General features: G+C 41.5%; 127 protein-coding genes, 1 pseudogene and 2 riboswitches (2 of these 130 only partly in view). Of the genes and pseudogenes, 50 read left to right on the top strand and 78 right to left on the bottom strand.

Annotated elements, in window-relative coordinates:
• On the top strand, positions 1-304 hold the 3' portion of the coding sequence (locus AC0VX1_RS05905) for a YhjD family protein (protein ID WP_034314629.1). It extends 65 nt beyond the left edge of the window; only the last 304 of its 369 coding nucleotides appear in the window; its start codon lies beyond the left edge, outside the window; its stop codon occupies positions 302-304.
• Between the two features lie 569 nt (positions 305-873).
• On the opposite strand, the gene AC0VX1_RS05900 is transcribed toward AC0VX1_RS05905, so the two are convergent.
• A complete protein-coding gene (locus AC0VX1_RS05900; RefSeq protein ID WP_145504919.1) occupies positions 874-1,107 on the bottom strand; it encodes a hypothetical protein in 234 nt (77 codons plus the stop codon).
• Positions 1,108-1,947: 840 nt separating this feature from the next.
• Here AC0VX1_RS05900 and AC0VX1_RS05895 point away from each other — a divergent pair.
• Together AC0VX1_RS05895 and AC0VX1_RS05890 are read left to right on the top strand one after the other, a co-directional pair.
• Positions 1,948-2,787, top strand: a complete 840-nt coding sequence (locus AC0VX1_RS05895) for a ComEC/Rec2 family competence protein (RefSeq protein WP_475470352.1) — start codon at positions 1,948-1,950, stop codon at positions 2,785-2,787.
• Positions 2,788-3,006: a DUF3006 domain-containing protein gene (locus AC0VX1_RS05890; protein ID WP_057275817.1), complete on the top strand. Its 219-nt coding sequence runs from the start codon at positions 2,788-2,790 to the stop codon at positions 3,004-3,006.
• A 90-nt stretch (positions 3,007-3,096) separates the two neighbouring features.
• Here AC0VX1_RS05890 and AC0VX1_RS05885 read toward each other — a convergent pair whose 3' ends face one another.
• Positions 3,097-3,660 carry a competence protein ComK gene (locus tag AC0VX1_RS05885; protein ID WP_063577099.1) on the bottom strand — a complete coding sequence of 188 codons (564 nt, stop codon included), beginning with the start codon at positions 3,658-3,660 and terminating at the stop codon, positions 3,097-3,099.
• A 315-nt stretch (positions 3,661-3,975) separates the two neighbouring features.
• Between AC0VX1_RS05885 and AC0VX1_RS05880 the strand changes: the two genes are divergently transcribed.
• Positions 3,976-4,212: an IDEAL domain-containing protein gene (locus AC0VX1_RS05880; protein ID WP_048680068.1), complete on the top strand. Its 237-nt coding sequence runs from the start codon at positions 3,976-3,978 to the stop codon at positions 4,210-4,212.
• 54 nt (positions 4,213-4,266) lie between these two features.
• Here AC0VX1_RS05880 and AC0VX1_RS05875 read toward each other — a convergent pair whose 3' ends face one another.
• The 9 genes from AC0VX1_RS05875 to AC0VX1_RS05835 all read right to left on the bottom strand — a co-directional run bounded on the left by AC0VX1_RS05875 (position 4,267) and on the right by AC0VX1_RS05835 (position 11,803).
• Positions 4,267-5,076 (bottom strand): YitT family protein, encoded by an 810-nt coding sequence (locus tag AC0VX1_RS05875; protein ID WP_063577100.1) that lies wholly within the window; start codon positions 5,074-5,076, stop codon positions 4,267-4,269.
• Between the two features lie 142 nt (positions 5,077-5,218).
• Complete coding sequence (locus AC0VX1_RS05870) at positions 5,219-6,484, bottom strand: M48 family metallopeptidase (protein ID WP_413009418.1); 1,266 nt, start codon at positions 6,482-6,484, stop codon at positions 5,219-5,221.
• 279 nt (positions 6,485-6,763) lie between these two features.
• A complete protein-coding gene (locus AC0VX1_RS05865) occupies positions 6,764-6,856 on the bottom strand; it encodes a hypothetical protein (RefSeq protein ID WP_411740244.1) in 93 nt (30 codons plus the stop codon).
• An 8-nt stretch (positions 6,857-6,864) separates the two neighbouring features.
• A complete protein-coding gene (locus AC0VX1_RS05860; protein ID WP_475470348.1) occupies positions 6,865-7,128 on the bottom strand; it encodes a hypothetical protein in 264 nt (87 codons plus the stop codon).
• Positions 7,129-7,222: 94 nt separating this feature from the next.
• Positions 7,223-7,426 (bottom strand): hypothetical protein, encoded by a 204-nt coding sequence (locus AC0VX1_RS05855; RefSeq protein WP_475470347.1) that lies wholly within the window; start codon positions 7,424-7,426, stop codon positions 7,223-7,225.
• Positions 7,427-7,613: 187 nt separating this feature from the next.
• The gene (locus AC0VX1_RS05850; RefSeq protein WP_034314654.1) at positions 7,614-8,141 is read right to left on the bottom strand and encodes an HD domain-containing protein; all 528 of its coding nucleotides are present in this window, start codon (positions 8,139-8,141) and stop codon (positions 7,614-7,616) included.
• A gap of 174 nt (positions 8,142-8,315) precedes the next feature.
• Positions 8,316-9,860: a fatty acid--CoA ligase family protein gene (locus AC0VX1_RS05845; RefSeq protein WP_475470345.1), complete on the bottom strand. Its 1,545-nt coding sequence runs from the start codon at positions 9,858-9,860 to the stop codon at positions 8,316-8,318.
• 177 nt (positions 9,861-10,037) lie between these two features.
• Positions 10,038-11,027, bottom strand: a complete 990-nt coding sequence (locus AC0VX1_RS05840) for a lipoate--protein ligase (RefSeq protein ID WP_475470343.1) — start codon at positions 11,025-11,027, stop codon at positions 10,038-10,040.
• 41 nt (positions 11,028-11,068) lie between these two features.
• Positions 11,069-11,803, bottom strand: coding sequence for an MBL fold metallo-hydrolase (locus AC0VX1_RS05835; RefSeq protein WP_063577104.1), 735 nt, complete (start codon positions 11,801-11,803; stop codon positions 11,069-11,071).
• Positions 11,804-11,975: 172 nt separating this feature from the next.
• Here AC0VX1_RS05835 and yhfH point away from each other — a divergent pair, with 172 nt between their 5' ends.
• On the top strand, positions 11,976-12,104 hold the full coding sequence (yhfH, locus tag AC0VX1_RS05830; RefSeq protein WP_065310849.1) for a protein YhfH: 129 nt from the start codon (positions 11,976-11,978) through the stop codon (positions 12,102-12,104).
• 159 nt (positions 12,105-12,263) lie between these two features.
• Here yhfH and AC0VX1_RS05825 read toward each other — a convergent pair whose 3' ends face one another.
• The 3 genes from AC0VX1_RS05825 to hemE all read right to left on the bottom strand — a co-directional run bounded on the left by AC0VX1_RS05825 (position 12,264) and on the right by hemE (position 15,169).
• A complete protein-coding gene (locus tag AC0VX1_RS05825) occupies positions 12,264-12,839 on the bottom strand; it encodes a TetR/AcrR family transcriptional regulator (RefSeq protein ID WP_057275809.1) in 576 nt (191 codons plus the stop codon).
• 272 nt (positions 12,840-13,111) lie between these two features.
• Positions 13,112-14,047 (bottom strand): ferrochelatase, encoded by a 936-nt coding sequence (gene hemH, locus AC0VX1_RS05820; protein ID WP_034314663.1) that lies wholly within the window; start codon positions 14,045-14,047, stop codon positions 13,112-13,114.
• 78 nt (positions 14,048-14,125) lie between these two features.
• Positions 14,126-15,169, bottom strand: a complete 1,044-nt coding sequence (gene hemE / locus AC0VX1_RS05815; protein WP_096339856.1) for a uroporphyrinogen decarboxylase — start codon at positions 15,167-15,169, stop codon at positions 14,126-14,128.
• Positions 15,170-15,421: 252 nt separating this feature from the next.
• On the opposite strand from hemE, the gene AC0VX1_RS05810 reads away from it, so the two are divergent.
• Positions 15,422-15,937, top strand: a complete 516-nt coding sequence (locus AC0VX1_RS05810) for an antibiotic biosynthesis monooxygenase family protein (protein WP_475470340.1) — start codon at positions 15,422-15,424, stop codon at positions 15,935-15,937.
• A gap of 168 nt (positions 15,938-16,105) precedes the next feature.
• Here AC0VX1_RS05810 and AC0VX1_RS05805 read toward each other — a convergent pair whose 3' ends face one another.
• Together AC0VX1_RS05805 and AC0VX1_RS05800 are read right to left on the bottom strand one after the other, a co-directional pair.
• Positions 16,106-16,345, bottom strand: coding sequence for a phosphatase PAP2 family protein (locus AC0VX1_RS05805; protein WP_475470338.1), 240 nt, complete (start codon positions 16,343-16,345; stop codon positions 16,106-16,108).
• 66 nt (positions 16,346-16,411) lie between these two features.
• Positions 16,412-16,729: a hypothetical protein gene (locus AC0VX1_RS05800; RefSeq protein WP_475470337.1), complete on the bottom strand. Its 318-nt coding sequence runs from the start codon at positions 16,727-16,729 to the stop codon at positions 16,412-16,414.
• A gap of 92 nt (positions 16,730-16,821) precedes the next feature.
• On the opposite strand from AC0VX1_RS05800, the gene AC0VX1_RS05795 reads away from it, so the two are divergent.
• The gene (locus AC0VX1_RS05795) at positions 16,822-18,033 is read left to right on the top strand and encodes a M20 family metallopeptidase (protein WP_098864182.1); all 1,212 of its coding nucleotides are present in this window, start codon (positions 16,822-16,824) and stop codon (positions 18,031-18,033) included.
• Between the two features lie 28 nt (positions 18,034-18,061).
• Here the strand turns inward: AC0VX1_RS05795 and AC0VX1_RS05790 are convergent, their stop codons facing one another.
• The 3 genes from AC0VX1_RS05790 to AC0VX1_RS05780 all read right to left on the bottom strand — a co-directional run bounded on the left by AC0VX1_RS05790 (position 18,062) and on the right by AC0VX1_RS05780 (position 21,079).
• Entirely contained in the window at positions 18,062-18,769 is a 708-nt protein-coding gene (locus tag AC0VX1_RS05790) for an EcsC family protein (RefSeq protein WP_222620129.1), read from the bottom strand.
• Between the two features lie 365 nt (positions 18,770-19,134).
• Positions 19,135-20,343: an ABC transporter permease gene (locus AC0VX1_RS05785; protein WP_475470334.1), complete on the bottom strand. Its 1,209-nt coding sequence runs from the start codon at positions 20,341-20,343 to the stop codon at positions 19,135-19,137.
• Positions 20,336-21,079 carry an ABC transporter ATP-binding protein gene (locus AC0VX1_RS05780; protein WP_048677969.1) on the bottom strand — a complete coding sequence of 248 codons (744 nt, stop codon included), beginning with the start codon at positions 21,077-21,079 and terminating at the stop codon, positions 20,336-20,338. The genes AC0VX1_RS05785 and AC0VX1_RS05780 overlap by 8 nt, the downstream gene beginning before the upstream one ends.
• A 658-nt stretch (positions 21,080-21,737) precedes the next feature.
• Between AC0VX1_RS05780 and AC0VX1_RS05775 the strand changes: the two genes are divergently transcribed.
• The 3 genes from AC0VX1_RS05775 to AC0VX1_RS05765 all read left to right on the top strand — a co-directional run bounded on the left by AC0VX1_RS05775 (position 21,738) and on the right by AC0VX1_RS05765 (position 24,130).
• Positions 21,738-22,160: an HIT family protein gene (locus AC0VX1_RS05775; protein ID WP_057275801.1), complete on the top strand. Its 423-nt coding sequence runs from the start codon at positions 21,738-21,740 to the stop codon at positions 22,158-22,160.
• Between the two features lie 221 nt (positions 22,161-22,381).
• The gene (gene serC, locus AC0VX1_RS05770) at positions 22,382-23,485 is read left to right on the top strand and encodes a 3-phosphoserine/phosphohydroxythreonine transaminase (protein ID WP_475470332.1); all 1,104 of its coding nucleotides are present in this window, start codon (positions 22,382-22,384) and stop codon (positions 23,483-23,485) included.
• Between the two features lie 126 nt (positions 23,486-23,611).
• Positions 23,612-24,130: a tryptophan transporter gene (locus AC0VX1_RS05765; RefSeq protein WP_063577111.1), complete on the top strand. Its 519-nt coding sequence runs from the start codon at positions 23,612-23,614 to the stop codon at positions 24,128-24,130.
• Positions 24,131-24,229: 99 nt separating this feature from the next.
• Here AC0VX1_RS05765 and yhzF read toward each other — a convergent pair whose 3' ends face one another.
• Positions 24,230-24,409, bottom strand: a complete 180-nt coding sequence (gene yhzF / locus AC0VX1_RS05760) for a membrane protein YhzF (protein WP_034314687.1) — start codon at positions 24,407-24,409, stop codon at positions 24,230-24,232.
• Positions 24,410-24,719: 310 nt separating this feature from the next.
• Here yhzF and AC0VX1_RS05755 point away from each other — a divergent pair, with 310 nt between their 5' ends.
• Together AC0VX1_RS05755 and AC0VX1_RS05750 are read left to right on the top strand one after the other, a co-directional pair.
• A complete protein-coding gene (locus tag AC0VX1_RS05755) occupies positions 24,720-25,085 on the top strand; it encodes a YtxH domain-containing protein (RefSeq protein ID WP_095392002.1) in 366 nt (121 codons plus the stop codon).
• Positions 25,086-25,267: 182 nt separating this feature from the next.
• A complete protein-coding gene (locus AC0VX1_RS05750) occupies positions 25,268-25,846 on the top strand; it encodes an HTH-type transcriptional regulator Hpr (RefSeq protein ID WP_034314691.1) in 579 nt (192 codons plus the stop codon).
• Between the two features lie 2 nt (positions 25,847-25,848).
• Here AC0VX1_RS05750 and AC0VX1_RS05745 read toward each other — a convergent pair whose 3' ends face one another.
• Complete coding sequence (locus tag AC0VX1_RS05745) at positions 25,849-26,175, bottom strand: DUF1878 family protein (protein WP_053534080.1); 327 nt, start codon at positions 26,173-26,175, stop codon at positions 25,849-25,851.
• A gap of 232 nt (positions 26,176-26,407) precedes the next feature.
• Here AC0VX1_RS05745 and AC0VX1_RS05740 point away from each other — a divergent pair, with 232 nt between their 5' ends.
• Together AC0VX1_RS05740 and AC0VX1_RS05735 are read left to right on the top strand one after the other, a co-directional pair.
• A complete protein-coding gene (locus tag AC0VX1_RS05740; RefSeq protein WP_413009407.1) occupies positions 26,408-26,947 on the top strand; it encodes a DUF3267 domain-containing protein in 540 nt (179 codons plus the stop codon).
• A gap of 108 nt (positions 26,948-27,055) precedes the next feature.
• A complete protein-coding gene (locus AC0VX1_RS05735) occupies positions 27,056-27,238 on the top strand; it encodes a hypothetical protein (RefSeq protein ID WP_034314696.1) in 183 nt (60 codons plus the stop codon).
• A gap of 111 nt (positions 27,239-27,349) precedes the next feature.
• On the opposite strand, the gene AC0VX1_RS05730 is transcribed toward AC0VX1_RS05735, so the two are convergent.
• A complete protein-coding gene (locus AC0VX1_RS05730; RefSeq protein ID WP_034314699.1) occupies positions 27,350-27,433 on the bottom strand; it encodes a YjcZ family sporulation protein in 84 nt (27 codons plus the stop codon).
• A 185-nt stretch (positions 27,434-27,618) separates the two neighbouring features.
• Entirely contained in the window at positions 27,619-27,702 is an 84-nt protein-coding gene (locus tag AC0VX1_RS05725) for a YjcZ family sporulation protein (protein WP_106026634.1), read from the bottom strand.
• 200 nt (positions 27,703-27,902) lie between these two features.
• Here AC0VX1_RS05725 and AC0VX1_RS05720 point away from each other — a divergent pair, with 200 nt between their 5' ends.
• Positions 27,903-28,769, top strand: coding sequence for a peptidylprolyl isomerase (locus tag AC0VX1_RS05720; RefSeq protein ID WP_034314704.1), 867 nt, complete (start codon positions 27,903-27,905; stop codon positions 28,767-28,769).
• A 55-nt stretch (positions 28,770-28,824) separates the two neighbouring features.
• Here the strand turns inward: AC0VX1_RS05720 and AC0VX1_RS05715 are convergent, their stop codons facing one another.
• From AC0VX1_RS05715 to cysK, 8 genes are all read right to left on the bottom strand, one after another.
• Entirely contained in the window at positions 28,825-29,007 is a 183-nt protein-coding gene (locus AC0VX1_RS05715) for a sporulation YhaL family protein (protein ID WP_373567449.1), read from the bottom strand.
• 99 nt (positions 29,008-29,106) lie between these two features.
• Positions 29,107-30,045 (bottom strand): 3'-5' exoribonuclease YhaM, encoded by a 939-nt coding sequence (yhaM, locus tag AC0VX1_RS05710; RefSeq protein ID WP_034314712.1) that lies wholly within the window; start codon positions 30,043-30,045, stop codon positions 29,107-29,109.
• Positions 30,046-30,221: 176 nt separating this feature from the next.
• Entirely contained in the window at positions 30,222-30,758 is a 537-nt protein-coding gene (locus tag AC0VX1_RS05705; RefSeq protein ID WP_475470326.1) for a (2Fe-2S)-binding protein, read from the bottom strand.
• A 153-nt stretch (positions 30,759-30,911) separates the two neighbouring features.
• Positions 30,912-31,736, bottom strand: a complete 825-nt coding sequence (locus AC0VX1_RS05700; RefSeq protein ID WP_053534077.1) for an ABC transporter ATP-binding protein — start codon at positions 31,734-31,736, stop codon at positions 30,912-30,914.
• Between the two features lie 312 nt (positions 31,737-32,048).
• Entirely contained in the window at positions 32,049-32,462 is a 414-nt protein-coding gene (locus AC0VX1_RS05695; RefSeq protein ID WP_413022351.1) for a hypothetical protein, read from the bottom strand.
• A gap of 35 nt (positions 32,463-32,497) precedes the next feature.
• Positions 32,498-35,518: an ATP-binding protein gene (locus AC0VX1_RS05690; RefSeq protein ID WP_475470324.1), complete on the bottom strand. Its 3,021-nt coding sequence runs from the start codon at positions 35,516-35,518 to the stop codon at positions 32,498-32,500.
• 21 nt (positions 35,519-35,539) lie between these two features.
• Positions 35,540-36,775, bottom strand: coding sequence for a metallophosphoesterase family protein (locus tag AC0VX1_RS05685; protein WP_475470322.1), 1,236 nt, complete (start codon positions 36,773-36,775; stop codon positions 35,540-35,542).
• Between the two features lie 145 nt (positions 36,776-36,920).
• Complete coding sequence (cysK, locus tag AC0VX1_RS05680) at positions 36,921-37,844, bottom strand: cysteine synthase A (protein WP_034314721.1); 924 nt, start codon at positions 37,842-37,844, stop codon at positions 36,921-36,923.
• A gap of 310 nt (positions 37,845-38,154) precedes the next feature.
• On the opposite strand from cysK, the gene AC0VX1_RS05675 reads away from it, so the two are divergent.
• Positions 38,155-38,343 carry a YhzD family protein gene (locus AC0VX1_RS05675; RefSeq protein WP_048677954.1) on the top strand — a complete coding sequence of 63 codons (189 nt, stop codon included), beginning with the start codon at positions 38,155-38,157 and terminating at the stop codon, positions 38,341-38,343.
• Between the two features lie 96 nt (positions 38,344-38,439).
• On the opposite strand, the gene AC0VX1_RS05670 is transcribed toward AC0VX1_RS05675, so the two are convergent.
• The 10 genes from AC0VX1_RS05670 to AC0VX1_RS05625 form a co-directional block, all read right to left on the bottom strand.
• A complete protein-coding gene (locus AC0VX1_RS05670; RefSeq protein WP_034314728.1) occupies positions 38,440-39,237 on the bottom strand; it encodes an enoyl-CoA hydratase in 798 nt (265 codons plus the stop codon).
• Between the two features lie 93 nt (positions 39,238-39,330).
• Positions 39,331-40,947 carry a long-chain fatty acid--CoA ligase gene (locus AC0VX1_RS05665; RefSeq protein ID WP_475470319.1) on the bottom strand — a complete coding sequence of 539 codons (1,617 nt, stop codon included), beginning with the start codon at positions 40,945-40,947 and terminating at the stop codon, positions 39,331-39,333.
• 355 nt (positions 40,948-41,302) lie between these two features.
• Complete coding sequence (locus AC0VX1_RS05660) at positions 41,303-42,151, bottom strand: sugar phosphate isomerase/epimerase family protein (protein WP_475470317.1); 849 nt, start codon at positions 42,149-42,151, stop codon at positions 41,303-41,305.
• 114 nt (positions 42,152-42,265) lie between these two features.
• Positions 42,266-43,297 carry an inositol 2-dehydrogenase gene (gene iolG / locus AC0VX1_RS05655; RefSeq protein WP_475470316.1) on the bottom strand — a complete coding sequence of 344 codons (1,032 nt, stop codon included), beginning with the start codon at positions 43,295-43,297 and terminating at the stop codon, positions 42,266-42,268.
• A gap of 74 nt (positions 43,298-43,371) precedes the next feature.
• Entirely contained in the window at positions 43,372-44,388 is a 1,017-nt protein-coding gene (locus tag AC0VX1_RS05650; protein ID WP_475470314.1) for a LacI family DNA-binding transcriptional regulator, read from the bottom strand.
• Between the two features lie 76 nt (positions 44,389-44,464).
• Positions 44,465-45,424 carry a sugar ABC transporter substrate-binding protein gene (locus AC0VX1_RS05645; protein WP_475470312.1) on the bottom strand — a complete coding sequence of 320 codons (960 nt, stop codon included), beginning with the start codon at positions 45,422-45,424 and terminating at the stop codon, positions 44,465-44,467.
• Positions 45,425-45,464: 40 nt separating this feature from the next.
• Positions 45,465-46,463 (bottom strand): ABC transporter permease, encoded by a 999-nt coding sequence (locus tag AC0VX1_RS05640; RefSeq protein WP_475470310.1) that lies wholly within the window; start codon positions 46,461-46,463, stop codon positions 45,465-45,467.
• A gap of 4 nt (positions 46,464-46,467) precedes the next feature.
• A complete protein-coding gene (locus AC0VX1_RS05635; protein ID WP_475470308.1) occupies positions 46,468-47,976 on the bottom strand; it encodes a sugar ABC transporter ATP-binding protein in 1,509 nt (502 codons plus the stop codon).
• A gap of 115 nt (positions 47,977-48,091) precedes the next feature.
• Positions 48,092-49,111 carry a Gfo/Idh/MocA family oxidoreductase gene (locus AC0VX1_RS05630; protein WP_475470306.1) on the bottom strand — a complete coding sequence of 340 codons (1,020 nt, stop codon included), beginning with the start codon at positions 49,109-49,111 and terminating at the stop codon, positions 48,092-48,094.
• A gap of 16 nt (positions 49,112-49,127) precedes the next feature.
• Complete coding sequence (locus AC0VX1_RS05625; RefSeq protein WP_475470304.1) at positions 49,128-50,120, bottom strand: Gfo/Idh/MocA family protein; 993 nt, start codon at positions 50,118-50,120, stop codon at positions 49,128-49,130.
• 250 nt (positions 50,121-50,370) lie between these two features.
• Here AC0VX1_RS05625 and AC0VX1_RS05620 point away from each other — a divergent pair, with 250 nt between their 5' ends.
• Positions 50,371-51,249: a dimethylarginine dimethylaminohydrolase family protein gene (locus tag AC0VX1_RS05620; protein WP_249597002.1), complete on the top strand. Its 879-nt coding sequence runs from the start codon at positions 50,371-50,373 to the stop codon at positions 51,247-51,249.
• Positions 51,250-51,448: 199 nt separating this feature from the next.
• On the opposite strand, the gene AC0VX1_RS05615 is transcribed toward AC0VX1_RS05620, so the two are convergent.
• From AC0VX1_RS05615 to AC0VX1_RS05575, 9 genes are all read right to left on the bottom strand, one after another.
• The gene (locus AC0VX1_RS05615) at positions 51,449-51,844 is read right to left on the bottom strand and encodes a hypothetical protein (protein ID WP_145504912.1); all 396 of its coding nucleotides are present in this window, start codon (positions 51,842-51,844) and stop codon (positions 51,449-51,451) included.
• A 170-nt stretch (positions 51,845-52,014) separates the two neighbouring features.
• A complete protein-coding gene (locus tag AC0VX1_RS05610; protein ID WP_063577120.1) occupies positions 52,015-52,659 on the bottom strand; it encodes a HoxN/HupN/NixA family nickel/cobalt transporter in 645 nt (214 codons plus the stop codon).
• Positions 52,660-52,679: 20 nt separating this feature from the next.
• On the bottom strand, positions 52,680-53,495 hold the full coding sequence (locus AC0VX1_RS05605; RefSeq protein WP_364282161.1) for an urease accessory protein UreD: 816 nt from the start codon (positions 53,493-53,495) through the stop codon (positions 52,680-52,682).
• Positions 53,492-54,109, bottom strand: a complete 618-nt coding sequence (gene ureG / locus AC0VX1_RS05600) for an urease accessory protein UreG (RefSeq protein ID WP_191929087.1) — start codon at positions 54,107-54,109, stop codon at positions 53,492-53,494. The genes AC0VX1_RS05605 and ureG overlap by 4 nt, the downstream gene beginning before the upstream one ends.
• Before the next feature lie 48 nt (positions 54,110-54,157).
• A complete protein-coding gene (locus AC0VX1_RS05595; RefSeq protein WP_475470301.1) occupies positions 54,158-54,844 on the bottom strand; it encodes an urease accessory protein UreF in 687 nt (228 codons plus the stop codon).
• Complete coding sequence (gene ureE, locus AC0VX1_RS05590; RefSeq protein WP_475470300.1) at positions 54,837-55,283, bottom strand: urease accessory protein UreE; 447 nt, start codon at positions 55,281-55,283, stop codon at positions 54,837-54,839. Before ureE ends, AC0VX1_RS05595 begins: the two co-directional genes overlap by 8 nt.
• A gap of 9 nt (positions 55,284-55,292) precedes the next feature.
• Positions 55,293-57,002: an urease subunit alpha gene (ureC, locus tag AC0VX1_RS05585; RefSeq protein WP_475470298.1), complete on the bottom strand. Its 1,710-nt coding sequence runs from the start codon at positions 57,000-57,002 to the stop codon at positions 55,293-55,295.
• Between the two features lie 4 nt (positions 57,003-57,006).
• Positions 57,007-57,321 (bottom strand): urease subunit beta, encoded by a 315-nt coding sequence (locus AC0VX1_RS05580; RefSeq protein WP_063577125.1) that lies wholly within the window; start codon positions 57,319-57,321, stop codon positions 57,007-57,009.
• A gap of 13 nt (positions 57,322-57,334) precedes the next feature.
• Positions 57,335-57,637 (bottom strand): urease subunit gamma, encoded by a 303-nt coding sequence (locus tag AC0VX1_RS05575; protein ID WP_048687392.1) that lies wholly within the window; start codon positions 57,635-57,637, stop codon positions 57,335-57,337.
• A gap of 343 nt (positions 57,638-57,980) precedes the next feature.
• On the opposite strand from AC0VX1_RS05575, the gene AC0VX1_RS05570 reads away from it, so the two are divergent.
• Both AC0VX1_RS05570 and AC0VX1_RS05565 read left to right on the top strand, forming a co-directional pair.
• Positions 57,981-58,433, top strand: a complete 453-nt coding sequence (locus AC0VX1_RS05570) for a DinB family protein (RefSeq protein WP_475470296.1) — start codon at positions 57,981-57,983, stop codon at positions 58,431-58,433.
• A 275-nt stretch (positions 58,434-58,708) separates the two neighbouring features.
• Entirely contained in the window at positions 58,709-58,918 is a 210-nt protein-coding gene (locus AC0VX1_RS05565) for a hypothetical protein (protein WP_475470294.1), read from the top strand.
• Between the two features lie 76 nt (positions 58,919-58,994).
• Here AC0VX1_RS05565 and AC0VX1_RS05560 read toward each other — a convergent pair whose 3' ends face one another.
• From AC0VX1_RS05560 to AC0VX1_RS05530, 7 genes are all read right to left on the bottom strand, one after another.
• Positions 58,995-59,267: a transcriptional regulator SplA domain-containing protein gene (locus AC0VX1_RS05560; RefSeq protein ID WP_475470292.1), complete on the bottom strand. Its 273-nt coding sequence runs from the start codon at positions 59,265-59,267 to the stop codon at positions 58,995-58,997.
• Positions 59,268-59,381: 114 nt separating this feature from the next.
• Complete coding sequence (locus AC0VX1_RS05555; RefSeq protein ID WP_057275891.1) at positions 59,382-60,248, bottom strand: Cof-type HAD-IIB family hydrolase; 867 nt, start codon at positions 60,246-60,248, stop codon at positions 59,382-59,384.
• A gap of 147 nt (positions 60,249-60,395) precedes the next feature.
• Entirely contained in the window at positions 60,396-60,752 is a 357-nt protein-coding gene (locus AC0VX1_RS05550; protein WP_034314741.1) for a YlbF/YmcA family competence regulator, read from the bottom strand.
• Positions 60,753-60,825: 73 nt separating this feature from the next.
• Positions 60,826-61,053, bottom strand: a complete 228-nt coding sequence (locus AC0VX1_RS05545) for a DUF445 family protein (RefSeq protein ID WP_475470289.1) — start codon at positions 61,051-61,053, stop codon at positions 60,826-60,828.
• Positions 61,053-61,436, bottom strand: a complete 384-nt coding sequence (locus tag AC0VX1_RS05540) for a hypothetical protein (RefSeq protein ID WP_475470287.1) — start codon at positions 61,434-61,436, stop codon at positions 61,053-61,055. Before AC0VX1_RS05540 ends, AC0VX1_RS05545 begins: the two co-directional genes overlap by 1 nt.
• A 126-nt stretch (positions 61,437-61,562) precedes the next feature.
• Positions 61,563-61,817 (bottom strand): hypothetical protein, encoded by a 255-nt coding sequence (locus AC0VX1_RS05535; protein WP_475470285.1) that lies wholly within the window; start codon positions 61,815-61,817, stop codon positions 61,563-61,565.
• A 374-nt stretch (positions 61,818-62,191) separates the two neighbouring features.
• Entirely contained in the window at positions 62,192-62,398 is a 207-nt protein-coding gene (locus AC0VX1_RS05530; protein WP_162259522.1) for a hypothetical protein, read from the bottom strand.
• Positions 62,399-62,435: 37 nt separating this feature from the next.
• Here AC0VX1_RS05530 and AC0VX1_RS05525 point away from each other — a divergent pair, with 37 nt between their 5' ends.
• The 6 genes from AC0VX1_RS05525 (at position 62,436) to AC0VX1_RS05500 (ending at position 67,641) form a co-directional block, all read left to right on the top strand.
• On the top strand, positions 62,436-63,449 hold the full coding sequence (locus AC0VX1_RS05525) for a YheC/YheD family endospore coat-associated protein (protein ID WP_162259521.1): 1,014 nt from the start codon (positions 62,436-62,438) through the stop codon (positions 63,447-63,449).
• 16 nt (positions 63,450-63,465) lie between these two features.
• Entirely contained in the window at positions 63,466-64,536 is a 1,071-nt protein-coding gene (locus tag AC0VX1_RS05520) for a YheC/YheD family endospore coat-associated protein (RefSeq protein WP_475470283.1), read from the top strand.
• A 3-nt stretch (positions 64,537-64,539) separates the two neighbouring features.
• Complete coding sequence (locus tag AC0VX1_RS05515; RefSeq protein WP_057275781.1) at positions 64,540-65,907, top strand: YheC/YheD family endospore coat-associated protein; 1,368 nt, start codon at positions 64,540-64,542, stop codon at positions 65,905-65,907.
• Positions 65,904-67,100, top strand: a complete 1,197-nt coding sequence (locus tag AC0VX1_RS05510; protein WP_475470281.1) for a YheC/YheD family endospore coat-associated protein — start codon at positions 65,904-65,906, stop codon at positions 67,098-67,100. The genes AC0VX1_RS05515 and AC0VX1_RS05510 overlap by 4 nt, the downstream gene beginning before the upstream one ends.
• Before the next feature lie 63 nt (positions 67,101-67,163).
• Positions 67,164-67,367 carry a YheE family protein gene (locus AC0VX1_RS05505; RefSeq protein WP_034314751.1) on the top strand — a complete coding sequence of 68 codons (204 nt, stop codon included), beginning with the start codon at positions 67,164-67,166 and terminating at the stop codon, positions 67,365-67,367.
• A gap of 85 nt (positions 67,368-67,452) precedes the next feature.
• A complete protein-coding gene (locus tag AC0VX1_RS05500; RefSeq protein ID WP_034314753.1) occupies positions 67,453-67,641 on the top strand; it encodes a hypothetical protein in 189 nt (62 codons plus the stop codon).
• A 64-nt stretch (positions 67,642-67,705) separates the two neighbouring features.
• On the opposite strand, the gene AC0VX1_RS05495 is transcribed toward AC0VX1_RS05500, so the two are convergent.
• Positions 67,706-68,530, bottom strand: a complete 825-nt coding sequence (locus AC0VX1_RS05495; protein ID WP_475470279.1) for an MBL fold metallo-hydrolase — start codon at positions 68,528-68,530, stop codon at positions 67,706-67,708.
• 283 nt (positions 68,531-68,813) lie between these two features.
• A riboswitch (SAM riboswitch) is annotated at positions 68,814-68,918 on the top strand.
• Between the two features lie 69 nt (positions 68,919-68,987).
• Here AC0VX1_RS05495 and AC0VX1_RS05490 point away from each other — a divergent pair.
• The 7 genes from AC0VX1_RS05490 to AC0VX1_RS05460 all read left to right on the top strand — a co-directional run bounded on the left by AC0VX1_RS05490 (position 68,988) and on the right by AC0VX1_RS05460 (position 72,698).
• Positions 68,988-70,004, top strand: a complete 1,017-nt coding sequence (locus AC0VX1_RS05490) for a methionine ABC transporter ATP-binding protein (protein ID WP_475470277.1) — start codon at positions 68,988-68,990, stop codon at positions 70,002-70,004.
• Complete coding sequence (locus tag AC0VX1_RS05485) at positions 69,991-70,659, top strand: methionine ABC transporter permease (RefSeq protein WP_048687408.1); 669 nt, start codon at positions 69,991-69,993, stop codon at positions 70,657-70,659. Before AC0VX1_RS05490 ends, AC0VX1_RS05485 begins: the two co-directional genes overlap by 14 nt.
• Before the next feature lie 56 nt (positions 70,660-70,715).
• Entirely contained in the window at positions 70,716-71,537 is an 822-nt protein-coding gene (locus AC0VX1_RS05480) for a MetQ/NlpA family ABC transporter substrate-binding protein (RefSeq protein ID WP_475470274.1), read from the top strand.
• A gap of 62 nt (positions 71,538-71,599) precedes the next feature.
• Positions 71,600-71,764, top strand: a complete 165-nt coding sequence (locus AC0VX1_RS05475) for a hypothetical protein (protein ID WP_413009383.1) — start codon at positions 71,600-71,602, stop codon at positions 71,762-71,764.
• 5 nt (positions 71,765-71,769) lie between these two features.
• Entirely contained in the window at positions 71,770-72,045 is a 276-nt protein-coding gene (locus AC0VX1_RS05470) for an iron-containing alcohol dehydrogenase (protein ID WP_475471714.1), read from the top strand.
• Positions 72,046-72,116: 71 nt separating this feature from the next.
• Positions 72,117-72,266 carry a hypothetical protein gene (locus AC0VX1_RS05465; protein ID WP_475470272.1) on the top strand — a complete coding sequence of 50 codons (150 nt, stop codon included), beginning with the start codon at positions 72,117-72,119 and terminating at the stop codon, positions 72,264-72,266.
• Positions 72,267-72,344: 78 nt separating this feature from the next.
• Complete coding sequence (locus tag AC0VX1_RS05460; RefSeq protein WP_475470271.1) at positions 72,345-72,698, top strand: hypothetical protein; 354 nt, start codon at positions 72,345-72,347, stop codon at positions 72,696-72,698.
• A gap of 116 nt (positions 72,699-72,814) precedes the next feature.
• Here the strand turns inward: AC0VX1_RS05460 and AC0VX1_RS05455 are convergent, their stop codons facing one another.
• Positions 72,815-73,852, bottom strand: coding sequence for an NAD-dependent epimerase/dehydratase family protein (locus AC0VX1_RS05455; RefSeq protein WP_475470269.1), 1,038 nt, complete (start codon positions 73,850-73,852; stop codon positions 72,815-72,817).
• A 180-nt stretch (positions 73,853-74,032) separates the two neighbouring features.
• Between AC0VX1_RS05455 and AC0VX1_RS05450 the strand changes: the two genes are divergently transcribed.
• Together AC0VX1_RS05450 and AC0VX1_RS05445 are read left to right on the top strand one after the other, a co-directional pair.
• A complete protein-coding gene (locus AC0VX1_RS05450) occupies positions 74,033-74,917 on the top strand; it encodes a PucR family transcriptional regulator (RefSeq protein WP_475470267.1) in 885 nt (294 codons plus the stop codon).
• A 113-nt stretch (positions 74,918-75,030) separates the two neighbouring features.
• Positions 75,031-76,176: an ABC transporter ATP-binding protein gene (locus AC0VX1_RS05445; protein WP_098185206.1), complete on the top strand. Its 1,146-nt coding sequence runs from the start codon at positions 75,031-75,033 to the stop codon at positions 76,174-76,176.
• 57 nt (positions 76,177-76,233) lie between these two features.
• Here the strand turns inward: AC0VX1_RS05445 and AC0VX1_RS05440 are convergent, their stop codons facing one another.
• Both AC0VX1_RS05440 and fumC read right to left on the bottom strand, forming a co-directional pair.
• Positions 76,234-76,476 carry a hypothetical protein gene (locus AC0VX1_RS05440; RefSeq protein ID WP_034314767.1) on the bottom strand — a complete coding sequence of 81 codons (243 nt, stop codon included), beginning with the start codon at positions 76,474-76,476 and terminating at the stop codon, positions 76,234-76,236.
• Positions 76,477-76,585: 109 nt separating this feature from the next.
• On the bottom strand, positions 76,586-77,968 hold the full coding sequence (gene fumC, locus AC0VX1_RS05435; protein WP_475470264.1) for a class II fumarate hydratase: 1,383 nt from the start codon (positions 77,966-77,968) through the stop codon (positions 76,586-76,588).
• A 326-nt stretch (positions 77,969-78,294) separates the two neighbouring features.
• Positions 78,295-78,408: riboswitch (SAM riboswitch) on the top strand.
• Between the two features lie 86 nt (positions 78,409-78,494).
• Between fumC and AC0VX1_RS05430 the strand changes: the two genes are divergently transcribed.
• Both AC0VX1_RS05430 and metC read left to right on the top strand, forming a co-directional pair.
• Positions 78,495-79,607, top strand: a complete 1,113-nt coding sequence (locus AC0VX1_RS05430; RefSeq protein WP_475470263.1) for a methionine biosynthesis PLP-dependent protein — start codon at positions 78,495-78,497, stop codon at positions 79,605-79,607.
• Positions 79,604-80,785 (top strand): cystathionine beta-lyase, encoded by a 1,182-nt coding sequence (gene metC, locus AC0VX1_RS05425; RefSeq protein ID WP_475470261.1) that lies wholly within the window; start codon positions 79,604-79,606, stop codon positions 80,783-80,785. The genes AC0VX1_RS05430 and metC overlap by 4 nt, the downstream gene beginning before the upstream one ends.
• Positions 80,786-80,872: 87 nt before the next feature.
• Here the strand turns inward: metC and AC0VX1_RS05420 are convergent, their stop codons facing one another.
• The 3 genes from AC0VX1_RS05420 to AC0VX1_RS05410 all read right to left on the bottom strand — a co-directional run bounded on the left by AC0VX1_RS05420 (position 80,873) and on the right by AC0VX1_RS05410 (position 85,019).
• Positions 80,873-81,121 (bottom strand): type B 50S ribosomal protein L31, encoded by a 249-nt coding sequence (locus tag AC0VX1_RS05420; RefSeq protein WP_034314776.1) that lies wholly within the window; start codon positions 81,119-81,121, stop codon positions 80,873-80,875.
• Between the two features lie 131 nt (positions 81,122-81,252).
• Positions 81,253-83,271 (bottom strand): ABC transporter ATP-binding protein, encoded by a 2,019-nt coding sequence (locus AC0VX1_RS05415; protein WP_475470258.1) that lies wholly within the window; start codon positions 83,269-83,271, stop codon positions 81,253-81,255.
• Positions 83,268-85,019 carry an ABC transporter ATP-binding protein gene (locus AC0VX1_RS05410; protein WP_475470256.1) on the bottom strand — a complete coding sequence of 584 codons (1,752 nt, stop codon included), beginning with the start codon at positions 85,017-85,019 and terminating at the stop codon, positions 83,268-83,270. The genes AC0VX1_RS05415 and AC0VX1_RS05410 overlap by 4 nt, the downstream gene beginning before the upstream one ends.
• Before the next feature lie 509 nt (positions 85,020-85,528).
• Here AC0VX1_RS05410 and AC0VX1_RS05405 point away from each other — a divergent pair.
• The 4 genes from AC0VX1_RS05405 to AC0VX1_RS05390 all read left to right on the top strand — a co-directional run bounded on the left by AC0VX1_RS05405 (position 85,529) and on the right by AC0VX1_RS05390 (position 89,786).
• Positions 85,529-85,696, top strand: a complete 168-nt coding sequence (locus AC0VX1_RS05405; RefSeq protein ID WP_153246154.1) for a hypothetical protein — start codon at positions 85,529-85,531, stop codon at positions 85,694-85,696.
• Between the two features lie 22 nt (positions 85,697-85,718).
• Positions 85,719-86,900 carry a DUF2515 family protein gene (locus AC0VX1_RS05400; RefSeq protein WP_268564993.1) on the top strand — a complete coding sequence of 394 codons (1,182 nt, stop codon included), beginning with the start codon at positions 85,719-85,721 and terminating at the stop codon, positions 86,898-86,900.
• 74 nt (positions 86,901-86,974) lie between these two features.
• A complete protein-coding gene (locus AC0VX1_RS05395; protein ID WP_475470253.1) occupies positions 86,975-87,328 on the top strand; it encodes a hypothetical protein in 354 nt (117 codons plus the stop codon).
• Between the two features lie 343 nt (positions 87,329-87,671).
• Positions 87,672-89,786, top strand: a complete 2,115-nt coding sequence (locus AC0VX1_RS05390; protein WP_336059052.1) for a peptidoglycan D,D-transpeptidase FtsI family protein — start codon at positions 87,672-87,674, stop codon at positions 89,784-89,786.
• A 53-nt stretch (positions 89,787-89,839) separates the two neighbouring features.
• Here the strand turns inward: AC0VX1_RS05390 and AC0VX1_RS05385 are convergent, their stop codons facing one another.
• Positions 89,840-90,307, bottom strand: coding sequence for a CBS domain-containing protein (locus tag AC0VX1_RS05385; protein WP_053534045.1), 468 nt, complete (start codon positions 90,305-90,307; stop codon positions 89,840-89,842).
• Between the two features lie 66 nt (positions 90,308-90,373).
• A complete protein-coding gene (glpK, locus tag AC0VX1_RS05380; protein ID WP_475470251.1) occupies positions 90,374-91,864 on the bottom strand; it encodes a glycerol kinase GlpK in 1,491 nt (496 codons plus the stop codon).
• A gap of 190 nt (positions 91,865-92,054) precedes the next feature.
• Here glpK and AC0VX1_RS05375 point away from each other — a divergent pair, with 190 nt between their 5' ends.
• Together AC0VX1_RS05375 and AC0VX1_RS05370 are read left to right on the top strand one after the other, a co-directional pair.
• The gene (locus AC0VX1_RS05375) at positions 92,055-92,846 is read left to right on the top strand and encodes a TIGR00266 family protein (protein ID WP_475470249.1); all 792 of its coding nucleotides are present in this window, start codon (positions 92,055-92,057) and stop codon (positions 92,844-92,846) included.
• Positions 92,847-92,934: 88 nt separating this feature from the next.
• The gene (locus tag AC0VX1_RS05370) at positions 92,935-93,141 is read left to right on the top strand and encodes a hypothetical protein (protein ID WP_222620127.1); all 207 of its coding nucleotides are present in this window, start codon (positions 92,935-92,937) and stop codon (positions 93,139-93,141) included.
• A gap of 1 nt (position 93,142) precedes the next feature.
• Here AC0VX1_RS05370 and AC0VX1_RS05365 read toward each other — a convergent pair whose 3' ends face one another.
• Positions 93,143-93,892: a glucose 1-dehydrogenase gene (locus AC0VX1_RS05365; RefSeq protein ID WP_475471712.1), complete on the bottom strand. Its 750-nt coding sequence runs from the start codon at positions 93,890-93,892 to the stop codon at positions 93,143-93,145.
• Between the two features lie 242 nt (positions 93,893-94,134).
• Here AC0VX1_RS05365 and AC0VX1_RS05360 point away from each other — a divergent pair, with 242 nt between their 5' ends.
• Together AC0VX1_RS05360 and AC0VX1_RS05355 are read left to right on the top strand one after the other, a co-directional pair.
• On the top strand, positions 94,135-94,437 hold the full coding sequence (locus tag AC0VX1_RS05360) for a phasin family protein (protein WP_098187558.1): 303 nt from the start codon (positions 94,135-94,137) through the stop codon (positions 94,435-94,437).
• 14 nt (positions 94,438-94,451) lie between these two features.
• Positions 94,452-96,122 carry an ABC1 kinase family protein gene (locus AC0VX1_RS05355; protein ID WP_413022375.1) on the top strand — a complete coding sequence of 557 codons (1,671 nt, stop codon included), beginning with the start codon at positions 94,452-94,454 and terminating at the stop codon, positions 96,120-96,122.
• A 39-nt stretch (positions 96,123-96,161) separates the two neighbouring features.
• Here the strand turns inward: AC0VX1_RS05355 and AC0VX1_RS05350 are convergent.
• The 3 genes and pseudogenes from AC0VX1_RS05350 to AC0VX1_RS05340 all read right to left on the bottom strand — a co-directional run.
• Positions 96,162-96,462: pseudogene (locus tag AC0VX1_RS05350) on the bottom strand (transposase); the annotation flags it as partial.
• A 291-nt stretch (positions 96,463-96,753) separates the two neighbouring features.
• Positions 96,754-97,686: a catalase family peroxidase gene (locus AC0VX1_RS05345; protein ID WP_095392762.1), complete on the bottom strand. Its 933-nt coding sequence runs from the start codon at positions 97,684-97,686 to the stop codon at positions 96,754-96,756.
• Positions 97,687-97,909: 223 nt separating this feature from the next.
• Positions 97,910-98,338: an Lrp/AsnC family transcriptional regulator gene (locus AC0VX1_RS05340; RefSeq protein WP_475470245.1), complete on the bottom strand. Its 429-nt coding sequence runs from the start codon at positions 98,336-98,338 to the stop codon at positions 97,910-97,912.
• A 118-nt stretch (positions 98,339-98,456) separates the two neighbouring features.
• Here AC0VX1_RS05340 and AC0VX1_RS05335 point away from each other — a divergent pair, with 118 nt between their 5' ends.
• Positions 98,457-98,855, top strand: coding sequence for a carboxymuconolactone decarboxylase family protein (locus AC0VX1_RS05335; protein ID WP_057275758.1), 399 nt, complete (start codon positions 98,457-98,459; stop codon positions 98,853-98,855).
• A gap of 115 nt (positions 98,856-98,970) precedes the next feature.
• On the opposite strand, the gene AC0VX1_RS05330 is transcribed toward AC0VX1_RS05335, so the two are convergent.
• Complete coding sequence (locus AC0VX1_RS05330) at positions 98,971-99,438, bottom strand: Lrp/AsnC family transcriptional regulator (protein WP_034314805.1); 468 nt, start codon at positions 99,436-99,438, stop codon at positions 98,971-98,973.
• Between the two features lie 174 nt (positions 99,439-99,612).
• On the opposite strand from AC0VX1_RS05330, the gene hisC reads away from it, so the two are divergent.
• Complete coding sequence (hisC, locus tag AC0VX1_RS05325; protein ID WP_328129592.1) at positions 99,613-100,737, top strand: histidinol-phosphate transaminase; 1,125 nt, start codon at positions 99,613-99,615, stop codon at positions 100,735-100,737.
• Positions 100,738-100,813: 76 nt separating this feature from the next.
• On the opposite strand, the gene AC0VX1_RS05320 is transcribed toward hisC, so the two are convergent.
• From AC0VX1_RS05320 to pdhA, 5 genes are all read right to left on the bottom strand, one after another.
• Complete coding sequence (locus AC0VX1_RS05320; protein ID WP_191929060.1) at positions 100,814-102,193, bottom strand: amino acid permease; 1,380 nt, start codon at positions 102,191-102,193, stop codon at positions 100,814-100,816.
• 349 nt (positions 102,194-102,542) lie between these two features.
• Positions 102,543-103,967 carry a dihydrolipoyl dehydrogenase gene (gene lpdA, locus AC0VX1_RS05315; protein WP_475470241.1) on the bottom strand — a complete coding sequence of 475 codons (1,425 nt, stop codon included), beginning with the start codon at positions 103,965-103,967 and terminating at the stop codon, positions 102,543-102,545.
• Positions 103,968-105,248 carry a dihydrolipoamide acetyltransferase family protein gene (locus AC0VX1_RS05310; protein WP_475470239.1) on the bottom strand — a complete coding sequence of 427 codons (1,281 nt, stop codon included), beginning with the start codon at positions 105,246-105,248 and terminating at the stop codon, positions 103,968-103,970.
• 33 nt (positions 105,249-105,281) lie between these two features.
• The gene (locus AC0VX1_RS05305) at positions 105,282-106,265 is read right to left on the bottom strand and encodes an alpha-ketoacid dehydrogenase subunit beta (protein ID WP_413022379.1); all 984 of its coding nucleotides are present in this window, start codon (positions 106,263-106,265) and stop codon (positions 105,282-105,284) included.
• The gene (gene pdhA, locus AC0VX1_RS05300; RefSeq protein WP_413022380.1) at positions 106,265-107,377 is read right to left on the bottom strand and encodes a pyruvate dehydrogenase (acetyl-transferring) E1 component subunit alpha; all 1,113 of its coding nucleotides are present in this window, start codon (positions 107,375-107,377) and stop codon (positions 106,265-106,267) included. Before pdhA ends, AC0VX1_RS05305 begins: the two co-directional genes overlap by 1 nt.
• 650 nt (positions 107,378-108,027) lie before the next feature.
• On the opposite strand from pdhA, the gene AC0VX1_RS05295 reads away from it, so the two are divergent.
• A complete protein-coding gene (locus AC0VX1_RS05295) occupies positions 108,028-109,386 on the top strand; it encodes an IS1182 family transposase (protein ID WP_475470237.1) in 1,359 nt (452 codons plus the stop codon).
• Between the two features lie 618 nt (positions 109,387-110,004).
• Here AC0VX1_RS05295 and iadA read toward each other — a convergent pair.
• Positions 110,005-111,180, bottom strand: coding sequence for a beta-aspartyl-peptidase (gene iadA / locus AC0VX1_RS05290; RefSeq protein WP_475470235.1), 1,176 nt, complete (start codon positions 111,178-111,180; stop codon positions 110,005-110,007).
• A 194-nt stretch (positions 111,181-111,374) separates the two neighbouring features.
• Here iadA and AC0VX1_RS05285 point away from each other — a divergent pair, with 194 nt between their 5' ends.
• Positions 111,375-111,683, top strand: coding sequence for a hypothetical protein (locus AC0VX1_RS05285; protein WP_034314818.1), 309 nt, complete (start codon positions 111,375-111,377; stop codon positions 111,681-111,683).
• Positions 111,684-111,874: 191 nt separating this feature from the next.
• Here the strand turns inward: AC0VX1_RS05285 and AC0VX1_RS05280 are convergent, their stop codons facing one another.
• The gene (locus tag AC0VX1_RS05280) at positions 111,875-113,872 is read right to left on the bottom strand and encodes a transglycosylase domain-containing protein (protein ID WP_413022569.1); all 1,998 of its coding nucleotides are present in this window, start codon (positions 113,870-113,872) and stop codon (positions 111,875-111,877) included.
• A 307-nt stretch (positions 113,873-114,179) separates the two neighbouring features.
• Here AC0VX1_RS05280 and AC0VX1_RS05275 point away from each other — a divergent pair, with 307 nt between their 5' ends.
• Together AC0VX1_RS05275 and AC0VX1_RS05270 are read left to right on the top strand one after the other, a co-directional pair.
• Positions 114,180-114,704 carry a universal stress protein gene (locus tag AC0VX1_RS05275; protein ID WP_475470232.1) on the top strand — a complete coding sequence of 175 codons (525 nt, stop codon included), beginning with the start codon at positions 114,180-114,182 and terminating at the stop codon, positions 114,702-114,704.
• A gap of 477 nt (positions 114,705-115,181) precedes the next feature.
• Positions 115,182-115,343 carry the beginning of a cation diffusion facilitator family transporter gene (locus tag AC0VX1_RS05270; protein WP_475470230.1) on the top strand. It continues 726 nt past the right edge of the window, so 162 of the gene's 888 nt are visible here — the first part of the coding sequence; its start codon is at positions 115,182-115,184; its stop codon lies off the right edge, out of view.

Raw genomic sequence — 115,343 nt, 5'->3', positions numbered from 1 at the left:
TACAGTCTTAAACCGGGATCTCAAGGTCATCGAAATTAGTCCGTTTAAATTAAAAAGGCCCTATTCGGAGCTGGTGGAACATATTTTAAAAGTGGTTCAAGACGAACTTGCCGAGGTACGGCGCTATTTGCGCAAAGAGAATATTAAAGTTAGTGAAATCAAACGCGATGAATCCTTCACGATGTATTGTTTTTTATATAAAGGATACGAGGAACATCATAATTATTTCAATCCCCGCCTTCGCAACAAAACCGAAGACTTGTTATGTTATTACTTTTTCGAAAAAAAACCCTCAAGGGATTAACGGGTTAAAAGGGAGCCTTCCGGAAGGATACAAATTCCCTTGGATGTAAAAAGGTTGACCATAAAAAAAGCATCGCATCTTTCCTGGCATAAAGGTAAGGGAGTCTTTCATGATCAAGATCGATTAGACTCGCTTACCTCCATTCCCCCTGTTTGAATATTCCATAACATCATAATTTAATTGGCTAGTTCAAACCAAGGCATAACCTATGTAATCAAGTGCATACTGAAATCCTTTTAACATTTAAGTTTTAAGTCTCTTTAAATGAAAGTTAATTACATGCTCCATGACAAAGGTTGGAGTGGCACCCGTTATGATCGACTCATCATATTGAAGAAAAGGATAGGAGTCAGCTTCGACAAATCGATGTAAAAGTAACCAATATCATGATCCGCCGCAGAATGTAACACGTATTCATGATTTGCCTTGATCGATTGCGTCAAACATTCCCTGCATCGAAAGAATGGAAATTCCTTTAGGACGATGGGTCGCTTAAAAAGCCCCTGTTATCCTTTGTTGGATCAAGCTCTCGCATGTCGGATGAAATGTCTGCCATGGATTTCAGATAGTTAATATCTTCTTCCAAAAATACCTTTTACATTTAACTGCGTTACTTCAAGTTCCCTTGTAATGGCATCCTTCATTAAAAGTTTGCTGTATGCATAGCATCGCCTTTGTTCTTGGTGATTAAACGGCAGAATGTCGACGCTGCATCCTTCTGGTATATTACCCTCTTCCCTATTAAAGGAACCGAGGACTGCAATAGCCGCTTCTCCACTTCTTGTTACACAAGCCGTTTGCACAATTACTGCTCACTGATTAAGGCAACAGTTTCGACGAAATTGTCCTTAACGATTAAAAGGTCTGGCCCGTTTGTTCATTATTAAGCGACATTTAATTTCCATTCATCTATTATAACTATACGTCTAAACTATCATTTTAGTGTCAGTACAACGTTATTAGGAAAGATGTTTAATTGCATATCCATACCTAGTATTATCTACTAGTAACAACCTCTTTATATTAAATGGATAAAGCAAAAAGAATTCCCAGTAAAACAAAATCGTTTGTGAAACACTGAACAAAAAGATACATCATCGGTGTCTATTATATTATGTATTAAGGAGCCAATCATAAGGAAACTTATACTCATCCCTAATGTCTTATGATAACCATTCAATGTTTTATTTGCATGGTTTAATTTGTAGCCAAAAGGGTTCCTATCTAAATTTTAAACCAAAGTTAGTTGGAACGAAAGGTGCAAACGCGCCAAGGAGGCACACGGACCGCCCGGGGAAAGCGAGTGCCTGGGGGAAATCAACGTTTAAATTGGACAATTCCTAAAAACAGTAACAATCTCTTTAACAAATATTTTGTTGGTAATCCTAACATTCTCCGGGAGCCTGCTCCTTTAATATATGCCAACTTCACACTCTTTTCTGAGAGAAATAGATTTTTTATTGATTGATTCTTTAAAATAATGCCATTACATTTTCATTCAAGAGATTAATCATAAATACCCAGGGTCATTTTCCCTAACCATAAATCCAAACAACACCTTCCTTTTTTTACCAAAATAAAAACCGTGTCAATATTCCCATTTTTCCGGTTACACATGGTAAATTATTAACTGGAGGGGAAAAATGAAGAAAATAAATATTATACTGATGGCTGTTCTTGTTTTGTCTTTATTCACTGGACTTAAAACAACTGAGGCAGCCTCAAATGTAAAGGTACATTTCATCAACGTTGGACAAGGAGATTCAATCCTGATACAAACCGGTAATGAAAACGTTTTAATCGATGGCGGCGGTAAAGGAAAGGGCGACGAGGTTGTTGCCTACCTAAAAAAACAAAAGGTAAAAACACTTACTGCATTAGTTTCCACTCACCCAGATGCGGATCATGTTGGCGGTTTTGCTCATGTGATTAAATCGCTTAATGTAAAATCTGTGTATGCCCCTAAAGTTTCACATACTACCCAGGCATACAAAGACTTTTTAACGGCTGTCAAGAAGAAGAAGCTTACAATAAAAAAAGCGAAGACGGGCGTGGAAATCAACACTAAAGCAAAGGATAATTCCCTTAAATTCATTGCACCTGTTAAGGACTATGCTAAGTCTGACTTAAATAATTGGAGTGCTGTCCTGTTGCTTAAACACGGCAAAAAAACATTCTTGTTTACAGGTGATGCCGAAGAAAAAGCAGAGAAGGATATGCTGGCTAAAAAACTGGTACCAAGTGTGGATGTACTTAAAGTAGGCCATCATGGTGCAAAAACATCGACAAGTTCAGCTTTCATTAACAAAACAAAACCGAAATATGCTGTAATCAGTGTAGGGAAAAATGGCTATGGGCACCCTACTTCCACTGTTATACAACGGTTGAATTCAGTGAAAGCCAAAACTTATCGCACAGATAAATCAGGTAACATTATTTTTACTTCTACAGGTCAGAAAATTACTGTAAAGACGGTGAAATAATTGGTACAAGGAATTATTGATCGCTTCGAAGGAAAGATCGCTGTCGTTGAAATCGATGGTGGTGACATGAAGGATTTCCCTAAAAGCGCTCTTCCCAAGGGAGCAAAAGTAGGAGATATGCTGATTATCGATGGTGATACCATCACCATTTCCAAAGAAGGAACTGAAAAATTAAGAAAAGAAATTGACGATTTAATGGATGAATTATTCGAAGATTGATTCCAGGGCCCTTCTTTAATAAGAAGGGCTTGCTTTAAATTTGATTATTCCCGTTTGCATTCTTCTCTGATTTTTCCCCTGAACCCCCTCTTATCGCGGTATATACTTTGAGATTACCTCTGAAGCCTTGACTCCATTAGCATCAGTGAACAGATAAAAGGATTTCCTCTTTGTTTCCTCAATCCTCTGGATCAATTTCGTTTTTAAAAAAGAGGTCCGGTGCAGCTGGTTTTCGAAAGAGCTGCATGACACTGCTATATCGATGGTTTGTCTATTCCTGAATGTGATGGTTGTATGTTTGGAATCCAGGCGCTCATAGGATACCACATGTTCATGTGATAACCAGATGCATTGAGGACGTAACGGAGATGTAGTTGGAAAGAAGAATATCGAACTGGTCGGATCAATCGCGATCGGTGCTTTATGTGTGATGTTTATGAGCTGTTTCGTGCCTTGCTTGCGTCCTTCATAACTTGATCCGAAGAACTCGCAGCTTTTCTTTATTATTTCCATAGGTTTAAACGGGGAGATGAACTCGTCCTCCATTTCAATGATACGGGCATATATTTTACTGCCGTAATTAATTGGCGCAACCATTAGTGTATGTGGCGTGATTTCATATTCCTCGATGATTCCCTGATTGTTTTCCTTCATTTTTAATCCACCTCTTCCTCATTGCTAAACATCGCTATCACTTTCCAAAGCTTATATTCTTAATTGCTTGTACCCTTCCATTCCTGTCCAAGAAGAGTGAAGGGGGATAGTAAATGTATGTTAAATTACTCACTATAATAGCATAGACCTTAAACATATAAAGCAAGTTCACAAAAAATTTGAAATTCTTTTATATAGTGGCTTTTTCGTCATCTAAACGACACATTCTCTATCATAATTTAAATTTTTTAAATTTTCAGTTGATTTTATCCGCTCAAATCCATATAATAATAAAAAGGGTCAGGGGTGGTAACTTTGAAAAATGAAAAATCTTATTCAGAGTCAGTGAAGTCCTTATCAATGAGCGAAATGAAAAACGATGCCGTGGTTCAGGAAATGTTAATTGATATGATTATTCAGGAAGCCGTCCTTACTACCAAAAAGAATCTCCTTGCAAAACAGATCGATGATGCCTTGGATATGAAAAACAAACCTTTATTCTTAAAACTAAGTTCTGAAATGAACGTTTTACTAAAACAATTTGGAAATTAACATTCATGATCAAAAAAGCCTCCCATAATGTCGGGAGGCTTTTTTTCATTATCATCACTCTTTATGAAACATACCCATGACCTCAGCAGTTTCGGTTATATTAACAAAAGCATTCGGATCCACTTCTTTTATCATCGTTTTTACATCGGTTAACTGATAACGTGTAATGACTGTCATCATTACTTTGCTCTTTTCTCCTGAATATGCACCTTCACCATCCATGACAGTAATTCCACGATATAGGTTGGTCAGGAGCTTCGTTTTCATTTCGTCACTCTTTTTGGTAACGATCATCAATGTTAATTTAATGTGATTGGAATGGATCGTATCAATCACCTTTCCTGCTGCATAAATGGAAATCAGCGTATATAATGCGGCATCCCAACCGAAGATGAAGCCTGAGATTACCACCACAACAGCATTCATCACCGAAAGCAATGTACCAAGCGGAAAGTCGCTCTTCTTAGCCAATAGCATGGCAATGATATCAAAGCCGCCAGAAGACCCCGAAGCGCGAAAGACGATGCCTATACCGATTCCCGATATGATTCCGCCAAATAAAGAAGACAAAATCGGTTCAGTGGAAATGCCGTGAACTGGAATGAGGTATAAACTGATGGAAATCACGACAACTGATAATATCGTATAGGTGATAAAGCGTCTCCCTAATTTCAGGTAACCAAGAATCAGCAATGGCAGGTTCATCAGAAAATTCAATATCCCTGTGTTGACTGGGGTGATGATTCCGAACATGATCGCAAGTCCACTAAGTCCGCTGCTTAAAATTAAATGTGGTATCAAAAATAAGTTGTAGGCCACTGCCACAAGCACTGAGCCTACAGTGATCAAAAGTACATTATACATATCCGATCTCCTTAAAACGAACTGGGAATTTAATTTATTATAGTAGAGAACCTAAGATTTTTTAAAATAATAGTTTTTTCTGAAAACGACTACAAACTTCCAATTTCCGTAGAAAAAAAGCCAGCTGGTTTTCAGCTGGCTTTCACTCACCCTTTGTATCTGCATTTTCAACCGTTGAAATCCGTTCGAGCATGGTCGGATGGGAATACCGCAGCCATTTAACCAGGAATGGCGGGTTGACCTGACTCAAACCCGACCTCGTGAGTTCCTGGAAAGTCGTGATTGCTGATTCTTTGTCCCCGGTCATTTCAATGGCATAACGGTCAGCCCTTGTTTCCTGATATCTGGAAACATAATTGGACAGCGGACTCGAAGCAAAGAGCAGCACAGACGTTATCAAGAGAAATAACGGAAGAGATGATATGCTGTCAACCGAACGGACCTTTAACTGATGGCCCCAGCGACCAATGATAAAGTTCATGATTTTCGAAGTCAGCCACAAACCGATTAATGTCAGTCCTAAATAACCTGCAATCCCTATATAAATGTGCTTTTCCACATAATGAGCCATTTCATGTGCCATGATAAAAAGGATTTCATCTTCCTTCAGTTTGTTCAGGGTCGTATCCCAAAGAACTATTCTTGAGTTGGAACCTATGCCGGTCACATATGCATTCAAGGCATTTGTCTTTTCCGCCATATTTACTTCATACACGTGTTCAGCCGGGATCTCAGCCTGTGAGGCTAGTGCCAATATTTCCGTTTCCAGCTCTTTATTTTTGAGAGGATAGAATTCATTGTACAGCGGATCAATCAATACAGGCTGAACGAACATCAGGAACAAGGAAAAAGGAATGGACAACATCCAAGCATAGAACCACCACTTCTTCACACTTTTCTTCATTAACCAATATAAAACCGAAACGATGATGAACATCATCCCAAAATTCACCCAAAATTCGATGACTCCATCCTTCATCCACGAGGTGAAACTTTGTGTACTTATGTGGTAACTCTTGCTCATCCGATATCCAATGAAACTGATTGGAAATAGAGCCAGGTATGAAATAACGGAAAGCCAGAATAAGTAAATGCCCGTTCTGATCACTTTCCGTCTCGAGACTGCCATTGACGATTTTTCAAATGCCTTTGAAAAACCGAATAATAATATGAAGAAATACAGAAGCCATTCATATGGCGTCGATACGAAAAAAATAAAATTCCGCAGTCCTGAATACTCTTCACTAAGCTTTAGTTCCCTTGCATTCAGGAATGTTGCAGGATCTGCTGCCGTTCCACGCAAAGCTTCGGGAATGGTCGTATCCGCTCCATAAAAAATATACCAATACATCGCTGCTGCATAAAGGATATATAATATAATCGCTCTTCCAGCCCATTTTCTAACCATGATGCCCCTCCTTAAAACGAATCTCCCTCTTAATAGTTTAATCCAAAATGGACAGGTTAGAACCGGATTTCCCTTATTATTCACTTCTTACAATTCCCATCATTTTGTTGAATATTTCACAGAATACTCCATCAGTCAAACATGCACTTCCGGGATGGGAGTTTTAAGGCAACGACGAACTTATTCCTTTGCCTAATTGCTAAGATGAAAATCGTTTCATCAAAGGGAGTTTGATTTGTAATGAATGAGCCCGATTAAAGGAACGGCTGGCATGATTGGTCATCCCTTCATCCCGCTATTTTGCAAACCATACAAAAGTGCCATAAGCTCCGGTCGATTATTAACATTCAGTTTTTTGTAAATACGGCTTATATAGTTTTTTACCGTGCCGATCGATAGAAAAAGTTTTGTGGAATTTGCTGATTCGTTTTGCCTTGGGTTAGCAGGATAAGCAGTTCATGCTCGCGTTTAGAAAAAGCCCCCAATTTTCCGATTGCCTTTTCCAAAGTTACTGGTGATCTTTCAACATCCCGCTCCAGCCTTTTCATTAAAATTGATTTGAATGAGGCAGGATAAACGATCTGACCGTTGGCACATTGACGGATTGCCGACAACACTTGTTTCATTCCGCGATCCTGTAACACATAACCAGCTGCACCCTGGCCTATTGCTTCGATAAGATAGTGATTTTCTGAATAGTCAGTAAAAACGACAAAAGGAGTGGATGGGTGTTTTTCCTTAAGGACTGCATGACTTCCTGTCCATACTTCCCTGATGAGCGGGCATCAATAAGAGTGACATCTGGTATGTCTGATGTATGATCAGAATCAAGAAGGTCCATTTCATTTCCAGCATCTCCATGACCTTAATGTCACCTTCTTGTTTGATGATTCCCTCAATTCCTCCCTGACCACCATATATCATTGGCTTAATCGACTTCATAACCTCACCTGTTACTTTTTTTATTTGTTATTAATCCGATAGTTTTTTATAATTGTTCGCCATGGAACAGTTCTAATGGTCTATATTTCACATCATTAATTCACCTGTTAACAAATTTAAACTGTAAAAATACTTTTAATAATTGTGTTCCTCCTGACAATAAAAAAGGCTATCAACCCGTTTGACTTCAGGATGATAGCCTTTTTCTTTGTTCCTCATCTATGAGCGTATCAAGTTTCATGATGCTTTCCTTTGCACGGGGAAAATCAATTTTGCGATAATGGTGTTTTCCGCCTTCTTCTTCATCTTTTTCGTCGGCCCATTTGACGACTTGCTGAAGCGGTGTACGAATAATATCATTCGAAGGTAAGAACGAATCGGTATGAAATAAAATGGCGAGGGAAATGGTCTTTGCCTTGATCGGGTTTTCTCCCAAGCGGATTAACAGTTTATGTGCTCGTTCGGCACCTTTGATGGGGTGAATATCATTTTGTTTATAAAGATCATAATCCCATTTACCATTGCGATACCAGGTGAAATGACCCATATCATGCAATAGCCCGGCTTTAGCGGCAATATCAGGGTCGACATTATATTCATTTGCTAAGTGAAACGCATGGTATGCTACCGCAATCGCATGTGCCAGACCTGAACGGTTCAAGTATTTTTGAGCAATGGGATGTGTAAAAATATCCAAAAGTTTTACATCTCTCATCTAACCCCTCCTTACAATATTGTGGAAATTTTTAATGACAATCATAACTCTTTTCGAAACAAGAATCAAGGTTTTAAGATTCTTCAATATACTTTATGCAGCCTCATACACTTTGGTTGTACAAAAAAGACCATTGCCGGTTATAGGCAATGATCTCCTCATGATCAATGTAATTCAGTTTTGCAGTACATGGTTTTTCAAGGAACGTCGTAAAATTTTACCGGTCGCGTTTTTTGGAAGTTCATCCAAAAACTCAATTTTTGCCGGCACCTTATATTTGGCCAAGTGTTCCATGCAATGGGCAAGCAGCTCTTCCTCGGTCAATGCATTGTTTTTCTTTACCACAAAGCATTTAACCACTTCCCCCTGATTGGGATCGGGAACGCCAATGGCTGCTGCCTCAACTACTTCAGGATGGGCATACAAAACCTCCTCCACTTCACGTGGATAGACATTATAGCCACCGACGATGATAAGCTCCTTTTTACGATCTACAATGAAAAAGTAGCCTTCATTATCCATCCTGGCTAAATCGCCTGTATATAACCAGCCATTTTTTAAGACAGCGGCTGATTCTTCAGGCATTTTATAATAACCTTTCATTACATTCGGACCCCTGACAATCAATTCTCCTACACCATTGATCGGCACTTCTTCTCCAAGCTCATTGACCACTTTGTTTTCCACCCTAAGGATGGATGTTCCGATGGAACCCGCCTTCCTTGGACGGTCCAAAGGATTGAAGCAGGTAACAGGGGAAGCTTCGGATAAGCCATATCCTTCTGAAACCCTAACATTAAATTTCCGCTCGAATGATTCAAGCAGGGACACTGGCATGGCGGATCCGCCCGATATGCATATCCGCAAAGACTTCAAAGCATCCTCTTTCGCATCTGGATATTGAAAAAGAAAGTTATACATCGTAGGCACGCCAGCAAAAACGGTTGCATCATACTTTTTGATTTGCCTGAATATTTCCTTTGGACTGAATTGCGGGACAATTAAAAGCGTACCTCCGCTTATCAACGGGGCATTCACAACTACCGTTAAACTGAAAACATGGAACATTGGCAATGTCGTAATGACACGGTCACTTTCCGTGATATTTAAATATTCACCAATATCATGTGCATTGGAGTAGATATTGGTATGTGTGAGCATGGCCCCCTTTGGTTTCCCCGTTGTCCCGGAAGTATAAAGTATGATTGCCGTATCTTCAGGATCCAGTTCAGGACCTTTAAAGCCTTCATCCCCCGATTCGACCATTTTTGTAAACGATTTCATTTTATTGCAGATGTTAAATTCGCTACTATCCCCACTATGCAGCTGCGTTTCACAAATTACATATTGTTCTACGCTTGAAAGGATAGGTTTCATTTTCTCCAGTAAGGGTAAAAGCTTATCTAATGCCACAACAACCTTTACATCGCCATTATTCAGGATATAACCAATCTCGTCAGGTGTGTATATTGGATTGACGGGAATTACGGTCGCCCCTGCTCGCATAGCTCCATACAATGAAATGATGAAATGTGGAGAGTTGCCTAATAACAGCGCAATGTTATCACCTTTTGAAACACCAAGCCTATGTAATTCGTCCGCGAACTTCGTAACGGCTTTATCCAATTCCCCATATGTAGTGGATTGATCCAAAAAGTAATATGCTGGCTTATCCGCCTTTTTTAAAGCCATTTGATGAAGCTGTTCAGATAAATTCATCTTTCTCCCCCCCTGCAAATAGCATGAATGAATGGTCATTCATTTTTATGGTGAACTAAATACATTTTTATTATATTAAAAGAATGCGATCACAGCAACCATTTTATCCATATTCAAGCAATTACTGTCATTATTAGTCACAAAAGCCGTCCTAATAAGTCGGGACGGCTTTCAGGCTTAATATATTAAAGCCAATATTTCTTCTTTTGTTACATTGCCAAAATAATGACGAACATCGATCTCATCCAATACTCTGCTGATTGCTTCCTTTTCATAGCGTGTTCCAGTAAGCTTTCGTTCAATATCCGCGACCTCTCCAACCCCGAAGAAATCACCGTAGATCTTGCAGTTTTCAATGATTCCCCTGTTCACTTCAAGGCGGATATCAACAGATCCCACAGGAAATCTATGTGAGTTTTGCAAGTTGAATTTAGGTGATTTTCCGTAATTCCACTCCCAATTTTGATACCTATCTTCCGAGATTTCGTGAATTTTCTCCCAATCCGTTTCTGTTAAAACATACTCTGTAACCTTTCCGGTTTCTTTGAAAATATTTTGCAGAAGAAATGAACGGAATTCTTCAACAGACATCGGTTCTTTTAGAAAATCGGCGATATTACCGACACGGCTTCTTATTGATTTAATCCCTTTGGACTCGATTTTATCTTTTTTCACTTTTAAAGCGGATACAATGTGATCCATTTCTGATTGAAACAGCAATGTTCCATGACTGAACATTCTGCCCTTCGTTGAAAACATCGCGTTTCCCGAAATTTTCTTTCCTTCAGCCAGAATATCGTTACGACCGCTCAATTCAGCATGTATTCCTAGTTTCTCGAGCGTTTCCACGACAGGCTGGGTGAATTTCTTGAAGTTATGGAAACTGTCCCCATCGTCTTTCGTAATGAAACTGAAATTGAGATTCCCTAGGTCATGATAAACCGCTCCACCCCCGGAAAGGCGGCGAACAACTGTAATGCCCTTTTCATCTACATAATCGGAATTGATTTCTTCGATCGTATTTTGATTTCTGCCTATGATGATTGAAGGTCGATTAATGTAAAATAAAAGATATGCTTCATCTATGTTTAAATGTTTAAGCGCATATTCTTCGATGGCCAGGTTAATTCTTGGATCTGTAATTCCCTTATTATCAATAAAAAGCACAGTTGTTCCTCCTTGTAGACTTTATATCACTGATGTTTCATTTATAGTTGGAACTCGAGATTGGTTTTGGCTACAGCTATTTCCCTTTTGAATACCTCGGATGCTTCTTTTTTCAGTTGATCGAGATTCCCATAATGAGGGAGGTGAGTTAACAGCAACAGCTGGACGTCAGCCTTTTCTGCCAGCAGGCCCGCTTCCCTTGCCGTCATATGCCCCGCCTTTGAACCATCCATATCACTGTAAAAGTTACTTTCACATAATAAAACATTTGCGTCTTTAGCGAAATCTGCTAGCTCATCCATATATGAACTGTCACCTGTGTAAACTATCGAATGATTTTCAGCTTCGATCCTCATTGCAAAACAAGGGACTGGATGTTTTGTTTTCATGAACGTAAATTTACACGGTCCAATGGTTAAGGCGTGATCAGCAGAGATGGCTATCCCCTTTGTCACGTCTTTGTATGTTAACTTACCAAATTCGACTTCGTCCAAATCATGACCATATATAGGAATCGTCCTTTTTTCGCTGCCCAATATCTGCTGTATGAACGCAGCGTGCTGCAGGACACCAATATCCGCTACATGATCAGGATGATAGTGGGATAATACAACTGCACCAAGATCCTCCGGCTTCATATGGTTTTGAAGCTGTGATAGGACACCGCTGCCACAATCAAGCAGAATGCGAAAATCTTCATATTCAAGCAAATAGCCGGAACTTGCCTCATTTTTAGCTGGATAACCGCCCCAGCACCCAATTACGGTGATTTTCATTCTTAGGCACTCCTTTTTTTCTCTCAATGACTTCCCCATTAATATAAACTATTCTTGCCCTTATTTCACCTTTTTTACTTATGTTATAAAACATTCATTGACATCTCAAATCTGTTATAATACAATAAAACCATAGAAAAGCGAATAATAAAAAATTCAGGAGATGATGTTCATGATTCAAAGTAGCGTTGAGTTCTTTAAAAATCTGCCACCGAAACAATGCACGGAATGCGGAAAAAAAATTGAAGAACAGCACGAATGTTATGGAAACCACTGTGATCATTGTCTTTCTGGAGAGTAGTAGTCTTTATGTTTCACCATCCTATCCCAAATAGCAGGATGAATTCATAGATGTTTCGGTTTCGCAGCTGAAAAAAACCCCAATAAAAGAAGAGATGCCGATCATCGGCATCTCTTCTTTTATTGGGGTTCATTGCCTTTCAGCAAAAAAATAGAATGATCACGTAACGGATAATCCTTTGAACAAATATATTTTAAATAGTTCAGCAATTTCCTCTTTCTCTAATGGGGCATGGTTCCTTTCCCAATCAAAGATCAGGGCAAGGTACATCTTTAGCATCAGGAAAGCTGTTATCTCCGGATCGCAAGGTTGTATATGGCCCTTATCAATCGCTATTTTTAGTTTTTCCTTAATGTAGGATACAATGGCTTCTTCCATTTCATTAACCATTTCCTGAACGGCCGGCGTACCAATTTCCCGCTCTTCCTGAAGAAGTTTTAATGATAATTGATGTTCCTGCCTGAACTCCAGAATTCGATAAACGGCCCGATGCAGGTTTTCAAAAAAGGAGAGTTGGTCATCCAAAGATTGTTCCGCCTCATATTTCATTTCCTCTATCATCCGCTGAACGATTTCTTTAAATAGCTCTTCTTTATTTTTATAAAAGGTATAAATGGTCCCTTTTCCCACATTGGCAATTTTAGCGACTTGATCCATCGTCGTTGCCTTATAGCCAAAAAGTGAAAACGACTTGGTCGCAGCTTCCAAAATTAATTTTTTACGATCAACAGACATTTCCCACCTCAATTCTGACCAGACGGACAAAACAGTCATTATGTTCAACGATATCATACCAAAAATTTTCAGTTTTTTCAATTATATTTTCAATTCCCAAGAGAAACAATGGCCATCCCCGTTACTGGACAGCCACTTTTCGAAAATACATATTTATTTAAATCTGCAAGGCCAAAGGCAGCGTCGCTTTCCCAGTGAATAACATAACTTCAAATGAAAATATGCAGAGCACATGGCAAGCATGGTTAAACTAATTTTCCCCTATGGACTGATCATTTTTCCTGTAATCTGTTTAAAATGATCGTGGCCAAAGCATCGATGAATTCAGGTTTAACATTGGGCATATCCGGCCTATAGTAGCCTGCGCCAATCTCTTCCGTCACAACCTTACATTCATAATCGTTATCATAGAGGACTTCAAGGTGCTCGGCAACAAAGCCAACAGGAATATATATGAAAGCTTTATAACCTTTTGCTTGATGAAGATCTCTGGTTAAATCCTGTACATCGGGTCCCAACCATGGTTCAGGAGTTTGTCCAGCGCTTTGCCAGCCTACTGCATAATTGGTAACCCCTGCGCCTTCAGCGATCATGTCTGCCGTTTCTTTCAGTTGATTTGGATACGGATCTCCCGATTGCAAGATTTTTTCCGGGAGGCTATGTGCCGACACAATCAAAGCGAAATTATCGCGTTCTTCCGAGGTCATTTTCCCAATCACTTCTTTTACCTGGTCTACCCAATATTGGATGAATTTTGGCTCATCATACCAGCTTTCAACGGAAGTGATGGTCAGATCCCCCAATTTAGCGGCTTCATCCTGGGCACGTCCATTATAAGACTTCACGCTGAATGTTGAAAAATGCGGTGCCAATACGATACTGACCGCTTCTTTGATTCCATCTTCATGCATTTGTTTCACTGCGTCTTCAACAAAAGGTTCAATATGTTTCAGTCCAAGATATGCCTTGAATTCAACTTCCTCCTGGACGGAATTCAATTTTTTTTCAAGCGCTTCAGCTTGTCCTGCCGTTATTTTTGCAAGCGGGGATAATCCACCTATCGCTTCATATCTGCCTTTAAGGTCGGCAATCAATTCGTCGCTTGGCCGTCTTCCATGACGAATATGTGTATAATACCTTTCAATATCCTCTTCAGTGTATGGAGTACCATAAGCCATGACTAAAAGGCCCATTTTTTTTCTTGACATGAAATTACACCTCTTTTAAAGATTTCGTTCTTTTATTGTGCATTCAATTAAGGAGTTTTAGCAAATGGTTCGCTCACATTACTTCATTTTTGATGAATATTCGTGAATGAAAGCGGTCAGCCTCTTCAGTGTTTCCGGATTTACGGATGGGAAAACGCCATGACCAAGATTAAAGATGTAGCCGCCCTGTTCCATGCCCTGATCCAAGATCCTTTTAGTCCGTTCTTCTATAACATCCCATGATGATAATAGCAGGGCAGGATCAAGATTACCTTGTACCGTTTTCTGGATTCCCATTTGTCTTGCTTCTGTAATTGGCAGTCTCCAATCAAGTCCGACTACATCAATCGGAAGATCATTCCACTCAAGTGCCAAGTGACTTGCGCCGACCCCGAACATGATTAGCGGTACATTTTCTTCTCGCAATGAAGAAAAGATACGAGTCATGATCGGCTTGATGAACACGCGGTAATCTTCAACATTCAGAGCACCCACCCATGAATCAAAGATTTGGACGGCTTTGACGCCGGCTTTAATTTGTGACTTGACATAGATGATGATCATATCCGCTAGCTTATCCATTAATGCAAACCAGGCCTTTGGCTCGGAATACATGAAAGCTTTCGTCTTATTGTAGTTTTTGGAGGGGCCGCCTTCAATCATGTATGAAGCAATGGTGAACGGAGCCCCGGAGAAACCGATCAAAGGAACGGACAATTGCTCCGTGGTCAATAATTTAATCGTGTCCAACACATATGGGATGTCTTTCTCTGGGTTCAATTCACCTAATTTTTCAACATCTGTCACTGATTGGATCGGATTGGCTATGACTGGACCGATTCCGGACTTAATCTCAACATCGACACCAATCGCTGGTAGCGGTGTCATTATATCTTTATATAAAATCGCAGCGTCTACATCATATTGCTCAACTGGCAATCTAGTTACATAAGCGCATAATTCCGGCTGATGAGTAATTTCAAAAAGTGAGTACTTCTCTTTCAACTTACGGTATTCCGGCTGTGAACGGCCAGCCTGACGCATATACCAAACAGGCACATGATCCGTTTTCTCTCCTCTTGCAGCTTTTAAAAATGTATCATTCGTAATTTCCTTAGACATTAATATCCACCTTTCAAGCAATCACGTTTCTATTTTTATTCATTACCTACATAGAATATCAGAAGGATGTTGAATTTCAAATCGAATCTCCTTAAACTATAGCTTTTTCTATAATATATTTGTCAAATAATCGACTTTTATATATGTATCTTACCGGTTTACCAGTTTAATGGTTAGTTTGGAAATGGTAAAAGCACTATTCATTGGGTAAAATGGGTATACAGGTACTATATAGAAATTGGAGGGGAATTTATGAATGTATTCATCACATCAGGTACTTATGATTTTTTGAAATTAAAAAAAGATAAACACCCAAATGAAAAAATATTACTTATGCAGAATGCTCAAAACACTGTACTTTTACATGAAACTACAGGTAAAACGCTCTTCAGCTCGCCACGAAAATATGAGGTAGTCGATGGGAAGGGAACTCTTCAAGATCATGGATATGTGGTCATGAACAATATCCCTGTCAGTGAGGAAGGACGGACGGTATTTGAACACCGTTTTAAAAACAGGGCCGGATTCATTGAAAATGAACCAGGCTTCGTTGCCCTTCGTATCCTGCGTCCAATCAACTCTGAAACATATGTAATCTTAACGATTTGGGAAAAACAATCGGACTTTATGAACTGGAAGAAATCCAGTTCATTCCAGCAGGCGCATAACAGTGACTCCAAACCTCCTGTTACGAATTCCAGCCAGAAAATGTTTTCAGGTGAAGCCTTTGTGACCCAATATACATTGGTGAAGGATTCCGAAGAATAATCCATCCCTGCTCAATAAGAGGCCCATCCTAAAGGATGGGCCTCTTCATAGTAATGCAGAACGTTATTTGGACGCTAAAAGTCATAAAAACCTATAACAATCCGACAAATTCCTTCTTTATTTCCGGGGAAATGCAACCGATATTTACATATATTTCATCAGAATCCTTTATTCAAAGCATCTAGATCCCAGGAATTTATACAATTTAAACAAGATTAAACTATATGCCGCCCCTAATGCAAAACCTGCCAAGATATCAGTTGGAAAGTGAACTTTCATAATGATCCTGCTGACACCGATCAGCAGGACCAGACAAACGAAACCAATTCCCATTGCCCATTTCAATGAGTTTCCTTTAATTTCATTCATGATTATATAAGCTACCATACTGAAGAAAATAATGCCCACATTGCGTGGCCACTTGGAAAACTGAAGCCAGCGGTCTCCATTAAATGATTTTCAGGGCGCACTCTTTTAACATGATTTTTTATCCACCCGTTTAACATCACCCTCAGCAATTCCGATAGAGAAGACGGCCATGTTCCAATAGTCCTTCTTCATTATCCACAAATATAGAACACATAATATGCTTCCAAAACCAATGAACTTGGATTTCCCAAGATAGGTAATGGACTTGAAGAAAGTGAGCGAAAAAGTATTTTCCCCTACGGAAAAAAGTTCCGTAATATATGTATCGAACGCTAAAGCCTCCTCCCTTTGGACTTCATGCACCAAAAAAAAGAATAGCAACACGCAAAGCAAAACCAAAGCAATCCAGAAATATTTAATCATTATATATCTCTCCTGAAGGTATTTAATACACTTTGGATCATTCAGAATATGATATACTACTTACAATTAATCCAATCATTGGGAGGTGCAAAATGATACAGCGATTACACGATCTTCTGGATGGTTCATATGAAGAAATGGTTTCCATCAGGCGTTATCTTCATCAACACCCCGAGCTTTCTTTTCAAGAAACCCAAACGGCGGCCTTCATCGCTGGATATTATGAAAAACTTGGAATCGAACACCGGACGAATGTAGGCGGTAATGGTGTTATCGCCAAGGTCACAGGCAGTAAGCCTGGTAAAACCGTAGCATTGCGCGCTGATTTCGACGCCTTACCCATTCAAGATGAAAAAGAAGTTCACTATAAATCTTCCGTACCCGGGGTCATGCATGCGTGTGGACACGATGGCCATACAGCGACACTCCTTGTCCTTGCTAAAAACCTGAATGAACTGAAGGATGAGCTCGAAGGTGAATATATATTTATCCACCAGCATGCTGAAGAATATGCTCCAGGGGGTGCCAAACCGATGATTGAGGCTGGCTGCCTTGATGGAGTGGATGTAATTTTCGGCACCCATTTATGGGCAACGGCCCCAACCGGAACAGTCCAATACGCTTATGGACCCCTTATGGCCGCTGCTGACCGTTTTGAAATCACCATTCAAGGGCAGGGCGGGCATGGAGCCCAGCCGCATAAAACCCGTGATGCAATCTTAGTCGGCTCTCAGCTCGTCATGGCCCTGCAGCAAATCGTAAGCCGCCGCCTAAACCCAATAGATTCGGCAGTCATTACCGTCGGATCCTTTGTAGCAGATAATGCCTTTAACGTCATTGCAGATAAGGCTAAAATAATCGGGACCGTCCGCACATTCAAGGAAGATGTCCGTTCATTCATTAGCGAAGAAATGGAGCGGATTGTTAAAGGAACCTGCATAGCTGCGGACTGTACCTATGAATATCAATACTTTCAAGGCTATCCAGCAGTTATTCCACATGTCGAGGAAACTAAATTCCTCATCGAAAGTACTAAGTCAGTCAAGGAAGTTTTGGTTACAGAGGAAATTGACCCGGATATGACAGGTGAAGATTTTTCTTATTATTTACAAAATGTAAAAGGTACATTCTTCTTTACGGGAGCCAGGCCGAAAAATGAACATACATATCCACATCATCATCCTTTGTTTGACATTGATGAAAATGCGATGCTCATTGCAGCCAAAATATTAGGCACTGCAGCGGTGACCTATCACAATAAAAAACAATCATCCCAAATGGTTAATGAATCTTTATTGCGGTAATAGTGAAGGGACGGGTTATCCCCGTCCCTTACTGTTTAAGAAGTCTGATTCGGTAACAATGGACAGCCGTTTCCCCAAGATGTTCCAACAAATGATGGTTGGCATATCCACCGACAGCTGCCCCAATACCTGGAACGAGCTGGAACATTTTGATGACATCTATGTGATCGCGATATTCCTGCTGAAATTCTTGCCAGTCTATTTCCGGCCATTTCCCTGAATCCCATTCCTCTATTACCCGTAATGTTTCAAATTTCTTCTCCTCGCTTGAAAATGCCATCTGGAAGATATGGAGAATGAATAAACGTTCCTCATATTTATTTGGATCGAAACCGTATATACGGGATAGTTCGAATAATAATTTCATCTTGATGCTAAGCAGTAATGGGAAATCAGCCAATCCAATTAAAAGCCCTGCCGCTCCGGTTCCCACACCTTCTATAACGGCCGTTTTCCGATATGCCGTTACAGTTTCCGCAACCCACTCTTCTTTTTGCTGCAAGGTTAGTAGCACTACATTTTTTTCTTTAGACATATATTTAGAACCTGATAATACGGCCTCTATCATCCCTTTAATACTATCAGTAATTACTTTGTGCACTCGGTCTGGAATATAACCATTCAATTTGATTTGCGCCTTTTTGGACATCCGCTCAAGCCTGCCGGGTTTCTTGGCTACTTTCTTTTTCCATGATACTAGTTCAGATAATGCCTTTTGTTCATATTCATCCATCATTCAACACCTCCGTTAAATATGTATATACCCCCTATGAGGCTTTTAGTTTCAATTTTCACTTCTTAAAAGAATAAAATAACTAAAACGTTTTTTGGGGGTTGTAAAAGTATCCAATGTTGTTTTCCACTCCAGACTGGTCCATTTCGAACCAAATTTTAGAATAGGTGATCCTTGATATTTTTACTGTCATCCTTAACGGATGGAAGAAATTTGCGGCACCCTGCCGAAAAACTGGCTAGCCGGGACCCCACAGACGCTTGCGTCGAGGAGGCTTGGCAGACCGTCGGCGGAAAGGGAGCGGATTTCTGGAATCAACTGAAACCTTAATAAAGAAAAAGCTGATTTTATGAAAAATCAGCTTCTGCTTAAAAGTTTTTTATTTTCTTTGTTGCATAAATTTTAAAACCGAATATGAAAACAAGCCCCATTGCCAAGGCGGCTAAAGCGGACATCCATTCCCCTTTGACTAGCAGGACCAAACTGAAGACAAGGTCCTCAAATAATAGGAAATAGGAAATTAGTTTTATTACTGCAGATTCTCTCATTTTTGCTGGCAATGGATACAATGAGACCCATACTTTCCACTCATGTGCCTTCCAAACCGGCAGCAGTTGCAGGGCTGTCATGAATAAGAACATGAACGTAACAATCAAATGTGCAAATATGTTAGTGAATACACTTAAAATCACGGATCCCATGATCGTTAAACGAAAACAAAGTCCCACATAATCATTGGATCGCAGAAGGGTACGGGCGTAAAGATAGGTATAAGTTGACTTATCACCATACGGAATGAGTGCTAATAGCCAGTCCATCCATTTCCTTCTCGCTACCTTCCCTTTTAAATGAGGAACATCAGTAAACATGTTCGCTATTCGATAGAAGGAATTCATCCGTTTGTTTTCCAGTTCCACCAGCCGTTCCCACTTTAACACGAAACCTTTAGTCGCGCTTCGGTAATACATGTAAAGTGCTAACAATAATAAGAAGGTTATAAGTGCAAACAGTATATTTGCCCTTGAACAGATGAAATAAAGAATCACGCCATTAAGTAAAAAGCGGATGAGAGAGTCCCAATGGCTCACTGATGTATCCTGATATTTCAATACCAGCCAGCGCATGGTCAAATTCAAAAACTTCAAAATAAGCAAAACGGCCAGGATGATTCCAAGGTCCTTACCTCCTGCACCCGTAACCTTCGCATACATCGGTATCGATGCAATCAGGACAACCAGAAGTATAAAGCCCTGCATGACCCAGCTTAATATCAATGTATTCTTGAAATAACTTCTCAACTTCGTTTCAAGCGGAAGCAGGAATACCGTATCGGGTTCTTTCAAGAAAGTATTTATCGGGCTTCTGGTTACAATGATCGATAAAACAAAGGCCATGATCAATGCAGCAGGAAAATCACTGTTTAACGTCTTCACCCAATCACTGTAATAATAAGCCAACCCACCCAGAACCAAAACCATAACAAAAACAAGATGGCCATTAAAAATATAACGAAGATATTTTTGCGTTTCATTTATATAGCCTAAATATCTTTCCTTCCAGAGATTTTGACTATTCATGACCGATTTCTTCTTTCGTCAATTGGATATATAAATCGTCCAGAGTTGCCCCTGGCATGGAAAATTGTTCACGAAGCTGCTCAAGATTGCCTTTCGCCCGAATCTCTCCATTATGCAGTATGATGAAAGAATCACAATACCTCTCGGCTGTCGCCAGAATGTGTGTAGACATTAAAATTCCCGCTCCGCTCTCTTTCATCTTCCTCATCAAATCAAGCAGGGATTGAATGCCTAGTGGATCAAGACCTACGAAGGGTTCATCGACGATATATAAAGACGGCTGTACTAAAAAGGCGCACATTATCATGACCTTTTGCTTCATTCCCTTTGAAAAATGGGCCGGGAACCATTTAAGCCTTTTCTCCATATGGAATTCCTTTAACAGAACGTCCATCCTTTCTTTAAATGTGGCTTCCGCCAAACCATGTGCCATGGCTGTAAGCTTTAAATGCTCCTCAAGTGTAAGCTCATCATACAAAATGGGCGTTTCTGGAACATAAGTGAATTGTTTTCGATATGTATCCGGGTCCTGAGCTAGTGTTTTACCATGAATCGAGACGCTTCCGCCTTTCGGCTCCATTAGTCCGATGATATGTTTAATCGTCGTACTTTTCCCAGCCCCGTTAAGCCCAATTAACCCAACCAGCTCATTTGGCTGAATGTCAAAACTTATTCCTTTTAAAACGGGCGTTTTCGTGTATCCGCCCACTAACTGCTTTATTTCCAATAAGGACATATAAACGATCCTTTCTATATAGAGGTTCTTATTTCCATTTTATCAAATTCTCCTGCTTTTATATAGTCGAGTGTTCCGGAACAAAATTTCCATAAATAACTAATTATATTTTTCCTGCTTGATGGCCATCATAATTAAGGAAGAAGGGGTTAGTCATTACGTGTGATTCACATCATATTGTAAATGAGGTGTCAGTTAAAGACGTATTATACTGAAATACCCATTAGGTTTATTACAAATGATTTACATCATATTGTAAATGAGGTGTCAGTTAAAGACGTATAAACTGAATTAAACCAGAAGCTTCATAACAAAAATCGTTTCGAGCAAGGAGATGGTTCTCTTGCACGTAAAAGCAGAAAAATCATTCAATAATTATCAATTATGCTTTAAAAGTTGATGAAACTTTAAAGATATAGGAGATGGTTGCTTTGAATGGAAAATCTCTATTTAGATAATAACCATATTTTACTACAATGTAGATGAGGTGTTTGTCGCAGAGAATTTATGCTAATGCGAATTTTGAAGCAAAACCCCCTTTTTCGACAGGCAGGGTGCAACTTAATGTTGCATCCTGTTTTTATATTTTTCCTTTTCTCAACGATTCAAGCTATGGTACGATTAACCAAATACATTAACTTTTAAAGGAGCGTTATTCATGAGTGATTGCATTTTTTGCAAAATAATCGATGGGGAAATTCCAAGTAGTAAAGTTTTCGAAAATGAACATGTTTTGGCCTTTCTCGATATCAGTCAAGTAACGAAAGGCCATACGCTGGTAATACCTAAAGTACATAAGGAAAATCTTTATGAGTTGACACCAGAGATTGCCAAGAACCTTTTTGAAGTGGTGCCGGAAATTGCCCGCGCCATGAAGCAGGAATTCCAACCTGTAGGCCTGAACCTTTTAAATAATAACGGTGAAGCTGCAGGGCAATCCGTTTTCCATTTTCATATGCATTTAATTCCTCGGCATGGGGAAGGTGACGGCTTTGGTGCAGTTTGGAAAACAAATACCAGCGACTATACACCGGATGACCTGAAACAAATCGCTGACTCCATTGCACAGCATATACAATGAGACTGCAATAGCCTGTTAAGAAGGTTTCTTTCTCCTTTCGTTGCTTGAAAAAATGATCCCGAGTTGGTCCTCACTTTAAAGTGCAGGACCTTTTTACTTTGGTCTATCATTAAAAAACGGATTTAAAATTCTAAATTTTCCTCCAATTGAATTTAGTTTTCTGGTAGGATATATGAATAGTCTCAAATACTTTATCACATAGTCGCATAGGAGGAAAAAAATTGAAACGTGCACGTAATTTTAACGCTGGGCCAGCCGCCCTTCCTTTAGAAGTTTTACAAAGAGCCCAAAATGAATGGTTGAATATTGAGGATTCCGGTATGTCTGTCATGGAATTAAGCCATAGAAGTTCCGAATTCGAAAAGATTCATAACCATGCCATTCAATCATTAAAAGAACTTATGGAAATTCCTGAAAATTATGAAGTTCTCCTGCTGCAAGGAGGGGCAAGTCTACAATTTTCCATGATTCCCATGAACATTTTGAAAGATGGAAAAAGGGCAGATTATGTCCTCACTGGTTCTTGGTCGGAAAAAGCATTGAAAGAAGCCAAAAAGGTTGGTGAAACGGCCGTAGTCGCTTCATCCAAAGATGAAAAATATACGTTCATCCCTAAAGTGGAAGATATCAAATTGAATGACGATGCTGCCTATCTTCATATCACAAGCAATAATACGATTTATGGAACACAGTGGAAGGATTTCCCAGAAACAGGCAACATTCCTCTAGTAGCCGATATGTCGAGTGATATTCTCAGCAAAAAGATTGATATTAGTAAATTCGGCATCATCTATGCTGGTGCACAAAAGAATCTAGGCCCGTCGGGAATCACTGTCGTTATAATCCGTAAAGATTTAATAACGGATAATGACAAAATCCCATCCATGATGAACTATTCGATCCATTCGAAAAATAATTCTTTATACAACACTCCTCCGACATTGGCCATTTACTTATTGTCCCTTGTGCTGGATTGGGCAAAAGATCAGGGCGGAGTGGAAAAGATTGCTGAAATCAACGAAGAAAAAGCAAAAGTCATTTACGATGCCATCGACGGCAGTGATGGTTTTTATAAAGGCCATGCCCTACCGGACAGCCGTTCATTAATGAACGTAACGTTCACGCTTCCGTCTGAAGAAGCTGAAGTGCAATTCCTTAAAGACGTGAAGGAAGCCGGATTCGTAGGACTGAACGGTCACCGTTCCATCGGCGGCTGCAGAGCATCCATCTATAATGCGGTCCCTCTATCCCATTGCCAGGACCTTGCTGATTTCATGAAGAAATTCCAGGAATCGTATAAAGCGAAGGAAGCACAAACTCTTTAATTCAAACAAATATAACTTCTAAAAAAATAGGTCTTATGATATACTATTTTAAACTTCTTGCAACAAGCAATAGTGCATTGTTGAAGAAAAGCTGTTAGTTGAGATGAGAATAGGAGAGATGAGTAAATGAAAACGAAAACCCTTGTGTCACTGTCCCTATTAATCGGGATTGGGGCTGCCCTGCATTTTATCATACCTGGATTCTTCCTTGGAATGAAACCGGATATGATGCTGTTGATGATGTTTTTGGCGATTACCCTGTTTCCCGCTAAGAAGAATGTATTCATTGTCGCCCTGGCAGCAGGAGCCATCTCTGCCATGACAACTACATTTCCAGCAGGACAGATCCCAAATATCATAGACAAATTGGCAACAGCCTTTCTGTTTTACCTTTTATTCATCAGTCTAAAGAAGTTTTCAACATCCGTTGTCACCGTCAGTATCTTGACTGCCGTTGGAACATTGATTTCCGGCGCTGTCTTCCTTGGTTCGGCTTATTATATCGTTTCCCTTCCAGGGCCTTTCGTTGCACTTTTCGGAGCTGTTGTGCTTCCTGCCGTATTGTTAAATACAGTTGCGATGGTCATCATTTATCCAATTGTGAACGGCATCGTAAGAAAATCAAATATACCCATTAATGCTTAAGCAGCAGGATCATCATACCTAAAAAAGCACCGGACAGTCCGGTGCTTTTTTTTCCAATCATATGAATCTGGAATTCTAGTCAGAATCATCCTCCAATGGTCAATGAATCAATATCCACATAAACCAAATGAAAAGCAGTAAAACCCCGGGGAGACCCATAGCGAAGGCTCTAGCCTGGAGCACCCTCCTAGGCGGATAGATGCCAGGAGATTTAGCTTGCCTTAGAAAATACCCCATTCCGCACAGGCATACCAGGCCTAATAAAAAAATGATTTTCATTATTAACCCACCAGTGCCATCCAAGTTCCGACAGCTTGTTTTTATTATCTATATGCCGCTCTTCCCTTTATATGAAGCATTATTATTAAAGCTTCAAGTTATTTTTAAATATTATATATTTACTCTCTAAGTTTAAAAAAATATTTTTGTGATATAAAGATAAAATGGTCGATTCTCTTCCATAAGGATGAAAATTATGGTATTTTGATATCAATAGTATTTCTCTCCCTATTTATCATAATTTCCAATTGATGCAGCAGGGATTAAGACCATGGAAAGCGAAAACATATTATAAAATGAGGTGATCCTAATGAAAGCAAAATCATTACTAATTGGCTTTTTGACCGGAACAGTAGTAGCTGGTGCGGCAACCTTACTTTCGACACCAAGTTCAGGTAAAGACCTACGGACCCGCATCAAGACGAATACCGACGAAATTAAGACTACAATTGATGAATTAAAGGTAAAAATGCAGAATATTAAAGATGACACGATGGAAGCTTCACAAATCAGCAAAGAAACGGTAAAAACATTCATTTCGGATGTTCAGGTCGTCATCGAGAACTGGAAGCGGGAAATCGAACCCAATAAGAATGAATTATTGAAGAACGTTCAGGAAATTGAAAATTCATTGAAAGAATTGGAAGCGGCCGCCCCTACTTCTAAAAATAGCTGACATCGTCACACAAGCTTGATTCTCCATTTTTCCCAATAAATTACATGATTTATTGGATAAGAATGGAGAATTCATTAAAAAACTAAAATTTTCTAAAAATTTTGCAAATATTTTTCTTTATTAATTTTTATTTTATTGTCATAATAAATATATAGAATCTTATAAGTAGGTGAGCCCATAATATGCAGAATAAAAATTATTCTATGAAAGAAGCAATGATTTTTAGTCAACGAATTGCACAATTAAGCAAAGCATTATGGAAATCGATTGAAAAAGATTGGCAGCAATGGATCAAGCCCTATGATTTAAACATCAATGAGCACCATATTCTTTGGATTGCTTACCATCTTAATGGATCTTCCATTTCAGATGTTGCAAAATTTGGGGTCATGCATGTTTCTACCGCATTTAACTTTTCAAAAAAATTAGAGGAACGCGGATACTTAACATTTTCAAAAAAGGAAAATGACAAAAGGAATACGTATATAGAGATCACAGCGGAAGGTGAAAAAATTCTCCTTGATTTAATGGAGACATACGACCCAAGTAAGAACTCCGCTTTCTCGGGTGCACTTCCATTGCGTGAGCTTTATGGCAAGTTTCCGGATATGATTGAAATGATGGCCATCATCCGAAATATATACGGTGAAGACTTCATGCAAATCTTTGAACGTTCCTTCGATAACATCGATCAGGAGTTTACGGACGTGGAGGGTAAAATCACAAAAAAAAAGATAGAGAAAGAAACTGAGCCAGTTTAATCTCATACTCTATCCATTTCCTTCATGAATGATACATATAAACCTTGTGAGATGCATGCATCAATGCATTCCTTTGTAGTTATTTTTGGATTAACCTTTCTTTCAAATTGATTAAAAAGCGGTCGAAAGTTCATATACCCTTCCGCTTTTTCTATTTCATAGCGTTTGCTCAAGATATCACATGTTTCCAATAATTCTTCCGCTTCCTTTTTCGTGAAATTTTTTTCCACAAATAGATAGTCCAACTTGGCCTCCGGATTGCGTATAAGGTTTAATAAAAGCCGTTGATGAAAACGGAGTATTTCCATTTCTTCATTTATATTTTTCATACATCACTAATCCCCATTCAATCATTCAATTTAACATAAAAGACTTATAACCAATTTTTGATTTTTCACACTCGGTAATCCGCCTGATCCCCATTTCAAAACCTGCCCATTGCATGCTTACTCACAAAAGTGATTTCATCTTAAACATAATCCAAGAATTCCATTGCTTTTTCCACCCATTCATCGTAATGTATGTAAGTATATTCAACAGCTTTGGAGGGCTGATTTCGAAATGAATTCGTGGAAAACAATTGACGTGGCAAAACAATATGGGAATTGCCGTCTGCTCTTTTTTTCAGTTTTTACTATATTAATGTCTTTTGTTCTGATCTATACATTATTAAGTGTCTTTTCAACCCATGTTATTTTGTATGGCGATCAAACAATGGTATTTTTTAGCCTATTGCTCTTATTATATCCTGTTCACAAACTATTACACTATTTACCTTTACGATTATTATGTAAAAAAGTGAAAACTTCATGGTCCTTGAAGTGGAACCTGGTGTTGACATGCAGAGTCAATGTGCATGATCCGATTCGAAAGCATCTTTATCTCTTGACCCTTGTGTTGCCTTTCGTCATTATGTCTGTCACTTTGATTGGTTGTGCCCTTAGTTTTCCGCATTACATCCATTATTTCACTATTTTATTATCCCTGCACACCGGCTTATGCGTATCGGATTTTATTTATATAAAAAACCTTTTTGGTTCCCCAAGGCATTCTTTTATCGAGGAACATCTCGAAGGATACGATATACTTATTCAAAAGTGATTCCTTATTCATTCATAATGATGACTGCTAAGATTTTTAGGTATCTTTTTTCATTATAATTTGGTATCGTATTTATACATGATGTTTTGCAAGGAGGGATTTTAGGTTTTGATCTCGTTCTGGTTTATTATTTTTGCTATTTTGATCCTTTATAATATTAATAGAATGACAAACTCTTTATGCATTCAAAAGGAAATTGCTGAAGACCGGCAGCCTAAAGTATTCAGGACCATTAATGTATTAATTACTATTATGTTATTATCCTCCTATATTGAAATTTTGTATACGTAGAGATGAGCAACAAATGATGTCCATCATTTGTTACATACATTGGTGATACCCGGAGCATTATCCACATAAAGAAAAAGGGCGAAGCAAAAGCTTCGCCTTTTGTTTATGAGTTTATAACCAAGAAGCTCCAATGATGACTAACAGGATGAAAAGAACGACAATTAGAGCAAAGCCTCCACCTATTCCTCCAGACATTGATCTTCCTCCCTTCCATTCTTAAGTAATAATAATTTAATGCACACTCTTATATCCGCCAAAAGGAATCCATTCCTTTCATAGCTTGAAAATCACTTAAATCTTTTTTGTTGAGCGGCTACCCTATCCTATTCAACTCCATGGCAAAAGGAGTGGGCTCTTTCCATTAGTAATTTTGCAGCCGATTAGCAAAAGGCTGCTCCTACAATTATTAATAAAATGAATAACACCACTAACAAAGCGAAGCCTCCGTTAAATTCATTACCCATTATGCTACCCCCTTTTGTTGTCCTCGATTTATCATATGTAATGGATTAATATCCGGGTAGGCGTATACCCATTTTTCAAAAAAATCTTATTCATGCACCAATATATTATTTTTTGTAAAGTAACCAGAATATGTTATAGTTAATTTTGTGGAAATACGAAAAAATAGCAAACCAGAAACTTATAACTAGGAGTTGTTTTTATGAAGAAGTGGGCATTATCGATTGCTGTTACTGCAGGGCTGATCGGACTTACAGCATGCAACAGCGACAAGGAAGCAGTCGTGGAAACTAAAGCGGGGGATATAACCAAAGAAGAATTTTACAATGTAATGAAAGACCGTTATGGTGAAACCGTTCTTCAAGAACTTGTTTATGAAAAAGTTCTTTCTGAAAAATATACAGTAACGGATAAAGAAGTTAAAGCTAAAACGGACGAACTTAAAGCGCAAATGGGTGAAAATTTCGAAACGGCCCTGGCCTCTTCCGGATATAAGAGCGAAGCTGATCTTAAACGTGCACTTAAAATCGGCATGCTTCAAGAAAAAGCAGCCGTTGCCGATATAAAAGTTAAAGAAGCTGATGTGAAAAAAGCTTATGAAGACTATAAACCACAAATCAAAGCGAGACATATTCTCGTGGAAGACGAAAAAACGGCCAATGAAGTTAAAGCTAAATTGGACAAAGGTGAAGACTTCGCCAAACTTGCCAAAGAATATTCAACGGACACAGGCACAGCTGAAAAAGGCGGGGAGCTAGGCTGGTTCGGACAAGGTGAAATGGTTCCTGCATTTGAAGAGCAAGCTTACAAAATGAAGAAAGATGAAATCAGCAAGCCGATTAAATCCGATTATGGCTACCACATCATCCAACTTCTTGATACAAAAGAAAAAGAATCATACAAAGATATGAAAAAAGATCTTGAATATGATTTGAAAGTCGCTCAAATTGACCAAACTAAAGTTCAGGACATTCTGAATTCAGAAGTCAAAAAAGCGGACGTGAAGATTAAAGATAAAGATTTAAAAGATGCCATCACTTCTGGTGACGCAGCCAAAGCTGAAAAATAATTGAATAGTAAAAAGCGACAGGACTTTACCTGTCGCTTTTTTTTCATCATTCGGGCTATGCTCCCTGATTTATATCCTTTTTACGCCTCTCACGCTCTTCTTCCATGCGGTCAATGTATTTCTGGCCTTCCTTTTCAATCCAAGCATCATCTATGAGGCGTTCCTGCCTAGCTGTCCAAATTGACATGACTGCACTGACAATTATTCCAATAAACACGAACCAGATCCAAATTGGCATGTCCATTCCCTCCCAAAAAATCTACTATTCATTTACTAGAGAATATGCTCGAACAAAAAAAATATGCTTCTTTCTCCATCGAGAAAGAAGCATATTTCATTAAAATGTCGGTTTATAGAATGAACGATTATCGAGCGCGAAGACTCTTTCCGTAAATTCACCCGGCTTCACTTTTTCCAAGGCGCGGTCCATCATATTTATCTTGGCATCCATATTATCAATATAATGCAGCACTTCCGCTTCCCTAACCATCGGCGGCTTGGGACTGCCCCACTCAGCTTTACCATGGTGGCTTAATATCAGGTGCTTGAGAATCATGATTTCTTCCGCTTCAATGCCCAATTCCTCTGCAGCTTTACCGACTTCATTCACCATGATGGTGATATGCCCCAACAAGTTCCCTTCCACTGTATAAACAGTCGAAACAGGTCCAGATAGCTCATGCACCTTTCCAAGGTCATGCAGAATGACCCCTGCATACAAAAGATCCTTATTGAGGGAAGGATATAGGGTTGAAATGGCCTTAGCCAGCCCTAGCATCGATACAACGTGATAGGCCAGTCCCGACATATACTCATGATGGTTCTTGGTGGCAGCAGGGAACGTCAGGAATTCATTCTGATATTTTTTTATGAGATGCCTAGTCACCCTTTGGATATTCGGATTCCTCATTTCAAAAATAAATTGAGTGATGGTTTCCATCATTTCTTCCTGACTTAAAGGAGCCGTTTGAATTAAATCGGCTTTCGTGACCCCGTCAGTATCTGAAGTAATTCTAATATTACGGATTTTCAATTGGCTGCGTCCTCGATAATTCTGGACTTCCCCTTGAACTTTCACTGTTGCTTCCGCACAGTATGTTTTCTCATCAGCCTCGGAAACATCCCATAGCTTTGCCTCTATCTCGCCGGTTTTATCGCACAAAATCAATGTTAAAAAAGGCTTTCCATTACTTGCCACCGCTTTTGTACTCGTTTTAATGTACATATATATATCTACTACTTCACCAATTCCGTAGTGTATGATCCCATTTCCCATGCGACTGCCTCCGTTCAATTAAATATCAACATTATAACATACCAATCTCGTTAGTGCGTTTAGTTTTCGTTAATAAGTGATAGACATTGGACTGGAAAAGCCAAAGCTTTGCCGTCTCATCACTCCACAAGAAAACCAGGCTTGACCCCAAGCCTGGCTCTCCAATCAAATCTATTTCAACAGTTTTTGTTCGGACAATACGCGCACTTCTCCTGGCCATCAATTCGGTAATATAAACAGCATGTCACCCGTTTATAAGGGTTCATGGACTCCGGAACACTTTTTTCCCCAATGAATCGTTTAAAGGGGGAACGCGTTTCAATATTCAGCCATACCTCATCTTCAAGAAGCATTTCAATGTCCTTTTCAACTCGCGTCTTTATATCAGTTTGCTTCAATAACTCACTATACATCCATACCGTATAGCTCCAAATATTTTCCCAGAGAACTAGTTTCGATATTTTAGAAGTTCCGGAAAAGAAGCGAATGGCATCAGCACCAAATCTGTTCAATATGGAATGGAGGGCAGAAGGGCTTTCCTTTTCCGTGACATTTCTCCACCTGTTGGTTTTCAGCAAAAAATTCGGGAGCCAATGCTCACCTTCCGGATCATCCAAAACACCAAAGTCCTGAAGTGTGCCTTCCCAGATAAGCCGATGTTTGCTTAACATGTACAATTGTGCCGTGACAAAAAAGCATAGCGTCTGAACCACATTGAAATGGCTATCCTTGACGTTTCCGCCCCAGTCCGGGCTTTTGCATACTGAATAAGCTCATCAGCATGATCGAAGGTCTTGGAAACTTTGGCTACATCTCGAAAGGATATCCGGTATCCCTGAAGTTCTTTTTCAATGGCTGGTGTGAGGTTATGCATTGGCCAGCGCTTTTATCTGAGTTTGTGCGTAGCGCCCTTTACCAAACGGGACGCACATGGGACTGCCGAAAATTGGATCAAAGGATATTTGACATTCCATGCTGAATACATGCTGTACCAATTCAGGCGTGATGATATCCTCCGGCCGGCCTTGAGCATGTATCGCCCCATTTTTAAGTGCCACCAGATTATCCGCATAACGGCAAGCTAAATTCAAATCATGAAGCACCATAACGATCGTTCGGTTCTCAAACTCATTCAAGTCGAACAATAAGTCCAAAATCTCGATTTGATGGGTCATATCAAGATATGTAGTCGGTTCATCCAACAAAATGACATCAGTATCCTGAGCAAGCGTCATGGCTATCCATGCCCGTTGCTTCTGCCCTCCCGATAATTCATCGACTGCCTGATCCTTTAAATCGGTCAGATTCGTTGCTTCAATCGCCTTTTGAACTTTTTCTTCATCCACGGAACTCCACTGTTTCAACCAACTTTGATAAGGATATCTTCCTTGTTTAACAAGTTGATAGACGGTAAGCCCTTCAGGAGCAACCGGGGATTGCGGAAGAATCGCCATCTTTCTCGCTACATCCTTCGATGGCATGGTTGAGATCGCTTTGCCTTCGAGCAAGACCGAGCCGGATTGAGGTTTTAACAATCGGGCTACAGACCTTAGAAGTGTTGATTTTCCACATCCATTAGCACCGATGAATACGGTGATCTCCCCTTTGGGTATTTCTATATTCATATCATTTATTATTAATTTATCACCATAACCGAGCGATAAAGACTGAGTGTTAATAGCTGGTCGCATTAAAATACTCCCCTTTTAGTCTAATAATACCATTTTAATGAAAATGATTCTCACTGTCAATCTTAAAAAGGAATATAAACCATAACTCCATGTCCCATTCCTCTTAAATGATTCATTAAAGTGAATGCTCCTTTAAAGATATGAAGCTTCCTTTGGAAACATTAATCTAAAAAAAACAGCACATTATACTTTCATTCATCACTGCCTGTAGCTTCCGAACGATAGTCCATTCTCCCCCTCTGCGAATTACTATCGGAATTTCCAAACTCCATTTAGCGGAAAATAAAAAAAGCCCTCCATATGGAGAGCTTTTTATCCGACAAGCAGGCGATTTGTACAATGTTCCAGGGATTCATCCCTAATGAAGGTAAATAAATCGTGATCGATAAAAGGAATGATTCCTTCTGCAATATTCCATGCATTGACCTCTATTTGATAAAGGATTTCTGATTTTCCTGTACGGTGCAGTTCCTCACTAAGCACAGCAAGATCGGGGTCTAATGCGTGCCCCATCTCATGTGTGAGAATCACCCATGTATATTCCTCAAGCCTTGCAAGCGAGCCTAGGGAGCGTTCACACTGAATTTCAATATCTCTCTCATATAATGTGATGCTATGACCTATGGCAGAATATTTTCCCCCAACACATCGTTTACCAGGAAACTCCTTTTCGATGATTAACTCCAAAGAAGAATCATGGCGGCTTACAAACTCATTCCTATTCAATGACTTCACTCTCTTTATCTATAGTTTAAGACCCATTATATTTCGGGGATGATCAAATCATTCATATTTTGGCGCAATACGGGGCTGGATAGACGAATCACTTGATTTTCACTAAAGTGCTCCATTATATATCGGTGGCATGTAAAAAATAAGATTTGCCGCTTTTCCGAAACTTTTTTCAATAACTCAAGCATCCGTTTTGTCCTTTCCGCATCAAAATTGACGAAACTATCATCAATGATGAGAGGGAATGAATCATTTTCAAAAGTATGATCAGCAAGTGCGAGCCTTAAGGAAACATAAATTTGCTCAGCTGTCCCGCGGCTGACCTCTTCAACCCTGAAACTCAAACCATCACTGCGCTGTACCAAAATCCCTTCTCCCGACTGATCAAGAATGATTTTCCGATAGTTTCCATTCGTTAAAAAGGAAAAATGCCGCTCGGCATCAGCGATCACCTTCGGCAGGCGCTCCCTTTTATATCGGTCCAATGTTTTATTCAATAAGCTTTTGGCTATTGCCAATTTCGCCCATTCCTTCGCCTCTTCGTTAAAAGCAGCTTTTTCTTCATGAAAACGATGAAGTAAATCATCATAAATCCCTGAAACTTCAAGCTGTTTTATCTTATGCTTCGCATCCGCCCGCTTCTCTAACAAAAAGGATTTCACCTTTACGGAATCCTTCCGTTGCTGTTCTAAATTCTCAAATGTATAAGTATTGATCCCCTGTTTTAAATAAGATTGGATTTGATCAGGCAGCATTCTGGATTGCCCAATTTGAATGGTAATCAAATCAAGCTGCTTTTGTAAGGTGATTTTCTTTTCGGACAATGCAGCGACATGCCTGAATTCTTCCTCGTCCTTGACCTTCGCTAACTTAAAAAGCATTTCCATTTCTGCATCAAGATAGCCATTTTCCATCGTCAGCTGCTCGATTTCGTTCGTCAAACGACTTCTTTCCTGCATCCATTGCGTTAACTGAACGGAGAATTCAACCGCTTTATTCAACTCCCGTTTCAATTGGCCAATCGCTTCCCTCCATGTGGATGTTTCAAAATCAAGGCTATTTGCAAAATGAAATAAAGCCTTTGATTTACCCTCAAATTCTGCCTGGAGAAAATCATGCCTCTTGATTGTTTCATATTTCCTATCAACGGCTTCCTTCCATTTCTCAAGCAGTTCAAATACAGATTCAAGATTGATTTCCATTCCAGGATAAGACAGACCCCAACCGCTTAAGATGTTCCTCAATTCTTTATCCAACCGGTCCCTGCTAGCTTCCCAATCGGCATACTCCTGAATCGTCGATTCAAACGCTTCCTCCCTTTCTTCATATTTGAAACTTTCACTTTCAAAGCGCCTTTGGAGACGTTGGTCCAATTCAAGCAGCCTCCCCATTGACTCTCCTTCACTCCCTTTATTGGTTTCACTCCCAATTGCAGCCCTTTTCCTTTTCATCTCATCCAATTGCCTGATATACCCGGACGATATATCATCACCTTTAAAGAGATACCTGGAAACCGCAAACAGAACAGCTACGGCTAGAAGTATCACCCCCAACAAAATCTGTTCACTGAAATAACTTCCGATTGCACCTAAACATAGTAGCACTATTAAACTGCCATTCATGATATGTGAACGTTTGTGATTATCCGCTTCCTTCTTCCTCTGTAATCCCAATTGCTTTTCAAGTTCAAGTATTTGTTCATCAAGAATAAGGGATTGTGCTGCTTCAAATTCGATGTTATTCTGCTTGTTGTATAAGGACTCCAGCTCGATTCTTTTTTCATCTGGCAGTAACTGGGCCTTAATCTCCTTCAAGCGGGCTTCTGTCGTTTCCAGACTTCCCTTTTGAAGTTCATATTTCTCATCGAGCTGTTTTTTATCATTTTGGAGCTGATGCTTTTCCCTTTCGGCCCTTTTCACCTTTTCCTTCATGAATGTACTGATATCCAGTTTTCTTATTTCCTCATCAGAAACATCCAAGAATAATTCCTGCTTCACCTTTTCGATATTCTTTTCTTCCAACAGCCTTTCGTGTTCCGCTTTTCTAATATCCAGCTCGAGCTTCTCCAACAATGTTCCTTGATCGATTGCATGTTCAATTTGCTCTTTATGCTCCTTGATGAATGGATTGATTTTGATTTCCGTGAGTTTCCCCTCTAGTTTGTTCATTTTCTCAGTCAAAGCAGCAAGTTGGGCTTTCATGGGGATTCCAACTGCCTGTAGCTGTTCAAGTCTTTTTAAGCCATCAACAGGAAAATTCACATCCGGAATTTTACTTATTTCAGCCTCTAGTTCCCCCTGTTCTTCAACCAAGGGTTTAATTCGCAAAAAAGCACTTACGTTAACAAGATTTTCTTCAATCTCTTGAATATCCCCCGTGACTTTAGAGAGCTCCTCCTTAAGTTTTGCTTCTTCCTGAAGTAATGCCGTATATGACTGCTGTTCCTCTTCAGATGCTTTCACCTTTTTCTGCAATTCCTTAAGTTCTTTCATTTTCACATTCAGTAAAGGTTTTTGGCCTGATGGCTTGAACCTTGAATCGAGCTCTTTTTGCAATTTCGTTTCGGCTTCAAGTAGTTTATCATTCCCGATCAGCCCGGCTGAAAGCAGATATTTACTCATCGTACCTTCACTTAGTGTATGTAATCCCTGCAGACCTTGAAGGTCGAAAGAAAAAATGGCTTGGTAATAGTTTTTATCAACGCCATGAAGAATCTCATTCAATTCTTCCTCGCCGCCGACCCTTCCATCCTCGAAGGTCAATTTCACATCACCAGTAGCTTTTCCCTTCACACGTTCAATAACGATTTCCCCGTCTTTTTTTGTTATGAGGCTGAGCCTTCCCCCATATTTGGCATGCATTTTGGGCTCGTAACGCGGTTCGATTTGAACCTTTGTCGGAAAACCAAACAGCATACTATGAATGAAAGACATGAGGGTTGACTTGCCCGATTCATTTTCCCCAAAGAAAATCTGCAGCTGTCCCAGTTCAGGAAAACGCTGATTTTCCAGTTTGCCGTAACCATAAACATGGAGGTCTTTAATAATCAATTCCGTTGCTCCTCCCTACACTCATTTATTCGCTTCAAAAACGTGCAAAAGCCATCTTTCCGCTTCATCCAACAGTTCCCTCTGCTCATCCGGCTCTATTGAATCAAGAAACCTTCTTGCTCCCTGATGAATGTATAGCGGGGCAAGAGCAGCCTCCGTATCATCAAATTCAGAAGCAAGCCTGGATACCTCAGCCAGAAATGGCGATATACTTTCATTTGACCTATTCATAGGAATGGACTGGATGAGTTTGATTTTATACACCCAGACAAATGATTCCCCTTGGTCCCCTTCCTGCAAAATCCGGGTCAATTCTTCAAGATATTCCCCGGAAGCTCCTGCTGCATCATTTGCATCAAGTTTCAACTCCAAAAGAAAGCTTCTCCCATCGATACCCTTCTGTTCAATTACTTCCTTGCATTGTTTGAACAGGGCATCAAATCCACCTTCTGCAGATAATTCAATTGTTTCGCTTTCCCATATCACCTCAGAGGTTTCAATAAAAGAATGGCGCTTCATGTCCCCATCGAATTCTATAAGCATGCACCCTTTGACGCCTGACTCCTTTCTGTTCCTGCCTTGAATATTTCCTGGATATATCACAAGCGGATCTTCCGAAACAACCTGATGTTTATGAATATGGCCTAATGCCCAGTAATCGAAATCTTTGGCAGCAAGTTCCTTCAATGAAAAAGGGGCGTACGGGCTATGTTCGGAATTGCCTTCCAAATTCCCATGAAGCAGACCTATATGATAATCGGCCCCTTCAGCTTTTATGTAGGTTTCGATCATTCTCTCCCTTACTTGACGGCGCGGATAACTGAATCCATAAAGGTGGACAGTCGTCCCATCGATTTTTTCAAATCGTTTCATTTCGGTTTGCCCTGAAAATACGTGGACATTATCCGGCAGCCCCACAGTAATCCATGAGCCGCTGAGGTGATCATGGTTACCATGAATGATATAGGCAGGGATTAGATGTTGCTGGAGTTTTTCCATCTCGGTCCGAAAGCGGACCTGTGTTCGGAGACTCCGGTTTTCCCCATCAAATAGATCCCCCGATAACACGATAAAGTCAACCTGACGGGTAATTGCCTCATTAATGATAGTTTGAAAAGCTTTAAACGGACTTTCCCTTAATTCCTTTAATATAGATGACGGCATATCCTTCAACCCTGAAAAGGGACTATCCAGATGGAGATCTGCCGCATGAATGAACTTCACACCGCTCAAAAGTGTCACCTCGATTTCTTTCAATATTTCCTATTCAATTTTAACATGAGCAGAACATACTTTCCCATACATTATTATTTTAATACGTCATCATGCAGTATGGGCAAATTCAACAGGAAAAAGACCGAATGGCGAACATTGTTTCATTCACGGCATTCGGTCTTTTTCATCAATTAAAGATATCCATACTTAAATAGCGTTCACCATTATCCGGTGCAATGCATAATACTCGTTTTCCGCTTCCAAGACGACGGGCTTCCTGCAGGGCAGTCCAGACAGAGGCACCTCCTGAAGGCCCAATCAATATCCCTTCCTTCGAAGCCATATCCTTCATGGTGGAAATCGCATCTTCATCAGCCGCTTGAACGATTTCATCAAATACCTCTGTATTTAAGATGCTAGGGATAAAGCCAGGGCTCGTACCCACTAACTTGTGGGGACCAGGCTTTCCTCCGGAAAGGACTGGGGAACCCTTAGGCTCGACAACGACAACCCTTAAATCCGGCAGATGTTCTTTCAAGGCTTCACCTGTACCGGTTATCGTTCCTCCCGTTCCGGCAGTAGCGACAAAAACATCCAGGTCTCCATCCATCTGATCCAGAATCTCGACTGCTGTCGTCACTCTGTGAATATCAGGATTGGCTTGGTTTTCGAATTGCTGCGGAATAAAGCTATTAGGAATCTCTGCTGCGAGCTCCTCGGCTTTACGAATGGCTCCCGGCATCCGCTCTGATGCAGGGGTGAGGACAACTTCCGCTCCGTATGCCTTTAATATATTGATTCTTTCTTTCGACATATTATCCGGCATGACCATAATCGCCCGATATCCCTTAGCCGCGGCATTCATGGCAAGCCCAATACCTGTATTCCCTGATGTTGGTTCTATGATCGTAGCCCCGGCTTGAATGATACCATCCAATTCTGCCTGCCTAATTAAATTGAAGGCAGCCCGATCTTTTACACTGCGGCTCGGATTGAAATACTCAAGTTTCACGAATACCTCAGCGTCATCCTCCGCTGTTAAATGATTAATCCTAACAACAGGTGTATCTCCTATCAATTCAGTGATATTATTAACGATTTTTACCGTCATTCAAAAAAACCCCCTTCGATCCATACACTTCCAACATGCACTTTTATTCAAGTTTATTATATCATTTATGATTTTTCATTTTAAAGAGAGAATTCCTCTAGTATAAATAGGTTTTGTTTTCATTCTTTCCAAGCTTAAAGGAAAAAAAACGAGAAGTTAGTTCGATATAGTAACTTTTTCAAGATATTCAGCTATGTATCAATATTCCTTGTCTTAATAGATTCACTCACATAACAATAGTCAAAATTGACAGATAATGATAAAATTTTTATAACAGTTGATAACATTTTTGATAAGGGAGTTTTTGAAAATGAGCAGAATATACAAATTAACCGTTTTTGAACCGTCAGGGGAAAAACTATTGGATGAATCATTTACAGCCGAGAATGATGAACAAGCAAAAGAATTGGGACAAAATCTATTGAAGGAAAAAAACTATCAAGATCAAACACATCGCTGTACATCGCCTTCAGGCGCTTTATTGCTTTTTCATCGCTGATTGAAAATGGAAGCGCAATCACTAAAAATATGATCAAGTTTTCCATACTTTCCTTATATAAAAAAGGCCGTCACTGGAAAGTGACGGCCTTTTTATTCATTTTCCAATGAAGTTCGGTTTCCTTTTTTCCACGAACGCTTTTATTCCCTCTTGGTGATCCGCTGTTTGGCGCATTTTCATCTGAGCAGCTTTTTCGATCTCAAGCATCTTAATTAATAGCGGGCGATTTTTTTCACTAAGAATCTTTTTCGTTTTAATCATGGCCTGCACCGGACTTTGCAGCCAAGATTGCACTTTTTTCTCTACCGCATGTTCCAAGGTTCCGTCTGCCACTTCATGAATGAGGCCCTTTTCTTTTGCTTCAAGCGCTGTAAGCACTTTACCTTCCCAGATCAATTCTTTCGCACCCACTTCACCAAGACGGCGTTCAAGGAAGAAGTGTCCGCCGCCATCAGGGATTAATCCAATCCCGATGAAATTCATCGCAACCTTACTTTCCGAATCGGCAATAAGATGATCCGTTGCAAGAGCAATACTCAACCCTAGCCCTGCAGCTGCACCATGAATGGCACTGATTGTCAATTTAGGCATGAAGTATAGGGTGGTCACCAATTCACTGATTCCATCCATCAGCTCATCGAAAGCGTTTTCTTTTCCAGGCGAGAGCATCATCTTAATGTCACCACCAGCGGAAAACGCTTTCCCATTCCCTTTTAAAATGACGACGTCCACTTCATCATTCTCGCTCACTTCCTTCAGGGCATTAATGAAATCATGCAGCATTTTCGGATTTAGAGAATTCATTGCCTCTGGACGGTTCATTGCAACAGTGGCCGTCCTGTCCGAATATGTGACTAAAACCGTGCCTGCAGGTGATGTCGATTCAATACTCAATTTATTTCCTCCTCTTTCGTTCTATGAATCTATTATATATTCATCAACCATTTTCAGAATAGGGTGAAAAGTAATAATTAAACAAATATGCCATTATTTATTGATATATTTATCCTGAAGCTGATCACGCAATGCCCTTTTCAAAAACTTCCCAACGCCGGTTTTTGGGATTTCATCCAAAAAGACCACTTCATCCGGCAGCCACCATTTTGCAAACTGCGGTTTTAAAAATTCGATGATGTCTTCCTGGGACACTTGTCCCTTGTATGCCTCCTTCAAAACAACACAGGCGATCGGCCGTTCCTGCCACTTTTCGTGAGGCACTGCAATTACCGCCGCCTCAAAGATTCCTTCATGGGCCATTAAGGCATTCTCTATATCAACGGAAGATATCCATTCACCGCCGCTTTTAATCAAATCTTTAGTCCGGTCAACGATTTTCACGAATCCTTCTCCATCAAGCGTGACTACATCTCCTGTATAAAGCCAGCCATCTTTAAACGTATCCCCTGACCGCTCATCCTTAAAATACTCATTGGCAATCCAAGGACCCCTGATCAGCAATTCTCCCATTTCTTTTCCATCAGGCTTCACTTCGCCATCCTTACCGATCACTTTAATTTCAATCATTGGCGAAACAAGGCCCTGCTTGGCCTTCAACTCATAAAGTTCTTCTTCAGGGAGGTCTTCCTGATAGCTTTTGGGTTTCGATATAAATACGAGCGGGCTTGTTTCAGTCATTCCATATGCATGCAGGAATGGTATCCCATACTTTTGTTCAAAGGTTTTAATCATGCTTTTCGGAGCAGCCGACCCTCCGCATAAAACGGCACGAATACTGCTCGTATCATGGCTGCCTTCTTCCAGCTCCTTCAATAAGCCCAGCCATATCGTCGGAACCCCTGCTGCGATAGTAACCTTCTCCGTCTCTATAAGCTCCGCCAAAACCTTTGGGGTGAAATAGGGTCCTGGCAAAACCATCTTCGTTCCAAACCAAACACTGGCAAAAGGCATGCCCCAGGCATTCACGTGAAACATCGGCACGACAGGAAGGGCCACATCACGCTCGCTTATTGCTGTAGAATCGGCAAGCCCCAGTGCAATCGCATGCAGTAAAATTCCGCGATGCGAATAAACCACACCTTTGGGGTTCCCGGTCGTGGCGGACGTATAACATATGCCGGCAGGTGCATTTTCATCCAAGGTTTGGATGAATGGCTGTTTCGGATTTCCTTCGGCTAATAATTTTTCATAATGATAAATAGGTGAAAGGGTCGTTTCAGGCAGCTCATCTTTATCCGTCATAATGATATACCCTTCCACTGTCGTTAACTCATCTTTAATTGCTTCCAAAAGGGGGATGACATCCGGATCTATCAATAATAATCGATCCTCCGCACTATTGACGATATAAGAAACATGTTGAGGGGACAAACGCATATTGATTGTATGTAAGACAGCACCATGACAAGGAATCGCAAAATAAGCTTCTAAATGCCGATGATGATTCCAGGCAAGCGTTCCAATACGGTCACCTGTTTGAATACCGAATTTTTCAAGATTACTGGTCAGCCTTCTTGTACGCTCAGCAATCTCAGCATATGTAAATGTGTGAATGCCACCATCCGTACGCGAAACTACCTCTTTCTTCGGAAAATATTTTTCAGCTCTCTCAATGATTTGAGTCATGATCAATGGAGTATCCATCATTACAATCTCCCCCTTATATTAAAAGCATGCTCATTATATATTCGACCAGAAAAAAAATAATCCTTTTTCCCTAGGTACCTTTTATATTATTTTGAATCTGTCTTTATTTTGATGATATTTTCAAATAAAAAAAGGATCTAAACAAGATCCTTTTTTGATATTCTAATCGTTCAGCAAGCCGTTCTAAGAATCTACGACTTTCGGAGGCTAGTCGATGTCCCGCTTTTTATGGTATGATCCCTTTTTTCGTCAATTGGACTTAGAAATTGAAACCATCATTAGTCCTTACCTATAAAAACAAAATATACCCCATTATTATTTTTCTGTACTCACCCTAACTTCAATCAATTTAAAATTACCTTTTTAGAAGCTTTGTATGGGTAAGCTCCTTTAAATAGAGCAAGGATTCGTCTGCAAATATATACATTAAATCCATTGCGGGAGATCCTTTACTTGCTTTAAAAGGATCAGCGCCCTGTGCCATGCATTCCACTACAATATGCCCATTGAACCCAGATCGGTTAATACCGGATGTGATTTTCCCAAAATCAAGATGACCTCTACCCAAAGCTTGTCTATTGCTATCTGCTACATGGACGATTTCAAGATATTCTTTTGCATTTAGGAATGGTGTTTCCAAATCTTCTTCTTCCATATTCATATGATATGAATCCAATAGCATCCTCACCTTTGGACTTCCCACTTCCTGTACGAATCGCAAGGCATCTTCCCCACTGTTCACAAGACAACTTTCGTATCTATTCAATGGTTCAATCACTAGTGTGACATCTAATTCACATGCCTTTCCGGCTAATTCCTGAACGGAATCAACGGCCCATTTCCAGTCCTCACCATTTAACCCCATCAGTGAAGTCTTTCCTACTGCGGAAGGGCACACAACAAGATATTCCCCCTCTACCTCCTTCACAGCCTCAATCTGCCTTTTAAAATAGTCTATGGCTTTTCGACGATTTTCAATATGGCCATTAGCCAGGTCATGTGCTTGGTTGGGCCAGGCTGAATCACCTGTCAATCCTCCAATTTCCAATGACAATTCTCTGGAATGGTGTAAAATGTCTTTCCAGTCATATTCATTCACGGCTGCCCGTATTTCTATAGCATCATATCCGGCTCCTGACACGAACCGCATGATCTTATCTATGGGCATATCTCCAAAAATCCAGCTGCATATTGAAAATTTCATATCATTTACTCCTTATGCGTTAGTAAGTACATTCCGGATCCCTTACACACACAATAATTGTTCTGATGGAACTCTTTACATTTTCTAATGGGTGATAAAATGCTTATTTCACTTTCAGCGAACAATACGTGTTCCAAGTTGTTCAGCCTGATTTAAATGTACTGGTACCCCTGTTTCAAGCGATTGTTTTGCCGCTCTAGCAATACGCTCAGCTTGTAAACCATCAAAACCATTACAACTAACCTCATGATTTCCAAGGCATGCCGAAGCAAACTCCTTCACTTCATCCATATATGCCTGAGTATACCGTTCAAGGAAAAAGTGAAGCGGCTTTTCTTTCTTCACGTGATCATTTGTAGAGATTTCAACAGTTGTTTCCCTGCTGTTATTAACTTGTGCAGAGCCCTTTTCCCCGAAAATCTCAAGGCGCTGATCATATCCATAGACTGCACGACGACTGTTATCGATGACACCCAGTGCGCCATTTGCAAATTTCAAAGTAATGACCGCGGTGTCAATATCACCTGCTTCACCTATGGCCGAATCCACAAGTACAGCTCCATATGCGAATACCTCAACAACTTCACTTCCCATTACGTACCGGGCCATATCAAAGTCATGGATGGTCATATCCATGAATAAGCCGCCTGAAGTTTTAATATAATCCGCACTTGGCGGTTGAGGATCACGGGAAGTGATGCGCAGTATATGTGGTAATCCAATTTCACCTTCTTGTACAAGTTTACTAACCTTTCGAAAACTTGGATCAAAGCGACGATTAAAACCCACTTGAAGCTTTACACCCGCTTTTTCTACTGCATTTAGTGCTTCTTCCGTTTCTTCGACTGAGAAGCTGACTGGCTTTTCACAGAAAATATGCTTTCCAGCTTCAGCCGCTTCTTTAATGATTGTTGCATGTGTATTAGTAGGCGAACATATGAATACCGCCTGGATTTCAGGGTCATTCAGCAATTCATGGTAATCTGTTGTGAACACTTCGATACGTTTCTCCATCGCCCATGGTTCGAGATGTTTAGCCGCAACATCAGAAACACCTTTAATCCTGATATGCTGAAGTCCCTTCAAATTATCTACATGTAATCTACCTATGCGTCCTGCACCAATAATTCCAACTGTCAGTGTCATTGACTCTCCTCCTGATTAAGCGCTTAACTTAAAAATGCATATCGACTAACCGGTTGAATATTTCTTTCCATGTGCTATTTATTTTTTGTTATGTCTATTACTGAATTACGTTCTATGAGTAATGGCGCAAGCATGATTCTATGGCGAGACCTGTTCGGGTGCTCAATCGACATCAACAGCTGGTTAATTGCGTAACATGCCAATTCATCAATAGGCTGCGCTATTGTCGTTAAACCTGGATCAGCTAATTCTGCGTGTATGGTATTATCAAAGCCAATAACCGATATTTCATTTGGAATGATTACATTTTCCTTTCGTGCCTCATTCATGAAAATTGCTGCTATTAAATCGGTCGCAGCGAATATGGCAGTGGGTCTATCTTCTAACTTCAAGATCTCCTTGGCTGCCTTTCTTGCTTCTTCTATTTTCGATTTAGAATGAATGACATATTCTTCATTTAAACTGATCCCCTCATCCAGCAACGACTGTTTAAATCCCTCTAAACGCAAGCGCCCGCTTGCCCTGTTCAATTCGGCAATCACTGCAACATGTTGATGCCCATTATCCAATAAATACCTTCCGGCAAGATATCCGCCCCGAACATCATCCGTGGTGACAACATCAGATGCAACAAAAGAGGGGTGATCTACCGAAAACATCAGTAGTGGAATATTCCTGCTTTGAAGCTTTTTGATAACCTTTCGATCCTTCGGTTCAGTTGCGATTATGATTCCATCCACCTGTTTTTTTATAAGAAGCTCTAAATAGTCATGTTCCCTTTCCAGTTGATAATCCGTACTGCATAAAATAATTGCATACCCGATTTCACGAGCATGGTTTTCCAATGCCCTGGCAACTTCAGCAAAAAAGGGATTTGAAATATCAGGGACAAGCACCCCGATAGTGAATGTTCTCTTACCTGTCAGCGCAGCTGCAACGGTGCTTGGCTGATATTCAAGTTCTTGCATGATTTCCATTACCTTACTTCTCGTTTTATCGCTAATTCGGCCAGTATTATTTACCACCTTAGATACCGTGGCAATCGAAACGCCGGCTTTTTCTGCTACATCATAAATTGTAGGCTGCTTCATTTTTTTAAAAACTCCTCCAAATTATCCTTTACTTTATTTTAGCATGAAGGAATTTAACAGGTACTATTATATTTCCTTATTTTGATATACTCTTTAAGAATTCCAATTTTTCTTCTGCATTTTTTATTGTTATGATGTCAATTCCGCTATCTAATCGCTCATTGACCTTGTCCCCATTTATAGCTTTCAAGGCATTTTCAACACCCTGATAACCCATGTTATACGGACTCTGGGCTATCGTGCCAGCAAGCTTTCCTTCCAAAATTGATTCAACCGCTTCCTCTGTTCCATCAGTGCCAATTACTTTAATATCCAGTCCTTTAGCTTCAACTGCGCGTAAAACCCCCAATGCCATATCATCATTTGCTGCAAAAATCCCCTTAACATCTCCATTTTTTTGCAGAATATTTTCCATTACTGACATCGCTTTCGTTTTATCACTATCACCAGGTTGTTCTGCAACAACTTCCAGACCCGCTTTTTCTAATGCTTCTTTAGCACCTTTTATTCGCGCATCCGTAGCCGGATTGCCAAGTGCTCCCGAAATCAAGACCACTTCATCTCCCTTCTGAAGCATAGAAGCCAACAAATTCCCGCCTTCCATACCTGCAGTTCTGTTTTCAGTACCGATAAAGGTCGTTTTCCCTTCAAAATCAGCATCTGAATCTATAAGTAGTACAGGTACATTTTGCGCTGCGGTTTCTAATACCGGAACGACCGTATCCGGTTGCGAAGGTGCGACGACGATGGCCCCAGGTGACTGGTTTATTTGATCCTCAAGCATATTAACCTGCTGGATCACTTCCGACTCTGCAGAAGGACCTACCACCGATACCGTAACCCCAAGGTCCTTACCAGCAGCTTTGGCTCCTGCCTCAACATATTTCCAATAAGGGCTTGATAAGGTTTTTAAAACGACTGCGACACTTTCCTCTTCACTGCCGCCCGCTTTTTTATCCCCATCACCGCAGCCAGTCACTAAAGCAATACTTGATATCACTAACGCCGCTCCAAACCATTTTAGTTTACCATTCATTCTGTTACCTCCAAGTTTCATATTTGAAATGAATTAACAATCACCTTTTTTTTCCTTTGCGTTGTCGGAGTACGTCTACAAACACAGCTGCGATGATGACGAAACCGATTACTGCCATTTGGAAATCGGCAGGAACGTTCAGGAGGTTTAATCCATTTCGAAGCACAGCTATGATCATTGCACCTATCAATGTACCCCAAACAGTTCCGACCCCTCCCATGAAGCTTGCTCCTCCAATGATGACTGCCGCTATTGCATCAAGTTCATACGATTGACCTGCGAGAGGGAAAGCGGAATTGACGCGTCCGACCATTACAAGCCCTGCAAGACCTGCCATTAAACCACTGATCGTATATACAATGATCAATACACGATCAACATTGATACCCGAGAGACGGGCCGCTTCTTTATTACCACCGATCGCATATATATAACGCCCTGTCTGGGTCCTTGTCAGGAATATATGAAAGATGATATATACCACTATTACTAACAGGAAGCTAACTGGAATGGGACCTACAAATTCACGTCCCAAAAATTGGATCAAATATGGAAAACCGGCAATCGGGGCTGCAGCCGTGATGATCAACGCGATTCCACGTGCAATGTTCATCGTCCCCAGTGTCGAAATGAACGGATGCGGCAAACGTAATTTCGTTAATAGCAGACCATTGAGTAAACCGAATCCAGCTCCTACGACCAGGCAAGCAAGCAGGCCCAAGATAGGACTGAATCCCATCGTGACCGAAACGATTCCCATTACCATGATGGAGACCGCAAGAATGGAACCTACAGATAAATCGATGCCGGCAGTTAAAATCGGAAGAAGCATACCGATTGCAAGTATGGCATTTATGGAGGACTGACGGGCTATATTCATGATATTGTTCAATGTCATGAACTTGTCCGACAAGAATGTCAGTACCGTCGTTAAAAGGATAAGACCGATTAATGGCCCGAACTTACTTAAGTAAGTCTTAATGGTTCTACTTTGTTTTGGTAAATCATTCTCTGGTTTTTGCATGACTGCTTCATTCATAATTTCATCCCCCTGTTGCCGCTTTCATGATCCGTTCTTGAGAGGCTTCTCCTATTTCCAGGTCAGCGGTCATTTGCCCCTCACTCATAACTAAGACCCGATCACATATACCAAGGATTTCCGGGAGGTCCGAAGAAATCATCAGTACAATGGCACCGCCTTCAACCAACTGATTCATTAAGCGATAGACCTCAACCTTTGCACCAACATCAATCCCTCTTGTAGGTTCATCAAAAATATAAACCTTTGCCTTTGTGCATAACCACTTGGCAATAACGACTTTTTGCTGATTTCCCCCGCTTAGATTTCTGGCATGAAGATCAATATTATTTGGACGTACCTTCAATTCCCTAATATAATTGTTTGCTTCTTCACGCAGACCTTTCAAATCAATGAGTCTGAATTTATTCGTGAATTTATTCATATTTGCCATGGCAATATTGAAATCAAGCGGCTGATCCAATAAGAGACCTTCGCTTTTCCTATCCTCCGTAATAAAAGCAATGCCTGCATCAATTGCATCCCTGGGTGATTTGATCCGAACCTCCTCCCCATGTATGTAGACCTTCCCTTTTCCCCTGTCATCTGCACTGAAAATGGCTCTTGCCAATTCTGTCCGTCCAGCTCCGACGAGTCCGGAGATTCCTACGATCTCACCGTGCCGGATTGAAAAGCTTACAGGTTCTTTGGTTCCGGCCACTACTATGTTTTCGACCTTGAACCCTTCACTGCCAAGCGTAAACGATTGCTTAGGATATTTTTCATCCAGCGCCCGGCCGACCATCAATTCGATCCAATGATCGGTTTCCGTTGTCTTGACCGGCAGCGTTTCAATTTTAAATCCGTCTCGAAGGATGGTAAGCCTATCACCCATTTGCCTGATTTCATCTAACCGATGGGAAATGAATAATATCGCAATGCCCTTTTGCGTAAGTTGTTCTACACATCGATATAACTGCTCCACTTCCGTTCCGCTAAGGCTGGAAGTCGGCTCATCCATAATAATTAACTTCACATCAAGGGTAAGCGCTTTCGCAATTTCCACAAGTTGTTGTTGTCCGATTCCCAGCTCTCCTAATTGCTTATCTGCCAGATCAGGGCTCTGACCAAGCATCTCTAAACAGCGTTTTGCTTCCTGACGCATTTCCTTTTGATTAAGTAATGAGAATTTTCCGCCGCGTTTCAATTCCCTTCCAAGGAATATATTTTCATATACCTTTAATTCTGGAATGACATTCAATTCCTGATAAATAGTCGCAATCCCTAGATTCATAGCATCAAGTGGTGTATCAAGTTGAACAGAATTACCTTCCCAAAAAATTTCTCCGGAATCTTTTTCATATGCTCCTGTTAAAATTTTTATCAGTGTGGATTTCCCTGCACCATTTTCCCCAAGCAATACATGAACTTCACCTGCCATTACATCTAAATCAATTCCTTTTAAAACATGGTTTTGACCAAAACTTTTTTTTATCCCTTTCATTTCAAGGAGATTTCCTGAATGATTAATCATGGGCAAACCTCTTTTCGTCATTTACCATCAGAGAAAGCGCTTTCCTAACTAAAGTATAGTTTTTTTATATTTACTTTTCAATACATTTATCGAATATTTTGTATTTTCTGAATTATTACCGCAGATATAATGAATTAAGCTCAACCTTTTTTCCCGTTTGATAGGATTCACGTGCTGCAAATGCTATTTCAAGTGCCTTTATGCCATCGTCCACTGTTACACTTGGTATTCCTCTATCCTCAACAACCTGAAAAAAACTCGCGAGTTCCAAATGGTAGGCATCGGTAAAACGAGTTGGAAAATCGGATAAGATATCATGCAGGTTACCCGATTTCGTTAAAATCTGTATATCATGATTTCGAAGATTCCCTATAAAGATAGACCCCTCCGTCCCAATGACCTCTCCACGGATATCGTAGCCATAATAGGCATTACGACTTGCCTCTGCATCCCCTGCAGCCCCAGATGAAAACTCCAAATAGGTAAGAGATTGATCAACATCTTGGTACTTTTCCATGAATGGATATTTTAGGATTCTTCCATGCGCATGAACTGAAGTCACTTCGGAATTCATTAAGTACCGGGCAATATCAAAATCATGAATGGATACATCGACAAACATACCGCCGCTATGTTGGATAAACGCTTCATGGGGTGAATGTGGATCACGGGAAATACCGCGGAAGTAAATCGGATCACCTATATCACCGGCATTGATCCTATTTTTGGCTGCAACATAAGCGGGATCGAACCTGCGCATGAATCCCACCTGGCAAATGGTATTGTTATTTTCTATTATTCTTTTAATTTCATTTGCTTCACTTAAATCTATCGTAAGTGGTTTTTCGACAAATATGGACTTGCCTGCTTCTGATGCTTTTTTCAACAAATCAAAATGTGTGCTTGTAGGAGAAGCTATGATTATTACTCCGATAGAATCGTCTTTAAGGATATCCTCTGGGTCGGTCGTGAAAGATGGCACTTCCAATTCAGTTGCAACACGCTTTGCCGTCTCTATATCGACATCACATATTGCCGCAAGTTCCGCGTTTCTAATTCTTGTAACTACATTCACTGCATGCCAATAGCCAAGTCTTCCAAGTCCAAGTACAGCTGCTCGAATTTTTTTTGACATATTATTTTTTCTCCTTTTAGTTAACTTTCGTCATCACGGACTCTCTGTTCAATGATTGGTAACCTTTTTCAAGATAACGGGCCATTTGAAGCGAATGATCGACATTATAATCTGGGTTCTTCCCTTCTAAAATACAGTCATGGAAATGTTCAATCTGATTTAAATATTGATCATCTTTATATCTCTCAAAAAGGATTACATTACCATTATCATCTTTTACTGTTATTTTACCGTGTTCATCATTCGATATGTCGGGTCGAAATGCGGAATCGACTGTAATGGATCCTTTAGGGCCAAAGATTTCATAACGATTAATAAATGAAAGTTCCAATGAAGCCGTAACTTCAGCAGTCCTTTTCTTAGCATCCAACAATACACAGGTTGATGTCATGTCAACACCATTGCCTTGATTCATTTTGCCGCTCATTGTGATTTGAACAGGTTTAAAGCCAACGATTTGCGTAACTGCATGCAAGCCGTAACATCCGACATCTCTCATGGCCCCTCCCCCTAGTTCCTGTTTCAAACGAATATCCCCAGAGTCTTCAAGCATCCAGGAAAAATGCGCTTTAACATGGTTGTATTCCCCGATCTTGTCAGATTCAAGTAATTCCTTAACTCGTTTATGTTGACTATGAAACTGATACATGAAGGCTTCCATGAAGACAACATCATTTTCTCGGGCTGCTGTTTTAACAGCGTGCATATCGGCTTCCGTTAAAGCTGCTGGTTTTTCAAGAAGAACATGTTTTCCCTTTTTCATGGCCTTCACCGCCCATTCTGCATGAAGAGAGTTAGGTAAAGGGATATAGACTGCGTCAATAGATGAATCTTCAATAAGATGTTCATACTTTTCATAAATATTGGACGAATTGAATCGCTTAGCCTTTTCTAAGCTTTTCGATGCTACGGCTACTAACTCTGCACGGTTTGAACGACTTATGGCCGGTAAAAATTCATCGAAGGCTATATTGGCAGCACTCATGATTCCCCAACGAATATTTCCCATCATTCACACTCCTCTATATTTTAGGAAAGCGCTTTCCTTTTCGCTATTGTAACTCACACATTTTCATTATTCAATTACATTTACAAAAATGTAAAAAAATATTTTTCAGAATTATCAGTCCTAATTATTTCAGTATAAGAAGCAATCTACTCTAAAGAAGATTCTAGAGACCACGACTTATATTTTATGTTTCTTTCTAGAAAAAAGAGGAAATAGTAAAGATACAATTATATTTAGAGGGAGCTCATTTATGGTAAATAAAATAAACGAAGAACTAGAAGCTTATTGTGCGAGTGAATATTCAAAGCTATCACGGGTAATTGTTTGTGAACCTCATTATATGGAGATCAGGGAGATCATTAACGAAACACAAAAAGAGTTTCAAGAAGAAAATATCGATCAAGCACTTGCCTTGGAGCAGCACGCACAATTTACAAAGGCTCTAGAACATGAAGGGATTGAAGTCATAAAACTTCCGCCTCAATTTACATATCCGGAACAAGTCTTTACGAGAGATATCGGTTTTACTCTTGGCGAAACCGTTTACGTAGCTGAGTTGGCAACAGGTATCAGGCAGGGTGAAGAACAAATATTGAAATCCTGGCTCGAAACGAATGGTATTTCATATTTCAACCTCCTCAAAAATCATATTGAGGGCGGGGATGTCCTTATTGACGGAAAAACCATTTATATTGGAATCAGTGAAAGAACGGATGAAACATCCGTCAAGCATCTTCAATCCTTATTACCGGAATACGAGGTCATAGCGGTTCCTTTCATTGAAACATTCCTTCATTTAGACTGTGTTTTCAATATCATATCACCGACAGAGGCGCTTATTTTTCCAGAGTCCTTTACAAAAAAAGAGATGGATTTATTAGCTTCACGTTATGACATGATTGAAGTGACGAAAGAAGAACAATTCACTTTAGGTACCAACGTGCTTTCGATTGGGAATAAAAAATTATTCAGTCTACCCTGTAATAAACAGGTAAATAGTCAGCTTCGTGAACGCGGATATGAAGTCATTGAAGTCGATATAAGCGAAATCATCAAGTCCGGTGGCTCTTTCCGTTGTTGCACCATGCCACTATTGAGGACAACAAAAAAGAAGACTGATTCAGCCTGAGCAGAATGGAAGAAACCGGACTTTTATGGAAGTCCGGTTTCTTTCACCTTATTGTTGTCAAACATTAATTTTCAATGGAATTTGCGACCACCCCTTAAAAAGGCTGGCTGCATTATATAACTCTGATGATAGTCGGGCACATGAGAGTTCAAAAAATGCTTGTCCGGAAGTTTTTGAAAGCAAGGATCTCCTCTATACATCAATTAAGCAGTCTTAATATAATTTCAGAATCCTTTCTATTTAACTGTACATACTGGCTATGTTCGTCCTTCGTCAATTCTACAATATTTTCATCCGTATTAACCCAGGCATAATATACGGAAATTTCACCTTCGTTTTTCTGATCATTAAAATAAAAGATGAAGTCCGCCTTAGGATGATCCTTCTCCAGCGCGAATTCTTCCCAATCGGCATTCTTTATTATTTCTTTGGTTTTTTCTGTTTTCCCCAATTCTATCTTTTCTTTATATGCTTCGAATTTGTAGTGTTTACCTTCATATTTTTGAACGGAAATATGTTCTTGCTTTGTTGTGCAACCTGAAGCCAACGTTATTGATATTAAGCAAAGTCCTACCAGGGGCGCTTTCCTTTTCATTACATGTCATCTCCTCATACCCAAATGGATTAATTATCCAATACCTATCATTATACTAGTCCTCGCAAAAGAGTAATAGGATTGTTTGTCTATTTAGTAACAGTAAAAAACCCTCAAGTTTATAACTTGAGGGTTTTTTAACCTTTATCCCTTGGGCATATGTCTCGCATTCAACCAAACCATACAGAAAATAGTTCCTCGTTGATGCCGAGATTGTACATATAATAGATTCCGAAAAGCGTGCTTATCACACCTGTCAATCGGATGAGTGAGTGATTGACTTTTTTGGAGGAAGAGCTTGTGACAAAGGGGATGCTTAAAATCGTAGTGAACAGAAGCATGCCCATACAAGTACCTACACCAAATATGATAATGTAGATTGCCCCCTGCCACGCTGCATCTATCGTACTTAAAGTAAGAAGGACCATTGCAGCACTGCCTGCAAGTCCGTGGACAATTCCCACTAACATCGATTTCAGATATGTAGCCCGGCCTGTATGGTCATGCCGCTTCGTTTGCTTCCAAGAAAAAATCGTCGTGATACCTAAATACACCAGCATGATTCCCACAAGAAATTCCAATGACATTGCCCAAGCTTCCGGAATTTCGTTTTTCAAAAGGATTAGGATGACACCGAACACCAAAAGAGTAAGTGTATGACCGATTCCCCAAAATACGCCTGCAAGTGAAGATTTCCATATTTTCTTGCTTTGGCTCGCAATCGTAGAAACGGCAATGATATGATCGGGTTCCAGAGCATGCTTGATGCCTAATACAAATCCAATCGCTAAAACAAGCAATAAACTCATTTCCATAATACACCGCCTTCCCTTTACTAATATTTACGATAAAAAATCGGATCCTCCCGAAGGATCCTCCTTCGAAAGAGATCCTCACAAACTGAAAATACCTTTTCTATATGTTGAGTTTGATTTGCCAATACCCGCAGCATCAGACCACGTATTGGCAGCCGGGAAAAACCTATTCTAACTTTGCTTCCTAACGGGGAAAGCATTTCATCGAGTTCGGTAATGAATGCCCCATCCACCTCATGATATATCAATAATAGCGAGCCAAAATGACTATATCCTTCCAATAATAGTACAGAGTCCATCTCGTCTGAAGGATTCAGAAACAAGTGGTCCATTAACAGCCTTTTACCATCTTGAAACACGTTCGTTTTGGAGCGGATCCAATCATATGTGAATGCCCCCCTACTCTCTGACCATCCTGGTGTAAATATATCAGTCATCAACAATCCCGCTCCGCTTTCCATATGTATCGTCGTATCCTGAATATATCGAGCAGATTCATAGGCAATTACGGGGTCCTGCACATAGGTAAGGAAACTTTCCTTTTTTAGTACTAACTCGGTTTTCTGCACTGCCGGCTCATCCATCGTCTTGTATATCTTTGTCGCAGACTGCGTCGTTAATGTTATTGTTGCCCCTTCTTCCAAACAAAAAAGCTGATGGTACTTGTCACCACCTACATAGCCTCCTCCAACATGAATGAGAAAATAGGTAGGTGAAAGTTCATCAAAAAACACAGGACGGGACAATTTGAATGCCCCGTCATAATAAGTATCACTCACTATCGTTCGAGCATTTTTCAGTTCCGCCTTTAAGCGAATGCTGCCTGTCCAACTCACTGCTCAAGACCCACTAGAAACGCCTCTGACTTTATCCAGTTCACGACATCAGTCAAACCCTTTTCTTCTTTTAAGTTAGTAAAAAAGAAAGGTTTATCCCCTCGGGTCGTTAATGTATCCCTCTCCATCACTTCCAGGCTTGCTCCTACATACGGGGCCAAGTCCGTTTTATTAATGATGAATAAATCCGATTTAATCATTCCCTGGCCACCTTTCCGGGGGATTTTCTCCCCTTGTGCGACATCAATGATATAGATTGAAAAGTCAACGAGTTCAGGGCTGAAGGTCGCCGCTAAATTATCACCGCCGCTCTCCACAAAAATCAAATCCAGTTCCGGATGGAGTTCCATCAACTCATCAATGGCTGCAAAATTCATCGAGGCGTCCTCACGTATCGCTGTATGAGGACAGCCGCCGGTTTCCACACCAATGATCCGATTTTCAGGAAGTACACCATTTTTCATTAAAAACAGCGCATCTTCTTTTGTATATATATCATTCGTTACAACTGCCATGCTGAAGTCATTTTCCATTACCCGTGTCAACTTCTCGACAAGCATTGTTTTTCCGGCACCAACTGGGCCGCCTACTCCTATTTTGACTACTTGTTTCATCTATTATCGATTTACCTCTATGAGGCAAACCTGTCACCTCTTTTCTGGTTAACTCATAAATAGTCTTACATGTAAATTCTCATGCCTCATTTGGGCGATTTCCAATCCCGGCAGTGTCCGTCCGAGTTCATCCTCCGGAAGTGCTTTAATGAATGCAACGGCTGTCTGGATGACCTCATGTGACCACAATAACAAGGATTGTCCAGCTGTCTGACCCAAAGGGATTCCTCTTACTGCATTTTGGATAAGCGAGGACACAGCTGCATACAAACAGGCATGAATGGCCATTTCTACGGTAAGGTTCAGTTTGGTACACACAAGCGCAAATACAATGGCCGGATGTCCATAGCATTGTTTTCCTTGGATTTTCTTCAAGTATGCCAATAACTCTTCGGATGGATATAAGTTCGAGCATAGTTTAGCCATCTGCTGTCCAATTCTTTTCGAGGCTTCCCTGGATTCCCGGGCGGAACATGCGGCATAAAGCAACTCATCCAGATCCCATATTTTTTCAACCCTTTGACTACTTACGAATTCATATGCAAGCCGGCACCCCAGTCCATCTGTATAGGTTAAAGATTTAGAAATGTATACCTTCAAAAACGCCTTTAAAGAAGTTGCATCATGTACCTTCCCTTCTTGAATGTAAGTCTCCATCCCGAATGAATGGGAGAACGAACCAGAAGGAAAATTGGAATCACAAAGCTGGATCAACGGAAACAAACGTTCAATCATGTGAATGTCCGATATGACGGAATGCCTGCTTCACCTTCCTCTTTTCACGACGAAACGGTATATCAAGTTCCATTAAAAGCTCTTCCACCAGGTAATCATATTGAACAAGCATTTCATCCCCATCAAACTGGGCAGGTAAGTGGCGATTTCCCAATTGATGCGCAATATCGCCCATCTGCCCTAGAGTTGTAGGCAAGATCGTCAAAATATCATCATCTATCGTATGGATCACGATCATATTATTTTCATCCATATAAAGGATGTCGCCATCCATCAAATCCTTGTTTTCTTTAAGGCGTATCCCAATTTCATTTCCATGATCCGTTTTAACCCTTAGTATCCGTTTTCTTAATGCATCGCTTTCCAGATAAACCTTTTCCATATGTTTCGCTTTTTTTTCAATAGACTCTATATTTCCCAATACTTCTTCAACTATCATGTCATCACCTCAGAATAAAAAGTATCGTTGAGCCATCGGCAGGATTTCCGCTGGCTCACACGTAATTAAACCACCATCCACCGTCACTTCATATGTTTGCGGATCAACTTCTATGACGGGGGTCTCCCCGTTTAACTTCATATCTTTTTTTGTAAGATTGCGAATATTCGAGACAGTCTTCACTATTTTTTTCAAATCCAGGTCATCATGAATTCCCGCTTCATATGACGCTTTTGATAGGAACGTAATCGACGTACTCTCAACGGCCTTTCCAAAACTTGCAAACATCGGGCGGTATAACACCGGTTGAGGAGTTGGAATCGAAGCATTCGGATCGCCCATCATACTGTGCGCGATCATGCCTCCTTTTAGAATCATGTCCGGTTTAACCCCGAAAAAGGCAGGATCCCATAGCACCAAGTCAGCGAATTTCCCTTCTTCCACAGATCCGACGACATCAGAAATCCCATGTGTAATTGCAGGATTTATCGTATATTTGGCAATATAACGCTTAACGCGAAAATTGTCTCCTTCCCCTGTATCCTCCAGCATTTTGCCACGCTGCTTTTTCATCTTATCGGCCGTCTGCCATGTTCGCAGAATAACTTCTCCTACACGCCCCATCGCTTGGGAATCGGAGCTGATCATGCTAAAGACGCCCAGGTCATGAAGAATGTCTTCAGCTGCAATGGTCTCTTTTCTTATCCTGGAATCAGCAAAAGCGATATCTTCCGGAACGGATGGATCCAAATGATGGCATACCATCAGCATATCCAAATGCTCTTCCAACGTATTGATGGTGTATGGACGGGTAGGGTTCGTCGAGGACGGGAGAATATTCGGATAACTAGCCGCCTTGATGATATCAGGGGCATGCCCCCCACCCGCTCCTTCGGTATGATATGTATGAATGACACGGCCGTCTATCGCTCTGATCGTATCCTCGACGAAACCACCTTCATTAAGCGTGTCGGAATGAATCGCCACTTGAACATCGTATTCGTCAGCCACCATTAAACTAGTATCGATGGCTGCAGCCGTCGTACCCCAATCTTCATGTAACTTCAGCCCGATGGCACCAGCCTCTATTTGCTCAGCAAGTGGTTCTTTGGCAGAGGAATTGCCTTTACCCAAAAAACCGAGATTCATGGGGAAATGATCTGCTGCTTCGAGCATTTTATGTATATTCCAAGCTCCCGGAGTACACGTCGTGGCGTTCGTTCCCGTTGCAGGTCCGGTTCCCCCACCGATCATTGTCGTGATCCCGCTTGACAGTGCAGTCTCTATTTGCTGCGGGGCAATGAAATGGATGTGAGCATCAATACCACCAGCTGTAACGATCTTTCCTTCAGCTGCAATTATTTCAGTAGCTGCTCCTATCACCATTGTCACCCCATCCATCAATAAGGGATTTCCCGCTTTTCCTATAGCTGCAATATTTCCTTCCTTCACGCCAACGTCCGCTTTATAAATGCCTGTATAATCGATGATGATTGCGTTGGTGAAAACAAGATCCATCACCTCATCTCTTGAAGCGGTTGGATGTTGCCCCATACCATCCCGGATCACTTTACCACCGCCAAATTTCACTTCATCCCCATACTTTGTAAAATCCTTTTCCACTTCTATGAAAAGCTCGGTATCTGCCAATCTAATTAAATCCCCTGTTGTGGGACCAAACATGTCGGCATATTGCTTACGTGACATTTCATGACTCATATTTTCACTCCTTATCAAGCGGACCATTCGTTTTATTACTTAATCCATAAACTTCCCTCTTGCCGCTGAATGGGACCAGTTCGATTTCCTTCGCATCGCCCGGCTCAAAACGGACAGCTGTACCAGCAGGAATGTTAAGCCTTTTCCCAAAAGCATTCTCACGAATGAACTCCAGTCCAAGATTCACTTCATAAAAGTGAAAGTGTGAGCCAATCTGTATAGGACGGTCTCCCCTGTTGATGACCGTTATGACCGTTGAGATCTTTCCCTCGTTACATACGACCGGTTCTTTTTTCAAGATATATTCACCTGGTATCATGGCCTCCTCCTCCTTACTGAATCGGATTATGAACAGTCACAAGCTTTGTACCGTCCGGAAACGTTGCCTCAACTTGAATATCATGAATAATCTCAGGAATTCCATCCATAACATCTTCACTTGAAAGAATAGTCCTGCCAAATTGCATCAGTTCCGATACTGATTTCCCATCTCTGGCCCCTTCGACTATTTCATAGGTAATTAAGGCAATGGATTCCGGATAGTTCAATTTCAAGCCGCGATCTTTTCGCCTTCTTGCCAAATCTGCCGCCACTACAACCATTAACTTTTCCTGTTCCCTTGCTGTTAAACGCATACCCTCTCTCCTTTTGCCAAACTATCCCGCCAATCAATTCCAAGTATCCCCATTAAATCGGTTGCACTCTTCCCTCGCTATAAATGCATATACTTACTTTAATCACCGACATCTTGTTTCTCGTTCCGCACCTTTACTTTACATATTAGTGTAAGATTACCTAACATTATTTTAATTATATTAAACTATCTGACAATTACAACCCTTGAAATGAAATAAATTGTAAATTGATAAGCCTTCCCCTTTTGAAAAGACTTATCTAAAATTTGATAATATTGAAATATACTTGCTATAATTTTCATGAGTAGCGGTAAGCAATACAAGATTGAAAGGGGAATGTAAAATGAATTATGTTAAAAATCAACTGACAGCCATGCGCAGCAATCTTTTAAAAGAAATTGAGGGAATCAATCCAGAGTTCATGGATGTACAGCCTGAAGGTTTTAATAATACAATCCATTGGCACATGGGACATGTACTTTCTGCAGCGGAAAAATTTTTATTGAACTCCAGCAGCAATTTGCCAGAGAATTACGGGCAGCTATTCGGATATGGTTCAAAACCTGCCGACTGGACCGGAGATGTACCTACCGTTGAAGTATTAAAGCAACAGTTGCAAGAACAACTTGATCGACTTCTTGAAATTCCGGAAGAACGATTGACCGAAAAAACAGCGCAGCCTTTCAACGGAATGGAAACAGTGGGAGAATTCATTAATTTTGTAGTCTTGCACGAAACCAATCATATAGGCCAAATTCACGCAATGAAACTATTCATAGAATCCAATAATAACTAAGAGTAAGTAACTGTCATCCTGTTTTTCTTGAAATGGGAGTGGCAGTTCTTTTATTTAGGACGAAAAATTACAGTTTTGGTGCGTTTGCACGTACGTTTGGAGCATATACTCGTGAGTTTTTGGCTTTTACTCATAAAATTCTAGCGTTACTCGGTAATTCGGAGCTTTATTTCGTGAATTCGGAGCGATACTCGTGAGTTTAGTGCAAATACTCGTGAATTTTATGCTTTTACTCGTGAATTTGGTGCAAATACTCGTGAATTCGAGCGTTACTCGTGATTTTCGATCTTTTACTCGTGAGTTTAGTGCAAATACTCGTGAATTCGAGCGTTACTCGTGAATTTCGATCTTTTACTCGTGAGTTTAGTGCAAATACTCGTGAATTTTATGCTTTTACTCGTGAATTTGGTGCAAATACTCGTGAATTTTATGCTTTTACTCGTGAATTTGGTGCAAATACTCGTAAATTCGAGCGTTACTCGTGAATGAAATTTAAAAAAGCCCCCGCTTTTTATAGCGTGGGCTTTCGTCTGTTCACCCGTAAAGCTGAGTAAACGCCTCTCAAGTCATCTGGTCCTGGTTTTCCATATAATCACTGTATGCTTTTTCCGCTGAGGCTTCCGAAGTGAACAAAGCATCATCATCCTCGATCGTATGAAATGTATCATTCAGGAACAAGGCAACTGCATTGGGATCTTTGGGGTGCGGAACAATTTCCGCTGCCCTGATATTCGAAACTGTAGGGACATGGGGATTATTATAAATCACAAAAACCTCGTCACCGACCTGCACTTCTTTTGCATTGATTACACCCATTGAATTCTTCCTTTCCATTACTGATTTTCCTTTAGTTTATGGAAAGAAACTTATAATTATTTATGAAAGATGACAGACCTCGCAAGCGGCGTTATCTGAATGGGGCCCCTTCAACAGAAGGAACCCCGCCATTCACTTAAGCATATTCATTTTTTGTAAAAATTCGATCGGATGCTGTTTCCGGAAAAACTCCCTAAGCATATAGGCAACTCCATCTTGATCATTGGAGCGCGTCACCCATTTTGCCACTTTCCGTACTTCCTCATCCGCATTGCCCATGGCAACTCCCAGACCAGAACCGGCAATCATCTCCATATCATCCAATCCATCGCCAATCGAGACGATCTCCGTTCTTTTCACCTTTAAATGGTCCGCTAAATACAATACACCACTCCATTTAGATACACCCTTCGGAACGATTGTCAGTTTATGTCCTGGGTGTAAGACTGCATCTACCTCAGGGAACATTTCCTTTATCAATTTCAACATATCATTTCGAGCATTTTTTTCTGGAAATATAATGTCCATCTTCGTCGGGGCCATCGGCTGATCAATAAGCTCTTCACTGATATCATCCACATAATTTTGAGCATAAATATTTTGGTCATTCAAATACATAACCGATTTACCAAGCAAATTCTCCGGGAGGTTCACCCGATTGCCCAGCGAGTATTTTTCATGAATGAGCAATATTTGGCACGTGGTCTTTTCAAGCATTTGCACGAGCTCTGCAGTCAGTTCTTCTGATATTCTTTTTACCATTATCGGCTTTTCCATGGAAGCTCCGACAAAGGCTCCTTGCTGAGCAACGATCATCGGATTTATTTTGAGGGCTTTGGCCACTTTTTTTGCTGAGTGATAGTTTCTTGACGTCACAAGTGCAACATGGACACCTTTTTGGTGAACATAATCTATTGCTTCTTTAGTCGATTTATTTAAACGGCCATTCGACTGGAGCAATGTCCCGTCGATATTGACCGCAAGTAGTCGATATACCATGCTGATCTCTCCCATCTGTTGTATCCTCTTTCAAAATTTATGACTAAAATTTCGAGAATAGAACAAATAGTGGTTCACGACCCTTGTACTTGTGCTTTCAGGGAACAAAAAAACCCCCAACCATTAAAGTAGGGAGTCTCCAACTGCTTATTGCTGTTGCTCAGGCAAGCCATATAAATCTTCAAGCGGCTTCATGATAATTTTATTGAGGTCTGCGATGACCATGCTCATCCGTTGTTCAGCTTCCATCAATTGTGAAATGGTTGGGTTTTGTTGGACAAGCTGTACCGTCTTTTGTGCTTGCTCAACCTCTTCCGGTGCAATCTCCTGTCCCATCATTTGCTTTTGCTGCAATGACATTTGCAGATTACGGAAGTTTTCAAACATTCCTTTTGTAGCTTCATCAGAATTCACAAGATCATATAAGCGTTGCAAATCGGCATATTCATTACTTGCCCTAATCGCCTTTTCCATTTCATACGCTGCATCATATACGTTACTCATTTATTTCCCCTCCCGGTAATCATTGTATTCCTACACCTTTTCCACTATAACAAATCCGATTGAGAATTACACGTCATCCTATTAAAACAGTTACAAAACCTTGAAATAAACCGATGATTCCACCAAGCAAAGCCCCAAGGTATGTGATCATCGACAATTCCTTCTTAGTGATGGAAACGACCATTTCCTCTAGACGGGACACCGAAAAGGACGAAACCTGTTCTTCCACGATATCGTCCAAATGCAGTTTTTGGAAAAGCGGCTGGAAATGATTGATTACGTACTCGGCAACTTTTTCCACTAAAATCGGAACGCCCTCTCCACGATAATGTCCGAGAAATCGGCAGTCAATTCTCGAACCGGCTTATTCATGATCGAAGCGACAGGCAGCATTTCAGCCGTTTTTTCGGTAATCCATTGTTTTATCGTTTCTCTCCCGATCATTCCCTCGAATTTCTCTATATCCCTTTTCTCGAGATTTCCCCACTCTTCCACCAACATCACTGACAATATATCAATCGTTCTCGATTGTTCAAAAAATTTAATGATTTCCGGCTGAATCTTATCAATTAACTTTTCGTTTCCAATGAACAGCTGAATTAAATTGATCAGCTTGCCCCGTTCCTTGAAAAAATCATCCAACATGTCTTCAAGATGGCGTTTGCCTTCCGCACTGTAAAACATTCTTTTTCCTTTTTCACGATGAAATGTGACAAAGCAGGAATCGAGTCGAGGGCTTTTGGCTGAAGGTGCGGGGGGACGATATCTTTCAAGCTCTTGCTCATGTTCTCTTCCGACCATATTTCATATTTACCGAGAATGAATGTTTGTAACCGCTGTTCTAGCATTAAATGAAGAATTCTTCATTCCCAATTGATCAGGCAATTGAGCAGTACTTTTTTGTGTGGACAATGCTTTCTTTACTTCTGCCTGGACGAAAATTTTCATATTCTGTATAGAGGCATCATTGATGACTTTACTTTGAATGCTCCTTGGTGTGATTAAATGATCGACCACCAATTTGCCTAATTGTTTAGCTAACTCATCCTGCCGCTTCGGAATCAACCCTGGTGCTTCCCAAAAATATGGATTGGCTTATACGGTCTGAATAGCATTCTGATAGCCAATAAATTAGTGAAGCCACCTATTACTGCAACAACGACGACCATAAACAGTATCTTTACCCAAAACTCACCCATGAAATTTCTTCTTTTATTGCTTGAAATAAAGGCTTGATGACACCTTCTAATTAAAAAATCATAGAATGTGTTATCCACATTTGCCCATCATTTAATTATTAAAGGATATCAAACTTAGTGCAAACGGGGAATTATTATGAACCTTGACCATCAGAAAGTTTACATTACGGTAAATCCCGCAGAGACTAGAAAGAAGGCGCTATTGTTTATCGAAGAAAAATTATTTGAGGAATGGGACCTTCAATTTGGAGAACCCGTAACGATAATGGCTGGATGCCGTTCCGTCCCGGTACTTGTCCAGCCATTCCCGTCATCCCAGCCTACATTGAAACTTTCATATGATATGAACCAAATTTTATCCTTACCCGTTTTTTCCGATCCAATCTCCGTCTCATACCATGCGGATGAAAGGTCAATTAAAATAGGCCCATTCTTCGCTTCACTCATGAACCAGACTCCCTTGCAAGACGGGACATTCGGCGAGATGGAAAAATTTTATCAGGAAATGAAATCATATTGTAATCAGCAAGGCATCCCCTTCTATTTAGTTAAACTGCAGTCTCTTCAAGATGGGGTTGTGGAAGGCTACCTGCCAGGGCAAGGTGGCTGGAAAGCCTTGCCCCTCCCCATCCCTGATGTATTTTATAACCGGATACATTCGCGCAAACTTGAGCAATCGCCTTCTTTCAAGCTGTTTAAAACTGAACTGGAGGAACGGTCGATTCCGATGTTCAACGGAAGGTTCCTCTCCAAACATGATGTACACGAACTACTGATTTTAGAGGATGAGCTATTGCCAAATTTGCCAGAGACGATATTGTTTAACGAAAAGGAACCTTTCTTGACATTTATAGAAAAGCATTCGGTAATCTACTTTAAACCCGCATCGGGCAGCCAAGGCAGGAATATTTGCAGATTAACGCAAGTAGCTGGAAAATGGAAAATCGAGCAATCCGGACATCTCCAGAATGTACATTTTGCTGATACGGATGAAAAGTTGTTTGAAACCTTAAAAAATTTTTCCAGAAAACGATCCTTCATTCTTCAAAAAGGGATTTCCCTATTCGAAACCGATCAGAGAAAGGTTGATTTCCGCATACTGCTTCACCGGAACGAACAGCTTGAATGGAAAGTTACATCAATGGTTGCCCGGATTGGGGATCCTGGTACTATTGTTTCCAATCTTGCACAAGGCGGATTGATGAAAAATGGGCCGGATTTTTTAAAAGAAGCATTTGAACTTCAGGACGCCAGCCGCATATATCAAAAGCTCGTCCGGCTGGCTAAAAACACTGCGGAGACCTTAGTCGAAAACCTTGACGATTCATTCGGTGAGCTAGGGATCGATTTAGCACTGGATACCGATACCCATCCATGGATCATCGAAGTGAATTCAAAACCTTCGAAAAAATTTCAAGGCAACTATGAAACCTTTCGTCCATCAGTAAAATCAATCATAGATTTCATGCTTGCCCTTAACCGCGAAAACCATCCATAAAAGGAGTTGCTAGCACGTGTTAATAGGATTAATGGCCGCGTCGGATACTCATGAAAACAACTACTTCACCGAAATAGCCAAAACCGCTAAATCATTTAATATGAAAGTTTGCAAATTCTCACTGGAAAATATTGATATGGATCTGAAAAAAGTGAGGGGCGAGCGTTTTGATGCCGAGAACGAAACTTGGATTGCCACATCTTTTGATTTACCTGATTTTGTATATGATCGCTGTTTTCACGGTTTAGTCCGTGAGTCAACGGAAACGCGACACAAAATCGAGTGGTTAAAAGATAACACGAATTTCTTAGGACTGGGCCTTCCTGGTAAGTGGGAAGTGTACCAAATCCTAAAAAACCATCCACACCTACAGGCATTTTTTCCAGAAACCGTACAAGTGACGACACCTGAAGATATTATAGGACATTTGGAACGCCTGGATAAAATCATCATCAAACCTGAATTCGGTGCAGGCGGTACAGGAATCTATCTCCTTTCAAAAACCGAAGACGGGACTTTGGTTTCCATGACGAAAAAGGGCACCAAATATGACCGCCCATTCTCCTCCAAATCTCAGCTTAACAAATGGCTGCAGCATTTATTAAATCGATACCGTTATCTTTGCCAGCCATATTTGGAACTTTGCACCCAAAATAATGAGCCATTCGATTTACGGATTTTACTTCAAAAAAACGAGAAGAATCAATGGATGGAACGGGGCCGCGGAATTCGCACGGGACAAAAAGACGGAATTACTTCAAATCTTGCCACAGGCGGGGAAGCCATTTCATTGGATACCTTCAACAAAAGAAACCCGGAAACGATTTCGATTGCTGTCGAACAAAAGATTCATCATATCCTTCGCACCCTGCCCGTTGAAACCGAAGCAGTCTTTGAAAGATTATTCGAGTTGGGAATTGATCTAGGCATCGATAAAAAAGGCCAAATATGGATAATGGACATTAACTCGAAGCCTGGCAGGAAAATCATTCAGGCACTACAGCCGGAGACCATGAAAGATATTCATCGAGCACCGTTTCAGTATAGCCAGTATTTAGCCGAACAGCTTCAGAAAGCAGGTGAATAGGAAGTGAGAAAGACTTATCCTGCCGAAATTGCCGCTATCCCTGGCAATGTTCTCTACTACCCTTCAGAGCTTGGAGATTTGGCAGAGATTGAATTAATTTATTTCGGACGGCATTCATGTCCTGCCATCGTCAAACAAAACCCGGCCGTCAATCAAACAATCGTGCTATCGAAAAGTCTTGCGGAATCTCTACTATTCGATCATACCGATATTCCCCTTCATTTATTCATATACGGCAAGAGCATCCATATCGGACCGCTTGTCGGAATCTTTTCCTCAGGCTTCACTGGCCTTTCAAACAAACCTTTAGGGGAGAGATCTGAATTTTTCGCAAAGCTCCTTTCGCTTAGCAAGACCACAGGCTGTATTCCCTTTGTTTTTGGAGAGAATGTAATCAATTGGGATGAGGAGACAATCAAAGGCTATGTATTTGATAAAGATGACTGGAACATTTATGAATTTCCTTTTCCTAATGTCATCTATGACCGGCTACCAAATCGGTTGACGGAAAACCGTGATGGACCTAAAGAAGTGAAGCAGAAATTCCAAAAAATATATACCATACCATGGTATAACCCCGGATTTTTCAATAAATGGGATGTAAATGAAAGGTTATGCGCAGATGAGCGGGCACTGCCTTATTTGCCGGAAACGTATCCATTTCAATCCATATCCGTGGTGGAAACCCTTCTTTCGCATTACCGGCAAGTTTATATAAAGCCCATTCACGGTAGCCTCGGTCTAGGGATTCACCAAATTCTTTATGATAAGCATGAGAATGTTTACTATTGCCGCTATACAAACGAAGCAAAAGAAAATAAACTGCAACGGTTTTCGACATTGGAATCCATCGTTAAACACATTTTTCACGACCGCCCGCTCGAGAATCTGATCGTGCAGCAGGGCATCCCATTAATTCGATCTGAAAAACGTCCAGTGGATTTCCGGGTCCATACGAACAAGGACAGTAATGGAAAATGGCAGGTGACCGCGATTGCCGCAAAAATCGCCGGCGCCGGCAGCGTCACGACCCATATTAAAAGCGGGGGTGTCATCAAAACGGTTGCCGAACTGTTTGGAGATGACGATGAGGCGACAGAAGTCGAACGAAAGCTATCGGAAGCCGCACTGATTTTAAGTGACAGTATAGAAAAGAACTTGGACGGCATCATCGCAGAAATAGGATTCGATTTTGGATTGGATAAAAAAGGGCAGGTTTGGATGTTTGAAGCCAATTCCAAGCCTGGACGTTCCATCTTCTCCCATCCAAAACTCAAGGATTTCGAATTGCTGACCAGAAAGCTAAGCCTTGATTATGCCATTTATCTTACGGAACAGACGATTACAAAATCAATCAGAGTGCCGCAATGAACATTTTTTATGATATCCCCACTGAAAATTGGCACCACACTCATGAGAATGCGGAACTTTTCGCCGGCTCTGCCGAAGAAGAAATCAGCTATAAAAAGAACCATTCGAATCAACCTCTAATTCCAATCACAACATTTCCGGGTAACCGGATGCTAACCGTCGGAATTTTAACTGTTTCCAATCCCAAAAAGGAATCAGGTTTGGGTGGAAACCTGACCCTTTTTCGGGACTTATCATTATATTTATTGAAACATGGAATATTGGCGTATGTATTCACAGGAAATGCCCTTCATTCCGAGTCGATGAAAGGGTATCTTTTTTCCTCCATTTCAAACAAGTGGATTGAATGTAAAGTGCCCTTCCCTGACATCGTCTATAACCGTATCCCCTGGAGGAGCTATGAGGCGTCAGAGGAATTCGAACATCTTATCACACATTTTAAAGATAACCGAATGACTCTATTTAACCCCTGTTTTATAGATAAATATGTGATGTTCGAAGCATTAACTGAAGATGGATCCCTCACCAACCACCTTCCGCCCACCATGGTCTTACGAAACAGCGGTTGCCTTGATTCTTTCCTGGAGACATACAGGCATATATACCTTAAGCCATGCAAAGGAAGCCAAGGGAAGGGCATTTATACCATTATCAAAAATGATGATGATACCCTATTGTTCAATAGCTTAAAGCATAGTGAGTCCTTCCCTGATTTTGCTTCCTTCTGGGATACAAAAAAAAGGGATTTATTAAAAAGGAGCTATCTTGCTCAACAGGCGATCATACCAAAAAAACTCTTTGGGCATCGTTATGATTACCGGATTCTCGTCCATTATGAAAAAGGTTTTTATAAAGTGACCGGCAAAGCGGTAAGGATGTCGCAAACCCAGGAAATCACCACCCACACTCCCCGAGGCGGAAAGCTTTTTCCTTATCAGGACCTTAAATCAAAAAACCTGGATCTGAAATTAGCGAATGTCGCCCAAAAATGCGGAGAGATACTTTCAAAAAAGATCGGGTTTCTCGGAGAGTTTTCCATTGATATAGGGGAAGACGAATCGGGCTCGCTTTTCATATACGAAGTGAACTCAAAGCCGATGCAATTCGATGAAGAAGAAATTGAAACAAACAGGCTTTTGCATTTAAAAAATCTTTTCATTGAATTAACTTTTCCCAACCTGAAAAGAAAATAACACCTCCAGCTGCCGTTTTCCATTATAATCGAATGAGAAACAGTATATATGGAGGTAATACATATGATCACTCATTTTCAATGGGAGCCATTGCATAAGAATCTGCCAGGATGGAAAATTTCCTTTTATTTCAACAAGCAGGCAGTCAAAGCCTTGTATCATAAAGATGGATCCATCGAGTGGACAGCCAATCCGCCTTCCGAAACAGATGAAACCAAACTCAAAAGCATGATACATGATTTAATGATCTTCCATGTTTATGAATGAAACCCCTTTACATTCATGAAATCGCTAAACAGAATAAAAAAAACTCCTTTGCCTAAACTAAAGAAAAGGCTAGGAGGGATTTCTATTGGATAAAGAAAAAATGACATTTTTGAAGGATACCGAATATGATGGCAAGGACTCCGTTTACCTGGATATCGACCGTATCATCAATGAAGGAATGGCGGGCGGAAATGTGTATGAAGTCGCTAACCTTCAGAACATTGAAGAAGCACATGATTTTTATGATGAAACAGATCCCAATGTCAATAAATGAATAATGTGGGCTCTCTTATGGAGAGCTCTCTTTTATTTCAGTCAGACCGTTAAACGGATAGCAATCAAATAGTCCCATTCTCCCTCGCACTTAAAATATTTTCGTTTAATATCGATGTAATGATATGCTCTGAATCCCATTCATGCCCAGATATCTCGATAAGGGGATAGCGATTCGGTAAAACAACCTGCTGGATTTCATGAACGGTCAGCCCTTGAGAATGCAAGCGTAAAATTTCCCCTTGGAGATTTTCCAGATAATCCAGTTTTTTTCGAAACATCTCCTTCCCATCAGGGACATGCCCAGCATGACAGCAAAACACTTCCCCGAAGTCATATTGAAGCAATCTTTTTATGGAATCGATGATCACCGGGACGGACTCTTCCCGTAAGACAAGTTTTGTTTTTGGGGTTACGAAAAGGTCTCCTGAAAAGAGCACGCCATTATTGTGATTCAAATACACCATATGGTCCTTTGCATGACCTGGGGTAAAAATCGGCTCCCACGTTTGGGTACGGGAATGAATGGCCTTCCCCAGAGGCTCAGCTTTAAAGGCGTCTCTCTTTCCCCAGAAATTTTTGCGATATTCAGGATATTCAGCATCCTTTGAACAAACCTCAACCGACATCGGGTTAATGAAAAGAGGGACCTTTTTATGTTCCTGTATCCAGGCAGCGCCCCCCGTATGGTCTTCATGATAGTGAGTCAGGGCCACTGAGTCGAAGTCTGCGGATTCATAGAATGGGATGAGCTCTTCCAATAAAATCTGTGCGCCAGTATCTATCAATAAGCCATCCGTTAAAAAGACATACACACTCATCCCCGCCTTGTTCCCGCCAGGAGTCCCATGCACGCAAACCACATCATTTATCGTCTTGATCTCTATCATTCGGTTTCCTCCCCATCATTGTATAAATATAGTTTCATCTTCCTTTTTTTAACTTTACTATAATAAATGTAGTACCACTTTACCTTTTTGACAAGGAAATATTGGAATAATTAACATTGATGAAAATGCTGGATTATTGCATAATAGCCCATTTTCCATGAATCGTTTTGACGGACTGTACCAGATTTAATGACAAAAAAATCAAAGAAACGATTGACATTGCCGGATTTTACAAATAATATAGATTATATTATAAAACTTGAAATATTCTAAAATAATAATTTACTTATCAAGAGTGACGGAGGGATCAGGCCCTGTGATGTCCGGCAACCGCCCTTAGGGAACGGTGCCAATTCCTGCAGAATGATTGCATTCTGAAAGATAAGCCGAGATATGATTTCGCTGCCTCTTTCTGAATGATAGAGGCAGCTTTTTTAATGTGTAAGGGGGAAAGCTCATGATTGAAATCCGTTCAGTCCGAAAGGAATACGTCTCGAAGAAAAACCGAGTTATCGGAGTGGATAACGTATCTTTAACCATTCAAACTGGTGAAATATATGGAATTGTCGGCTACAGCGGAGCTGGAAAAAGCTCATTACTCCGCTGCTTGAATTTGCTTGAACGTCCGACAGGTGGAAATATCATTATCGACGGCATTGATTTAACCTCTTTATCTAGCAAAGAGCTTCGTAAACAACGCCAAAAAATCGGAATGATATTCCAGCACTTTTCCCTGGTCAGTTCAAAAACCGTTTATGAAAATGTCGCTTTCGCCTTAAGGGCCGCGCATCGATCGAAGGACGCGACTAAGTTACGTGTATTGGAATTGTTGGAAATAGTAGGGCTCAGCGATAAGAAAAATGTCTATCCTGCACAGCTTAGCGGTGGACAGAAGCAACGGGTCGGCATCGCTCGTGCGTTAGCAAATGAACCCACTGTACTATTATGTGATGAAGCGACTTCTGCCCTTGATCCAACAACTACAAAAGCGATTTTACAGTTATTGAAAAAGATAAGCAGTGAGCTTGGTATCACCATCGTGTTGATTACACATGAAATGGAAGTGGTCAAAGAACTATGCCACCGAGTCGCCGTGATGCAGGATGGCCGGGTAATTGAAGAAGGACCCGTTTATGAAATATTTTCACAGCCCAAACAGGAGTTAACGAAGCAATTCATTAGCAGTGTACTGGATTTCGAACTCCCTTCGCACTTGATTGAAGAAAGTGAAGGTACGATTATTAAGATCCAATTCGAAGGGCAAACCGCCGGTGAATCGATTCTTTCGGATACTCTCCAATCCCATGCAGTAAACGGAAATATTTTACACGGTAAAATTGAGTATATCCAGGATGTTCCTTTAGGCATTTTAATCATCGAGTTAATTGGCGATGCCGTCCAAATTCATTCGGCATTGGAATATATAAAAAATCGTTCCAGTTCTGTGGAGGTGTTAAAACATGTCACTGCTTAATCCCATCGTCAATATTTTACCTGATCTTAATAAAGCCTTTCTTGAAACGATTTATATGGTCGGCGTTTCTCTTGCAGTAGCCCTGCTGATCGGTTTACCGCTTGGAGTATTGCTATTTACAACAACCAGGAATTTATTTTTTGAAAATGGCATCGTGAATCGATCTCTCGGTTTCGCAGTCAATATTGTCCGTTCAATCCCGTTCATCATTCTCTTGGTCGCCCTCCTTCCTTTAACGGACCTACTTACAGGATCGACGATAGGGCCAAGAGCAGCTTCTGTTTCCCTGTCCGTATCCGCAATACCTTTTTTTGCAAGGATTGTTGAAACGGCATTACGTGAAATAGACAGAGGAGTGATTGAAGCTGCAATTGCCGTAGGTGCCACTCCATGGATGATCATTAAGGATGTACTTCTTCCAGAGGCAAAACCGGGAATCATTCAAGGACTGACATTAACGACCATATCGCTAATCGGTTACTCAGCAATGGCTGGGACAATCGGCGGTGGCGGAATTGGCGACCTGGCCATCCGGTACGGATATTACCGATATGACAACACAGTCATGATCACGACGATCGTCGTGCTGATCTGCCTTGTGCAACTCATTCAAATGGTTGGTGACAAAGTTTCATACATAGTTAACAAGCGATAGGTTCAATCACTTTTTTTAATGACTCAATACATTTCATTACTCAGGAGGAATTTCAAATGAAGAAAATAGCTTCGTTATTATCAGTCTGTGCACTTGCACTCGGCTTGGCAGCTTGCGGGAGCGATGATGCATCCCCAAATACAGAAGACAAAAAAGAATTGAAGATCGGGGCGACTACCGGGCCGTACGCCGATATGGTTAAGGAGGCCATCAAACCAGGTCTGGAAGATCTCGGATACAAAATAGAGATCGTCGAATTCACCGACTATATCCAGCCGAATAAGTCGCTTGGCAACAACTCGATCGACGCCAACCTTTTCCAGCATAAAGTGTACATGGATAACTTCGCTAAAGAAAATGATTTAAAGCTTTCCGACCTTATCATAGTTCCAACAGCGCCAATGGGCATATATTCTAATAAGTATAATTCATTGAAAGAAGTGAAAGACGGTACATCCCTTGCAGTGCCCAATGATCCGGTTAACCTGGCACGTGCACTAAAAGTGCTGGTGGATGAAGGGTTGATTGAAGTCGATCCAAATGTCGACCCTTTAAAAGTATCTGAAAAGGATGTAACGAAAAATCCAAAAAACATCCAGCTAAAACCATTGGAATCCGCTCAGTTGCCCCGCGCAACAGACAGCGTCAACCTATCGGCGGTCCCTGGCAACTTTGCTCTTGCAGCGAAAATGGACCTCAAGGATGCCCTAGTCTTAGAAAACATGCCGGATATGTATCGAAACGTTGTTGCAGTGAATACAAAAGATGTAGACGCTCAATTTGCCAAGGATATTAAATCAGTAGTGGAATCCGACCAGTTTGAAAAAGTGATCGATGACAAATTTGCCGGATTCGGAAAACCAGACTGGATGAATTGATCAAATAATCAAGGCCTGCTTCCCCTTTACCGGGAACAGGCCTTTCATTAAGGAGAGAAAATATGAATACCATACTGGAGGTCCGCAGCGGCCCCGCTTATTACGCCTGTAAAGCAAATGTCCTTGAAAACCTGGAAGTGAAACTGAGTAGAGGGAACATTCGTAAAGTGCTCGTTATTCATGGACAAAAATCCTGGGAAGTTACTGAACCCTTCTTCCTTCCTTAGAAAATATTGAGACGATCTTTTTCACATACGGCGGGGAATGCAGTGACCCGGAAATTGAACGCGTCAAGAAGGCAGCTCTTGAACATGGTGCAGATGCCTTAATTGGCATTGGCGGCGGTAAATTGCTCGACCTCACCAAATCGGCCGGAATCTCGCTTCAAAAGGAAATCATCCTCATTCCAACCTTGGCTTCCACCTGCGCTGCCTGGACACCGTTGAGTGTCATTTATGATGATAATGGTTCATATGTCCGTTATGATATTCATGAAAAAAGCACTTAGATGTTATGATCGAACCATGAATTCTTCTTAATTCGCCGATTAACTATTTACGTGCTGGAATCGGCGATACATTGGCGAAATGGTACGAGGGCAATGCACTGGCCGAAAAGCTTGCCACCAAGTCCGTTTGTATTGAATTGGCCCATCTGGCCGCAAGGCAATGCCAGGAAGTTTTATTGACATATGGCGAGGAAGCCTTAGCTGATTTGGAAAAAGGGTAATGGACAGATGCGCTGCAGCGTGTAATTGAAACGAACATCATCACAAGTGGTCTTGTTGGTGGATTTGGCGGCCAGTACTTGTGCGTTGCCGGTGCCCACTCCATTCATAATGGCATGACTTCCATCACCCAAGCGCATCATTTACTTCACGGGGAAAAAGTGGCATATGGCATTTTAGTCCAGCTTGTGCTAGAAGGGAAATTCTCGGAAATCAAACAATTGCTGCCCATCTACCGGGTGCTTAAATTGCCGATGACATTGCTTGATATTGGCCTGACTGTTGAACATAAGGCGGAACTTCAACAGATTGCAGCCCACTCTGTCAAAGAAGGTGAAGACATCCATCTTCTTTTCCCTGATATCAACAAGGAAAAAGTGACAGCCGCCATGGAAAACCTTGAAATCCTTACAAACCATGCAAGCCCTTCCTAAAAAAGCGATGGGGTTTTGACCCCATCGTTTTTTTTGATTCCTCATTGTATAAAATCATCCTTTCCACCAAGCATACATAATGTTCCATTAATACTTCAGTATAATAAAAGAAGGTCTCAACCTATTGTCTGTTTCCATAATCCAAGAAGATCACTTTCATGTTGTCTGTGCATGCCTGCTTTTCTATCGGCGGATTCCGGACGGCCCTTTTCCCAATTCCATATATCTTCGAGAGTATCTGATAGGGGACGGAATGTTAGTCCATTATTGATTGCTTTATCGTTGTCGACAGCCAAAAACCCATTCAAAGGTTCCTTACCTCCTGGTAAAGGGAATTCTTCCGGTATCCATAAAGGCATTTCTCCCCACGGCTCTACTTTATTGTCATTTAAAAATTTTTCAGAGACCCATGTAAAGGCAGCATTACTTCTTGTTACCTTTTTGCAGCCTTCTAGTATTTGCCCCATATTCAGTGTGTATTCTGGCCCAACGGCATTATACGTACCTGTCACGCCTTTTTCCATCATTTGGATGATCCATTGAGCCAAGTCCCTTGCATCGATAATTTGGATTGGACGTCCAGGGCGTCCAGGCGCTAAAACTTCTCCCCCTTCCGCTATTCTTTTAAGCCAGTACGGCATTCGGTCAGTGTAATCATATGGACCTACTATTTGCCCGGCACGAATTGACAAAACTTTCCCCGGCATTTCTTTTTCAGCTGCTTTTTCGCTTAATGATTTTAACGGTCCATAATATTCACCGTATATCGGTCCAGCCGTTCCGCGGGTTATTTCTTCTGCTTTATCATCATTTAGTGCATGAACCTCTCCATTTTCATCAATACCTGGTTCGGTTGGATCACTATAAACCGAGATGCTTGAAATATATGTATAATGTTTAACTTGATTAAGCAACCGGCAAGATTTCGATACAGTTCGAGGGATAAAGCCTGATGTATCAATTACTGCATCCCACTGTCTCCCTTTCAGCATTTCAAGATCCCCGTCGCGGTCCCCTTTTAACTGTTCTATTTCGGGGAAAACATAAGGATCATTTCCACGATTAAAAAGGGTGACTTCATTCCCCTTCTCTATTGCAGCTTTTGCTATATATCGGCCTAAAAACCGTGTACCACCCAATATTAAAATGTTCATGGATCTCCTCCTCTTAAACGATATTCCATAAAGCATACGCAATACCCTTTCCTGAAATTAATAATACTTGCAACTTTTCTTTGGTTTTCCCTTCTCGGAAAAACTAAAGATATCCTAATCTTTTGAACTTTATTCTTTTTCGCTATAATGATATGGAAAGGGAGAAAGAAGGTGGAACCGATGCTTGAAAATCTTAAACAAAAATTCCCGAACGCTCTTACCAATAAAAAGGATACTGATGATATTTCTAATTATGTTTGGTTCGAAGACTTCAGAAGTATACTTGGTATTCCCCGTTCAGAAATCACAGCAGAAGAAATCCGTTTATTGGAACTGCTTTTTGTTCCTTCCATAAACCCAAATAACCTCAATGCACATCCAGGCTCATCATGGAAAAGTTTTTTATCCGAACCGAATGCACCATTGCCTTTAACGAGCTGGGAGAATGTTCGATTCCTTCATTTCAGGTTGACTCATGCAGATTTTTCCAACTCCGATTTTGAAGGGGCCTTCCTCGCTTTCGTTCCATCTGACGCAGCTATTATTTGGGAAAATGAAACGGCAGGCGTCTTAATTGAACCGGACAAGGATGAACCATTATCAAATAAAGAACTGATCGCCATTACTTCCACACTTGAAAGTGACTTTTATGTAAAGACCCGTATGTTCAGCGGGCGATTTCACCCTGTAGATCAAGACCTTCGCCATCACTGGACTCAGGAGAAAAAGTGTTTTGAAGTGGCACAGGTGCATCTGCCGGATATAAAAGTGAGTGATTTGGCAGACATCATCCCATACTCATTAATAAATGATCCATCCTTTAAGAATGCAAATTGGTTTATCAATGAAATTCTTGGGAAGACCAAGCAGGATACTGAGCTTATCAAAACGGTTAAAACGTATATCGAATGTAACTCCAATGCCACATATGCCGCCAAACAGCTTTATATACATCGGAACAGCTTACAATACCGAATCGATAGATTCTCTGAAAAAACTGGTCTCGATATTAGAAACTTCCGTCATGCCCTTACTGCATACTTGATACTTTTACTGAATGATTAATTTCCAATGTAAACACTTTTTTGTGCAATATGCCCATATTTTTTTCAAAACCTATAGCTTAGACTATAGCTAATTGGTACAAGTAATCTAAGAGTTTAAAAGGGGGATTTTTCATGGCAGAGTTAGTGTTAGATCATATATTCAAGATTTATGATAAAAAGGTGACGGCTGTTAAAGACTTCAACCTTCGTGTTGCCGATAAGGAATTCATCGTTTTTGTGGGACCTTCAGGTTGCGGTAAATCAACGACATTAAGGATGATTGCCGGACTGGAAGACATTTCCCAAGGGGATTTATACATAGACGGCAAGCGGGTCAATGATGTCCCCCCTAAAGATCGCGATATTGCGATGGTTTTCCAGAACTACGCCTTATATCCTCATATGTCTGTATTTGACAATATGGCATTCGGATTAAAGCTCAGGAAAACGCCAAAAGCTGAAATCAAGCAAAGAGTAAATGAAGCGGCAAGGATTCTCGGACTTGAAGAGCTGCTAAACAGGAAACCTAAAGCGCTTTCAGGTGGTCAGCGCCAGCGTGTTGCACTTGGCCGTGCAATTGTAAGGGACGCAAAAGTTTTCTTGATGGATGAGCCATTATCCAATCTCGACGCAAAACTGCGGGTTCAAATGCGCGCTGAAATAGCTAAACTGCATAAACGGCTCGACACCACAACGATATATGTCACACATGACCAAACAGAGGCAATGACCATGGCGACACGTCTTGTTGTAATGAAAGATGGTATCATCCAACAGGTCGGTGCTCCAAAGGATGTTTATGAGAAACCAATAAACGTGTTTGTCGGCGGCTTTATCGGATCGCCTGCCATGAACTTCTTTACCGGAACATTAAAAGAAGGCACAATCAAAATAGGCGAACAAACGCTTGAAATACCTGAATTTAAGATGAAAATGCTACGTGATCAAGGATATGTCGGAAAAGATGTAATCCTTGGAATCCGTCCGGAAGATTTCCATAATGAAGGAGCTTATTTCACGGAGTCCCCTAACACTACATTCACGACCCAAATTGATGTAGCCGAACTCATGGGCGCGGAGATCATGCTCTACTCCACTTTAGAGGGGCAGGACTTCGTTGCAAGGGTCGATGCCAATAACATTATCCAGGCAGGCGAAAAGATCGAACTTGCCCTCGACATGAATAAAGCGCACTTTTTTGATAAAGGGACCGAACATCGCATTTTAGTTGAAGAAGATGAACAGATGCAGGAAAGCATGAAGTTATCTGCCAATTAAACATGAAAAGACCCATTCATTATGGGTCTTTTTACGTTTATTAAAATAAGGGGCGATTCATTCCTGGACCAATACCACTTCATCATGTCCGCATTCAGGGCATTTCATGAGATGGGGGCATTGCCCTTTTTGAAGGGATTGAGGGTATCCGTCGTTTTCTTTAAGTATGTCGATATCCATATAAGCACTGTAATCATCAGCATAATCCATGAATTTCCCTTTATCCTCAAGTTCACTGCCGCATTCCGGGCAATCCACATGAATTTTTCTTAGACCGTTGCAAAGCGGGCATATAGACATTGTTTTTCCTCCTGTTCCAGATACTTATGATTTCAGTATTTGTCGATTCCAGTATTTTAACACATGGAAACACCCTCCCTAATGCTAGAGGGAGGGTACTTCCATCCAATTATTTATTAACCATGTTAGCAGGATCGACCCATGCTTTGAATTCATCTTCCGTCAGGAACTCCAGTTTCAATGCCGCTTCTTTTAACGTGGAGTTGTCCTTGAAGGCAGTTTTGGCGATCTTGGCTGCTTTTTCATAACCGATATGCGGGTTCAATGCTGTTACCAGCATAAGGGAACGCTCTACATTTTCTTTGATCTTATCTTCATTTGCAGTGATGCCAACCGCACAATTATCGTTGAAGGAATGAATGCCTTCCGTCAATAATTTGACCGTTTGCAGGAAGTTATAGATGATGACTGGTTTGAATACATTCAATTCAAAGTTACCTTGGCTTGCTGCAAAGCCAATTGTAGCATCGTTACCCACGATTTGTGTCGCAATCATGGTAAGCGCTTCACTTTGGGTCGGATTGACTTTACCTGGCATGATGGAGCTGCCCGGCTCGTTTTCCGGAATGGCAATTTCTCCGATTCCGCTTCTCGGTCCACTTGCAAGCCATCTGACATCGTTCGCAATTTTCATTAAATCTGCCGCCAATGCTTTCAAAGCACCGTGTGCGTAGACGATTTCGTTATGGCTAGTCAATGCATGGAACTTATTATCAGATGTGACAAAAGGATATCCTGTATCCGCTGCAATTTGTTTGGCAGAAAGTCCCGGGAATTCTTTCTTTGTATTGATTCCGGTTCCTACAGCCGTTCCGCCTAGAGCAAGGTTCAATAGTTTTTGGCTGCTTTCCTCAATCATCGCCAAGTCTTTATCGAGCATCGCTTTCCAACCGGAAATTTCTTGTCCTAATGTTAAGGGTGTAGCATCTTGAAGATGTGTCCGGCCGATTTTCACGACATCCCAAAATTCTTTTTCTTTTATATCGAATGTATCACGAAGTGCTTTGATGGCAGGAACCAATTTTTCAGCAACTTCCATAAAGGCTGCAATATGCATGGCAGTCGGGAAAGTATCATTTGAGCTTTGTGCCTTGTTAACATCATCATTCGGGTGAAGGATTTCCGATTCACCATTTTCTTTTAACCATTCATTCCCTTTGTTAGCGACCACTTCATTCACATTCATATTACTTTGCGTACCGCTTCCCGTTTGCCAAACTACAAGCGGGAAATGTTCATCAAGCGTACCTTCAAGGATTTCGTCGCAAATCTTGACGATGGCGTTCTTTTTAACTTCGGAAAGATCGCCAAGATCATAGTTCACCTTTGCAGCAGCTTGTTTAACGTATGCAAATGCACGAACCAATTCAATCGGCATTTTTTCGTTACCGATTTTGAAATTGTTACGGCTTCTCTCAGTTTGTGCTCCCCAATATTTATCAGCAGGAACTTTCACTTCACCCATCGTATCACGTTCGATTCTGTATTCCATGTGTTCTCCTCCTAAGTTTGCACTATTCATTGAAGAATTTTTGCATATGAAATGAATAATGTCGGATTATTCTTTCTCTCCATACATTGTACAAACTTTATTATTTTAAAGCAAAAATATCCCGCTGACCCTTTCCATATATCTGAAAAATCCTAGTCCATTCATATTTAGATGAAAATTTGGATATTCTTTTTTGACACATAAAGTGTAGGCACCGCTAGGCTTCAATTGACCTGGCCATGAACACCAACACATCATCACCCCAAAAATGTCCTTGACAGTGTTTTGTATATATAGTAAATTCAAAAGAAATTGAATAATCTAAACTCTTATCGAGAGAGGTAGAGGGAATGGCCCGATGACACCTCAGCAACCTTCATTTGTTTCAAACCAATGAAAAGGTGCTAATTCCACAAGTTTATGAACTTGGAAGATAAGAAGAATGACTCGTCCCTACTTAATCAAAGTCTTCTTCTTAAAGAAGACTTTTTTTTATTTTATTTAACTCAAAGGAGCAGTGAAAACCATGTATAAACCTGAAACATATCTTGCTCAATTAGGAAATCGCAGTGAAACGGCGACAGGAACAGTCAATCCGCCGGTATACTTTTCAACAGCTTTTCGCCACGAAGGAATCGGTCAATCGACGGGATTCGACTACACAAGGACAGGTAACCCTACCCGCCAGCTATTGGAGCGATCCATCGCCGATCTGGAAAAAGGAGACCAAGGCTATGCCTGCAGTTCAGGAATGGCCGCCATCTCCACTATACTCGCCCTTTTTAAATCCGGGGATGCGTGGATTGTCAGTGAAGATCTTTATGGCGGTACATATCGGCTGTTAGAACAAGGTTTTAAAAAATGGGGATTGCAGTGTGACTATGTAAACACTTGTTGTTTGGAGGATATCGAAAAAGCCATCACTCCTCACACGAAAGCCATCTTCATCGAAACTCCCACTAACCCTCTTATGCAGCAAACGGATATTAGCGCCGTTGCCGCATTGGCTAAACGATATAATTTATTGCTAATCGTTGATAACACTTTTTACACGCCTCTTATTCAACAACCCATCTTACTTGGAGCTGATATTGTGATCCACAGTGCAACCAAGTATCTCGGTGGTCATAATGATGTGCTCGCCGGACTGATCGTTGCTAGCGGCGCTGAATTATGTGATGCACTTGCCTTCCATCATAATGGCACTGGAGCTGTCTTGAGCCCATTTGATTCATGGCTGTTGATGCGCGGAATGAAAACCCTAGCATTGCGGATGGAGCGTCATGAAAAGAATGCCAAGATACTTGTAGATTACTTATCGGAGCATGATTGTATTACGGACGTATTGTATCCAGGCCGAGGCGGCATGATTTCTTTCCGCATCATTGATGAAGCGGCGGTCAACCCATTTTTACAATCGCTCTCATTAATTTCCTTTGCAGAAAGCCTGGGAGGGGTTGAAAGCTTCATCACCTATCCTGCCACACAAACACATGCCGATATACCGCTTGAGGTCAGAACGGCAAACGGTGTTTGTAATCGACTGCTCCGCTTCTCCGTTGGCATCGAGGATAGCGACGATTTGATTGGTGACTTGCAGCAAGCATTCGCACATGTAAAAAGGGAGGCACTACGATGACAGATCATGATTTTAGCTTTGAAACAAAATTACTTCATAATCAACATAAATTCGATCCGGCAACGGGCGGTGTGAGCGTCCCCATCCAGCATGCATCGACTTTCCATCAATCCGATATCGATCAATTCGGCAAATATGACTACAGCAGAAGCGGGAACCCAACCCGCGAGGCACTTGAAGACATCATTGCCGAACTTGAGGAAGGCACTCACGGCTTTGCCTTTTCATCAGGTATGGCTGCCATTTCAACAGCCTTCCTGCTATTGTCTGCCGGGGATCATATCGTCATTTCCGAAGATGTGTATGGCGGAACGTTCAGGATGGTCACAAGCGTTTTGAACCGTTTCAATATTGAGCATACCTTCGTTGACATGACGGACCTTGAAAGTGTCAAAGCGGCGGTTCAGCCAAATACCAGGGCCATATACATTGAAACGCCTTCAAATCCTTTACTTAAAGTGACCGATATTCAAGCTGTATGTGATATCGCAAAAAAAGCCGGTGCCTTAAGTTTTGTTGATAATACATTCTTGACGCCCGCATTGCAAAAACCGCTGAATTTGGGCGCTGATGTTGTCCTTCATAGCGCGACGAAGTTTTTATCCGGACATAGTGATGTGGTAGCTGGGCTTGCGGTCGTGAAAGATCCGGAATTGGCGGCAAGACTCGGTTCGCTTCAAAACTCCTTTGGAGCGGTCCTTGGTGTTCAGGATGCCTGGCTCGTAATGAGAGGCTTGAAAACCTTGTCAGTTAGAATGGAACATTCACAAAAAGGGGCCGAAAAGATTGCAGCCTACTTAAAGGAGCAGCCCTTGGTGAAAAAAGTGTATTATCCCGGCCTAGCCGATCATCCACAGCACGCCATCCAGAAAGGCCAGTCACTCGGAGCAGGGGCGGTCCTTTCATTTGAATTGGAAAGTGAGGAAATCTTCCGTTCCTTCGTGAACACTGTCGAGCTCCCTGTTTTTGCCGTAAGCCTGGGAGCGGTAGAATCCATATTATCCTACCCGGCCAAAATGTCCCATGCGGCCATGCCTGCTGATGAAAGGGAAAAGCGAGGCATCACGAATAGCTTGCTCCGCCTCTCTGTCGGACTGGAAAATCCGGACGATTTAATCAAGGATTTCGAAGCTGCCCTCGTCAATATTGCCAAAGAGGAAGCAATTGCTGCAAAATGATTAAAGTAGTGGGTGCCTCATATTTTATGGGCACCTTTTTTATTCCATCAATAAAAGAAGACCATCGATTTCCCGATGGCCTAACTCTCATTTCTTCATATTATATTTATCCAGGAAGCGATCCACCCGTCCGCCTTTTTCAGCAAACTTCTGCTTTCCTGTATAATAAGGGTGCGTATCCGAGCTGATTTCCACTTTTAATAAAGGATATGTTTGGCCGTCTTCCCAAACGATTGTTTCATTGGACGTCTTAGTGGAGCCTGTCAAAAATTTATACCCACTGTTGGTATCCATGAATACCACTTGTTGATAATCGGGATGAATTTCTTGTTTCACTATTATCACCTCATCGTCAGTATAGGTATATCTTAAACGTAATGATTACTATTATCAACCATTATGCTTGAAGGTACCAAAAGTCGGTACCTTCATTATAGTTTAATCTAGATGATCTACCCCTATTCCATTCAGCCAGCCATACCTTTATGCGGACCTGCCTGCAGTTCATACATTTGATAGTACTTTCCTTTCAGTTCCATTAATTCCTCATGTGTACCAAGCTCTGCAATCCGCCCTTTTTCCAGTACAAGAATTTGGTCGGCATTTTTTATCGTGGAAAGCCTATGTGCAATGATGAAGGTCGTTCTCCCTTTTTTCAGCACTTCCATACCCTCCTGGATAATTGCCTCGGTTTCGGTGTCGATGCTTGCTGTCGCTTCATCCAAGATCAATATGGCCGGATTGAATGCAAGGGCACGGGCAAAAGAGATTAGCTGACGCTGTCCCGAAGACAGCGTTCCGCCTTTTTCGATCACGGGCTCGTCAAGCCCTAAAGGAAGATGCTTCAGCACTTTGTCCCCCCCGACATCTCTTAATGCTTTTTCAACCATTTCCCTTGTGATGCCTTTATGATTGAGACTGATATTGGAGGCGATGGTGCCAGTAAATAAATAGGGGTCCTGAAGGACGATCCCCATATGCTCCCTAAGCGTCTGATGGGGGATATCCAATATATTTCTGCCATCGATTTTGATCTGACCTTCACTGCTGTCATAAAAGCGGAATAATAAATTCATTATGGAGCTTTTTCCTGAACCGGTGTGGCCAACTAAAGCAACCGTTTCCCCCTGTTTAGCGGAGAAGGAAATGTCCCTTAACACATATTCTTTATCCTTATAACCAAAAGAAACATTTTCGAATTGTACGTTTCCTTTGTATCTGGATATGTTTTCATCGCTGACTGCCAATCCCTTCTCATCCAATAAGCTGAACGTCCTCTCCCCTGCAACAAGCGCCTGTTCAAGATTAGCGAACTGATTGACGATTCCGTGAAGCGGATGTAGCAGGCGGCTGATCAAATCAACAATTGCATACATCATCCCTAAGGAAATGGCCGAACCCGCTGTAAGGGAAATCCCGCCGAAATACCAGACGAAGGCCATCAGCGCCAAAAGCTTAATGACGCCAATCAAGTTTCCACCCGTCAACGAATTCAAATGGAGCATTTTATTTTGATAGGAAAAATGCTCCCGGTTCAGATTTTCAAAAGATTGCTTCGTCTCCTTTTCACGTCCAAATGCCTGAATGATGCTCATACCAGAAATGGATTCATTAATCATTCCATTAATATCGCTGACCCGTTCCCGAATGATGTGATTATATTTCGAGGCGAATTTACGGTATACCATCGTCCAGATAACGATGATCGGAATAAGTAGAAGGCCAATGGTACCGACTCGTGGATCCAGAATAAACAAAGCAATTAGAACGCCGAAAATATTAATGGTACTCGAGAAGAAGTTGGCGAGCACGGTTACATATAATTCCCGGATCGCTTCCGTATCATTAGTGACCCTGGCTACAATTTTACCCGCTGGCATATTATCAAAATAACGTATCGGCAGACGGGAAATATGCCTAAAAATATCATTTCGCATCTTCTGTATGATTCGGTTCGCCGCTTTCTGTAAATAAAAACTCTGGCCATATTGAAAAATGGAGGAAAGGATGACAAGGCTAAAATAAAAAGCCACAAGCTTAATGATCCGCGGGATTTCCGGTTGATAAAATCCCATCACTTCCTGACTCGTCAATTTCACTGCTTGCGCACGTTGTTCTTTCCCGTCTTTCTTGATGATCAATGATTGGTTCTCCAAGGTTCTGCGCCCATCGATAGGGACAGCTTCATCTACGAAGACAAATTGATTGCCAACCTGCAGAACATGGACTTCCCTGCCTTTCTTCTCACCTTTTGAAAAGTAATCAGCCCGTTTATACCAATTTCCATCATACTTAACTGCATCTTTTCCTTTACCTGCTTCATGCCAGGAAGATTCGATACCAAGTATATGTGAATCGATGATTTTCTTGGCAACGAAAGGACCCGTTAAATCGGCCGCTACCGAAAGAGCAAGCATGATCAGGGCGCCAATGATCAATTTTTTATAAAGGGCAGCATAATTAAAAAGTTTCTTTACGACCTTCATGCCTTCACCTCCGTTCCTTCGTCAACCTGCTGTCGTTCATATTGCTCCCTATACCAGCCATCATTCAGCAGTAAATCCGCATGAGTCCCCTCTTCGATGATCTTTCCGCTGTCCAATACGATAATCCTGTCCGCGTGCTGAACGGCTGATAAGCGGTGGGTTGTGATGATGGTCGTTTTCCCTGCCCGTTCATTCTGGATATTTTCGATGATCGTCGTTTCCGTTTTTGCATCGACAGCGGATAAGGAATCATCCAATATAAGGATTTCCGGATTTTTGATCAATGCCCTGGCAATCGAGATCCTCTGCTTTTGCCCACCGGACAGAGCGACACCCTTCTCACCGACGAGTGTCTCTAGCCGGTTTGGCAGCATCATTAAATCCTTCTCAAAATCCGCAAGCCGGATGGCTTTAGCCAGTTCACCTTCCGTTGCATCCATTTTACCGAATAAGATATTTTCCCTAACAGTCTTCGAGAATAAAAAATGGTCCTGTGGAACATATCCGATCCATTTACGGATATCTTCAAGGTGCAGGTGCTCCAGCGGCATGCCTGCAAAAGCGATTTCACCTGTTCCTAAAGGATATTCCCGCAGCAATTGCTTCACGAATGTCGTTTTTCCACTACCTGTTTTCCCCACTATCCCCAATGTTTGACCGCGCTCAAGCTGAACGGAAATATCGGATAGATTCACAACCGTTGAGGAAGGGTATGTAAAATGCACGGAATTGAATTGGATATTCCCCGGGTTCGTAATACTCTCCATCCCCATTGAATTCTTCACATCCGCTTCATACGAAAGGGTATCCTGAACACGGTCTAGCGAAGCATTTCCCCTTTGCATGACATTGATCAATTCACCCACCGCGATCATCGGCCAGATTAACATGCCTAGGTACACATTGAACGAAACAAGCCCGCCAAGCGTTATGGCCTGTTGAAACACAAGATAAGCCCCATAGCCCAACCCGATTAAATAGCTGATGCCGATGATAATGCTGATTGTCGGATCAAAGAGGGCGTCGATTCTTGCCACGGCTAGGTTTTTGCCATATACATCCTCGGTCATTTCCTCAAATCGCTTTTCATCTTCCCGTTCCTGGACATAGGCCCGGATAACACGGACACCGGAAATGGATTCCAGGACCTTGTCATTTAAAGTGCCAAAGGCTGCTTGTGCATCCGTAAAACGTTTGTAAATTTTCTTCACGTAAATTTGCATCAGCACTGCCATGATCGGAAGCGGCAGCACCGCCGCAATCGTCAACTGCCAGCTGATCGTGGCTCCCATCATGACCACTACCGTGATGGTGAACAGCACCGCGTCTACGAGGGTCAATATCCCGAAACCAGCTGTGAGGGATATTGCCTTTAAATCATTGGTTGCCCTTGCCATTAAATCTCCTGTACGGTTTTTTTCATAAAAACTTGGCGTCATTTTAAGCAAATGGCCCATAAACCCTGACCTTAGTTTCCGTTCGACCAAGTTTCCGCCGCCGAATAACAGATAACTCCATAAGTAACCAAATAGGTAACTGCCGATCAGTACCATTAGCAAATAAATAACGTATTTCATGACCCCTTCCTGCGTCATGCTGCCATTGTTCATATCATCGATGGCATTCCCGACAAGTTTTGGCGGGATAACCTCCAAGATATTCACTAGACATAGAAATAAAATCGCCAAGGTGTAACGCTGCCACTGTTCTTTAAAGAACCAGGACAGCTTTTTAAAAATCGCAAACATGAATTCCCCTCCCTTTTGTTCAAACCCTTCGCTCGCTAACCGCTTTCTGGATCTCCCGGCTGCAATAAGATTTCCAATGTCTTTTGTCTCATTTATAGTTCCTCCTATCCTTTATATGGAAAGGGTGCTAATGCACCTGGATCCAAAATGCCAAAAAGCCCCCGCCGATTAGCGGAAGCTTTTTTAGATGCGTAATAACACATATAAAAGCGCAGGCCGCGAAAATTCCACAACCTGCGCTTTAAAATCATGAATGGAAGCGAGGAATCCTATGTCTGGAAGGACAAGGTATCAGGGCAGGCGGAAGTATGATATTCAATTGTGACATCACTGTGCTTAACTGATTTAGTCATGACGTTCGCCTCCTTTTCCATTGATTAATGGTAATTTTTAACTTATTTTTAAAGATTACTACGTTTGCATATTTTTGTCAATTGTGACTTTTCTAGATTATTGATGGATAATCCTTTATTCTAATAAGAATGACGCAACCTAAGGAGGTTCAGCATATGCAATGGAGAAAATATATACTCCTGGCGGTTCCCTTTTTATTATCTGCCATTTTCATCTTATTTGCCGTACCGGTCCAATATAGATTTTTATCCTTCATTCCTGTGTTTCTTTTCTGGATAGTTTATTATATTTTATTGTACCGGGAAAAGAAGAAAAAAAGATGACATCACCTTGGGGGGGTTGCAAATGCAACGCCCCTTTCTTGATGGCTATGCATATAATGATCGAAAAACATTCGTGGTGAAATGTATGCTTTCCCAATATTTGCAAAAGCTGTTGGGTAAACACCCTGCCAAAACAAAACCGATCATCGATGCTGAAAGATTTGACACGCTAAAATCCCGTTTACAAAAAGAGCTCTTTCAGCCTGTTGATGAGTCAAAAGCTTTTTTCCCCGAGGAAGCCGCCCTGATAAAAAGCATTCGAACCGAAACGGCTGCCTTGAACCGGAACAATATCACAAGAACTCAAGCCTATCTTGCCTTTTACAATCGCAATCCAGAGGTTCACTGGGCCTTTTTAGCACATATGGTTTCGAGGAATGGCGGATACCATATGACTGACTTGAAAAGTTCAAACATGACCCATCTACTTGACAGAGCGGAACGGCAGAAATTTTTCCTTTTCCTTGAGCGTGCCAATTCAGCCATATTTGCAGATGCCTTCCCCCAGCTTCTTTTATATGAACATTCTAAACAAAAAGAACTTCCGCTAAGAAGGTATTTACCAGTATTCCGCATTTCAAGATTCATGGCCCCGATTTGGGAATCTTTCATCGAAGAGCCCCATTCACCCCTTTTGACAACGGCCCTTATCATTAATGAACAAAGAATGCTTCAGGAAAGGATATTAAAACGCACCCGTCATGGTGAAATCCTCCGCAGGCTTGATTTTCAGCTTCAGGAATACTTAGGCTTCATGAAAGTGATTTTCCCTTATGCAAACAAGCAAAAAGGACTTCATTCCTTGACAGGACTTACCGTCGAACGCTTTGCCGACCCGAAACAGCGCATTGAAACGGGGAAATTATTATATGGGCTTCTTTTTCAGCATCCGGTGGTTTTTCGCGGAGTCGGCCATTTTACAAAAGAGATTCCCCACACGGGTTCCAGAGAGGATTATTGGGCAAGCATATATACCTCTGATGGATCCACGTCAAAAGATGATAAAATCTACAGCCCCACTCTTCATGATGCATGGAAAGATCAACTATTCTTTCCTCCCCATTCCTTTGATTGGTTCACGAATGAAAGCTACATGGAAGATTTACGAAGTTTACCGATCATTAAAAAGGAGGACCTGACCAACGAGGTGCTCGAAAATGTCAAGCAGCTCAAAACCCTTAACGGAATGAAAGCCATTTTCTAGCATGATGCCTCTTACTTTGAATATCCCATCCCCCATTTGGCAAGAATGGTTAGCAAAAAGAATGGGTGAATCAAATGAGGGGCATTGTACTATTGAATCCAAATTACAAAATCGGGGATTTACATACGGAGGAAAGCTTTGCAATCCAAAAGATCGTGACGGACAAGTATATGGAAGAGAATAATATTTCCCCGGTCATACTCAATCCGTATCAAATCCACCCTTATTACACCATCCCGCATGAGCTTCTATCCAATTTACAAAGTGAAAAAACGGGGCAAATCGATTGCCTTGTGCTTCACTCCCTGGAAACCATTGAACGTTTCAACTATATTTATCCTGAAAAATGGCTTGAGCTATGCGGATACTTCAATGGGATTATCACTGTCACGACTCAAACTCCCGTTAGGAAACATGAAGCAAAATAAAATCATGGTACTTAAGTCCCTGTTGTGAATTAGGGTTATAGTCATTAATCGTTCATGTAAAAGAGTTCTTTCCAAGTACCTTGGTTTATGTTCCCCTTTTTTTACGGAGCCCCCCAACCACGCATCCCTACTAATGATTGCCGCTGTACCGCTTCTTCCTCTATTTATCTATTATATTAATTTTCCTAATTATAAGATTACTAGGAATTATATAACTACAAAACATTCTTTTGGAAATATAGATAAATTTACGGATAAAGCATAGAAAAATAAGTTAATTTTATATATCATTGGAGATAGGAATTTTCTTATTTTTTACTTTTACTAGAAAGGAATGTTAATGATGGCCAAAGAAAAAAAGAAAAAAACCCCAATTCCTTTCCGACTGAACTTTATGTTCTTTTTAATATTCATTTTATTTTCAAGCTTAATAATCCGGCTTGGCATCGTCCAAATCGTGTATGGGGACGATTACCTCCGCGAAGTCGACAGAACGGAAAACGATGTGGCCAATACCCCCGTTCCCCGTGGCAAGATGTATGACCGGAACTTGAATCCGGTCGTTGATAATGAGCCGCGTAATGCCATCACCTATACGAAATACCCGAATACGAAAACGGCAGATATGGTGAAGACGGCAGAGGTCCTTGCCACCTTGATAGAAAAAGACACCAAAAAGGTAACCCTGCCGGATAAAAAGGATTTTTGGATTTTAAAACATCCGAAAGAAGCCGAAGCCTTGATCACCAAGGCCGAGAAGAAGAAAGTAATCGAAAAAAAACTGGAGCAAAAAGATTTATACAAACTTCAAATGGAGCGGGTAACCGATGAGAATATCAAGGAATTCTCCAAGGATGAATTGGAAGTGATCGCCATCTTCCGGGAATTCAATAGCGGCTATGCCCTTGCACCGTCGATCGTGAAGAATAAAGATGTCACCACTAAGGAATTTGCCAGGGTCAGTGAACATTTGGATGAAATGCCAGGCGTGGATGTAACGACGGATTGGGAGAGGACCTATAAGTATGACGAGACCCTCCGCTCGGTTCTTGGCAAGGTCTCTTCTTCCGAAGAAGGCATTCCCAGTGAAAATATCGACTATTACCTGGCACGCGACTATACCAGGAATGACCGGGTCGGAAAAAGTTATATCGAAAAGCAGTATGAAGATGTCCTGCGCGGTCAAAAGACGCGGATTGAAAATGTGCTAAGCAAAGGGGAAGTCATCAAAACGAATACCCTCACTGAAGGGCAAAGCGGAAAAGACTTGGTCCTTACAATTGATATGGAGCTGCAGCAGCAGGTTGAAAAAATCATCGAGAACGAATTGCGCAAAACCAAGGCTAAGGGAAATACCTACCTTTTGGATCGTGCCTTCGTCGTTTTAATGGACCCGAATACAGGCGAGGTGCTTACGATGGCCGGCAGGCAATACGGCCGCAACAGTAAAACCGGGTTGACCGAAATGAACGATTTTGCCCTTGGAAACATAACGACCTCGTATACGATGGGGTCATCTGTCAAAGGGGCCACTGTCTATACGGGCTTTCAGACAGGAGCCATCGCACCAGGGTCAGCTTTCTTTGACAGGAAACTCCATTTAGCAGGAGCTCCTCCGAAAGGATCTTATAGTGATTTGGGTTATGTAACCGATGTCTCTGCGTTAAAGAAATCATCGAATGTCTATATGTTCATGACGGCGATCAGAATTGCCGGCGGGCATTATATCCCTAACCGGCCGTTAGGAATCAACCGGGAAGCTTATGCCATCATGCGGAATCATTATGCCCAATTTGGATTGGGTGTCCGTACAGGAATCGACCTGCCAAATGAATCCGTAGGGTTTAAAGGAGTCGATATGTCAACAGACGGATTGCTGCTGGATTTATCGATTGGCCAGTATGATACATATACCCCCATGCAATTGGCACAGTATGTATCGACGATTGCAAATGGCGGAAAAAGGCTTGAGCCCCATATGGTCAGGGAAATCAGGAATCCATCCAACGAACACAATGAATTGGGCAGCGTCTTTAAAACGATGAGTCCTAAAGTGTTAAACGACTTAGGCGGAAAAGACGTTTGGATGCAGCGTGTCCAGGAAGGATTCAGGCAGGTCGCACAGGAGCCAGGCGGGACAGCATATAAATATTTCGGCGGGAAGTCTTACCGTGCGGCAGCAAAAACGGGTACTGCCGAGGCCTTTTATGACGGACCGCGGAGGAATCAATATAGCGCTCCAGTCCCGACTATCAATTTGACGCTTGTAGGTTATGCACCTCACAATAATCCGGAAGTGGCATTTTCTGTCGTCGTGCCATGGGTGTATCAAGGCAAGCCCTCTGATGATATAAACAAACGGATCGGGCGGGACGTAATGGACGCCTACTTTAAATTGAAGGAAAAAAGAGCAAAAGGTGAATCTGATGCAGATAAAGCAGTAGAAAGCACTCAATGATGAATACAAAAAAGGCCTGCTCGTAATCGAGCAGGCCTTTTTATGATGCCCATTCATTCCAGCTTTTGAACGAATTCCTTATAAAGGGCCCTAAGGGCATCTCCCCTGCTGATAATGCCGACGACTTTATCATTTTTGTCCACGACGGGGATTTTCTTGAAATGATGCTTGGAAAGGACCTTTATCAATTCATCTAGCGGATCTTCGGGAGATAGCTTTGTAATCCTTTTATTTTTAATGATTTGTGAGACTTTATCATTCATTTTGGATGTAACCTTTTCATCCAACTCTTCACCGGGAAGAACCGTAATGTAGGTGAAATACCCCATGATGGCTTCCTCTGCAGGTGTCAGGTAACGAAGGATATCCCCGTCCGTCACCATTCCCAATAGCTTATCCTGTTCATCCACAACGGGGACCCCGCCCACTTTATTTTCGATCAAGATCCGCAGAATTTCCTTTAATGTAAAATCAGGACGGGCTACAAAGACTTCCCTTATCATGAAATCCTTAACTAACATAATACCACCCCTTTTTAAGTTTGTACGTTCTGTATTCATCTCTCCCTATTAATACCCTTACTTACTCTATTTAAAAACCCTTGCCGCCTGAACTGCCTTTTTCCAGCCATTATATAAATCCTTCCGTTCCTGTTCTTCCATCTCGGGTTCGAATTTCTTATCGACCGCCCATAGCTTTGAAATCTCTTCCTGACTTTCCCAATATCCGACAGCGAGCCCAGCCAAATACGCCGCTCCTAACGCTGTCGTTTCACTAATAACGGGTCTTTCGACTGGTACATTCAGGAGGCCGCTTTGGAATTCCATCAAGAAGTTGTTTTTGACAACCCCGCCATCGACCCTTAATGCCTTTAGGTTAATCCCTGAATCAATCTCCATGGCGCTAAGGACATCTTTTGTCTGGTAGGCCAATGCTTCTAATGTTGCCCGGACGAAATGCTCCCTCGATGTCCCCCTTGTCAGTCCGAATACAGCTCCCCTGACATCACTATCCCAATAAGGGGTGCCTAATCCTACAAATGCGGGAACTACATAGACACCATCGGCTGAAGTGACCCGCAAAGCATACTTTTCACTTTCTTTCGGATCATGCAAGAGTTTCAGTCCATCCCTTAACCATTGTATGGCCGAACCTGCGACAAAAATACTTCCTTCCAAGGCATATTCGACTTTTCCATTCAGCCCCCATGCAATCGTGGTCAACAGGCCATGCTCTGATTTCACTGCCTTTTCTCCTGTGTTCATCAGCATGAAGCATCCGGTGCCATAAGTATTCTTAGCCATTCCTTTTTCAAAGCATTCTTGGCCGAACAATGCGGCCTGTTGATCTCCCGCCGCTCCGGCAATCGGGATTTCATGCCCAAAGAAATGATGTGGCGCTGTTTTCCCGTATATCTCCGATGAAGAACAAACGTCAGGGAGCATCGATTGCGGCACTTGCAGGATTTCCAGCAGCTCTTCGTCCCACTTCAGGTCATGAATGTTATACATCAGCGTCCTTGAAGCATTCGAATAGTCTGTTACATGTGATTTACCAACCGAAAGTTTCCATATCAGCCACGTATCGATCGTACCAAACAATAAGTCTCCGTTTTCAGCCTTCTCCCGTGCCCCATCTACATGGTCGAGAATCCATTTCACCTTTGTACCGGAAAAATATGCATCAATCAACAATCCGGTTTTCTGCAAGAATAAGCCATCGAGGCCTTCATCCTTCAATTGCGTACAAATTTCGCTTGTCTGCCGGGATTGCCAGACGATGGCATGATGAATCGGCTGACCTGTTTCCTTGTCCCATACCACGGTCGTCTCCCGTTGATTCGTTATGCCAATTCCAGCGATCTGTTCAGGCCTTACATTCATTTCCGATAGACAGGAAGCGATTACCGATAAGATGGAGCCCCAAATTTCATTGGCATTATGCTCCACCCATCCTGGATTCGGGAAGTATTGGGTGAATTCCTTTTGGGCAATATGCAAAACTTCCCCGCTTTTATTAAATAAAATGGCCCGGGAACTTGTCGTTCCCTGGTCCAATGATAGTATGTAAGTCTCCACGGCTGTCTCCTCCTGCACTTAAGAAAAGGTTCATTTCAGCTTAAGTGTCATGCTGTTTTTTCTTTCTACATTTTACTAGATATACCCGTGAAAACAAAAAATATATAAACTACAGCAGAAAACTGAATAATATTGGCAGGTTAAGAGTTTATCTTTTACAATGAAAATAAGCGGATAGGAGGAATGGAAATTGAATAATCATGAAATAGATTTTAAGGTATATGGAGATGACATGCAGTTTGTTGAAGTGGAATTGGACCCTCAGGAAACGGTGTTTGCCGAGGCTGGAAGCTTAATGATGATGGAAGATCAAATCAAGATGGAAACCATCTTTGGTGATGGGTCTTCAAATGGTGACAGCGGAATGATGGGTAAGCTATTCGGGGCCGGGAAACGGCTACTTACTGGTGAGAGTCTTTTCATGACGGCTTTTACGAATGAAGGACGAGATAAAAAACACGTTTCATTCGCATCGCCATATCCAGGTAAAATCATCCCGATGGATTTAAGCGAGCTGGGCGGGAAAATCATATGTCAAAAAGACGCGTTCCTGGCGGCCGCAAAAGGCGTTTCGGTCGGAATTGAGTTTCAGAGAAAAATAGGGGCAGGCTTCTTTGGCGGTGAAGGCTTCATCATGCAAAAACTAGAAGGAGATGGAATGACCTTCGTTCATGCCGGTGGCACGATCCATAAAAAGGAATTGGCAGCAGGGGAGATTTTACGCGTCGATACAGGGTGTTTAGTGGCAATGACTAGCGGGGTAGATTATAATATTGAAACTGTAAAGGGTGTGAAAACCGCTTTGTTCGGCGGCGAAGGTTTATTCTTTGCAACATTAAAAGGACCCGGAACAGTCTGGGTGCAATCGTTGCCATTCAGCCGGCTTGCCAGCCGTGTATTTGCTGCAGCGCCGCAAAATGGAGGATCATCCGAAGAAGGCAGCGTAGCTAGAGGCTTATTCAATTTATTCAACGATAAATAAGAACCGGACCAATGGCTGCCATCCTGGCAGTCATTGATCTCTTTTGAAAAGGATGGGTAGCTACATGCAGCTTGTTAAGTGGTCCTACATGAGACGCTATAATATCAGGGCAATTTTTGATCAATTCCCGAATTCGCCTGTTATTTTCCGAAAAATAAGAGATTACTATTTTGTTTATACCGTTCACTGGACAGCTGCCGATGCCCCTATCGGCATAAAAGAGCTTGAAGAAATGGAACAGCTGCTTAACCGTGAGCTCGGGACTGAACTGCAATATCTCTACCGAAAAAAATGAGTTACTCCTCATACATCATTTTTCTTGTCATGCCTCCATCGACGATAAGATCCTCACCCGTAACGAAATTATTTTCCGTTGCCGTCAAATAAAGACAGGCCCTTGCAATATCGTCCGGTTTGCCAACCCGATTGGAAAAATGCTGCAGGTGATCTTCATCCCTCAGCGATTCATAATCTCCCGTTTCAATCCACCCTGGTGAAATCGAATTGACCGTAATTTTCTCTTTGCCCAAAGAAGCGGCAAGTGCATGTGTCAGTGCTTTGATCCCTCCTTTGGTTGCTGCATAGGATTCCGAATCAGGCTCAGACATCATCGCTCTGGTTGATGCTATATTGATGATCGCACCTCCCATTTCATTTTTCCGCATCGATTCTGCCGCGGCCCGGGAACAAAGGAAAACACTGCGCAAATTCGTATTCATCATATCGTCCCATTCCTCTATCGTCAGATCATAAAGCGATTTGAATAATGCCTTTCCTGCATTATTGATTAATATATCAATGGTCTTATATGTTTTTAGAGTTACATCCATCAATTGTTGAATGTCAGCTTCCTTGCGTACATCCGTTTTAACGAACATGGCTTCATGACCGTTACTTTTGAGCTCTTCCACACACAGAAGCCCTTTCCGCTCGTCCAAATCTGCGAGAACGACTGAAGCGCCGCTTTCTGCATATCCCTTTGCCACGCCTCTCCCTATCCCATTCGAAGCACCTGTTACAATCACCGTTTTATTTTTGAAACCCATTATTCCAACCTCACTTTCACAGCCGCTTTTCCCTATCATAATATCCAATCCGCTCCACTTCAAACAATTTTGAGCTATCTAAAAATCCTTTTCTTCCCATCAATAATCGCAGGACCCTTATATTTTTGTAGCTGCCCTAAAGTGATGTATGATAGATGGTAACAACAAGAATGAACCCGAGTGAAAGGCATCCGCTATTATCTTTCTTACAGTGTAAAAATTTTTATTGGAGGAATGTAAAAATGGACTTATTAAAAAATGTGTTTTCTTTAGGATTAGGTGCAGCCGCTGCTACAAAAGAGCAAATTGAAAAAGCGGTGGACTCTCTTGTCAAAAAAGGCGATATCAGCAAAGAAGACTCCAAGATCCTTATTAAGCAATGGGTCGAAAAAGGGGAGCAAGCCCAAAAGCAGCTGGACGATTCCGTCAAGGCCAAAGTCAATCAAGCGCTCAATGGCCTAAACTTGGCAACTAAAGAAGAAGTCGAGGAATTGGAGCGCCGCATCGTAATTTTGGAGAAACAGAACCAAAACTTACAACCGTGACAGGAGGTACTTGAATGTTTCGCAAGCGACTGAAACACGCACATCGTTACCAAGAAATCATTAATGCCTTTTTGAAAAATGGGTTTGGTTACTTCATCTATCGCCTGGGATTATCCGAGAGTAAAGCGGGATCGAAACTCCAATCCGATGAAAACCTGAACCTCCGCTCAATCGGAGAGCGGCTGCATACGATATTACAAAGCTTGGGACCTACATTCATTAAGCTTGGGCAGATTGCAAGTACGAGGCGTGATTTCGTTCCTGAAGAAATCGTCCGCGAGCTTGAAAAGTTACAGGACCAGGTCACCCCCTTTCCATTTGATAGGGTCCGTAAAATTGTCGAGGCCGAATTGGGTGATTCTTTGGAAAACATTTTCCTTGAATTTAATGAAACCCCACTGGCAACCGCTTCGATTGGACAGGTCCATACAGCTCGACTTCCATCACTGGAAGTCGTAGCAATCAAAGTGCAGCGGCCAGATATTCTTCCGACTGTGGAAACGGATTTGGAAATTCTCGATGATTTGGCAAGACTTATGGAAGCACGCATATCTTGGGCAAGACGCTACCAAATCAGAAAAATGATTGATGAATTCGCTAAATCACTCCGCGCAGAACTTGATTATAACTCCGAGGGTCGAAACGGGGAAAGAATAGCCAAGCAATTCATCGATGATCAAGGGTTTAAGGTACCAAGGATTCATTGGGAGTTTTCCACAAAAAGGGTACTGACAATGGATTTCATTCAGGGAATTAAGATCAATCATTATAAACAGCTTGATGATGAAGGTTATGATCGCCGGCAAATCGCGGAAAGATTAGCGAACTCCATGCTTCATCAAATATTGATCGATGGCTTTTACCACGGTGATCCCCACCCAGGCAATATCATCATATTGCCTGGGAATGTCGTCGCACTCATGGATTTTGGGATGGTGGGACGTCTTGAGGAAGAAACGAAATATCAGTTCGCCTCGCTTGTCATCAATCTGAAACGCGGAAGCACCAATGGATTGATCAAGACGCTTTCAGATATGGGTCTCTTGACGGACGAAATCGATATGGCCCCATTAAGGGGGGATATTGATGAACTGCGAAATAAATATTATGATATCCCATTGAGCCAAATCAGCTTAGGCGGAGCAGTCAATGACCTGTTCACGGTTGCCAATCGTCACCAGGTCCAAATCCCACCCGAATTCACGATGCTCGGCAAGGCTTTGCTTACCATGGAAGCCATTGTCGAAGGATTAGATCCGAATTTCAGCATCATGAAGGCAGCTGAACCTTTTGGGGAAAGGCTTTTTAAAGAACGCTACAACCCAAAAAACATTGCGAAGAACGCCTGGAATCAATTCATCGAGTCTGCTGAAGCCATTGCCGAATTGCCCAAGGATATCAGGGAAGTGACAGGTATCATTAAAAAAGGGAAATTGCGGCTCGATATCAACATCCCCGAACTTCAAGTTTTTTTACATAAGCTTGATCAAATCTCGAACCGGCTGTCGTTCAGTATCATCCTGCTTGCATTCAGCATAATCATGGTCGGTCTCATTATCGGTTCTGCAATAGGCGGGGAAACCTTGATCCTTTGGAAGATACCGGTTATCGAAATTGGTTTTGTCGTTGCAACCCTGATGTTCTTACTCATGCTCTACACTATTTTCAGATCCGGAAAAATGTAACTCACTTAAAACCGGATTCAGATTGGTCTCATCCCGAACGTGGAGTAGGGGGCACTGGAAACCATAGCCTAAGAACCAACGGTAAGCCATATTTGTTTCAACATCTTCTATTGTTTTATGCATTGAACGAATTCCGAAGCCATATTGAATGAAAGTCAGTTTAACTAATATAACTGAATCAATACTTGGGCCTTCTACCTTTGAATACATGCCTCCAAATCATAAATGAAAGAGAAGTCAATGGCAGGCTCCATTTTAAGAACTAAGTTGCGCTGGCAAGTTGATCTAGAGTAATCATTTCAAGTTGATCTCGCTGAATAGAATCATGTTTAGAAAGCATCCTCATCAAGGTTTTAATACTTCTATTTTAAAACAAAAATGACTCTAGACAAAAGTGGTCTACCTAAAAGGTAAGACACAGTTAATTGGAGCGGGTGTATGAGACTCCTGCTTAGAAAAGCGCGTCTAGGGAAACCCCGCAGGCTCCCCGACCGCCCGCGGAAAGCGAGTGCCTACGTTCCAATCAACGTCCAAATTGTACAAGCCATAAAAATAGACAAACTCGATTTTCATCGAGTTTGTCTACATTCAAGGGAACCCCTTTGGAATAGGGGGTTTTTCTTGATTTGATTCATTGGTTATTTATCCGACGTTCATATGAAACGGCATACGCACTATGGCGAAAATGCAAGATCCGGTCTTCCGAGCATTCGATTCCTTCAGGAATATTGGTTGGATCAAACAATAATGTATCTTTACACACTTCCGATTTTTTGGAGATCATTAAATGCCCTATCGTGATTACCTGTTTATCTTCCGACCAAGCTGTAGTCGGATCGTCAGTCGGGTCATTTTCCCCTCCTATTTGGATGTTCAATTTAAAGCCCACCGGTCCTTCTTTAAGCCTCTTTTCCATTTCTTCATCCAGATACTCCGGCGAATGCTCGGCAACCTCCCCTTTTTCTAACATACTAAGGCCGGCATCTGGCACCCACTCATACTTGATTGCCTGCCGCCTTCCTTCCTTGTTAATGAAATAGAATGCGTGAATGGAGTAATATTGGCACGTTGAAAAACTGGCTGGAGAACGCATTTCTTTAAGCATTTGCAGGCTTGCCTTGCTTTCAGGGTATTTCCACAGGATTTTTGCAAGCTCTTTCAAATTGGGGAAACCTTCCTTTGCAGATTGGAAAAAGCCAGCAATATCAACAAACGCTTGCGGTGTTTTCGCAAAGAATAACGGAATGGTCACAGTAATAAGATCTGACACCTTTCCATTCGGCAAATGAAACTTGACTGCCATGCCCTTTACAGGGGAAATGGCATCAGGATGGCTTGGAATCGGTGAGCTATTTGAAAACCGAATGATCACCGGCACGGCTTCATCCTGTAGATGCGAAGCCACCGTTAATGGGGACGCTTTTCCGTTTGGGGTAAAAACCCCCTCATAAACATATCCCCTTGCATGCACACGCCGATAACCAGGATGTGTTCCTGCTACATTTTCAATCACATTTACTGCTTCCCTGGCCAGTTCAGGTTTGTAGTCGTCGGTTCCTTCCATGATACTCACCCCACCTTTTCAGATTATTATCCATTATTACATGTACCCCATATTCCATTAGCTTATTCTTTCTTGAATCACCGAAAGCATTGATTGCAAAAAAACACCTGACGCTGCAAACATATGTCATATCTTTATGGACACGTGATTTTATCCTTTAATTCTAGAAACATTCAAAATGATCGGCATATACAGATCTCTTTTACTTCCACTATAAAAATACTCATTCCTGTTCCGGCTCCACCTGTGAAAGGATCACATGGGTAACCGTTGCTGCAAAAGGAATGGTCCGATTGATGAATCCCTCCACTTCTTCAAGGCTCCGAGTGTGGATTTTCAGCATAAAGCAAGCCTGCCCGGCAATGCGATAACAAAAGTCAACATTCGGCACCTTGGAGATATACTTTTTGAATTTCTCATATTCCCCATTTTTTATCGTAGCTTCCACGATACACTCAATTGGAAAACCGATCTTTTTATGATCAATCTCGGCAACATACCCTTTAATGATCCCGAACGACTCCATTTGCCGAACCCGATCGGCAACGGTGGGGGCCGAGAGGTTTACTTTCTTTGCCAATTCCCTCATGGAGATTCGGCTATTCAACGTTAATTCGGCAAGGATGCTCTGGTCTTTCTCATCTATTTTCATTTTTAAATTATTCCCCTTTTTCCCTTTACATTCGTTCATTATTAAACCATATTTCTTTACAAATGGAATTAAAATTCCTGGATTTTTATATTAGGATTATCTCAAAGGAGTGATGTTCATGACAAGAATAAAAAAATCATCACAGGGCTCCAGTCCATTTCAAAGATTATTTCATTCTGAAGAGATTTCGCATAAATGGTCGGACCTCTCAGATTGCATATCTGCAGATGGGAAACTTTCGGAGAAATTGAAGGAAAACGTCAGAAGGGTGCTGGCATACGGTAATGGCTGCTCATACTGCCAGGCAAAAGGGACTCCGCTAAAGCCGGAAGATATGAAAGAAAGCTATGCAATTGCCTTTGCGGAAGTATTTCTCTTGCAACGTGAAAAAACGGAGGAAAAGTTTTTCCAAGTATTGAAGGAAGTGTTCAGTGATGAAGAAATTTCTGAACTATTGGCATTCATTTGTTTTACAACCGCCCAGCAATATTTCGGGGCTTTGATGGATTTAAAATAACACAAAAAAAGGAACAGGCCTTCCGCCTCGTTCCTTTCTGTAAAAAACCTACATTCTACCCTTCATTAGTTTGAACGATACCGAACCCCTTTACCAGCATCAGTTGAATGACCGCCTAGGATTTCGCACCATGATCCTCCATTTCATTGATCCTTGGAAGAATGGAGCGGGAAGGTACCGGGGATGTCAAAACCACAGATGTATTCAGATGTCCATAGGGTATTAATCGATCTATCAGTAATCTCATGCTGTCCATATCAGCTAAAGCCGCTTTCAAAAAATATCCAACTGTTCCTGTTACACGGTGGCACTCGATAATGTCTAAATCATTTTTCACTAATTGCTCAAAATCGGAAACAGGAACCTTAAGTTCACTCACCTGAATGAACACAAGTACACCCCTTCCTATTGCCAAAGGGGAAACCCTTGCGCTGAACCCCTCAATGATCCCCTTTTCTTGAAGTCGGTACATTCGTTCAGAGATGCTAGGTCGACTGAGAGCCAATTTCTTCGATAGTTCACTAATCGTAATGCGTCCATCTTTTTGTAAAAGTTCCAGTAAACTGACATCTATTTCATCCATGAAGCAACCGCCTTTCATAATGAAGGAATATAAGCATATATTTCTTTAAAATGTTGTATGGATAGCGAAAAATACGTTCTTTTTTGTATGTAATTTTAACAGTTAATATTCTATCATTAAAATAATCAAATAGAAAAAGAAAATTCAGAACTTTACCAAAGGGAGGAACCTGCATTGACCTTTACGAAAATCCCGGTTCGACAAAACATCGAAAGCATTAGCCCCTATGTTTCCGGCAAACCAATTGAAGAAGTGCAACGTGAACTTGGTCTTGAAACGATCGTTAAATTGGCATCCAATGAGAACCCATTCGGTTACTCACCTCTAGCAAAAGAAGCCATGCTTAACGAAATGGAGCAAACCTCCTTTTACCCTGAAGGCATGGCGCCTGCATTAGCTGAAAAACTGGCAAGAAACTTGAATATCAATAAAGATCATATCATTTTGGGCAATGGATCTGATGAAGTGATACGTTTGTTGACACGAACCTATATCCAGCAAAATGATGAAGTCATCATGGCTGATGTGACATTTCCACGCTATGAAACGAATGTATTGATTGACGGCGGCACACCTGTAAAGATTCCTCTTACCAATGGTGTACATGACCTTCAGGGTATGTATGAAGCCATAACAGAAAAAACGAGAATGATATTCGTCTGTAATCCCAATAATCCGACAGGAACGATCGTTCAAAAAGAAAAGTTACGCTCCTTCATCGAGAAGGTGCCGAAGCATATTTTACTGATCGTTGATGAAGCATACTATGAATATGTCGATGATGCAGAATATTTAGAAACCTTACCGCTTCTCAATATGCATTCAAATCTGGTTATCTTACGCACTTTTTCAAAGATTTATGGACTGGCTGCTTTAAGAATCGGATACGGTTTAATGGATGCTTCCATCATACAAGAGCTAGTTAAAGTGAAGGAACCCTTCAATACTAATCGTTTGGCACAGGCTGCGGCATTCGCTTCCCTCGACGACCATCCATTTGTTGAGAATTGTGTTCGTAAGAATGAGGAAGGAAGAAGATATTTAGAAAATGAACTAAGCAAGATGGGTTTGACATTCTTCCCTTCACATGCCAACTTCTTGATGGTTAAATTGAACCAGCCTGGCAAGGACATTTTTGAGAAGTTATTAATTCAGGGTGTCATCATCCGTTCAGGTCATTTGCTAGGCTATGAAAATACCATCCGCGTGACAATCGGCACTCCTCTTGAGAACGAGAGATTCATAGCTTCCTTACAACATATAATCAAGAAAACATCTGGAGATGACCAATCGAAATGAAGTTGCAGAATATCAGTGATCAGTAATGAAAGATACGACATGGACGCCTTTGCCATGTCGTATCTTTTATGCGGATTTATTTAGCGATATTTTTTTCTATTATAGGTGTTTCCTGTTTGTCCACTCTTTTAAATTTAAAAATTGAAATCAAGATTAAGGCAGCCAACACAATCAGGCAAGTAATGATACTGATTCGATTCTGATCACTGAATACGAATGTGACACAAATGATGCTTAACGTGATTACGGTAAACAAGGTTATATATGGAAATCCCCACAATTTAAAACTGGGAGCTTTGGGATATGAATTGCGAAGTTTAAGCTGCGCTAAACAGATGCTGATCCATACAAGTGATACTACAAAACCCGGAAACGCCATTAATAGAGTAAATGCCTTGTCCTGTGCAACGAAAGTAATCATGGAGCCGACGACCAATACAACTGCACTTAATAGCAAACTGTACAAGGGAACGCCATTTTTTGATACATAAGAGAACGACTTGGGAGCTTCCCCTTCTGCAGCTAAAGAATGCAACATTCGGGTACACCCATATATTCCAGAGTTAGCGGCAGATAAGACGGCCGTAATCAAAATGAAATTCATGATATGTGCAGATCCCTGAAAACCTGACATTGACAAAACCTGTACAAACGGACTTGCCTGGTCGCCAATTTCATTCCACGGAATCAAACCGCAGATTACAAGTATCGGTAAGGTGAAGAATAATACAACTCTCCAAATATAGTTTTTAATGACCTTAGGTAAAATGCGTTCTGCATCCTTTGCTTCCGTTACCGTCACCCCTATTAACTCGGAACCGCCATAGGAGAACATGACGATCAGTAATGCCGAAAAGATGGACATCCACCCATTCGGGAAAAATCCTCCATGCCCTGTGAAGTTTTGCAGATAATTAGATCCGCCGCTTGGGATCACACCAAATAAAATACAGGCTCCCAATATGATGAATAAGATGATCATTGTAATTTTAATGCCGGCAAACCAAAATTCGAATTCACCATAATTTTTGACATTCATCATGTTAATCCCAATGATGAAGGCCGCACACCCTAAACTTAATATCCATAGCGGGATTGCCGGGAGCCAATACTGCAAAAAGCTTCCTGCCACCACTACCTCAATGACACAAACGGACAGCCACATAAAACAATACATCCAGCCTACGATGAAGGAAAGGCGCTTACCGAATGCTTTCTGAACGAAGCCTTTCATATTCGTATTTGGATAGACAATTGCCATTTCCGCTATGGCACCCATGACTACTAGCAATAACAATCCTGCAAAAATATAAGTGAATATGACTCCTGGCCCTGCTAACGATATGGTTTCGGCACTTCCTTTAAAAATCCCAGTACCTATTGCCCCTCCCATTGCCATCATGCTAATATGCCTCGGCAATAATTTCTTTTGCAATGACCCACCATTTGACTCCATTACATTTGCCTCCTTCATTCCATAATTTTCTCGTATAAATTAAACCCATTTAATCGTTGAATGGCAAATAGATTTGTTATCTCATCAACCGTTATGGTTTAGGAGTGGAAGGATCCAAAGCTTATTGAAAACTCTATACTTCCCAAAGTAAAAATGATATCAATATGCCGATGGTTTTACAAGAGGGAATCATTGCAGGCCAATACGGCCCCTGTTTGGTCAAACGCCGGGACATAATTCCAAATGGAGTGAATTTACTGATAGCCTTTCCTTTCGGGTCTTTGACTCCATTAAGATAAAACATTCTAATCGGGGACTACATTGGTAATCCCCATGAATTTACCTTTTCCTATTTATTTACGATGTGAATTGCATGTCCCAAAACTGCTTCAGCCGCTTCCAGCCACCCCTCGGTCAAGGTCGGATGAGGATGCATGCTGAGGGCTATATCTTCGACCCGAGCCGCCAGCTCAAGGGCAAGGACCCCTTCACCTATAAGGTTGGAAGCATCAGCACCTACCATATGCATTCCAAGCAATATATGACTATTGGCATCCACGATGACTTCTGCAAACCCCTCCGTTTCATTCATTGCAAGCGCCCTTCCGTTGGCACTGAACGGAAATTTGCCAACCTTTACGCTGTATCCCTGTTGTTCAGCTTCTTCACGGGTTAAACCAACACCAGCTATTTGTGGTTCCGAGAAGATTACATAGGGAACATAAGGCGAGTCAACGGCACTTGGCAGCCCCGCTATCACTTCAGCTGCCACGATTCCCTGTTTGGACGCTCGATGGGCAAGTGCCGGACCAGGCGTAGTATCACCGATGGCAAAGATGTGCGGCACATTTGTACGGCATTCCATATCCACTACTATATGGCCTTTCTCACCAACCGTCACTCCAGCCCGATTCAGGCCAATTTCTTCCGTGTTAGGAACCCTTCCAATTGTAACCAGGGTCTTTTCGCTCACGACCGCTTCCGCACCCTGTTCTTCCGAGGAAACAAGAAGATGCACTTGACCATCCACTACACTCGCTTTCTCTACCCTCGAGGATGTTTTGATATTGATCCCGAGCTTCTTGGCATTCCGGGTGACGTCCTTTACCAGGTTTTCAGCAACTTGAGGGAGTATGCGATTGGCCATCTCAATGATGGTCACTTTAGTCCCTAACTTTGCAAATGCCATACCCAGCTCGATTCCGATATATCCTCCGCCAATGATCGACAAGCTCGCTGGAACTTCATTCAGCTGCAAAGATGATGTTGAATCCAATATATATTCTCCATCGACTTTTATGAAGGATGGAATGAAAGGCCTGGACCCTGTCGCAATAATTGCCTGTTCAAACTTGTAGGTTTCAAAATCGCCACCGGTTTCAACTCCAATGCGGTCATCAGATAAAAAAGTTGCTTGGCCTTTAACCACCGTCACTCCGTTTTCCTTACACAAATGGGCAATCCCATGCCCCAACTGGGATATGATGCCCCCTTTCCAATCCTGCCAACCCCCCAAGTCCATAGTGGTTCTTTCCTGAGGCAGCCGGATTCCCATTTTCCCTAAATCGTTAAGCCCATGGTATTGATCAGCTGCGTGAATCAATGCTTTTGAAGGTATACAGCCCCGATTAAGGCAGACCCCGCCCAACTTATCCTTTTCAACCAGCACGACAGATTTACCTAACTGGCCGAGACGGATAGCCGCAGCATATCCTCCCGGACCTCCTCCCATGATGACAACATCCGTCTCAACAGCAACTTCCCCTACTACCATTTATCTCATCTCCACAACTAAACGAATTGGATTTTCCAGCAATTCCTTGATTTTATTGGTAAAGTGCACCGCTGTTACCCCATCAATCAAACGATGATCGAAAGAAAGAGACATATTCATCATTAAACGGATAACACCTTCCAAATCGCGAACGACCATGCGATGTTCCATTTTATGCAAAGCTAATATGGCAGCTTCCGGATAGTTAATGATCGGGGTAGCGTGCATCCCTCCGATCGGTCCTACATTGCTGATGGTAAATGTACTGCCTGTGATTTGGTTTATACTCAACTTCCCTTCACGGGCTTGGGTTGCCAATTGCCTGATTTCATCAGCCAGTTGGAAAATGGTTTTTTGATCGGCATGTTTGATCACAGGAACAATGAGACCCTCTTTTGTATTCGTCGCAATCCCAATATGATAATAATTTTTCAGGATGATTTCATTGGTTCTTTCATCAATTGAAGCATTTAATGTTTTGAACTCCTTTAAAGCGATGACAATGGCTTTAACGAAAAACGGCAAAAAAGTCAATTTTATATCCTTATCATCTGAGTACTCCTTTAATTGACTTTTAAATTCCTTTAATCGGTCCATTTCCAATTCATCTACATGCGTTACATGAGGAATAGTCGAAACGGACTTTACCATATGTTCAGCGATTTTTTTACGAATGCCTTTAAGCGGAATCCGCTCTTCCCGCTCATTTCCCAAACCATTTGCCAGTACGGCATCCTTCATCGGCGCCATCTCTTGACCAGTCTTGTCATCATGCTGTTTGGCATCTTCCCGTGTAATCGAATTATTTTCTTTAAACTGCTTCAGGTCACTTTCGGTAATTCGCCCAGCCGGACCGGAACCTTTAACCTTCTCGATATCAATCTTCATTTCCCTGGCCATTTGACGCACGAATGGGGTTGCCAACGCACGCACTGCCTGATGGTGCTGTTTAGTCGTAATATGCTCCGCATTTACTTTTACATCACCGGATTGCCCGACTTGGTTTTCTTCCTCACTAATGTTTGTATCCGGAACTGGCACATCGTTCTCTTCCTGAATTGTGAATATAGTGGTTCCCACTTCCACGATATCCCCAACGGAAAAAAATATTTTCTTGACCACTCCCGCTGCCGGGGCTGTCAATTCCGCATTGACTTTATCCGTTTGCACCTCAACAATGGGTTGGTCCTGTTTTACCGCATCCCCTTCTTTGATGAGCCATTGGATAATTTCCCCTTCATGCATCCCTTCCCCTACATCAGGAAGTTTAAATTCCATCATGCGTCATCCTCCTTCTCTTTCTCCCTAAATCAATTAAAATGATAACGTTTCGACAATTCCTTGTTTTACACGGTCAACAGTCGGTAAATAATGATCTTCTATTGTAAACGGCGGAACCGGTACATCAAATCCTGTTACACGCTTAATCGGCGCTTTCAGGTAAATAAGAGCTTCATCATTAATGATGGAGATAATTTCCGCACCTAATCCGGCCGTCTTATGGGCTTCATGGACGATCAATGCACGACCTGTCTTTTTAATGGATTGCACGATCGCATCCCTATCTAAAGGGTATAAAGTTCTAAGATCGACCACTTCACACTTCCAGCCTTTTTCTGCTTCAATCTTTTTCGCGGCATTCATTGCCTCCCTTAACATGGCCCCCCATGCAAAAATGGTCAGGTCGCTTCCCTCCTGGACCACTTTTGCCTGACCGATTGGTATTCGGTACATTTCATCGGGAACTTCTTCCTTGAAGGCCCGATACAATTTAGTCGGTTCCAAAAAAATCACTGGATCTGGATCTTCGAGCGCTGAAATGAGCAGCCCTTTTGCGTCATATGGATTACTGGGTGCAACCACCTTTAAACCCGGAGTATGGGCAAAGAAGGTTTCGACACTTTCGGAATGAAGTTCAGGACCCCTGATTCCGGCACCATATGGCGTACGGATTACGAGGGGCACCCCAAATTGCCCACGAGTACGATACCTCATACGGGCAGCATGGGAAATGAGCTGCTCGAACCCCGGATAAATAAAGGCGAGAAACTGGATCTCCACTATGGGCAGCATTCCGTTAAGAGCCAAACCAATGGCAGAGCCGATGATTCCGGATTCAGCTAATGGCGTATCCACAACTCGATCTTTTCCATACTTCTCATAAAGTCCTTCCGTCGCTCGAAAAACCCCGCCATTCAAACCAATATCCTCACCCAAGATCATCACTCGATCATCATGATCCAGCATTTGGTCCAGCGCTTCCGTAATAGCCTGGAGCATCGTTAAATTTTTGCCCATCATTTCCTCCCGCCTTTCCTTAAGATTTGGTTCAATTCCTGCTTCTGTTCCTTAAGATGCCATGTCTCCTCAGCATATACATGGTTAAACATTTCGAGCGGGTCGGATTTCGGATACGCTTCGGCCCTTTTAAGGTGAGTATCGATCAGTTCGTTGAATTGCTTTAACACCAATTCTTCCTGCTCTTCATTCCAATGACCCTCTTTATTCAAATACTTTCTAAGGCGTGTAATAGGATCGCGGTTTTCCCTCCAGAACGTTGAAATTTCGTCCTGATCGCGATATATGTTCGGATTGTCTGCAGTAGTATGGGCGCCATAGCGAAAGGTAATGGCTTCGATTAATGTAGGCCCTTCCCCTTTAAGCGCTCTTTCGACAGCCTCCTTTACAGTCATCCATACGGCAAAAATATCATTTCCATCCACCCGCACCCCATGGATGTCATAAGCAGCAGCACGCTGGGATATTGTTTTTGATGCCGATTGCTTTTCAAAAGGGACACTGATTGCGTAGCCATTATTTTGGCAGAAAAAGATTGTCGGGGTTTTATAAACGCCGGCAAAATTCAGTGCTTCATGAAAGTCCCCTTCAGAAGTCGCACCATCGCCAAAATAGGCGATGCTAACATTCTTTTCGCCTTTAAGCTTACTTGCCCAAGCCGTTCCAACTGCATGAACCATTTGAGTGGCAATTGGAACACTTGGAGGCAATATCCTTTTTCCTTCTGGACAAATCGAACCATCAAAATGCGCCATCCAGTATAGGAAAACACGGTATAATTCCTGTCCATGAATGATTGCCGCTCCATGATCACGGTATGTGGGAAACATCCAATCCCCTGCCGACAATGCTAAAGCGCTTCCTGCTTGGGACGCTTCCTGCCCTTCGAAAGGTGCATAAGTCCCAATCCTGCCTTGGCGCTGGAGATTTATTGATTTTCGGTCAAATGTTCTGAGCAGGAGCATGCTCTCATACATCTTTAACATAAGTGATTTATCGATTTTTCCATCAATCACTTCAATTATTTCCCCATCAGGAGTCAATACACGAAACATTTCCGGCTCAACTCCGCTTGAATGCGCTTTCATTATTGGGTTTCCCGTCTTTTCCATTTCATTTCTCCCCTTAAGATAGATTTGTTTCGCAAACTTACCTAGGTTTTGAACAGTCATGAAATAACAGCCCAAAATGTTTTTATTGGTCTTTCTGTCTGTGATTAAATGCTGTTTCATAAACTACATTTCCTTATATAAAAGGATAATACATCCATGTTTTTAATAATATGTTAAATAGAATGAATTTTTTACATATTACCTTTATTTAGAAGATGTTTTCTGATACTTCGCCTTCATTTTGAAAACGAGAACCTTTAATGGGAAATTTCATAATGATTCCCTTCAAAATGTGATATGCTCCCGACAGATTTAAAACCTTCATCAAAAAAAAATCCAGCACAAAAAAGACCCATTATATTAATATATGGGTCTTACAGACTGTAGACAAACTCGATGAAAATCGAGTTTGTCTATTTTTTATGAGTTGTACAATTGGCCGTTGATTTTCCACTCCAGGCACTCGCTTTCCGCGGGCGGTCGGGGAGCCTCCTCGGCTTTCGCCTGCGGGGTCTCCCCTAGACGCGCTTTTCCCGCAGGAGTCTCGTACCTTCCGTTCCAATCAACTTTGTCTTACCTTTTAGATAAACACTTTTGCCTGGAGTCATTTTTGTTTTAAAATAGAAGTATTAAAACTTGAGGTGATGAGGATGCTTTCTAAACATGATTCTATTCAGCGAGATCAACTTGAAATGATTACGTTAGATCAACTGGTGCCACCGAACCATTTGGTTCGTAAAATGGAGGCTGCCATTGACTTCACTTTCATTTATGACTTGGTGAAAGAGATGTATTCAGAGGTAGGACGCCCAAGTATTGATCCAGTTATTTTAGTTAAACTGACATTCATTCAATATACCTTCGGTATTCGTTCCATGCGTAAAACGATTGAAGAAGTTGAAACCAATATGGCTTACCGTTGGTTCTTAGGCTATGGTTTCCATGATAAAGTACCTCATTTCTCTACGTTCGGGAAAAATTATGAGCGACGCTTTAAAGATACAGACCTGTTTGAACAGATTTTCTATCGCATTTTAATGACAGCTGCTAATAAAAAGTTAATAAGTGCTGAACACGTTTTCGTGGATTCCACATATGTGAAAGCCAGTGCGAATAAACGGAAATTTGAAAAGAAAATCGTTCGTAAAGAAACACGAGCGTATCAAGGGCGTCTTCAAGAAGAAATCAATCAAGATCGTGAAAACCATGGAAAGAAGCCTTTTCCATCAGATAAATTTGATAAAGAAGAGACCAAAGAGATTAAAGAAAGTACAACGGATTCTGAGAGTGGCTACTATGTGAAAGATGAACGAACAAAACAGTTTGCCTATTCATTCCACGCGGCTGCAGATCGCAACGGTTTTGTATTGGGAACGATTGTAACACCTGGAAATATACATGACAGTCAGATCTTAGAGCCACTAGTTGAACAAGTGATTGAGAAAGTTGGAAAACCGGAAGCCGTTGCCGCAGATGCAGCTTATAAAACACCAGCGATTACAAGCTACCTATTTAACAAAGAAATCATACCGGCTTTACCTTATACACGTCCTCGCACCAAAGAAGGATTTTTCCGCAAACAGGACTATGTATACGATGAACATTTTGATTGTTACCTTTGTCCTTCGGGAGAGCTATTAAAGTACTCAACAACCAATAAAGAAGGCTACCGCGAGTATAAATCACCCAAACACACTTGTGCGACATGCTCATTTTTATCTCAGTGTACAGAAAGCAAAGACCATCAAAAAGTGGTGACACGGCATATTTGGCAAACACATGTGGAAGAAGCAGATCATCTGCGTCATCATCAAGATGTAAAAACTATATATGCGAAACGTAAAGAAACGATTGAGCGTGTATTCGCAGATGCAAAAGAAAAGCATGGTATGAGTTGGACAACTTTAAGGGGACTTAAAAAATTGTCGATGCAGGCGATGCTTACTTTCGCTGCTATTAATTTAAAGAAGATGGCCAATTGGACATGGCGAGGTCCAAAAATGGCCTAACATAGTGGGCTCGTAGAGCCCCAATCTCCTAACTTCAGGAAAAAATTCAAAGGGAATCTCTAAAAGGGGTTCGGAATTTTTTAATTCCGAACCCCTTTTGTCTACAAACTGAAAGACCCATTATATTAATATATGGGTCTTAGCCTGTATAAAAACTCCAAGAAATCAGTTGCCTACGTTTTTTAAACAGACAGTTGATTTCAGAAATCCGCATTCCTTTGAGCCGACTGCCTGCCAAGCGTCTGTGGGGTCTCGGCTAACCAGTTTTTCGGCAGGAGTGTCGCATATTTCTTCCATCCATTAAGGAGTTCAGGGAAAAACATGAAAGATAAACTAGTCTTAAATAGGGTTCGGAATAAGACGAAACTGCAGTTTTTTCAATAACACAAAGTTGATTGGAACGGAAGGCGCGAGACTCATGCGGGAAAAGCGTGGCATGGGAGACCCCGCAGGCGCGCCGAGGAGGCTCCCGCCCGCCCCCGGAAAGCGAGTGCATGAAGTTGAAATCATTACACATACCCTCTTTCAGAAATCCGAAATTAGATCAATGTTACCCTTTTTGCATTTCAGGATGGGGTAGGACCCGCAACGGGAATTGCACCCAAAGGTAGAAAAGGTCTATTTTTCAAATGTTCCTTTAACGACAGCATGGCCATCTTTGACCATCATCTGCCCCATTGCGATAACACTATTTATTTCTAAAGTTCGTTGATTCATCAGGATGATATCGGCGTCCTTACCTACCGAAAGCTTTCCCTTTGCAGAAAGCTTTAAAATGTTTGCCGGGTTTTCCGTCACAACTCGTAGGGCATCGGCAATTGCCACTCCATCCTCGAGGACCGCATCGACAACACAATCATATAACGACATGCATGTACCAATGTTCAAACCGCGCAGGTTACCGCTTCCATCGAAGTCAGGCAGGCTGGCTTGCCCATCTGAAGTTATGGTGATCTGCCCGATTTCAACGCCTTCTTCTAGTGCCATTTTAATTGCTGTACTTGCTTTGACCTCGCCTTCTTCAAGGAATTTCTGGATTGTACTTGTCGTAAAATCTATATACCCCCCTTTTTTTGCATATTCCACCCCTGCATTGAATAAATGCGGATTTCGGTTTATATGTGTAGGGTAGAACTGAGTGATCGGAATTTCCGTTGTCTCGACAACTTCTTCAATTACTTGCAAATGATCTAGACTGTCGCCGACATGAATATTGACGATACCGCTTTTCCCGGATAACAGACCTCCATTACGTGCCTGCGAGGCCAGTTTAGCGAGTTCGGCTGCAGTCGGCTGCGAAGAACGATGATCGGCAATGGCTATTTCGCCAACACCGATAATTTTATCCACAAGAATCAAATCATCCTCGATCTTGCCGGTTAACGTCTTGACTGGAACTTGATACGAACCAGTCTGAACGAAGCAGCTAATTCCTTCTTCTTCAAGCGCTCTCGCTTTAGCGAGCAGTGCAGGCATCGTCCTTGTCGTACCATCTGTGCCGATGACCCCTACCAAAGTCGTTATACCGGCTAAAGTGGCATCTGTTAATTGGATTTCAGGTGTCCTCGTTTTAAAACCCCCTTCCCCGCCTCCGCCGATAATATGTACGTGGGCATCTATAAAACCCGGAGCCACAATTTGACCACTCGCATCAATCACTTTCATTTCAACGAAATTGGCAGGTACATCAATCCGGTCCTCAATGAAGCCAATTTGCTTTCCAACCAAGAGGATATCTTTTTGACCCATATATTCCGGTCCATAAAGCTCCCCATTTTTAATAAGCGTGAGCATTGTTCATTCCCCCTCCAAAAATTGAAATTTTCAAATAGGTTTCAAAATCTTTCACGCGGGTAAATATACAACATGACCCGCTAACAATTACATAAAAAAAGTCAAAACATACTTGTTCATTTTTAAACGTTGTAGCTGAATTGACATCTTGATTATGCTTTTCCAAAAGTATAAAAACAAAAGGAGTAAACGACATGAATAAAGTGATTTCTTCTGACATTCAAACAAATAAAAGATTATCCATGCGACAAATCATGAACCTATATCAAGTTACAAAAGAATTTAAAGGGAATATATATTTTATCTGCAACCATAAATTGGTCGATGCCAAGAAACTTTCGACTTTCGTATCCTTCGTGCTCATTCTTCAAGAGTGTGCAACGATGAAAGTCATACTTGAAGGCGAGAATGTACACGCCATGCTTGAAAAAGTACAGGCTATTTGTAAAGAAAATGATGAAAGTGCATTTCGTTTCCAATCGAACCAAACCGTAAATATTTAAATGATTCCAACTACGTTTGAAGAGGGTGTATTTATATGAGAACCATTTTAATGGTGATAGGCGCAATCGTTGTAATCGGCATAATAGCAAATCTCATTTTTTAAGAATGATGAAAGACTGTCAATGATTGACAGTCTTTTTTTTTGATGATTTGATTTAGAAAGGCTTGATCATGCTCCCGGACCTGGGAATCACCACGGAACCTCCCAGTCCCTCCATTTATTCAAGCCTTCCCGTATTTCATTTCCTTTGTCAATCCAATATTGTCTCCTCTTCTCCTCTTCTTCCTTCTCCTGTTGCTCAGCTATAAGGGCCTGTTGTTCTGCTATAAGCGGACCGATATCTTGAGCTTTAAAAGATTGAGCAGCTTGATTCTGTAAGGCTTTCGACATTATTTTTTGAAAGATGAGTGCACTTCCCTGACTGCTGTGTGTCGTTAGATAATGTTTTGCGTCCGTCTTATCATATCCCGCCCAAACAGCACCGACCAGCGAAGGTGAATAACCGATGAACCATTGATCTTTAACCCCTGATACTCCTTCGATGGGAACTTGTGTAGATCCTGTTTTACCTGCTATTTCATAACCGGAAACAGCCGCGTTTTTCGCTGTGCCATATTCCACTGTTCCAAGCAGCATGGCATTCATTTTGTCGACGGCGGCTACAGAGGTCACTTTGGTGCTTTTCTCTTTCCAGGCGGCAACCTCTTTTCCATCGGCATTTTCTATCCTTAAAATGGCGTGGGTTTCCATCCGTTCCCCTTCGTTGGCGAAAGCAGAAAAGGCTCCTGCCATCTGCAGCGGGGACACACCTTTTTTCATCCCTCCTAAAGCGATAGACAGGTTTCGATCATCCTTGTCATATGGAATCCCAAACCGCTTAAGTGAATCAAGCCCCCTATCGATGCCAATCTCATTCAATAGCCAAACCGTCGGTACATTCAAGGAATTCATCACCGCTTCATACATGGGGACTTCTCCTTTATATTGACCACTCAGGTTTGTTGGTTCATATTCACCGAAGCTCATTTTTTCATCCTTTAAAGGGTCAGTGATATCATATCCCTCTTCAACGGCCGGCGTGTAAACGACAAGCGGTTTAATGGATGAACCAGGAGACCTTGTCAGTTGGGTTGCCCGGTTATATCCCATGAATTGGTGTTCACCCCTCCCGCCGACAAGTGCTTTTATGCCGCCTGTTTCAGGATCAAGAAGGACAGACCCGCTTTGAACCAGTTCCTCTGTACTCGTTCCAACCGGAAAATTGGCTGAATTCTCATACACGCTTTCTGTAGCCTGCTGCATGGACTGGTCCAGGGACGTGTAAATTTTATATCCCTTTGAAAGCAGCTCCTCAAGCTTAATTCCATATTTACTCGATGCTTCCGATAAAACATGATCGACATAATAAGGATACTTACCTCTTAATGGATCGGTTTCCTTCTCCCCCATAAGAAGTGTCACCGAATCTTTTTTTGCGGCCGCTTCTTCATCTTTCGTCAAATAACCATGTTCCGCCATTCGCGAAAGAACCAAATCACGCCGCTTCACTGCACCGTCCAAATTCTTGTATGGATCAAGTTTGGATGGCAAGTTAATGACACCCGCCAGTAAAGCTGCCTCGGCAACGGTCAATTCAGAGACCTCTTTGGAAAAATAAATATTTGCAGCCTTTTTGATTCCCCATGCCCCATGGCCAAAATAAACTTGATTCAGGTACATTTCCAGGATTTCATCTTTTGTATATTGATTTTCAACTTCCTGGGCTAGAAAAAACTCTTCTATCTTCCTCTTCAATGTTCGTTCCGATTCCAGCATCGTGATTTTCACAAGCTGCTGGGTGAGCGTGCTCCCGCCTTCAACAACACTTCCAGCCTTCGCATTTTTAACCAAAGCCCGCATGATCCCTTGATAATCTATGCCGTGATGTTCATAAAAACGGTGATCCTCAATGGAAACCACCGCTTGCTTCATATGTTCCGGTATTTCATCTATCGCGACGCCCTCGGATTTATTTGCCGTGATCGTACTGGCTAGATTCCCATCCAGATCATAGATCCCTGTCGGTTGCTGAAGACTATTTTCAAGATGACTTATATCAGCACCCTGCCTGAAATACAATAGTGAACCGGCGCCTACAACTGCAATCGCCAATATTATAATTAGACCTAATTTCACTAACCCTCTCATTTGTACCCCCAATTTCCCATCTGCGACATGTTTCATTAAAAATATTTTACCCTTTTTGTTAAAGAAAACTCGTCGATTGAATAAAAGGCGCTCTTTTCTTGTAACACTTTACACGTGAATGGCATCCTTACCGATGATATCCCTCCTGCCAATTAACTGAAGGACCAGTTTTCATCCTACCATTTTAACTATGCTCGTATCTATCCTTTACCCGTAAAAGGCAATCTATATACCAATTAAAGGCGTGAAGCCATTTAAAAGCGGGTATAACACTATTAAGGTCTTATACAGGGGAGAGATGATAGTAATGAAAGGCTTAAAACATATTGTCGTCGCTTTTGATGGAAATGAAGAAAGTAAACGGGCCGTCGAATATGGAGCAACATTGAAAAAGGCCTTTCCAAAAGCTGAGTTGACCGTCGTTCATGTCCTAAATGATAAGGTTGAACAGCGTATCATGGGTAACGCCTCTGCGCCAGGGTTCGTGCCCTCTGCCGGATTTTATGTAGATCCAGTCCAGACACATCCTGTTGTTGAGGTTGACCAGCCAAGAAATCAAAAGGTAAATGACACCCCCTCCGCCCTCGAGAATAGTATTCAGAACGCAGAAAGTAATACGTTGAGATTGTTAAGTGAATGTCAAGTGACGGGGAAATTCGAAATATTGGAAGGATATGCGCCAGATAGCGTATGTGACTTTGCAGCGAGAACTTCAGCTGATCTTATCGTTGTCGGCAATAGCGATAAAAGCGGTTTGGAAAAATTCTTCCTTGGCAGTACAAGTAGTTCCATTGCGAAAAACGCACCATGTTCGGTATTCATTGCAAAATGAAGAATGAACGGTTTCTACCTGAATGGTTCGAGTCATACATTCTCCGAAAAAGGCCGGATTCATATAGAATCCAGCCTTTTTGTTAATAGGATTTTTTCAGTATTACATTTGGAGCAGCCGAAAAACACCGGGTTGCTAATTGCTGCCCAAAACCACATCCTGCTGACTATCAGGTTCAAAATGGCTGAAGCAGAACCGTTCACTCCCAGCCTTTAGGCTCCCCTTGTGGAAGTATTTAATTTTCGATCATCGGTTAGAATATCTATTAGTTTCTTTAAATGCCAATTAAAGAAAAACTGTACATGTCATCGAAACTCACCTTTTTACCATTTCATGTAAATATCATTTCGTTTATCCAACTTCTTTACAGACTTTCAATACACCTGCCGATAACCAAGTTAGAATACGACAATTTTTCTATAGACTCACTAAGGTTTGATTTCATTAAGCCTAATTTACATTGGGGAGGGAATGGACATGGATAAACATTCGATATCAGCTGAAAAAGGCGCCTACATAAGCATTGCCGCTTACATATTCTTGTCTGCTCTTAAATTGTCATTTGGTTATTTCGGTGATTCTAAAGGGCTTTGGGCTGATGGTTTAAATAATACGACCGACATCATCGCTTCCATAGCC

Source organism: Peribacillus sp. QJM3NY_7 (assembly GCF_056173225.1).
The sequence above is the reverse complement of the archived record's forward strand: the minus strand, read 5'-3'. Positions and strand labels throughout refer to the sequence as shown.

Coding starts and splice junctions, on each gene's coding strand:
- AC0VX1_RS05895 (WP_475470352.1), top strand. CDS start 1,948: ATGAAGAAAATAAATATTATACTGATGGCTGTTCTTGTTTTGTCTTTA.
- AC0VX1_RS05885 (WP_063577099.1), bottom strand. CDS start 3,660: ATGAAGGAAAACAATCAGGGAATCATCGAGGAATATGAAATCACGCCA.
- AC0VX1_RS05875 (WP_063577100.1), bottom strand. CDS start 5,076: ATGTATAATGTACTTTTGATCACTGTAGGCTCAGTGCTTGTGGCAGTG.
- AC0VX1_RS05870 (WP_413009418.1), bottom strand. CDS start 6,484: ATGGTTAGAAAATGGGCTGGAAGAGCGATTATATTATATATCCTTTAT.
- AC0VX1_RS05855 (WP_475470347.1), bottom strand. CDS start 7,426: ATGAAGTCGATTAAGCCAATGATATATGGTGGTCAGGGAGGAATTGAG.
- AC0VX1_RS05850 (WP_034314654.1), bottom strand. CDS start 8,141: ATGAGAGATGTAAAACTTTTGGATATTTTTACACATCCCATTGCTCAA.
- AC0VX1_RS05845 (WP_475470345.1), bottom strand. CDS start 9,860: ATGAATTTATCTGAACAGCTTCATCAAATGGCTTTAAAAAAGGCGGAT.
- AC0VX1_RS05835 (WP_063577104.1), bottom strand. CDS start 11,803: ATGAAAATCACCGTAATTGGGTGCTGGGGCGGTTATCCAGCTAAAAAT.
- yhfH (WP_065310849.1), top strand. CDS start 11,976: ATGATTCAAAGTAGCGTTGAGTTCTTTAAAAATCTGCCACCGAAACAA.
- AC0VX1_RS05825 (WP_057275809.1), bottom strand. CDS start 12,839: ATGTCTGTTGATCGTAAAAAATTAATTTTGGAAGCTGCGACCAAGTCG.
- hemH (WP_034314663.1), bottom strand. CDS start 14,047: ATGTCAAGAAAAAAAATGGGCCTTTTAGTCATGGCTTATGGTACTCCA.
- hemE (WP_096339856.1), bottom strand. CDS start 15,169: ATGTCTAAGGAAATTACGAATGATACATTTTTAAAAGCTGCAAGAGGA.
- AC0VX1_RS05810 (WP_475470340.1), top strand. CDS start 15,422: ATGAATGTATTCATCACATCAGGTACTTATGATTTTTTGAAATTAAAA.
- AC0VX1_RS05800 (WP_475470337.1), bottom strand. CDS start 16,729: ATGATTAAATATTTCTGGATTGCTTTGGTTTTGCTTTGCGTGTTGCTA.
- AC0VX1_RS05795 (WP_098864182.1), top strand. CDS start 16,822: ATGATACAGCGATTACACGATCTTCTGGATGGTTCATATGAAGAAATG.
- AC0VX1_RS05790 (WP_222620129.1), bottom strand. CDS start 18,769: ATGATGGATGAATATGAACAAAAGGCATTATCTGAACTAGTATCATGG.
- AC0VX1_RS05785 (WP_475470334.1), bottom strand. CDS start 20,343: ATGAATAGTCAAAATCTCTGGAAGGAAAGATATTTAGGCTATATAAAT.
- AC0VX1_RS05780 (WP_048677969.1), bottom strand. CDS start 21,079: ATGTCCTTATTGGAAATAAAGCAGTTAGTGGGCGGATACACGAAAACG.
- AC0VX1_RS05775 (WP_057275801.1), top strand. CDS start 21,738: ATGAGTGATTGCATTTTTTGCAAAATAATCGATGGGGAAATTCCAAGT.
- AC0VX1_RS05765 (WP_063577111.1), top strand. CDS start 23,612: ATGAAAACGAAAACCCTTGTGTCACTGTCCCTATTAATCGGGATTGGG.
- yhzF (WP_034314687.1), bottom strand. CDS start 24,409: ATGAAAATCATTTTTTTATTAGGCCTGGTATGCCTGTGCGGAATGGGG.
- AC0VX1_RS05755 (WP_095392002.1), top strand. CDS start 24,720: ATGAAAGCAAAATCATTACTAATTGGCTTTTTGACCGGAACAGTAGTA.
- AC0VX1_RS05750 (WP_034314691.1), top strand. CDS start 25,268: ATGCAGAATAAAAATTATTCTATGAAAGAAGCAATGATTTTTAGTCAA.
- AC0VX1_RS05745 (WP_053534080.1), bottom strand. CDS start 26,175: ATGAAAAATATAAATGAAGAAATGGAAATACTCCGTTTTCATCAACGG.
- AC0VX1_RS05740 (WP_413009407.1), top strand. CDS start 26,408: ATGAATTCGTGGAAAACAATTGACGTGGCAAAACAATATGGGAATTGC.
- AC0VX1_RS05730 (WP_034314699.1), bottom strand. CDS start 27,433: ATGTCTGGAGGAATAGGTGGAGGCTTTGCTCTAATTGTCGTTCTTTTC.
- AC0VX1_RS05725 (WP_106026634.1), bottom strand. CDS start 27,702: ATGGGTAATGAATTTAACGGAGGCTTCGCTTTGTTAGTGGTGTTATTC.
- AC0VX1_RS05720 (WP_034314704.1), top strand. CDS start 27,903: ATGAAGAAGTGGGCATTATCGATTGCTGTTACTGCAGGGCTGATCGGA.
- AC0VX1_RS05715 (WP_373567449.1), bottom strand. CDS start 29,007: ATGCCAATTTGGATCTGGTTCGTGTTTATTGGAATAATTGTCAGTGCA.
- yhaM (WP_034314712.1), bottom strand. CDS start 30,045: ATGGGAAATGGGATCATACACTACGGAATTGGTGAAGTAGTAGATATA.
- AC0VX1_RS05700 (WP_053534077.1), bottom strand. CDS start 31,736: ATGCGACCAGCTATTAACACTCAGTCTTTATCGCTCGGTTATGGTGAT.
- cysK (WP_034314721.1), bottom strand. CDS start 37,844: ATGACGGTAAAAATCGTTAATAATATCACTGAATTGATAGGAGATACA.
- AC0VX1_RS05675 (WP_048677954.1), top strand. CDS start 38,155: ATGAGCAGAATATACAAATTAACCGTTTTTGAACCGTCAGGGGAAAAA.
- AC0VX1_RS05665 (WP_475470319.1), bottom strand. CDS start 40,947: ATGATGGATACTCCATTGATCATGACTCAAATCATTGAGAGAGCTGAA.
- AC0VX1_RS05660 (WP_475470317.1), bottom strand. CDS start 42,151: ATGAAATTTTCAATATGCAGCTGGATTTTTGGAGATATGCCCATAGAT.
- iolG (WP_475470316.1), bottom strand. CDS start 43,297: ATGACACTGACAGTTGGAATTATTGGTGCAGGACGCATAGGTAGATTA.
- AC0VX1_RS05650 (WP_475470314.1), bottom strand. CDS start 44,388: ATGAAGCAGCCTACAATTTATGATGTAGCAGAAAAAGCCGGCGTTTCG.
- AC0VX1_RS05645 (WP_475470312.1), bottom strand. CDS start 45,424: ATGAATGGTAAACTAAAATGGTTTGGAGCGGCGTTAGTGATATCAAGT.
- AC0VX1_RS05640 (WP_475470310.1), bottom strand. CDS start 46,463: ATGAATGAAGCAGTCATGCAAAAACCAGAGAATGATTTACCAAAACAA.
- AC0VX1_RS05635 (WP_475470308.1), bottom strand. CDS start 47,976: ATGATTAATCATTCAGGAAATCTCCTTGAAATGAAAGGGATAAAAAAA.
- AC0VX1_RS05630 (WP_475470306.1), bottom strand. CDS start 49,111: ATGTCAAAAAAAATTCGAGCAGCTGTACTTGGACTTGGAAGACTTGGC.
- AC0VX1_RS05625 (WP_475470304.1), bottom strand. CDS start 50,120: ATGGGAAATATTCGTTGGGGAATCATGAGTGCTGCCAATATAGCCTTC.
- AC0VX1_RS05620 (WP_249597002.1), top strand. CDS start 50,371: ATGGTAAATAAAATAAACGAAGAACTAGAAGCTTATTGTGCGAGTGAA.
- AC0VX1_RS05615 (WP_145504912.1), bottom strand. CDS start 51,844: ATGAAAAGGAAAGCGCCCCTGGTAGGACTTTGCTTAATATCAATAACG.
- AC0VX1_RS05610 (WP_063577120.1), bottom strand. CDS start 52,659: ATGGAAATGAGTTTATTGCTTGTTTTAGCGATTGGATTTGTATTAGGC.
- ureG (WP_191929087.1), bottom strand. CDS start 54,109: ATGAAACAAGTAGTCAAAATAGGAGTAGGCGGCCCAGTTGGTGCCGGA.
- AC0VX1_RS05595 (WP_475470301.1), bottom strand. CDS start 54,844: ATGATTGAACGTTTGTTTCCGTTGATCCAGCTTTGTGATTCCAATTTT.
- ureE (WP_475470300.1), bottom strand. CDS start 55,283: ATGATAGTTGAAGAAGTATTGGGAAATATAGAGTCTATTGAAAAAAAA.
- ureC (WP_475470298.1), bottom strand. CDS start 57,002: ATGAGTCATGAAATGTCACGTAAGCAATATGCCGACATGTTTGGTCCC.
- AC0VX1_RS05580 (WP_063577125.1), bottom strand. CDS start 57,321: ATGATACCAGGTGAATATATCTTGAAAAAAGAACCGGTCGTATGTAAC.
- AC0VX1_RS05575 (WP_048687392.1), bottom strand. CDS start 57,637: ATGCGTTTAACAGCAAGGGAACAGGAAAAGTTAATGGTTGTAGTGGCG.
- AC0VX1_RS05570 (WP_475470296.1), top strand. CDS start 57,981: ATGAATTATGTTAAAAATCAACTGACAGCCATGCGCAGCAATCTTTTA.
- AC0VX1_RS05560 (WP_475470292.1), bottom strand. CDS start 59,267: ATGGAAAGGAAGAATTCAATGGGTGTAATCAATGCAAAAGAAGTGCAG.
- AC0VX1_RS05555 (WP_057275891.1), bottom strand. CDS start 60,248: ATGGTATATCGACTACTTGCGGTCAATATCGACGGGACATTGCTCCAG.
- AC0VX1_RS05550 (WP_034314741.1), bottom strand. CDS start 60,752: ATGAGTAACGTATATGATGCAGCGTATGAAATGGAAAAGGCGATTAGG.
- AC0VX1_RS05540 (WP_475470287.1), bottom strand. CDS start 61,436: ATGTTTTACAGTGCGGAAGGCAAACGCCATCTTGAAGACATGTTGGAT.
- AC0VX1_RS05530 (WP_162259522.1), bottom strand. CDS start 62,398: ATGAGTGAAGCGAAGAATGGGCCTATTTTAATTGACCTTTCATCCGCA.
- AC0VX1_RS05525 (WP_162259521.1), top strand. CDS start 62,436: ATGGAAAAATTTTATCAGGAAATGAAATCATATTGTAATCAGCAAGGC.
- AC0VX1_RS05510 (WP_475470281.1), top strand. CDS start 65,904: ATGAACATTTTTTATGATATCCCCACTGAAAATTGGCACCACACTCAT.
- AC0VX1_RS05505 (WP_034314751.1), top strand. CDS start 67,164: ATGATCACTCATTTTCAATGGGAGCCATTGCATAAGAATCTGCCAGGA.
- AC0VX1_RS05495 (WP_475470279.1), bottom strand. CDS start 68,530: ATGATAGAGATCAAGACGATAAATGATGTGGTTTGCGTGCATGGGACT.
- AC0VX1_RS05490 (WP_475470277.1), top strand. CDS start 68,988: ATGATTGAAATCCGTTCAGTCCGAAAGGAATACGTCTCGAAGAAAAAC.
- AC0VX1_RS05485 (WP_048687408.1), top strand. CDS start 69,991: ATGTCACTGCTTAATCCCATCGTCAATATTTTACCTGATCTTAATAAA.
- AC0VX1_RS05480 (WP_475470274.1), top strand. CDS start 70,716: ATGAAGAAAATAGCTTCGTTATTATCAGTCTGTGCACTTGCACTCGGC.
- AC0VX1_RS05475 (WP_413009383.1), top strand. CDS start 71,600: ATGAATACCATACTGGAGGTCCGCAGCGGCCCCGCTTATTACGCCTGT.
- AC0VX1_RS05455 (WP_475470269.1), bottom strand. CDS start 73,852: ATGAACATTTTAATATTGGGTGGTACACGGTTTTTAGGCCGATATATA.
- AC0VX1_RS05450 (WP_475470267.1), top strand. CDS start 74,033: ATGCTTGAAAATCTTAAACAAAAATTCCCGAACGCTCTTACCAATAAA.
- AC0VX1_RS05445 (WP_098185206.1), top strand. CDS start 75,031: ATGGCAGAGTTAGTGTTAGATCATATATTCAAGATTTATGATAAAAAG.
- AC0VX1_RS05440 (WP_034314767.1), bottom strand. CDS start 76,476: ATGTCTATATGCCCGCTTTGCAACGGTCTAAGAAAAATTCATGTGGAT.
- fumC (WP_475470264.1), bottom strand. CDS start 77,968: ATGGAATACAGAATCGAACGTGATACGATGGGTGAAGTGAAAGTTCCT.
- AC0VX1_RS05430 (WP_475470263.1), top strand. CDS start 78,495: ATGTATAAACCTGAAACATATCTTGCTCAATTAGGAAATCGCAGTGAA.
- metC (WP_475470261.1), top strand. CDS start 79,604: ATGACAGATCATGATTTTAGCTTTGAAACAAAATTACTTCATAATCAA.
- AC0VX1_RS05415 (WP_475470258.1), bottom strand. CDS start 83,271: ATGAAGGTCGTAAAGAAACTTTTTAATTATGCTGCCCTTTATAAAAAA.
- AC0VX1_RS05410 (WP_475470256.1), bottom strand. CDS start 85,019: ATGTTTGCGATTTTTAAAAAGCTGTCCTGGTTCTTTAAAGAACAGTGG.
- AC0VX1_RS05405 (WP_153246154.1), top strand. CDS start 85,529: ATGCAATGGAGAAAATATATACTCCTGGCGGTTCCCTTTTTATTATCT.
- AC0VX1_RS05400 (WP_268564993.1), top strand. CDS start 85,719: ATGCAACGCCCCTTTCTTGATGGCTATGCATATAATGATCGAAAAACA.
- AC0VX1_RS05395 (WP_475470253.1), top strand. CDS start 86,975: ATGAGGGGCATTGTACTATTGAATCCAAATTACAAAATCGGGGATTTA.
- AC0VX1_RS05390 (WP_336059052.1), top strand. CDS start 87,672: ATGGCCAAAGAAAAAAAGAAAAAAACCCCAATTCCTTTCCGACTGAAC.
- AC0VX1_RS05385 (WP_053534045.1), bottom strand. CDS start 90,307: ATGTTAGTTAAGGATTTCATGATAAGGGAAGTCTTTGTAGCCCGTCCT.
- AC0VX1_RS05370 (WP_222620127.1), top strand. CDS start 92,935: ATGAGACGCTATAATATCAGGGCAATTTTTGATCAATTCCCGAATTCG.
- AC0VX1_RS05365 (WP_475471712.1), bottom strand. CDS start 93,892: ATGGGTTTCAAAAATAAAACGGTGATTGTAACAGGTGCTTCGAATGGG.
- AC0VX1_RS05360 (WP_098187558.1), top strand. CDS start 94,135: ATGGACTTATTAAAAAATGTGTTTTCTTTAGGATTAGGTGCAGCCGCT.
- AC0VX1_RS05355 (WP_413022375.1), top strand. CDS start 94,452: ATGTTTCGCAAGCGACTGAAACACGCACATCGTTACCAAGAAATCATT.
- AC0VX1_RS05345 (WP_095392762.1), bottom strand. CDS start 97,686: ATGGAAGGAACCGACGACTACAAACCTGAACTGGCCAGGGAAGCAGTA.
- AC0VX1_RS05340 (WP_475470245.1), bottom strand. CDS start 98,338: ATGAAAATAGATGAGAAAGACCAGAGCATCCTTGCCGAATTAACGTTG.
- AC0VX1_RS05335 (WP_057275758.1), top strand. CDS start 98,457: ATGACAAGAATAAAAAAATCATCACAGGGCTCCAGTCCATTTCAAAGA.
- AC0VX1_RS05330 (WP_034314805.1), bottom strand. CDS start 99,438: ATGGATGAAATAGATGTCAGTTTACTGGAACTTTTACAAAAAGATGGA.
- AC0VX1_RS05320 (WP_191929060.1), bottom strand. CDS start 102,193: ATGGAGTCAAATGGTGGGTCATTGCAAAAGAAATTATTGCCGAGGCAT.
- lpdA (WP_475470241.1), bottom strand. CDS start 103,967: ATGGTAGTAGGGGAAGTTGCTGTTGAGACGGATGTTGTCATCATGGGA.
- AC0VX1_RS05310 (WP_475470239.1), bottom strand. CDS start 105,248: ATGATGGAATTTAAACTTCCTGATGTAGGGGAAGGGATGCATGAAGGG.
- AC0VX1_RS05305 (WP_413022379.1), bottom strand. CDS start 106,265: ATGGGCAAAAATTTAACGATGCTCCAGGCTATTACGGAAGCGCTGGAC.
- pdhA (WP_413022380.1), bottom strand. CDS start 107,377: ATGGAAAAGACGGGAAACCCAATAATGAAAGCGCATTCAAGCGGAGTT.
- AC0VX1_RS05295 (WP_475470237.1), top strand. CDS start 108,028: ATGCTTTCTAAACATGATTCTATTCAGCGAGATCAACTTGAAATGATT.
- iadA (WP_475470235.1), bottom strand. CDS start 111,180: ATGCTCACGCTTATTAAAAATGGGGAGCTTTATGGACCGGAATATATG.
- AC0VX1_RS05285 (WP_034314818.1), top strand. CDS start 111,375: ATGAATAAAGTGATTTCTTCTGACATTCAAACAAATAAAAGATTATCC.
- AC0VX1_RS05280 (WP_413022569.1), bottom strand. CDS start 113,872: ATGAGAGGGTTAGTGAAATTAGGTCTAATTATAATATTGGCGATTGCA.
- AC0VX1_RS05275 (WP_475470232.1), top strand. CDS start 114,180: ATGAAAGGCTTAAAACATATTGTCGTCGCTTTTGATGGAAATGAAGAA.